This is a genomic window from Herbaspirillum sp. FG34 (assembly GCF_057809315.1).
This window is the reverse complement of the sequence record NZ_JBMDJS010000011.1, coordinates 1-113,526: the sequence shown is the minus strand read 5'-3', so window position 1 is coordinate 113,526 and position 113,526 is coordinate 1. Positions and strand designations below refer to the sequence as shown.

The following is a 113,526-nucleotide window of genomic DNA, read 5'->3' as shown; positions in this document are numbered from 1 at the left end:
TGCTTGCGGCAAGAAGGAAGAAGCTCCGGCACCTGCTGCTGCTCCCGCTGCTGAAGCTCCGGCACCTGCCGCTGCTCCCGCTGCTGAAGCTCCTGCCGCTGCTGCTCCGGCTGCTGACGCTGCCAAGCCTGCTGACGCTGCCGCTCCGGCCGCTGACGCTGCCAAGCCTGCTGACGCTGCCGCTCCGGCCGCTGATGCCAAGCCGGCTGAAGCCGCTCCGGCCAAGTAATCTTCGGATTATCTTCGGAAAAAACCGGTCGCAAGACCGGTTTTTTTTTCGTCCGGCGTTTTGTCTCACGTACCGCTGGCATCGCGCCCTTCCCTTCACTTTTTCGCCTCAAGAACGTCGCCTCCGTGGTCGACAGGATCCGGCCCTCGTCCGACCGGGCAAGAAGCCCTCAAAACAGCCCGGGAACGCATCGCACCAGCGTCCCTGCAACCCACTGACAATCGGCTGACAGCGCCTCCTGAGGCCGGATTTGTGATCGGCGTCAAAGACACAGACCCGGCAAGGGCGTACAGCGCCCTGCAAGCTGAAGAAAAAGAGAAACAAATTGTTTCTGACGCGCCGCACACAAGAAGGAAGCAGCCTGACAAAGGACTGACCCACTCGCGTTTGGCAATCAGACGTCCAACCAAGAAAACCCTTCTTCCTGGCAGGCGATGCCGATCTCGCCGAAGGTGCTGCCGAGTACGCTCTCGATGGCCGCGCGGGCCAGTTCGGGGGTGTTGTTCTGCTGGCTCAGATGGGCGCCGATGACGCGCTTGAGCCGGCGCTTGTCGAGCAGTCGCAGGATCTCGGCGCTGGCGTCATTGGCCAGGTGACCGTAGTCGCCGCCGATGCGACGCTTGAGGAAGGCGGGATAGGGCGAGCGGTCCAGCATCTCGCGGTCGTGATTGCATTCCAGCAGCAGTGCATCGCAGGCGCCAAGCGCCTGCACCAGATGCGCGGTCGGCTGACCGGCATCGGTAAGCACGCCCAGGCGGCGATCACCATTGCTGGCCACATACTGGATGGGCTCGCGGGCATCGTGCGGAACGGTGTAGGGAGAGAGTTCGAGATCACCGATGGCGATCTTCTGGCCATCGGCGCAGAACCGCACGTCGACGTCATTGGCCTGCTCGGCCACGGCCTGCCAGGTGCCGTAACTCAACCAGACCGGAATGCGATAGCGCCGGGCAAACTTGAAAACACCGCTGACATGGTCCGAATGTTCATGCGTGACCACAATGGCCGCGACCTCGGAGGGATCCAGGCCCAGGCGCAGCATGCGCTTTTCGGCTTCCCTCAAAGTAAAGCCGCAGTCCAGCATGACCGTGGTCCCCGAGGAGGGACGCTGGTCGCCGGCTGCGGCCGAGATCAGCAGCGCATTGCCTTCGCTGCCGCTACCGAGGCTCGCGAACTTCATCTGAGCCCCGGGTCCTGCTTACTTCAGCTGTTCGTTGAGCAAACCGAGGATCTTGTCGGAGATACCCGAGGTATCCGGACCACCCTCGCCGTTCTGCACGACGATGTTGCTGCTGTCGGAACCGGCACCCTTGACCACGATGCGGTACTTGGCAGCCTTCTTGTCCTTGTCCTTGGAACTGAAGATGCGCGAGAAGAAACCTTCATCCTTCTTGTCCTTGGCATCCTGATCCTGGTCCACGTAGCGCACGTAGTAGATGCCCTGGCTGCGGTCGCGATCTTCCACGGTGAAGCCCACGCGATCCAGCGCCAGGCCGACACGGCGCCATGCGCGGTCGAAGCCCTCATCGACCTGCACGCTGCTGCCGGCCGCCGTCTTCTTCAGATGCGAACGGGCCTGCAGCGACGGGGCGCTGGCCACGGCGGCCTTGGCCTTGCTCTCCTGGACACCCAGACGCACCATCAGGCGCGACAGGAATTCAGCTTCCAGACCTGGATCGGAGGGACGCGCGGTCCACACCGAGGTCTCCTTGGCCGACCCGGTCAGCACTTCCTCGGCGCCGCGATGGCTGATGAAGATTTCGGTGGTGCCGTTGGGGCCGCGCTCCAGGCGGGTGCGGAACTTGTCGCGCTCACCGGTGGAATACAGGGAATCAAACACCTTGCCCAGCGTATTGCGGATGAAATCCTGCGGGATCTTGGCACGGTTCTCGGCCCAGTCGGTTTCCATCACGCCGGTCTCGGGTGATTCGATGTTGATCAGGAAACCGTTGTCCTGCCAGAAGTCCTTGATCTGCGGCCACAGTTGTTCCGGGGTCTGCTTGACCACCAGCCAGCGCTGCGAGCCATCGCGTTCGATACGTACCGCATCGCCCTGGGTGTCGGGGGCTACGGTGGCCACCTCGGTGGTCGGCTTGGTCTGCTGTTCCAGCTGGTAGCCGGAGGCAGTAGCCACGCCCTTGTTGGCTTCGGGGATGGCGTAGCGGTTGTCGCGCTGCAGCTGGGTCAGGTCGGGCGGCACTTCCAGGCGGGGGCCGCGGGCCTTTTCGGCGCTCTTGTAATCGATACGGTCGCCTTCGAGCATGCTGCCGACCGACGAGCATCCGGCCAGTCCGGCCAGCGCCAGTGCGACGACGATGCTGCGTTGGGTGAGTGTGTACGCGGAGCGGGAGACCGGACGAACGTTCTTGCTATTAGTCATATCGTTACTAGTGAAAGCGGAATCGGATTTCAGGAGACCTGCGCCAAAGCGGCCAAGCCGATCAGTTTAAGACGCCGGACTCGCGCAGGGCCGCGCGCACGGTGTCGTGGAAGGACTCACCCAGCGGCGCCAGCGGCAGGCGCATGCCCGACGGGATCAGACCCATCTCCTGCATGGCCCACTTGACCGGCACCGGGTTGGGCTCGACGAAGAGCTTGTTGTGCAGCGGCAGCAGCTTGTTGTTCAGTTCCACGGCACGGGCGATGTTGCCGCTCATGGCGGCCACGCACAGCTCGTGCATGTCGCGCGGGGCGACGTTGGCGGTCACCGAGATATTGCCGGCGCCGCCGTAGAACATCAGCGCGATGGCGGTGGCGTCGTCACCCGAATAGACCGCGAAGCTCTTGGGTGCCAGGCGGATCAGGTCGGTGCCGCGACCGATGTTGCCGGTGGCATCCTTGACGCCCACGATGCCCTTGACCTGCGCCAGGCGCAGGATGGTCTCGTTGCTCATGTCGGCAACCGTACGACCGGGCACGTTGTACAGGATCACCGGCAGATCCACCGCTTCGGCGATGGTCTTGAAGTGCAGGTACATGCCTTCCTGGGTCGGACGGTTGTAGTAGGGCACCACCTGCAGGGAGGCATCGGCACCGACCTTCTTGGCGAAGGCGGTCAGTTCGATGGCTTCGGAAGTGGAATTGCCGCCAGTGCCGGCGATGATGGGAATGCGTTTGGCCGTGTGCTCGACCGCGACCCTGATCAGTTCGCAGTGCTCTTCCATCGAGACAGTGGGCGATTCGCCAGTGGTACCGACGATGACGATGCTGTCCGTTCCCTCGGCGATGTGCCAGTCGATCAGCTTGCGCAGGCCGTCGTAGTCGAGGCTGCCGTCCGGATACATGGGAGTGACGATTGCAACAATGCTACCCTTGATCATGGTGTGCGTATGTAAGGTGATGGTCAGAATAAAGGCCTGATTGTAGCGGATAGACGCCTCATCAGGTCAAATTGCGGCTGCTACAGATGAAAGCGGACGTAAAAAAAAAACCGGAGAGCCCGCCCCCCCTGCGGGCCGGACGGGATCATGACCCCGCCTTGCCGCCGATCAATAACGATCGGCAAGGTTCAATACCCCAGTCCCATCGCTTCGCGCACGTCGCGCATGGTGTCCTGGGCCAGCTTGCGGGCCTTTTCGCAGCCGTCGGCGACGATGGCCCGTACCAGTGAAGGATCATCCAGGTAAGGCTGGGCACGCTCGAGCATGGGTTGCTGCTCCTGCAGGATGGCATCGATCACCGGCTGCTTGCACTCCAGGCAACCGATCCCGGCCGAACGGCAGCCCTTGGCCGCCCATTCCTTCACTTCCGCGCTGGAATACACCTGGTGGAACTGCCATACCGGGCATTTATCCGGATCGCCCGGATCGCTGCGGCGCACGCGCTGCGGATCGGTCGGCATGGTCTTGACCTTCCTGGTGACCGAGGCGGCATCTTCCCGCAGAGCGATGGCATTGCCGTAGCTCTTGGACATCTTGGCCCCATCCAGCCCCGGCAGGCGCGACGCCTCGGTGAGCATGGCCTGCGGCTCGGTGAGGATGAGCTTGCGGCTGCCTTCGAGGTAGCCGAACAAGCGTTCACGGTCGATCATCGACAGGTTCTGGGCATCGTCCAGCATGGCCTTGGCCTGCTCCAAGGCTTCATCGTCGCCCTTTTCCTGGAATTGGGTACGCAGTTCCAGGTACAGCTTGGCGCGCTTGCTGCCCAGCTTCTTGGTGGCGGCCAGGGCCTTTTCCTCGAACCCCTTTTCCTTGCCATAGAGGTGGTTAAAGCGCCGCGCAATCTCGCGCATGATCTCGATGTGCGGCACCTGGTCTTCGCCCACCGGCACCTGGCTGGCGCGATAAATCAGCACGTCGGCCGCCTGCAGCAGCGGATACCCCAGGAAGCCATAGGTGGCCAGGTCGCGGTCGGCCAGCTTTTCCTGCTGGTCCTTGTAGGTCGGCACGCGTTCCAGCCAGCCCAGCGGCGTGGCCATGGACAGCAGCAGATGCAGCTCGGCATGCTCGGGCACGCGCGACTGGATGAACAGCGTCGCCTGGGCGGGGTCGACCCCGGCGGCGAGCCAGTCGATCACCATTTCCCAGGTGCTGGTCTCGATCACGGAGGGATCGTCGTAATGGGTGGTCAGTGCATGCCAGTCGGCCACGAAGAACAGGCAGGGCAATTCGGACTGCAGCTTGACCCAGTTCTTCAGGGCACCGTGATAGTGGCCCAGGTGCAGCGCGCCCGTGGGGCGCATGCCGGAGACGACGCGGTCAGGATACATGGCGGTTGGCGTGGGTTGGTGGTTGGCGATTCGACATGAACGCTCAGAACAGCAAGGTGATGGGGAAGGTAATGAGCTGCAGCAGCTTGCCGGCAACGAACATCACGGGCGCCATCCACCAGGCATAGATCACCTTGAGCAGTACCAGCGCCATGACGATGAAGAAGCCATAAGGCTCGATCTGGGCAAATTTATACGCATATCGGTTCGGCAACAAGCTGGTGAGGATGCGCCCACCATCCAGCGGCGGGATCGGGAACAGGTTGAAAGCGAACATCACCAGATTGGTCTGCACCCCGGCCTTGGCCATGAGTGTGAAGAATTCTTCCTGCACCCCGGCCAGCGCCAGGCCATAGATGGCCAGCAGCCACAGCAATGCCATGAAGAAATTGGCAGCGGGACCGGCCAGCGAGACCCAGGCCATGTCGCGCTTGGGCTTGCGCAGGTGGCCGAAATTGATCGGCACCGGCCTGGCGTAGCCGAACAGGAAGGCACCGCTGGTGGCAAAGTACAGCAGCAGCGGAATGACGATGGTGCCGAAGGGATCGATGTGCTTGAGCGGATTGAGGCTCATGCGCCCCATCGAATAGGCCGTGGTATCCCCGAAAAACTTGGCCGCATAGGCGTGTGCGGCCTCATGCAGGGTAATGGCGAAGAGGACGGGCAGCGCATATACCGCGACAGTCTGGATGAGTTCGTTCATGGGCGGGGATTTTAGCAGAGGGACAATACAATGCCCCGGAATCGCACGAAGCCCGACCGGCCGGCCAGGCTTTTTTGAAAAATCATTCGCTCAGGCAGCCTGCAAACCGAAGATGCTTGCGTCTCCCCTGCCCTGGCGTACCAGCACGGGTTCATTGTCATCGGTGAGGTCGATCACGGTGGTCGGCTCCAGGCTGCAGGCCCCGCTGTCGATGACCAGTTCGATTCTCTTTTCCAGATGACTGCGGATGTCCTCGGCGCTGGTCAGCGGCAGGTCTTCATCCGGCAGGATCAGGGTGGTGCCCAGGAGCGGCTGGCCCAGCTCCTCCAGCAGCATGTGGGCGATGCGATTCTCGGGCACGCGCAGGCCGATGGTCTTGCGCGAGGGGTGCGAGAGGCGGCGCGGCACTTCCTTGGTGGCTTCCAGGATGAAGGTATAGGCCCCTGGGGTGGCGGCCTTGAGCAGGCGGTACTGGCGGTTGTCCACCTTGGCGTACAGGGCGATCTCGGAAAGGTCGCGGCACAGCAGGGTCAGGTGATGCTTGTCGTCCACGCCCCGGATGCGGCGCACGCGTTCGACGGCATCCTTGTTGTCCAGCTGGCAGACCAGGGCGTAGCAGGAGTCGGTGGGCAGGGCCACCAGGCCGCCCTTGTGGATGATCTGCGCGGCTTGCTTGATCAGGCGCAGTTGCGGGTTGTCGGGGTGAATCTCGAAAAACTGGCTCATGATGCGGTTTCCGTTTCCAATCCAAATCCAAATCGTAAAAAGCACAACGGCGGTGTCGCCACCGCCGTTGTCGCTGCCCGCCGGGCTCAGCGCTGGCCGCGCAGGGCGGCGATGCGCTGTTCCAGTGGCGGGTGCGTCGAGAACAGTTCCATGATGCCGGGCTTGTCGCTGATGCCCAGGGCGGCCATGTTCTGCGGCAAGCCTTCCGGGGAGAAGCCGCCCAGCCGCGCCAGCGCATTGATCATCGGCTGGGGCGTGCCCAACAGGCGCGCCGCGCCGGCATCGGCCCGGAATTCGCGATGGCGCGAGAACCAGGCCACGATCATCGAGGCACCGATGCCGAAGACCACCTGGCACACCATCACCGTGACCATGTAGCCGATGCCGGGACCGGAGTCGTCGTTGTTGCGACGCAGGGCCGAGTCGACGAAATAGCCGACGACGCGCGACAGGAACACCACGAAGGTGTTCACCACGCCCTGAATCAGCGTCATGGTGACCATGTCGCCATTGGCGATGTGGGCCACCTCGTGGCCCAGCACGGCTTCCACCTCTTCCTGCGTCATGCCTTGCAGCAGCCCGGTGGATACCGCCACCAGGGCCGAATCCCTGAACGCGCCGGTGGCAAAGGCATTGGGTTCACCCTCATAGACCGCCACTTCGGGCATGCCGATACCGGCGCGCTGGGCCAGCTTGCCTACGGTCTGCAACAGCCAGGCTTCGGTGCCGTTCATGGGCGTCTCGATCACGCGCGCGCCGGTGGACCACTTGGCCATACTCTTGCTCATCAGCAAGGAGATGATCGATCCGGTAAAACCGACTACCAGCGAAAACACCAGCAGCATCGGCAGGTTCAACCCGGAGCGGGTGAGGAAGCGGTCCACGCCCAACAGGGACAGGATCACGCTCATCACCACCAGCACGGCGATGTTGGTGGCGATAAACAGCAGGATGCGTTTCATCGGGGAAAACTCCTATCGGAAAAGTGGGTATTAGATAGGAATCGGCCTGCCGAATTCAAGAGCTTCCGGGGCGGGCGGGCTTTCACAGTCCCCAGTCATGCCACACCGGCTTGACCCCGGTGGGCAGCGGCGGCAGCGCGCCCAGATCCATGCGCGACTCGCCCGGACCATGGAAATCCGAACCCATCGAGCCCAGGAAGCCATAGCGGCGGGCGACCTGGGCATATTCCTGGTACTGCTCCGGCGTATGGCTGCCGGTATTGACTTCGATGGCCACCCCGCCCAGTTGCTTGAACTCGTCGAAGAGCGCGCCAAACTGGGTCGGCGTGTACTTGTAGCGGCCCGGATGAGCGATCACCGCCACCCCGCCCGCGCCGCGGATCCAGCGCACCGATTCTTCCAGCGTGGCCCAGCGATGCGGCACGTAGCCGGGCTTGCCCTCGGTGAGGTAGTTGGCGAAGACTTCCTTGGTATCGCAACAGGTGCCGCATTCCACCAGGTAGCGGGCGAAATGCGTGCGCGAGATCAGGTCCGGATTGCCCACGTGCTTCAACGCACCTTCATAGGCCCCGCCGATGCCGTGCCGCTCCAGCGCCTCGGCGATCTCGCGGGCGCGACGCTCGCGGCCGTTGCGGGTGGCGGCCAGGCCCGCGATCAGGGTCGGGTCGGTTTCGTCGATGCGCAAACCCACGATATGCACCGTATGCCCGGCCCAGGTGACCGAAATTTCCACCCCGGCCACGTGCTCCATGCCCGCTGCCCGGGCTGCCGCGCGGGCGCGCGCCACACCGCCCACTTCATCGTGGTCGGTCAGCGCCCATACGCCCACGCCATTGGCTTTGGCGCGAGCAGCCACCTCTTCCGGCGACAGCAGGCCGTCGGAGACGTTGGAATGGCAGTGCAGATCGAACTTGAGTTCAGACATAGGAAACCACAATGAAGACGCAACAAGCACAACGACCGGGCCGGTCGCTTGTGGCTGCCGCCGATCAGGAAGTGCAGGGGGATAGGAATGCCTTCATTCTACGCGCTTGTGGCCGCCCCCGCTCGGCGTGACCGCCTCAGGCAGGCGGCAGCGGCTGCTGCAGGAATGCCTCGATCAATTGCGCCAGGCGCTCGGGCTGGTCATGGTGCAGCATGTGACCGGCATCGGCGATCATCTCCACCTGGGTGCTGGGGATGCAGGCAATGCGACGGTCGATTTCTTCGCGCTTCAACGAGGCCGAACCGAAGAAGCGCCAGATATCGCTGTCGATGGCCTCGATCCACAGTACCGGTGCGGTGATGCGGCTCCAGCAGGCCATCATTTCGTCGACCCGGTACAGGATGGGACTGACCTGCTTGTGCGCCGGGTCGCCCAGGATCTGCCACAACCCGCTCTCATCCTGCTGCGCCCAGTGCCGGGCCAGGAAACCGGCACGCTCGTCCGACAGGCGCGCATTGTTCTTCTGCAGGCGCGCGGCCACTTCGTCCAGCGTCGCGTAGCCACGCAGGACGGGACGATTCTTCATCTCGTCCAGCCACTGGGTGAAGCGTCCCGGTGCCTGCTCCGGCTTGGCCGTGGGCAGGCCGATGCCTTCCAGGTTGATCAGGCGGGCGATGCGCTGGGGCCGCACCCCCGCATACAGGCTCACCACATTGCCACCCATGCTGTGACCGAGCAGGTTGACGGCCTGGTCGCCGGCATAGTGGTCCAGCAGGACATCGAGGTCGGCCAGGTAATCCGGGAACCAGTAGGATTGCGCCGGACTGCGCTCGGTCAGGCCGAAGCCGCGCCAGTCCGGCGCGATGACATGCCACTCCCCTTGCAGGGCATCGACCATGAACTGGAACGAGGCTGACATATCCATCCAGCCGTGCATCATGAAGATCTTGGGCGCCTGCGGGTCGCCCCAGTGGCGTACGTGATAGCGCAGGCCGCGCACGGTGAGGAATTCTGAGCGGGAAGCTTTGTTGGCGATGATTGAGCGCATGGCGTTGTCGTTGTTGTATCTGCTGTGAAGAATCAAGCAGCAAAGTATAGACAAAAGAGAACGATCGTGCGCGAAGCCGGGATTTCAGGGCAGGAAGCGCCCGAGGTCGAAGGTGGAGGTATGGCCGATCTGGGCGAAGTTCTGCTCCAGCCATTCCGAGGCGCGTTCGCGGCCCTGCTGGAACAGGCTGCCGATGAAACTGGCCTGGGTATTGAGCTTGGAGAGGTTGGTCAGTTGCTCCATCAGTTCGTTGGCATCGATCATGTGGAGGTTCAACTGGCGCAGCCGCCGCTCCAGCGAGCCGAAGGCCAGCGTCGAATTCTCGGCCTCGCGCTTGGCCAGGGCCAGCCCGCTGAGCTCGGTGAAGAAGGCCGAGCTGAAGCTGATTTCCGAGAGCCGCTGGCCGATATCGTGGCTGGAGGTGGGCGTACCGGCACGGCGACTGGGATGCAGCAGTACCACCATCACGTCGCGCGCGGTACAGGAATGCAGCAGCGGATAGATCGGCGGATTGGCCGTGAGCCCGCCGTCCCAGTAGGCTTCGCCATCGATCTCGATGGGTCGGTGCAGCGAAGGCAGGCAGGCCGAGGCCAGCAGCACGTCCACCGACAGGTCGGCATTGCGGAAGATCTTCAGCGTGCCGGTGCTGACCTGGGTGGCGGCGATGAACAATTTGAGCGCGCGCTGGCGGCGCAGGCGTTCAAAATCCACTTGCGCCACCAGGATGTCGCGCAGCGGGTTGATATCCAGCGGATTCAATTGCGTGGGCGAGAAGAAGCGCGTCATCGCCAGCAGCGCCTGCATCCCCGGCATGGGCGTGGGATTGGCGATGACAGGGGCGCCTTCGGTCGTCACGTGGTCCAGCGGGACGCCATTGGAGAGCGCCGTCCAGAAGCGCTCCAGCGCCGCGCGAGCACCGTCGCGGCCATCCTGCACATAGCCTTGCGCCATCACGGCGGCATTCATGGCGCCGGCCGAGGCACCGCTGATGCCTTCCAGGTCCAGCCGCCCATCCTCCAGCAGACGATCCAGCACGCCCCAGGTGAAGGCGCCATGCGAGCCCCCACCCTGCAGAGCCAGACTGACGATCTTGTTCGACATGATGTCCCTTATCTTCACTCACCACGTGACGCAACAGCTGCGCCTGCACTGCCTCACTGTTGCCGTCATTGTCACGGTGACTGTCACTGTCACGCCGACGTCACCACTGCCACTTATGCTGCACTGCACTATCATGGTATAACAGGAACACGACTGGAGATAGTGGCTACTTGGGGCGACGATTTGATTCTCTCGGGAAACATGAGCAGACCACCTCAGCCATTGTAGCCAAGGACTGACGTAACGACGGACACAGCAGAGGACACATGAAATCGATTTGCGTATATTGCGGCTCTTCTCCCGGTGCATCCCCGGCCTATGCCGAGGCGGCGCGCAAGCTGGCGCAGGAGATGGTAAAGAACAACATCGCCCTGGTGTATGGCGGCGGCAATGTGGGGCTCATGGGCATCATCGCCAGTGAAGTCATGAAGCTGGGCGGCGAAGCCACCGGCGTCATCCCCAAAGCCTTGCTGGACAAGGAACTGGGCCACGACGGCCTGACCCGCCTGCACATCGTCAAGGACATGCACGAGCGCAAGGCCATGATGGCCGAGCTGGCCGATGGTTTCGTGGCCATGCCGGGCGGCATGGGCACCCTGGAGGAACTGTTCGAGGTGCTGACCTGGGCCCAGCTGGGCTTCCACTACAAGCCGATCTGCCTGTACAACGTGGACGGCTTCTACAACAACCTGATCGCCTTCGTCGACCATCTGGTCTCGCAGCGCTTCGTCAGCAGCGACCAGTCCGGGCTGATGATGCACGAAGCCGATCCGGCCAGGTTGATCGAACGCTTCCAGAACTTCAAGCCGACCTACAAGACCAAGTGGGCCGACCGCGAGGCAGTGGCCAACCTGGTGCCCTGACACCGAGGCGCGCCGGGCCTGACACGGCCCGCGGTTTTTTGCCTTTTCCTTCATCTGGCAACATCAAGAACAACGCCCGTCCCTCTTGCGAGGCGACGGGCGTGTTTTTTTCTTCACTTCGGCCTGGAACCGCCGTCCTGGCGGGCTTGGGCCTCAGCCTGCCAGCGCCTGGCGGAAATCCTCGACCAGGTCATCGGTATCCTCCAGCCCCACCGAGACGCGGATGAGTGACTCGGCGATGCCCATGCTGGCGCGGCGCTCGGCGCCCATCTCGTAGAAGATGGTGTGCGCCACCGGGATCACCAGAGTACGGGTATCGCCCAGATTGCTGGCGGCCACGGCCAGGTTCAGGCGGTTGAGGTAGTCGAAGCAGTCAATGCTGTCCTTCAGTTCAAAGGACATGAGACTGCCGAAGGAACGGAACAGCGCCTTGCTCAAGGCATGCTGCGGATGCGATTCCAGCCCCGGATAGTGGACCGCTGCCACGCGCGGATCGGCTTCCAGCATCTGCGCCAGCGCCAGCGCATTCCTGCATTCGCGTTCCTGGCGCAGGGCCATGGTCTCGGCGCCCACCGCGATGTGGTGCGCCGCTTCCGGGCCCAGCGTGCCACCGAAGTCGCGCAGGCCCTTGGCGCGGATCTGCGCCATGCCCCATTGCGGGGCCGGGTTCTTCTTGTAGCTGTCGGCGATGTGCGGGTAGCGGGTCCAGTCGTATTCACCGGTATCGGTGAGCGCCCCGCCCAGCGCATTGCCGTGACCGCCGATGGACTTGGTCAGCGAATTGACCACCAGCCCGGCACCGACCGTCTTGGGGCGGAACAGATAGGGCGAGGTCATGGTGTTGTCCACCACGTAGAGGATACCGCGCTCGCGGCACAGCTCGCCGATGCGCTGCAAATCGGCCACCTGGGTACGCGGGTTGGCGATGGTTTCCACGAAGACCAGGCGGGTCTGGGGCGTGATGGCGGCTTCCACATTCTTCACATCGGTCGCATCGACCATCGAGACCTTGGCGCCTTGCGCGGCCACCGTCGTCCACAGGCTATTGGTATTGCCGAACAGGAAAGCCGAGGACACCACATGATCGCCCTCGCGCAGCAAGCCCTGGACGATGGCGCCAATGGCTGCCATGCCGGTGGCAAAGCAGATGGTGGACTTGCCGTCTTCCATCTTGGTGATCTTGTCTTCCAGCGCCGACACCGTGGGGTTGCCCTGGCGGCCATAGCGATAGCCCGACTGCTTGCCCTGGAACACTTCGGCCAGCTGGCGCGCATCTTCATAGCCGAAGGTCACGGAAGTGTGGATCGGCTTGTGCAGGGAGCCGTGCTCGATGCCCTTCTGGCGGTCGCTGTGGAGGATGGTGGTGGTGAAGCCGTAGGTCTTTTTATCGTTCATCGCGTGATCGGGAAAGCAGAAGTGAGGGGCAAGGCCGGCGCGCGGCCAAAGGCAAAATGATAAGCCAGATTCCCGTCGGCTGGTTTGCGCGGCACATCAACGCAAAACGCCGGTGCCGCCAAAGCGGCCACCGGCGTCCTGGTCCAGCCTGGGGTCAGGCGGCGAAGATCAGTCCACGCGCGCCAGGTTCAGGTTCAGCTGGGAACGCACCACATCTTCCAGCGCCGGCTTGGGATTCTTGCGGGCGTATTCGATGCGGTCCAGGTATTCCTGGGTGATGTCGCCGGTGATGTAGTGACCGTCGAAGCAGGAAGCCTCGAATTGCTTCAGGGCCGGGTTGGCGTCGGAGATGGCGCGCTTCAAGGCTTCCACATCCTGGTAGACCAGGGCGTCGGCGGTGATTTCGCGGCAGACTTCTTCGTCGCTGCGACCGAAGGCGATCAGCTCGTCACGGGTAGGCATGTCGATACCGTAGACGTTGGGATACTTCACCGGCGGTGCAGCCGACGCGAAGATCACGTTCTTGGCACCCGACTCGCGGGCCATCTGCACGATTTCACGGCTGGTGGTGCCACGCACGATGGAATCATCCACCAGCAGCACGTTCTTGCCCTTGAACTCGCTGCCGATGGCGTTGAGCTTCTGGCGCACCGACTTCTTGCGCAGTGCCTGGCCCGGCATGATGAAGGTGCGGCCGATGTAGCGATTCTTGATGAAGCCTTCGCGGTACTCGATGCCCAGCTTCAACGCCAGTTCCATGGCCGCCGGACGCGAGGAATCGGGAATCGGCATGACCACGTCGATCTCGCCATGCTTGAACTGGCTGCGGATCTTGTCGGCCAGGAATTCGCCCATCTTCAGGCGAGTGGCGTAGACCGAGGCGCCATCGATGATGGAGTCCGGACGGGCCAGATAGACGTATTCGAAGGCACAGGGATTCAGCGTCGGGTTCTCGGCGCATTGCTGGTTGTACAGCTTGCCGTCGTTGTCAATGAAGATCGCTTCACCCGGGTTGACGTCGCGCAGGAAGCGGAAGCCCATGCCTTCCAGGGCCACCGATTCGCTGGCCATCATGTATTCGATGCCCTTGTCGCTCTCGTTGAAGCCCAGGCACATCGGACGGATGCCGTACGGATCGCGGAAGCCCAGGAGACCATAACCGGCGATCTGCGCCACCACGGCGTAGGAGCCGCGCACACGCTTGTGCACCATGGCCACGGCCTTGAAGAGCGCCGCCGGATCGAGCGAGTAGCCGGTGGTGGCTTGCTGGATCTCGTGGGCCAGCACGTTCAACAGCACTTCGGTATCGGAATCGGTGTTGATGTGGCGGCGATCGTTCTTGAACATCTCGATCTTCAACTGCTCCGCATTGGTCAGGTTGCCGTTGTGCGCCAGGATGATGCCGAAGGGGGCATTGACGTAGAAGGGCTGCGCTTCTTCTTCCGAGGACGAGCTGCCTGCGGTCGGATAGCGCACCTGGCCGATGCCGGTGTTGCCGGGCAGCGAGCGCATGTTGCGGGTACGGAACACGTCGCGCACCAGGCCATTGGCCTTGTGCATCGAGAAACCGTTGCTGTGGTTGGTTGCGATCCCCGCCGCATCCTGACCGCGGTGCTGCAGCAGCAGCAGCGCGTCATACAGCATCTGGTTGACGGGACTATGAGAGACGATACCGACGATGCCACACATGGTGGACTCCTAACGAAAAACGAAAACGAAAATGAACCACGACTGCAACCCGGTCCAAACGATCTGATGCGCTCCGCCACGGAGCCTGTTGTCAGACCGGGGTGGAAAAACTTACATGCTCGGCCAGCTTGCCCGGCAGGTAGGGCAGCACCGCTTCGGCGGCCTGCTCGACCCAGGGACTGAAACGCGCCTGCTTCCAGAAATCCTGTTGCGGAATGGCCGTGGTACCGCACAGCAAGGCCACCGCGACCACCAGCAATACCCCGCGCGCCACGCCAAACACACTGCCCAGCGTGCGGTCCACGAAACCCAGACCGGTCGCCTTGACCAGTTCGCCCAGCGTCTTGGCCACCAGCGCCATCAACAGGCGCGTACCGATGAACAGCGCAATGAAGGCCACGATGAGCCGCGTCAGTTCACCCGGCACCACGTCCGGCAACATCGCCGAGAGCGCCTCGCCATAAGTATTGGCCACCACCAGCGCCACGATCCAGCCGGCCAGGGACAAAACTTCACGCACCAGTCCGCGCAGGGTGCCAATGATCACAGAACAGGCCAGGATCAGCAGCACCAAGTAGTCAAATATCGTCACGATGACAACAATATGCGGCTATTTGTAGCCAAATTCAAGCAGGAATAATGGTGGCATTCAGGCCCAGCTTCTTGATTCGCCCGCCCATGCGTTCGGCTTCCTCGCGGCTGGAGAAGGGGCCCACGCGAATGCGCGTACGCTCACCGGCCTGGGTTGCAATCTTCTGCGTATACGAACGGATACCGGCTGCACTCAACTTGTTGCGCAATTCACTGACCTTGTCCTGGGTGGCCAGCGCGGCCACCTGGATGACGAACTTGCCACCGGCTGCGGCCGGTTTCTTTTCCGCCGGGGGCGCTGCCGCGCTGCTGCCGGACTTGCCTTCCAGGATCGCCAGCGCGCGCGCCGCATCGTCGTCGGCGGCATGGGGCGTGGCCTTGGGCTTGGCGACTTCCTTCTTCGGTTCTTCCTTGTGCTCGGCTGAGGCCGGCTTCTTTTCCTCGGCCTTGGGGGGCGCCTTTTCAACGGGCTTCTCGACCGGCTTTTCTACCGGCTTTTCAACTGGCTTTTCTGCCGGCTTGTCCTCCTGCCTGGGCGCGACTGCCGCCACCGGCGGGCTGGCGGGCTCGGGCGCGATGCTGGAGGGCTCGACGATCTCTTCCTTCTGGTCCAGCGACGCCTGCTTGGCATCACCCGTGCCAGGCTGGGCCGCCGCGGGGGCCGGCTGGTCCTTGGAGGGGATCTGGATGGCAATGTCGTCGTTCAAGGGCTTGGGCTCGGAATCGAGGATCATCGGCAACACGATCACCACCGCCAGCGCCAGCGCGACGGCCCCGATCAGGCGGCGCCGGGCGCGCTTCTTTTCCGGCAGCAGCGGGTCGGCGGCGGCATCCTTGCCGGCCTTGCTGCGACTGCTGCCGCGGGCAGAACCGGCGCTGCCATTGGCGGCGCTGCGACTGCTGCGGCTGCGGATGACGGAAGATTGCTCCTCGGAACGTGAACGGAAGGACCCTTGGTCAGCAGTAGCGTCCTGCTTGTTTTTACGGAAAAACGAGAACAAGCCCATGCGGAGTCGTCTTGAATTGATCTGGAAATCGTGGAAAACCTGCGTGGCCACTCAGGTCCTGGCGCCGGCGGGCCAAGCGTGGCCGGCTCCGGAACGCCGTCGGGATCAGTGCAGACCGGGGCGGCGCGCCTGCATGACGCCGGCTACAGTCAGGAAGGACCCGAAAACCACAATTCTATCATTCTCCCCTGCTCTGCTTAACGCATTTGCATACGCCTCGGCCGGAGTAGTGAAGGTTTCTACGCTGCGCGCCGCGTCCCGCCTGAATTCCGGCTGCACGCCGGCCCCCAGCAGGGCCTCCTTGAGCTGTTGCGCGCTGGCCGCGCGCGGCAGAGGCAGATCGGTCACGCACCAGTGGTCAATCTTGTCCTTGAGGTGGCTGATGACGCCTTCAATATCCTTGTCCAGCATGGAACCGAACACCGCATAGGTATAGGGATGGAAGCCCATGTTGTCCAGATTCTGCGCCAGCGTGGCAGCGGCATGCGGATTGTGCGCCACGTCCAGGATCACCAGCGGCTGGCCCGGCAGTACCTGGAAGCGGCCCGGCAGTTCCACCGTGGCCAGGCCGGTACGCACTTCCTGGGCGCCCACCGGCAGCACTTCGCGCAGGGCTTCCAACGCGGCCAGGGCCGCCGAGGCATTCAATAGCTGGTTGGCGCCACGCAGGCTGGGATAGGCCAGCGAATTGCGGCGCATGCCGCGTCCGCCATAGGCCCATTGCTGCTTGTCGCCCTGGTAGTTGAAGTCGCGACCCATGAGCCAGAGGTCGGCACCGATCTTCTCGGCATGCGCGATCAGCGACTTGGGCGGCACCGGGTCGCCGCACACGGCCACCTTGCCGGGACGGAAGATGCCGGCCTTCTCGAAACCGATCTCTTCGCGGGTCTCGCCCAGGTATTCGGTATGGTCGATGTCGATGCTGGTGACGACGGCCACGTCGGCATCGACCACGTTGACCGCATCCAGGCGCCCGCCCAGGCCGACTTCGAGGATCACCACGTCCAGCCTGGCATCGGCCAGCAACTTCATGATGGCCAGGGTGGTGAATTCGAAATAGGTCAGCGAGATATCACCGCGCTGCGCTTCCACCGCTTCGAAGGCGGCGATCAGCTGGGCATCGCTGGCCATGTCGCCGGACAGGCGGGCACGTTCGTTGAAATGCAGGAAATGCGGCTTGATGTAGAGGCCCACGCGGTAACCGGCGCGCATCAGGATGGACTCCAGCATGGCGCAGGTGGAACCCTTGCCATTGGTGCCGGCCACCATGATGACGGGGCAGTCGAAGCGGATGTCGAGCTTTTCCTTCACGGCCAGCACACGGTCCAGGCCCATGTCGATCTGCTTGAAGTGACGTTGTTCCAGCAGGGCCAGCCATTCATTCAGGGTGGCGGGAGTCGGGGAGGCTTGGGAAGTCATGGCGCGTCTCGGTCGGTGAAGCTGCTGCTCGAAAAACGGATTACGGATTACGGATTACGGATTACGGCTTGCGGATGTCGAAAAGACAAAGCCCGGATTTGCACTTCTGCAAATCCGGGCCTGAAGTATAGCGGCTAATCAGGAAACCGTTTCGGCAGCCTGGTTTTGCAGCAGGGCCAGCAGATGGGCGATTTCCTCACGCATCTTGCGGCGGTCGACGATCATGTCGATGGCGCCCTTGGTGACCAGGAATTCAGCCCGCTGGAAGCCTTCCGGCAACTTCTCGCGCACCGTGTTCTCGATCACGCGCGGACCGGCAAAACCGATCAGGGCACGGGGTTCGGCCATCACCACATCGCCCATGAAGGCGAACGAAGCGGACACACCGCCCATGGTCGGGTCGGTCAGCACGCTGATGAAGGGCAGCTTCTTTTCCGACAGCTTGGTCAGCATGGCGGTGGTCTTGGCCATCTGCATCAGCGACAGCAGACCTTCCTGCATGCGGGCGCCGCCGGTGGCGGTAATGCAGATGAAGGGGACCTTCTGCTCCAGCGCCGCCTGGGCACCACGGACAAAGCGCTCACCCACCACCGAGCCCATGGAACCGCCCATGAATTCGAACTCGAAGCAGGCCACCACGACCGGCAGGGTCATGATGGCACCGCCCATGACCACCATGGCGTCGGTTTCGCCGGTGGATTCCATGGCGTCCTTGAGACGATCGGGGTACTTCTTGCTGTCCTTGAACTTCAGGGTGTCGACCGGCAGGGCTTCCTGGCCGATCTCATAGCGGCCGCCCTCGTCGAGCAGGGCATCCAGACGAGCACGGGCGCGGATGCGCATGTGATGGCTGCACTTGGGGCAGACATGCAGATTGGATTCCAGGTCGGTACGGTAGAGCACCGCTTCGCAGGAGGGGCACTTGACCCACAAACCTTCCGGGATGGCTTTGCGGCTGGTGGAACCGCGTTGAATCTGGGGTGGCAGCAACTTCTCGAGCCAGCTCATAGAGACCTCATAGATTTTTCCGGTGGCGCGCATTGTACCAGAGCCCACCGGCGACGAACGTAAAGCACGGTCATGCTTTCCACAAGGCAATAAAAAGTCTTCTGCCCGCTTGCGCCCTCTCAAAAAAACAAAGCCTCCGGACATTGCCGGAGGCTGCGCATTGCACACCCCTGCCCTGCCGGACCGGGGTTGCAGCGGCTCAGGCGTCCAGCGCCTGGCGGATATCGCTGACGAAAGCCTGCACCGCGTCGCAGGCCTTGTCCTGGGGGGTGTTTTCCAGTTCGGCAATGATGCGGCTGCCGATCACGACGGCATCGGCCACGCTGCCCACGGTACGGGCGGTGGCGCCATCACGGATGCCGAAGCCCACCGCAATGGGCAGCTTCACGTGCTGGCGGATGGCCGCGATACGCTCGGCCACCTCGGCGGTGTCGATGTGACCGGCACCGGTGACGCCCTTCAACGAGACGTAGTAGCAGAAACCGCTGCTGACGGCCGCCACCTGACGGATGCGTTCTTCCGACGAGGTCGGGGCCAGCAGGAAGATCGGATCCATGCCCCTGGCCTGCATCTTTTGGGCGAATTCTTCACATTCCTCGGGCGGATAGTCCACCACGATGGTGCCATCCACGCCCGCTTCGCTGGCCGCTGCGATGAAGGCATCGACGCCGAAGCGCTCGATGGGGTTGGCATAGCCCATCAGCACGATGGGGGTGTGGCGGTTGGTCTTGCGGAATTCACGCACATAGCCCAGCACGTCGTGGGTGCTGATGCCGAATTTGAGGGCACGCTCGCAGGCGCGCTGGATCACCGGGCCTTCGGCCATGGGGTCGGAGAACGGCACACCCAGCTCGAGGATGTCGACACCACCGGCCACCAGTGCATGCAGGAGCGGCACGGTGAGCTCGGGGGCCGGGTCTCCGGCGGTAATGAAGGTAATGAGCGCCTTGCGCTTCTGCTGGGCCAGTTGGGAGAAGGTGGTCTGGATTCTGGACATGGTGATATGAAGTTTTTTGTCGAATCAGCCGACTGGCCCCGAAGGGCCAGCCGGCAAGTGCGGGCAGGCCGGGGGTCAACCCTGGTGCTGTTGCACGGTGTGCATGTCCTTGTCCCCACGACCGGACAGGTTGACCAGCACGATCTGGTCCTTGGGCAAGGTGGCCGCCAGCTTGGCCGCATGGGCCAGGGCATGACTGGACTCCAGCGCGGGGATGATGCCTTCGATACGGCAGCAGTTGTGGAAGGCTTCCAGCGCCTCTTGATCGGTGATGCAGGCATAGCTGGCGCGGGCGCTGTCCTTCAACCAGGCGTGTTCCGGACCCACGCCCGGATAATCCAGGCCGGCCGAGACCGAATGGGTCTCGATGATCTGACCATTGGCATCCTGCAGCAGGTAGGTGCGGTTGCCGTGCAGCACGCCGGGCGAACCCAGTGTCAGTGAAGCCGAGTGACGACCGGTATCCAGACCATCACCGGCAGCTTCCACCCCGACCAGTTTGACGTCGGGATAATCAATGTAGGGATAGAAGATGCCCATGGCGTTGGAACCGCCACCGACACAGGCGACCACGTAATCCGGCTGGCGCGAGGCGATTTCCGGCATCTGCTGAATGCACTCGTTGCCGATCACCGACTGGAAGTCGCGCACCATCATCGGATACGGGTGCGGACCGGCCACGGTACCGATGATGTAGAAAGTGGTCTCGACGTTGGTGACCCAGTCGCGCATGGCTTCGTTGAGCGCATCCTTCAGGGTCTTGGAACCGGACTCCACCGGCACCACCTTGGCACCCAGCAGGTTCATGCGGTAGACGTTCTGGAGCTGGCGCTTGACGTCCTCGCTGCCCATGTAGACGATGCACTCCATGCCGAAGCGCGCGCAGATGGTGGCCGTGGCCACGCCGTGCTGGCCGGCGCCGGTCTCGGCGATGATGCGCTTCTTGCCCATGCGCTTGGCCAGCAAGGCCTGGCCGATCACGTTGTTGATCTTGTGGGCACCGGTGTGGTTCAGGTCTTCGCGCTTGAAGTAGATCTGGGCGCCACCGGCGATCTCGGACCAGCGCCTGGCGTGGTACACCGGGCTGGGACGGCCGACGAAATGCTTCAGTTCGGTATGGAATTCAGCGAGGAACTGTTCATCGTGCTGGTAGCGCGCATAGGCGTCGCGCAGCTCGTTCAAGGCCAGGGTCAGAGTTTCGGAGACGAAGCTGCCGCCGTAGGGGCCGAAGTGACCACGAGCATCAGGCAGGTTGTAATGGGCCGTCTGGTGCAGGGCGGCGGCGGGAATGGCCTGACGCTCGGCGAAACCGCCGAGGGGATTCAATTCTTTCATGGTGTTCCTCTGAAACGCTTGGGGGGGTGTGCTACGCGGGGGTAGCATCCGCCAGACGCACGGCCTGGATGAAGGCCGCTATCCTGGCGGCATCCTTGATGCCCTTGGCGGCTTCGACGCCACTGCTGATGTCGACCGCGTAGGGACGAACGCCGACCACCGCCTCAGTGACGTTGTGTACGCTCAAGCCACCACTCAAAACGGCCCGAGGCGCGAGTTCTTTTGGAATGAGAGACCAATCGAAAACCTTTCCGCTGCCGCCATACTCCTCGACCAGGGTGTCGAGCAGCAGTCCGGAGAACAAGGGACTGGCGGAGCGATATGCCTGCTCGTATTCTAACAAATCCGCGGGCTGCGTCGAGCTTCCTATTCTGGCGGCACGTATGAAGGGTCTGACAACAGACTCGGCGATGGCGGCGCACTGCTCGGGCGTTTCGTCGCCATGGAATTGCAGCACCGTCAGCGGCGCCTCGGCCAACACCTGGCGCACCTCCTCCAGGGTCGGATTGACGAACAGCCCGACGATGCTCACGAAGGGCGGCACGGCACGGGCCAGTTCGCCGGCGCGCCGCGGCGTCACGTAGCGCGGGCTCTTGGGATAGAACACCAGCCCCATGGCATCGGCGCCGGCGGCCACGGTGGCGCGCACATCTTCTTCACGGGTCAGGCCGCAGATCTTGATGCGGGTACGAAAGCTCATGAACATTGCCTCATGGATGAAAACTTCAGTTGGTCTGCCTGCGCCACTCACAACCAGGGCCAGGAGCGCGCCTCCTGCGGCAGCGCCCAGCTATCGGGATAGTCGACCCGCGCCAGGTACAGGCCATCCGGCATGAAGGTCGGTGCGGCGCGGCTGCGGTCGCGCAGGGCCAGTACCTGGCCCATCCATTGGGGATCCTGCTTGCCGCTGCCCACCACGATCAAGGAACCGACGATGTTGCGCACCATGTGGTGCAGGAAGGCATTGGCCTTGAGGGTGAAGACGATCATGTCACCGTGGCGGCGCACGGCAATGCTTTCCATCTTGCGTACCGGGGACTTGGCCTGGCATTCGACGGCGCGAAAGCTGGTGAAGTCATGTTCACCGATCAGGTGTTGCGCAGCCCGGTGCATGCGATCCGCATCCAGCGGGCGGAAGGTCCAGCCGGCCTTGCCCGCCAGCAGCGGCGAGCGCACTGCGTGGTTGTAGAGCACGTAGTGATAGGTCCGGGCGATGGCTGAAAAGCGCGCATGAAAACCGAATTGCGCCAGGCTCTCGGCCCCTTCCCGCGCGGTCCCGTGCAGCTCGGCTGCCTGGGCGGCGGCACTGGCCCCGGCGATGGCGGCATCATCCACCCAGGGCAGTTCGCAGGCCCAGCGTACCGCGATGGTGGGCGGCAGGAAGGCATTGGTGCCACGCACCCAGGAAAAAGCATCGCGGGCAATGGGCGTATCGAAATGGACGATCTGCTCCAGCGCATGCACACCCGAATCGGTACGCCCGGCACAGGTGGTGGCAATGGGTGTCGTACTGAAGCGCTGCAACGCCGCTTCCAGCTGGTCCTGCACGGTCTGGCGGTGCGGCTGGGTCTGCCAGCCCTGCCAGCGGGCGCCATCGTATTGCACGCCCAGCACGACGCGACGCAGGCCCGCGGATGGGGAAGAAAGTTCTGTCATGGATGTTCACTGCCCGCCGCCAGCGCCTGATGGACGGTGGATGGGTGCAGAAAGCTTCATACAGGCTGCACACCACCCTATCCGGCGGCACGAAAAAAAACGAACGGGCAGCTCATGCGAGCTGCCCGCGAGATGACGCTATTGTAATCGCTCCCGGCACCGGCCTCAGCCGAGGGCGGCGATCATGGACTTGGCGCGTGCCACCTGGGCGTCGTTGCCACCGCGCATCACTTCTTCCAGCAGTTCACGGGCGCCATCCTTGTCGCCGATTTCCTCATAGGCGGCGGCCAGGTCCAGCTTGGTGGTCATTTCCTGTTCGAAGGCCGACTCCTCGTCTTCTTCCAGGATATTGGCCGCCGAGGGCGCCGGGGTGTCTTCCGGCAGGCTCAGGTCCAGGTCGGCCAGGGAGCTGGCCGCAGGCGCATCTTCCTTGCTGTCCAGCAGCATGGACGCCGAAGCCGCCCCGCCGGAGACCGGCAGGATGGGCTCGTCGGCATCCGGCTTGGCACCGTTTTCCAGATCGAGGTCGAAATCGATATCCTTGCCCAGGTCCATGGGCGCCGCCACCGGTTTGGCTGCCGGTTCGGCTTCGGGCTGGAGCTCGGCGGCCTTGAAGTCGGACAGATCGAATTCCATGCCCGGCTCTTCTTCCGCGACCGGCTCGGCCGGCGTGCCGCCGTAGAGCGGATTGGTCGGATCGATGGTCAGACCCAGTGCGGCCGCCTTGACCCAGGCTTCGTTGAGGCCGCCGCTCAAGGCATGCAGGTTAAGGGCGACGCGGTTGAAGCTGGCGACGTCACCACGCTTGGCATAAATCTCCAGCAGCTTGGCATGCAGGGCCTGACGCTCGGGCTGAGCCTGCAGGGCCAGCTTGAGGATATCCTCGGCCTGTTCGTCGCGGCCATAGGCGATGTACATGTCGGCCTCGGCGAGCGGATCGACCGGGGCCTCCTCCACGGGGGCTGCCACGGCCTCGACGGCCGGCACAGGGGCGAGAGCGGGCTCGGCAGACGGAGCCGGTTCAGGTTCAGGCTCAGGTTCAGGTGCGACGGCAGCGACGGCCGCTGCCACGGGCTCGGGTGAGGGGGCAGGCTCAGGCTCGCTGGCCGGCTCGGCCGGGCCGTCCTCGGACTTCTTCTTGCGGCGACGCATGGCCACCACGCCCCCGCCTGCGGCCAGCAGCGCCACCAGGACGCCGGCACCGGCCAGCACGTAGGGATTGTCCTTGATCTTGTCGAGGAAACCACCGGACTTGGCGGACTTTTCCGCAGATGCCGCCGCAGGTGCCGGCGTGGCCGGCGCAGCAGCCATGGCCGGCGGCTCCCCGGGCTTGCTCTGGTCACCCTCTGCGGGCTTGTCGGTGGCGGCAGCACCCGGCTTGGCGGGGTCGGCCTGCTTCTGCTGCTGGGCAGTCAGTTCGGCGATGGTCTGGTTCTTCAGCTCCAGCAACTTCTGGAGGTTGTCGACGTTCTTTTCCAGGTCCTTGACGCGGTCATTGGCGTCGGCCAGAGCGCGTTCGGCGGCGGCCTTCTCTTCGGCAGCGCCGGCGTTACCGGTCTTGCCACGGCCCTTGTTGGCACGCGAGAGCTCCAGGCGGTCACGCGCTTGCCCGGTACCGGAACGCTCCTCCACACGTGCCGTAATCTTGCCACCGCCACTCTGGCGGTTGCTGCCAGCCTTGCCGGCCGGCCCATTGGCGACCTGGCCCGCCAGCTTGTTGCGATAGGCGTTGAAGTCCTGGGCTTGTGCGACCACCATGCTGCGTGCCTCGTCGCGGTCCACTGCCGCCGCCGTCGGCTGGTCGGGGATGGACAGGATCTTGCCCGCGCGCAGGCGGTTGATGTTGTTGCCCTGGAAGGCATCGGGATTGGCCCGGTACAGCGCAATGAGCATCTGGTCCAGCGAGACATTGGCCTGCTGGTTGCGCGTGGCGATGGCACTGAGCGTGTCACCGGGCTTGACGCGGTAGTCGCCGCTCTTGCCAGCGCTCGCAGGCGCCGCAGCGGGTGCCGCGACGCTGCCGGAGGCGGCGGGGCCTGCCGGTGCCGCCGCCATCGCACCGGGGCTGGCCGAAGCCGGCGTATTTTCGGGCGAGGCCTGCTGGCGACGGATCAGTTCTTCAGCCAGAGCGGAAGGAGCGGGACGCTGCACGATGGTGCTGGTCGGCTCTTCGCTACTGAACGGGATCGCCGCACTGGGGGCCGCAGCAGGCGGAGGTTCCGCCGCAGCAGGCGCTGCCGTTGCGGTCGGTGCTGGTGCTGGGGCCGGGGCCGGCGCAGCACTTGCCGCTGCTGGTGCGGCAGCGGCCGCAGCGGCCTCCGCATTGCTCGGCGTCAGCGGTGCCACCTGGGCATTGCGCGGGGTCTTGCTGTCGGGCGGATCCAGCAGGAAGGTGTATTCACGCAGTTGCCGGGCCTGACCGGAATCGAGCTCCAGCAGCAGGTCGACGAAGGGATCGCTGACCGGCTGGGACGAACTGATGCGGATCACATGCCGCCCCTGGCGCTGTTCCAGCACGATGGACAGAGAACTCAACACCGGGTTGTAGTCCATGTTGGCGCGGCGGAAGGCGTCGGCCGGTGCCAGGCGCGCGGTGAGCTTGCCGGCTTCGTCGGCACTCACGGCAGTCACCTCGATCTCGGCGCGCAAGGGCTGGCCCAGCGACGAAAGCACGGTCAGCTTGCCCAGGGCCGCAGCATGCGCCCCCAGCGGCAAGGCCATGGCCAGGGCAATGGCGGCGCTCAGGGTCTTCATCCGGGACAAGGGAAGCTTCTTGTTGGTATGTACAGGCATGTTTTGTTTGGCTTAGAGAAACGTTGCGCTTCAAACCCGTCACGCTGGCGTTCAAGCCGGTACTGGCCTGGAAATGCCCTACAGATCCGTGAATGGGGCAGATGCCGCGCGGCCTGTGCAGCCGGCCCGCGCCACTCCGGTCCGTGCTGGCTTGCTGTTGTCACGCCTTTTCTTGCAGGCCAGCGGTCCGGAGCAGATCCATTTCATCAAATCCAGCAGGCGCTCTGCTAGGGCGCTGCCACATGTTGGCTTTCATGAAATGAATTGGCTTTTCAAATTAACATCAAGAACTTACACCCGCAAGTGTACTTACTTTCTCAAGATGAGAAAAACCCGCCAGCATCCATTCGCATGGACGCTGGCGGGCTATTGTTGCAGACTGACAACGCGTAAGGCAAGTCCTATTCGCATTGCAGCAACGCCGCGGCGCAACCGACCGGGATTTTTCCCGGTCGCCGACATCACTCCAGGTTGCCCAGGATGATGCGCAACATGCGGCGCAGCGGTTCGGCCGCGCCCCACAGCAGCTGGTCGCCGATGACGAAGGCGGAGATGTATTCCGGGCCCTGGTTGAGCTTGCGCACACGGCCCACGCCGATTTCCAGGCCACCGGTGATGGCCGCCGGGGTCAGTTCCTTGACCGTGATGGCGCGGTCATTGGGGACCCACTTCACCCAAGGGTTGCCGGCACGGATGATGGACTCGATGTCAGCCAGGGGCAGGTCGCGCTTCAACTTGATGGTCAGCGCCAGGCTGTGGCAGCGCATGGCGCCGATACGCACACACAGGCCATCGACCGGGATGATCTGCTCGTTGCCCAGGATCTTGTTGACTTCAGCCTGGCCCTTCCACTCTTCCTTGGACTGGCCGTTTTCCAGCTGGGCGTCGATCCAGGGGATCAGGCCGCCGGCCAGAGGCGCGCCGAAGAATTCGGTCGGCACGTCTTCACGGATGGTCTTGGCAACCTTGCGGTCGATGTCCAGGATGGCCGAGGACGGGGTTGCCAGCTCGTCGGCCACGGCCGCGTTGATGACGCCCATGCCCTTCAACAGCTCGCGCATGTGATTGGCGCCGCCGCCGGAGGCTGCCTGGTAGGTCATGGAGCTGACCCACTCGACCAGACCTTCCTTGAACAGGCCGCCCACGCCCATCAACAGGATGGAGTTGGTGCAGTTGCCGCCGATGTAGTTCTTCACACCCTTGGCCAGCGCATCCTTGATGACGTTGTTGTTGACCGGGTCCAGCACGATGACGGCGTCATCCTTCATGCGCAGCGAGGAAGCAGCGTCGATCCAGTAGCCATCCCAGCCAGCGGCGCGCAGCTTGGGGAAGATCTCATTGGTGTAGTCGCCGCCTTGTGCGGTGATGATGATGTCGCATTTCTTCAGCTCTTCAATGCTGTTGGCGTCTTTCAGCGTCGTTTCCTTTTTGGCAAACGACGGCGCCTTGCCGCCCGCATTCGAAGTCGAGAAAAACACCGGTTCGATGTGATCGAAATCACCTTCGTCCTGCATGCGCTGCATCAGGACCGAACCCACCATTCCACGCCAGCCAACCAAACCAACCAGTTTCATCATCTTTCCCTATTTAGAACTTCCATGGTGAACAAATCAGATTGAACACAATTGCGCCGGACCATCCGGCATTTCAAGCACCCGGCCGCACCGGTTGGGGCACGCCAGGCGACGTTGATCTCAGGCGAGGGCCTTGACCACGGCTTGCCCCATCTGCTGGGTGTTGACCTTGGTGCAGCCTTCTTCATAAATATCGGCGGTGCGCAGACCTTGCGCAAGCACTTTCTTCACTGCATTCTCGATGCGGTCGGCTTGCTCGGCACGGTTCAAGGAGAAGCGCAGCATCATCGCTGCCGACAGGATGGTCGCCAGCGGATTGGCGATGCCCTTGCCCGCGATGTCGGGTGCCGAACCGTGCGAAGGTTCATACAGGCCCTTGTTGTTGGCATCCAGCGAGGCCGAGGGCAACATGCCGATGGAACCGGTCAGCATCGCCGCCGCGTCCGAGAGGATGTCGCCGAACATGTTGCCGGTGACGATGACGTCGAAGTTCTTCGGGGCTTTCACCAGCTGCATGGCGGCGTTGTCCACGTACATGTGCGACAGCTCGACGTCCGGGTACTCCTTGCCGACTTCGGTGACGATGTCCTTCCAGAACTGGAAGGTTTCCAGCACGTTGGCCTTGTCCACGCTGCACAGGCGCTTGCCGCGCTTGGCGGCGGCCTGGAAGGCGACGTGGGCGATGCGGCGGATTTCCGGTTCCGAATAGCGCATGGTATCAAATCCTTCACGCGAACCCTTGAACGGACCGTCCGGTGCCTCGCGCATGCCGCGCGGCTGGCCGAAATAGATGTCGCCGTTCAGTTCACGCACGATCAGGATGTCCAGGTTGGCCACCAGCTCGGGCTTCAGCGAAGAAGCGCCGGTCAGTTCCGGATAGCAGATCGCCGGGCGGAAGTTGGCAAACAGCTGCAGGTGCTTGCGCAGGCCCAGGATGGCTTGCTCGGGGCGCAGGGCGCGTTCCAGCTTGTCGTACTTCCAGTCGCCCACGGCACCGAAGAGGATGGCATCAGCTTCCTTGGCCAGCTTCAGGGTGCCGTCCGGCAGCGGGTGGCCGTGGGCTTCATAGCCGGCGCCGCCGACGGGGGCGGTTTCCATTTCGAACTTTTCGTCCAGGGCGTTGAGCACGCGGACGGCTTCGTCGACGATTTCAGGACCGATGCCGTCACCCGGCAGGATAGCAATCTTCATGGCTTCTCTTTCTCAGTGTTTCCAGCGTTCTTGGAATAGTAACGACAAGGGCGGCCATCTGACCGCCCTTTGCTGTTGTCTCGACGATCACTTCAGATCGTGTTGCTCAGCCAGGGCTGTTCGTGCAGGTGTTTCTCTTCGTAGGCACGAATGGTGTCGGCTTTGCGTAGGGTCAGGCCAATGTCGTCGAAGCCGTTCAACAGGCAGTACTTGCGGAATTCGCTGATCTCGAACGGATAGACGGCACTGCCATTGGTGGTGCTGACGGTCTGCTTTTCCAGGTCGATGACCAGTCGATAGCCCGGGAAGGCCTTGACTTCATTGAACAGGTGATCGACCTGCTGCTCGCTCAGGACGATGGGCAGCAGCCCGTTCTTGTAGCAGTTGTTGAAGAAGATGTCGGCGAAGCTGGACGCGATCACGGCGCGAAAGCCGTACTGGTCCAGCGCCCACGGCGCGTGTTCACGCGAGGAGCCGCAGCCGAAGTTCTTGCGCGAGAGCAGGATGGACGAACCCTGATAGCGCTCCTGGTTGAGCACGAAATCGGGATTGAGCGGACGCTTGCTGTTGTCCATGCCCGGCTCGCCATGGTCCAGGTAACGCCATTCGTCGAACAGGTTGGGGCCGAAGCCGCTGCGCTTGATCGACTTCAGGAACTGCTTGGGGATGATCGCATCGGTATCGACGTTGGCGCGATCCAGCGGCGCCACCAGTCCTTCATGCACGATAAATTTATTCATGAGCTTGACCTTGGGTCGGCGGGGCGGTGACGCTGCCCTGCCCTTCCTCTTTCCTGTTCAAAAACTGAAGCTGCGGCACACTGGCCGCAGCCTTGCACTATCTGATCCTGCTGATTGCTGCTTATTTCTTGCTGGCGTCCTGCATCTTTTCGCCGACCTTTTCGACATCCTTGCCGAAACCATTGACGGTATTGCAACCGGCCAGCGCACCCAGGGTGACGGCCAGCAGAACCAGAGTGGAGATTTTTTTCATGTTTGTCCTCTCGAAAAGATTCACACAAGCAGGGGATTACAGCGAACGCACATCCACGAAATGACCGGCAATGCCCGCTGCAGCTGCCATGGCCGGGCTCACCAGGTGGGTACGACCACCGGCACCCTGACGACCTTCGAAATTGCGGTTCGAGGTCGAAGCGCAGCGCTCGCCCGGTTCCAGGCGGTCGGCATTCATGGCCAGGCACATGGAGCAGCCCGGTTCGCGCCATTCGAAACCGGCATCGCGGAAGATCTTGTCCAGGCCTTCACGTTCAGCCTGCTCCTTGACCAGACCGGAACCCGGCACCACCATCGCCAGCTTGACATTGGAGGCGCGGAACTTGCCGCGCACGACCTTGGCAGCTTCGCGCAGGTCTTCGATGCGGGAGTTGGTGCAGGAACCGATGAAGACCTTGTCGATGCGGATATCTTCAATGGGGGTATTGGGCTTCAAGGCCATGTAGGCCAGCGCCTTTTCCATGCCGTCGCGCTTGGTCGGATCCTTTTCCTTGTCGGGATCGGGGACGCGGGCGTCGACCGCCACCACCATCTCGGGCGAAGTGCCCCAGGTGACTTGCGGCTTGATCTCGGCGGCGTTCAGGGTCACCACCATGTCGAATCTGGAGCCCGGGTCCGAATGCAGCATGCGCCAGTACGAGACGGCGCGCTCCCAGTGCGGGCCGGAGGGCGAGAAGGGACGACCCTTCAGGTATTCCAGCGTGGTGTCGTCGAAGGCCACCATGCCGGCACGGGCGCCTGCTTCGATGGCCATGTTGCAGACCGTCATGCGGCCTTCCATGGACAGCGAGCGGATGGTCGAGCCAGCGAATTCGATCGCGTAGCCGGTGCCGCCTGCGGTACCGATCTTGCCGATCACGGCCAGCACGATGTCCTTGGCGGTCACGCCAGCGGGCAGCGCGCCATCGACCTGCACCAGCATGGCCTTGGACTTGCGCGCCAACAGGGTCTGCGTGGCCAGCACGTGTTCGACTTCTGAGGTGCCGATGCCGTGGGCCAGCGCGGCAAACGCGCCGTGGGTGGAAGTGTGCGAATCACCGCAGACCACCGTCATGCCCGGCAAGGTGGCGCCCTGTTCGGGGCCGATCACGTGCACGATGCCTTGACGCTTGTCGTTCATGCCGAAGTACGTCAGGCTGAATTCTTTTGCGTTGCCATCCAGGGTTTCGACCTGCAGGCGCGAGATGGGGTCGGCGATGCCTTGGGCGCGGTCGGTGGTGGGGACGTTGTGGTCCGCCACCATCAGGTTGGCCGAGTTCCGCCAGGGTTGGCGACCGGCTAGCTTGAGGCCTTCGAAGGCTTGCGGGCTGGTCACTTCATGGAGCAGGTGGCGGTCGATATACAGGATGGCGGTACCGTCATCTTCCGTATGAACGACGTGCGACTCCCAGAGTTTGTCGTAGAGCGTCTTGAGCATGTTGCGGTCCGGCGGAATCGAAAAAGGGATGCTGAACGGGAAAAATAGCTTTTGATTATGCCATAAAGCGACAGGTCTGACCTCCCCGCCGTGTTTTCCGCCGCGTCGCAACAACAGGGAATAATGCTGCAAAGCAGCAGAAAAAGCGCAGCAAGTGCGGCAGCCATGAAAAAACCGGCATTTCTTCCGGAGCTGGAAGAAATGCCGGTGGCTCGCCAGGCAGGACAGCCCGGATCAGTGCTTGCGGGTCTGCTGGTACAGCGGCTCCACGCGCTGGGCGTAGACCGTCAGGTCGGCGATGCGCTCGCTGCTGGAGGGGTGGGTGGACATGAACTTCATCGGCTCGTCGCCGCCCAGGCTGGCCATCTTCTGCCACAGCGTGACGGCGGCCTTGGGGTCATAGCCGCCGCGCGCAGCCAGTTCCACGCCGATGCGGTCGGCCTCGGTTTCATTGGCGCGCGAATTGGGCAAGCCCATCAGGCCCATGTAGAGGTATTGCCCGCCCTGCTTGCCGACATCGCCCAGCCCCAGCAGCGCCGCGCCAATCGAGATGGCCGAATTGGCCACCACCTGCTGCGAAGCGCGCTCGCGGGCGTGTTCACGCAGGGCGTGGGCGATCTCGTGGCCCATGACGGCGGCCAGCTCATCGTCGGTGATCTTGAGCTTGTCGATCAGGCCGGTGTAGACCGCGATCTTGCCACCGGGCATGCACCAGGCATTGGTCTCGTCGGAGCTCAGTACGTTGACTTCCCAGTTCCACTTCAAGGCATCCGGGCGGAACACCCCAGTCTGCGGGATCAGGCGACTGGCAATGGTGCGCACGCGTCGCACCTGGGCCGCATTGCGATTGAGCAGGCCCTTGCTCTTGGCTTCGGCCAGTACCTGGGCGTATTCCTTGGTGGAGGCGGCCTCCATCTCGGCCGAGGACACCAGCATCTGCTGCTTGCGGTCGATGCCGACGGCACCACCCTGGGTGGTCTGTACGGTTTCGCAGGCCACCAGGCCCACCAGGGCTGCGGCCAACAGGCTGTTCTTGACGATAGGGTTGAGCTTCATGCCCGCCTCCATTGAATAATTGATCTTGATCCCGGGGTCGGTCTGCCGGCGTGCGTGCTGCCGCCAGTCAGCCTTGAGCCGCTTCGACCCGGCTCTTTGCAAATTGTTTCAGACAAGAAAAAACCGGCGACCGCATGCGCGATGGCCGGCTTGCTGGCAAGGCTGCCCGGCCTGTCAGCGCAGGGCCGGGGTCTCCACCTTCACATCGCCGCATTGTGCGCGATGACGCAGGGCGTGATCCATCAACACCAGCGCCAGCATGGCTTCGGCAATGGGCGTAGCACGGATGCCCACGCAAGGATCGTGGCGACCGAAGGTTTCCACCGAGATCGGCTGGCCGTTCTTGTCGATGGACGGGCGCGGCGTGCGGATGCTGGAGGTCGGCTTGATGGCGATGGAGGCCGTGATGTCCTGACCGGTCGAGATGCCGCCCAGGATGCCGCCGGCATTGTTGCCGACGAAGCCTTGCGGGGTCAGCGCATCACCGTGCTCGGAGCCCTTTTGCGCCACCGAAGCGAAACCGGCACCGATCTCCACGCCCTTGACGGCATTGATGCCCATGAGCGCATAGGCGATCTCGGCATCGAGCTTGTCGTACAGCGGCTCGCCCAGTCCCACCGGGACGTTCTGCGCCACCACGTCGATGCGCGCACCGATGGAGTCACCGTCCTTGCGCAAGGCATCCATGTAGTCTTCCAAGCGCCCGATGATGCTGGCGTTGGCGGCAAAGAAGGGGTTGTCGGGCACGTGTTCCCAGGACTCGAAGGGAATGGCGATCTCGCCCAGCTGGCTCATGCAGCCCTTGAAGGTGGTGCCGTACTTCTCGAACAGCCACTTCTTGGCGATGGCCGCCGCGCCCACTACGGGGGCCGTCAGGCGCGCCGAGGAACGACCGCCACCGCGCGGATCACGGATGCCGTACTTGTGCCAGTAGGTGTAGTCGGCATGACCGGGACGGAAGGTCTCCAGAATATTGCCGTAGTCCTTGCTGCGCTGGTCCTGGTTGCGGATCAAGAGCGCAATCGGGGTGCCGGTGGTCTTGCCTTCGTAGACGCCGGAGAGGATCTCCACCGTATCCGGCTCCTGACGCTGGGTCACGTGGCGCGAGGTGCCGGGACGGCGGCGGTCCAGTTCCGGCTGGATATCGGCTTCGGACAGCGTCATGCCTGGGGGACAGCCATCGATCACGCAGCCGATGGCCGGGCCGTGGGATTCGCCGAAAGTGGTGACGGTGAAGAGCGTGCCGAAGGTATTGCCGGACATGATGGAATTCGCGCAAAAATTGGGGGAAGCCGCGATTCTACCAGCCTCGGGGGCTGCCGACGAGCCGCGCCAGGCGGCGCGCTCGCCCCGGCAGGCTTATTTCCAGTCGCCGCGCAGCACCCTGACCTGCTCCTGCAGGCCCTCCGGGCTGACCGCTGCGGGCGCGATCGGCTCGCCCACTGCCAATTCCAGGCGCGAGAACAGTCCGCGCTTGAAGGTGCGCGCCACCGGATTGCTGGGGTCGCGCGAGAACAGGCTGCCCCACAGCCCGCGCAAGGCCATGGGCAAGACCGGCACCGGGCTGCGGTCGATGATCTTCTGCACGCCGCCCTTGAAGGGGTTGATCTCGCCATCGCGGGTCAGCTTGCCTTCCGGGAAGATGCACACCAGCTCCCCTTCATGCAGGGCCTGGGCGATATCGACGAAGGCTTTTTCGGTCAGCCACGGGTCTTCCTTGACCGGTGCAATCGGGATGGCCCGCACGTTGCGGAACAGCCAGGACATCACCGGAATCCTGAAGATCTGGTGATCCATCACGAAGCGCACCGGACGCGGGCTGGCCGCCATGATGGCGATCGCATCCACGTAGCTGACGTGATTGCACACCAGCACCGCCGGCCCCTCCTCAGGAATGGCCTGGCCATTGATGATGCGCACGCGATAGAAGGTATGGATCAGGATCCAGGCCAGGAAGCGGATCAGGAACTCCGGCACCAGCGAGAAGATGTAGACCGCCACCACGCCATTCATGATGGCCGTGGCCAGGAAGATCTGCGGAATGGTCAGCCCCGCCTTCAACAACACCATCGCCACCAGGGCCGACACCACCATGAAGAGCGCATTCATGATGTTCATCCCGGCGATGGTGCGGGAGACGTGGGCCGGGTCGCAGCGGGTCTGGATGAGCGCAAACAGCGGCACGATGTAGAGCCCGCCGAACAGGCCGATGCCGAGGCAATCGACCAGAATGCGCCAGCTGCCGCCCTGCGCCAGGAAGCCGCCCAGGTCCAGCATGGCCGATGGAGTGACGTACGCCTGACTGGCGAAATACAGTTCCAGCCCGAACACCGAGAGGCCAATCGAGCCGAAGGGCACCAGCCCGATTTCCACCTTGTGGCCGGAGAGCCGCTCGCACAGCAGCGAACCGACGCCGATACCGACCGAGAACACCGCCAGCAGCAGCACGAAGACGCTGTGGTCGCCATGCAGGTAATTCTTCGCGTAGACCGGGAATTGCGCCAGCATGATGGCGCCATAGAACCAGAACCAGGAATTGCCCAAGAGCGACAGGAACACCGGCCGGTTGCGGCGCGAAAAACCGATGTTGCGCACGGTCTCGGTGAAGGGATTCCAGTTCACCTTCAACTCCGGCACGGGGGCCGGCGAGAGCGGAATGCGCAGGCTCGCCAGCCAGCCCAGCACGGCAATGCCGATGGTGATGCCGGCCACCAGGTGCAGGCCCCAGGGCTTGTGTACCACCAGCACCGCGCCCAGGATTTCGCCCAGCAGGATGCCGACGAAGGTACCCATCTCGATCAGACCATTGCCGCCCACCAGCTCCTCGCGCCTCAACTGCTGCGGCAAATAGGCGTATTTCACCGGTCCGAACAGAGTGGAATGGATGCCCATGCCGACCACTGCGGCAATGAGCAGCCACAGGTGATGCGTCATCCAGCCATAGGCGGCGATGCCCATGATGGCGATTTCGAGCAGCTTCACGAAGCGCGCCACCCTGCCCTTTTCCAGCTTGTCGGCCAGTTGGCCGGAGGTGGCCGAGAACAGGAAGAACGGCAGGATGAACAAACCCGGAATGAGGTTGTTGAGCAGGCCCGGATCCATGTCCGTCCACGCCAGCGCGTCATAGGTGAGGATGGTCAGCAGCGCCGTCTTGAACACGTTGTCATTCAGGGCGCCGAGGAACTGGGTCCAGAAGAAGGGAGCGAAGCGCCGTTGAGTGAAAAGCGTGAACTGGCTGTTCTTTTGCATGGGCAATCAGGTGAGGGAGAAAGCGGGCAGCCTACGCTGCATCAGACAGGATTGACAACAACACCAAAGGGCAGGAAGCGCGGAACAATAAAAAACCGCTCCAGCAGGAACGGTCATGACAGCGCCGCCTGCACCGGGCAGGCGGGGACTCCCGGAGCAACACCAGAGGCTCAGCTGTTGCCTTCGCGCTCTTCTTCCTCGGCCGGCCAGTCGCGGATGTAGGCCTTGAGCATCTTGTTCTCGAAACCCTGCGCATCCAGCACCGCCTTGGCCACGTCGTAGAAGGACATCACGCCCAGCACCGTGCGCGCCTCCATCACCGGCACGTAGCGCGCGTGTTTTTCCAGCATGATGCGGCGCACTTCGTTGAGGTCGGTATCGGGGGTCACGGTGATGGGCGCATCGTTCATGTGCTTGCGCACGGTCGAGCCGCCCAGCTCGCCACCGTTCTTGTGCAGCGTCAGCAGCACTTCGCGGAAGGTCAGCATGCCGACCAGGTCGCCGTATTCCATGACGACCAGCGAGCCGATGTCTTTCTCGGCCATGGCGGCCACGGCCTCCTGAATCGGGGTATCCGGCGTGACGGTGAAGAGGATGTTGCCTTTGACCTTGAGGATTTCAGAGACTTTCATGATGTCGTCCTGGTTTGGTTATATGAAGCTGTTTTGACTGTAGGCGATGACGCCGGGAAAATCCAATTCATGGGGGCAACAGGATAACTGATCCTGACCGCAGCCGCTCTGGATGCCTCCTCCACGCCTGCTTTGCAGGAAGGAAAACACATGGTACGGGCAAGGGCGACATTTGGGCAACCCGCAAAGACGCTGCTGCGCAGTATTTCCGTACAGAATTTGCATTTGATAGCTGAAGCTTGCTTCAGCACAAGGATTGCAAACGAGCGCGCTGCTGACTAATCTGGAGAGGTCAGGACTCTCCGGAGAAGACCATGGCTGCCACCCTGCCCGAACGCCATTACGCCAGTTTCAGCGAGTTCTATCCGACCTACCTGAGCGAGCACGCGCACCGGGTCAACCGGCAGCTGCATTTCCTCGGGTCGACGCTGGCGCTGCTGAGCCTGTTGCTGCTGCTGATCACGCATCAGTGGTGGTGGCTGGCGGTGGCACTGTTCTGCGGCTACGGTTTTGCCTGGGTCGGGCATTTCATGGTGGAGAAGAACCAGCCGGCCACCTTCCGTCATCCGGTCTATTCCTTCATGGGGGATTGGGTGATGTACTGGCAAATGCTGACCGGACAAGTCTCGTTTTAGAAAACTTCATATCAGAGCCAACATCGGCCGATCCGGGGGGCTGGTCTCGGGTCGCCTCATCTTTCCCACAGGCGCCGCCGCGCTTCCAGCGGTACGGCTGCGTGGGGCATGGCGGCCACGGTCGCCGCGACCTCCTGCTCGGCCTCCCGGCCAGCCTGGCAATACTGTTGCAGCGATTGCCCCAGCACGGTATTGATGGCTTCTTCCACCCGGCTCACCAGGGCTTCTTCCTCACCGGCCTGGGCCAGTACCGCCGGGTCGAACACGAACAGGCGATACACCCGCGCCAGCTGGATGGTGCCGGGATTGGCCACCAGCGTCCAGCGGTCCATGTCATCGGTGATGCGGCGGTTCCAGCCGCGACGGTTGCGGCTGTCCGCATCGGGCTTGACCGAGGCCACCCAGCCCTCTTCGCTCATGCGCGAGAGCAGTTGCTGCAGTTCTCCCAGCCCCAGCCTGGTGGCGCGGCGCACCTCATCCATGCTGACCACGGCGGACTCCACGCCCACCCGCGCCGCATGCAGGAATTTCAGGACCTTGACCGCATCGATGAATTCCGCGCCCGGTGAGGGCACGTGCCACCAGCGCTCATAACGCACCACTGGCAATGCTGCCGTGAGCAGTGCACCGAAGAGGGTGATCATCCACATCATGTAGATCCACACCAGGAAGATCGGCAGCACCGCCACCGTGCCATAGACCATGGTGTAGGTCGGGAACTGCAGGATGTAGGCGGCGAAGAGCCGCTTGGCGATTTCCAGGCCGATACCGGCCAACAGGCCGCCGGCGGCCGCATCGCGCCAGTCCACGGTCTGGTTGGGCACGGTGCTGTAGAGCAGCGTGTAGGCCAGCGTGGAGAACATCAGCGAGACCAGGGTATAGAAGCTCGCCCCCAGCCACGGCAGGCTTCTGACGGCGCCGCCGGTGGCGCTTGAAAGATACGAGGTCACGCTGATGGAGACCCCGATCAGCAACGGCCCCAGCGTGATGATGGCCCAGTACACCAGCACCCGCTGTACCAGCGGACGCGACTTCTTGACGCGCCAGATCTGGTTGAACACGCTCTCGATGGTGGACATGGTCAAGACCGACGTCAGGATCAGCAGCACCCCGCCCACGGCCGAGATGCGCGCCGACTTGGCGGCGAACTGGTTCAGGTAGCCGAGAATGGTGTTGGCTACGCCCTTGGGCATGAGATTGTCGACGAAATAGGCTTCCAGCGAGGCGCGGAAGGTCGAGAACAGCGGGAAGGCCGTAAACAGCGCCAGCGCGATGGTTAGCATCGGCACCAGCGAGAGGATGGTGGTGAAGGTCAGGCTGCCGGCCACTTGCGGCAGGCGGTCCTCGCGCAGCCGCTGGCCGGCGAAGCGCAACAGGTCGCGGAACTGTTCACGGGTCAGACCACGCATACGGGACAAGGAAATACGCAAAGAAGACATCCGTTCGACTTCATCGGGGACGCCGCACCAGCAGATGCGCCGTCCCATCGGGGTTGAATCACGCCGCATGACGGCAAGTTTGGCGATTATCGCCCAAGCGGACGGCAAAATCCCGCAAAAACGCACAGGGGGAAGAAAGTTTCTGCTTCCTCTTGGTGTAGATGAAGTACAGATGAAGAAAAAGCTGATCTACACTGCCTTTTCCTGCTGTCTGGGTACAAAAGAACGGAAATATAATAAGTCACATGAACACCTCCCCGACTGCGATTGCCGTGAACGCTTCTTCCAACGCCACCATCCTGGTGCTCTACTATTCGCGCCATGGCGCCACCCGCAAGCTGGCCGAGCTGATCGCCCAGGGTGTGGAAAGCGTGCCCGGCTGCGACGCCCGCCTGCGCACCGTGCCGGCGGTCTCCACCGTCACCGAGGCGGTGGAACCGGACGTCCCTGCATCCGGCGCGCCCTACGTGGAAGCCACCGACCTGGCCGAGTGCGACGGCCTGGCCCTGGGCTCGCCCACGCGCTTTGGCAACATGGCCTCCGCCATGAAGTATTTCTGGGACGGCACCTCGCCGCAATGGCTCTCAGGCACCCTGGCGGGCAAGCCGGCCTGCGTCTTCACCTCGACCGGCAGTCTGCATGGCGGCCAGGAATCGACGCTCTTGAGCATGATGCTGCCGCTGCTGCACCATGGCATGCTCATCGTGGGCCTGCCCTATTCGCATCCCGAACTGATGAACACTTCCAGCGGCGGCACGCCTTACGGCGCCAGCCACTGGGCGGGCGTCAACGGCAACCAGCCGCTGTCGGACGACTCGCGCTCTCTGGCCATCGCGCTGGGCAAACGGCTGGCAGAAAACGCCATCAAATTACGGAGACCATCATGAACAGCCATGCGCGCTACTTCCATCTCGGAGCCAGCTCCGGTCTGATCGCCCTGATCCTGCTCTGCCTGGCGTGGGAACTGGTGCTGGCGCCGCTGCGACCGGGCGGCTCATGGATGGTGTTGAAGGTATTGCCGCTGCTGCTGCCGCTGCGCGGGGTCTTGAAGCGCGATGTCTACACGCTGCAATGGTCCTCCATGCTGATCCTGGTCTACCTGGCCGAAGGCCTGGTACGCGCCACCAGCGACAGCGTGCACACCTCGGCCATGCTGGCCTGGGTGGAAGTGGCGCTGACGACGCTGTATTTCTTCTGCGCACTGGCCTATCTGCATCCGTTCAAGAAGGCCGCCAAGGAAATCGCCCGCCAGGCGATCCAGAAAGCCTCCCAGTAAGCACCTCTGTCCCGACCAAGGCGCGCCACTCAAGGTGGCGCGCGCCGCTTTCATGACTGAATTCCTCGATGCCTGCCGGGCCGCCATCGGCGCCGCCCATGTCCTCACCGATGCTGCCGACACCGCCGGCTACCTGACCGATCAGCGCGGCCGCTACACCGGGCGCGCCCTGGCCGTGTTGCGTCCGGCCGATAGCGCCGAAGTGGCGGCGCTGGTGCAGCTGTGCGCCCGCCACGCCGTGCCGCTGGTGCCGCAAGGCGGCAATACCGGCCTGGTGCTGGGCAGCGTGCCCGACCAGCAGGGCAATGCCGTGGTACTGTCGCTGCGCCGCCTGAACCGCATCCGCGCGGTCGACCCGGTCAACAATACGATGACGGTGGAAGCCGGTTGCGTGCTGCAACACCTGCAGGAGCAGGCGGCGGCGGTGCAGCGTCTGTTCCCGCTGTCGCTGGCGGCCGAAGGCAGTTGCACCATCGGCGGCAATCTCTCCACCAATGCCGGTGGCACCGGCGTGCTGCGCTATGGCAACACGCGCGAACTGTGCCTGGGGCTGGAAGTGGTCACGGCCGCGGGCGAAGTCATGAGCAGCCTCAAGGGCCTGCGCAAGGACAATACCGGCTACGACCTGCGCGACCTCTTCATCGGCGCCGAAGGTACGCTGGGCATCATCACCGCTGCCGTGCTCAAATTGTTCCCGCAACCGCGCGCGCAATTGACTGCCCTGGTGGCGCTGCAGACCCCGGCGCAGGCCTTGCAGCTGTTGCAGCGGGCGCAAGCGCGCTGCGGCTCGGCGCTCACCGGATTCGAACTGATGTCGCACTTCTGCCTGCAACTGGTCTGCAAGCATTTCCCCGAGCAGCGCCTGCCCTTTGCGCAGGCGCATCCGCAATACGTCCTGCTGGAACTGTCGGACAACGAATCCGAAGAACACGCCCGCACCCTCTTCGAAACCCTGATCGGCGAGGCCCTCGACGAGGGGCTGGTCGACGATGCCGTGATCGCCGCCTCGCTGGCGCAATCCCGGTCGCTGTGGCGACTGCGCGAAAGCATCTCGATGGCGCAGGCGCATGAAGGCAAGAACATCAAGCACGACATCTCGGTGCCGATCTCGCGCATCGCCGACTTCATGGAAGTGACCGACGCCCTGGTGCAGGAGACGGCGCCGGGTTGCCGCATGGTCAGTTTCGGCCACCTGGGCGATGGCAACCTGCACTACAACGTCTCGCCGCCGCTGGGCGTGGCCGATGCCGACTTCCTGGCGCGCCAGGGCGACATCAACCGCGTGGTGCATGACAGCGTGGACCGCTTCGGCGGCTCGATCTCGGCAGAGCACGGATTGGGGGCCTTGAAGCGCGAGGAAATCCTGCGCTACAAGTCGCCGGTGGAATTGCGCCTGATGCGCGCCATCAAGCAGGCGCTGGACCCGCAGCACCTGATGAATCCGGGCAAGGTGCTGTGAGGCCCGTTTGACGCACTCGTCAGGCACGCACAACAAAAAGGGACGGACGCCACTACGAGCCGTCCGCCCCAACCTCCCCCTCAGGAGCCTGCCTGAAACGCTGGCCTGCCTTGCGTTTCCCCATGTCGTGATCTTTGCATCAAGCTCGCTTTTCCAATCCGAGGAATAGCAGGCGATGCCACGGCCAATTTGTGAATTCAGGCCGCCGTCTTGTGCTGCGCGTGCTCCGTGGGCAGCCTCGACTGGTCCTGGGGCTGCTCGCGCATGGTCTGCAAGAACAGGTCCGGCGCCATCGGTCGTCCCAGCAGATAGCCCTGCAGGGCGTCGCATCCGGCCTCATGCAGGAACTGCTGCTGGCGCTCGGTCTCCACGCCTTCGGCCACGATACGCAGGTTCAGCGTGCGGCCCAGGGCGACGATGGCCGAGACAATGGCGGCATCCTCGGTGCCCTCGCTGAGATCGCGCACGAAACCGCGATCGATCTTCAATTCATTGGCCGGCAGGCGCTTCAGGTACAGCAGGCTGGAATAGCCGGTACCGAAATCGTCGATGGAAATCTCCACGCCCAGGTCGGCGATCTTCTGCAGCGTCTGCAGGCTTTGCTCGGTATTGCTCATGGCCGTCGATTCGGTCACCTCCAGCGTCAGGCTCGAAGGCGGCAGCTGGTGTTTCTCCAGCGCAGCGCACACCACCTCCAGCAGATGCGGATCGGCAAACTGCACCGGCGACAGGTTGACCGCGATCTTCCAGTGCGTGTAACCCAGGGCCAGCCACTCGTGCATCTGGCGACAGGCTTCATCCAGCACCCAGGCGCCGATCGGGATGATGAGGCCGGAGCGCTCGGCCAGGCCGATGAATTCATCCGGCCCCACCAGTCCGCGCTGCGGATGCTGCCAGCGCAACAGCGCCTCGGCGCCCAGCACCGGGCCGTCGGGCAGGCTGAACTTGGGCTGGTAGACCAGCCGGAACTGCTTGCGCTCGAGCGCCACCCGCAAATCCTGCAGCCATTGCAGCTGGTGCTGCGCATTGGCATTCATCGAGGGTTCGAAGAAGTTGTAGCCGTTGCGACCGGCGCGCTTGGTGTGATACATCGCGGCATCGGCATTGATGACCAGGTCGTGGCGCGTGGCGCCATCTTCCGGATAGATGGCAATGCCCACGCTGGCCGAGACGCGCAAATCCTGCTCGGCCAGGCGGAACGGCAGGTTGATCACCTCCACCAGCTTCTCGGCCACCGGCATGGCGTCTTCCGGCTGGCCCAGTTCGACCAGGATGACGAATTCGTCTCCGCCCAGGCGCGCCACCGTATCATGCGCGCGCATGGCCCCGGTCAGACGCTGCGCCACCTCCACCAGCAGGCGGTCGCCCACATGATGGCCGAGCGAATCGTTGATGGCCTTGAAGCCATCCAGGTCCATGAACATCAGCGCGAAATGTCCCCGGCTGCGCGCGGCCTTGTTGATGGCCTGGGTCAGCCGGTCTTCCAGCAAGGTGCGGTTGGGCAGCCGGGTCAGTTGGTCGTGCAGCACCATCTGCGTCAGTTCTTCATTGGCTTCGGCCAGGGAACGCGCCAGCTTGGCGGTGCGCGACTCCAGCCGTGCATCCAGCACCGAGGTCAGCAAGGCGATGCTGAGCACCGCCAGCGTGACCACGATGATGAGGATCGCCAGCCAGCCCGTGCCCACGCCCTCGCGCGCGGACATGCACACTGAACCCATGGGGAAAGTGGCGGCCGCCATGCCGGTGTAGTGCATGCCGACGATGGCCACGCCCATCACCACCGAGGCACCGGCACGGGCCGCCCTCACGTGCGGCGTATTCCTGCGCAGGCTGAAAGCGATCCACAGCGCCGCCGCCGACGCCGCCACGGCGATCAGAATAGAGGCCGCGAACAGTCCCAGGTCGTAATCGATACCGGGCTGCATACGCATGGCCGCCATGCCGGTGTAGTGCATGCCGGCAATGCCCATGCCCATGAGCAGCGCACTGCCCAGAAGCCGCCGCAGCGGCAGCTCGCTGCGGGTGACGATCCACAGCGCAAAGCCGGAGGTGGCCACGGCGATGAGCAGCGAGAGCAGCGTGATCCAGGCGTCATAGCCCAGCGCGATGGGCAAGCGGAAGGCCAGCATGCCGATGAAGTGCATCGACCAGATACCGACGCCCATGGCCACCGCACCACCGGTCAGCCAGAAGCGCGCCGCGCGCGAGTGCAGGTGACTGGTGGTACTGATGCGCTCGGCCATATCCAGCGCCGTATAAGAGGCGAGGATGGCAACCAGCAGCGAGACGACAACCAGCAGCTTGTCGTAGGTAGCGATGAGCATGTCGATGGGTAGTGCGTATCAGGACATCAATTGAGCAAACGTCGCCAAAAGGAAAAAAGGCAGACAGCTTGGCAACATGAACGACTTGCCATGAAGCTTAGAAGGCGCCGCATTGTCACACAATCAGGAAATACCCGTTGTCATGTTGCCATTTTCAGGTGAACAATCGTCTCCTGGACGAGGCATACCGGCAACAGTCATCGACCGTGTGCAACCCGGAATGATCGTCCGTCCCATATTGCGCGCATGCCGGGCATCCCATGCGCAGAAGATGACGATGAAATGGCAACTTTATGCAATGCCATCGATCTGTTCACACGGCAGTGCGCGCATTGCAGCCTGGCAGGCGCCGCACGCCACAGGACAATCTGCAACAAAACAAAAAGTCACCAAAACACAACAAACTGACAACAAGGACAATATGCTCAGCTTATCCCAATCTCGCCCGCGCCCGGAAAAAGAGTGTCTGCCAGTGCGCAATCGCCTGTCGCGCCGCGTGATGCTGGCCCTGTGCGGTCTGGCCGCGCCCTGGTGGCTGGCTGCGCCAGCGCAGGCCGGCATCTCGATGGTGCAGCCGCCCAAGCGTATCGACGCCAGCAAGCCACTGGAACTGACCCTGCTGGTCGCCGAGGATGAGCAGACCGAACGCACTTACCAGTTGCCCGCCACGCTGCTGGTGGCGGCCTCGGCCGACATGATTCCGCCGCAGCAGATCGCCCTGCGGCGCGTCGATGGCGAGGACAGCCTGACCCTCAAACAAGGGCAATTCCGCAAGGTACGGTATCGCGGCGAGCTGCCGCGCCGCCTGCGCGGCATGGTGCGCATCGAGCCCATCGGCATCGATGCCTCGCCGGTGCTGGTGGCGGTGGTACGTCCGGATGCCTCGCTGGGCCCCCTGCCGGAATCGCCCGACCTGATCAACACGCCGCTGGCCGATTCGACCAGCAAGGTGGCACCGGTGGCGCCCTCGGCCACGGTACTCACACCCGGCGCCAATGCCTCGCCCACCGACAGCGCCCCGGCGGCCGAAGACATCCTCTCCAACAATCGTCGGCTGTCCTTCAATGAGCCGATGTATTTCACGGTGGGCCACAACAATGGCGACACCAATGCCCGCTTCCAGCTCAGTTTCAAGTTCCGCGTGTTCGTACCGGACGATCCGCGCTCGCGCAGCCTGCTCGACAATCTCTATCTGGGCTATACGCAATTCTCGCTATGGGACCTGTCGGCGCCCTCGGCGCCCTTCCGCGATACCAGCTATCGTCCGGGCCTGTATTACTACCTGCCCGACGTGGGCATCCAGAACGGCGTCTTCAGCCGTATCGGCATCGCCACCGGCCTGGAGCACGAATCCAATGGCCGCGACGGTACCGCCTCGCGCAGCATCAACACCTATTTCGTCGAGCCGACCTTCAACTTCGGCAATCTGAACGACTATCACTTCAAGGTCGCGCCCAAGGTCTATGCCTATCTCGGCCCCACCCGCGACAATCCCGACATCGCCGACTATCGCGGCCACCTGGACCTGAAACTGGCCTATGGAAAACCCGATGGAATGGAAGTGGCGACCACGCTGCGCAAGGGCAAGCTCGGTGGCAAGTACAGCGCCGAAACCCAGCTCACCTACCCGCTCTCGCGTCTGCTGCCGGGCACCGCCGGCTACCTCATGGCCAGCTACTTCTACGGCTATGGCGAGAGCCTGCTGACCTACAACCAGAAGGACCATCCGCAACTGCGCATCGGCTATGCGCTATGGCGATGAGCCCTGCATATCGGGCCTGATGCAAAAAGGGGATGCGGCTGCATCCCCTTTTTGCTCTGCGCGACGATGGCGGACTCAGGCCACGGGTGTGCGCATGGTCACGAACTCCTCGGCCGAGGTCGGATGGATGCCGATGGTGCTGTCGAACTGCGCCTTGGTAGCGCCGCATTGCAGGGCTACCGCAAAGCCCTGGATCACTTCGCCGGCATCGCTGCCGACCATGTGGACGCCGAGTACCCGGTCGGTCCTGGAATCGACCACAAGCTTCATGAAGGTGCGTTCGGTATTGCGCGAGAGGGTGTTCTTGAGCGGCTTGAAGTCCGTTCTGAAGATTTTTACTTCACCATGCTCGCGACGCGCCTGTTCTTCGGTCAGTCCCACGGTGCCCACATTGGGATGACTGAAGACTGCTGTCGGAATGTTGCGATAGGACATGACCCGTTCGCCCTTGCCGAACAGACGCGCCACCACCACCATCGCCTCGGCCAGGGCGACCGGCGTCAGGGCCACGCGATCGATCACGTCGCCCACGGCCAGGATCGAGGCGACGCTGCTCTCGAATTGCTCATTGACCACCACGGCGCCGTTGTCCTTGAGCGTGACACCGGCCTTCTCCAGCCCCAGCCCGCGCGTATTGGGCGTGCGTCCGGTGGCAAAGAGCACGCACTCGGCGGCCAGGGTCTCGCCGTTGGTCAGGCGCACCTGCTTGACGCTGTCCTCACCCGCATGGGGTGCTTCGATGGCGGCGATGCTGGCATCGAAGACCAGGCGGATACCCTTCTTGGCCATTTCATCGGCCAGGTGGATACCCAGGTCCGCATCCATGTTGCGCAGCAGGCGTTCGCGGCGATAGACCAACGTGACCTCGGTGCCCAGACCATTCAGGATGGATGCCAGCTCCACTGCGATATAGCCACCGCCCAGCACCACCGCGCGTTTCGGCAGGCCCTTGAGGTGGAAGAAATCATCTGAGGTGATGCCCAGCTCGCTGCCCGGGATCTGCGGCTTCTCGGGATGGCCGCCGGTGGCCACCAGGATGTGGCGGGCAGTGAAGCGCTTGCCCTCGACGCTGACGGTGTGCGCATCCTCCACCGTGGCAAAGCCGCGATGCAGGCTCACGTTGGCACCGTCGAGCAGGCGCTGGTAGATATCGTTGAGATGGGCGATCTCGCGATCCTTGTTGGCAATCAGGGCCGACCAGTCGAAGGTGGGCTGGCCGTGCAAGGTCCAGCCGTAACCGGCGGCATCGGCGAAATCCTCGTGGAAATGGGCGCTGTAGGACATCAGCTTCTTGGGAATGCAGCCGACGTTGACGCAGGTGCCGCCCAGATCGCCCTTCTCGGCCAGGCCCACGCGGGCCCCGGCCTGACCGGCGAAGCGCGCCGCGCGCACGCCGCCGGAACCGCCGCCGATGGTGAAGAGGTCGTAATCGTATTGGCTCATGGTTTCTCCAGAGAGTGGCCGCAGCCCCCTGGCTACGCCCATTGTTGGTCTTTGCGTCTTTGCGTTATGCGGGCGGAAGCGCGCTTTGCAAGCCCGCACGGCGCCGGCCATCGAGCGCCCGCATCACCAGCAGCACCGGCGCCAGTCCCACCAGCACGATGGACAAGGCGGGCAGCGCCGCCTCGCCCAGACGCTCGTCGCGCGCCAGGTTGTGCGCGATCACGGCCAGGGTATCGGTATCGAAGGGCCGCAACAGCAAGGTGGCCGGCAATTCCTTGACCACATCGACGAACACCATCAGCGCCGCCACCGCCAGCGAGCGCCACAGCAACGGCATGTGCAGGCGCCAGGCAATCACCGCGCGCGAACTGCCCAGCGTGCGCGCGGCTTCGTCGAGACTGGCCGGAATGCGCGTGTAGCCGGACTCCACCGACTGCACCGCAACCGCCGTGAAGCGTACCAGATACGCGTAGATCACGCCCAGCGAGCTGGCCGTGAGCAGCACACCCAGGCCCGCCGTCGGCCACAGTGCCTGCAACCAGGCCACCGGTAGCAGGATGCCGACCGCGATGACCGAGCCGGGAATGGCATAGCCCATCCCCGCCAGCCGAGCGGTCAGCCGCAGCACCAGCCCCTGCAGGCGCGGCAGGTGCGCGCCGCGCAGCGCGAAGCACAGGCACAGCGCCAGCACGATGGCCGCCAGCGCCGCCATGCCGCCGAATCTGAAACTGTTCCACACCCAGCCGGCATAGCGGGCCAGGTCGAAGGTAGGCATGGCGGCGTCGCCGCTGCTCCACTGCCCGGCCCACAATTGCAGGAGGATCGCCACCGGCAGCACGAACCCCAGCAGCACCGGCAAGCCGCATACCGCCCAGGCCGCCAGCGTCTGCGCAGGGGACAATGGCGGCAGGCGCGCCTCGGCGCCTTCGGTGCCGCGTGCGCCGCGCGTGGCCGCAAAGCGCATGCGGCCCTGCTCGCGCCGCTCCAGCCACAGCAAGACCGACACGAAAAGCAGCAGCAGCGAAGCGTACTGGGCGGCGGCGATGCGGTCATCCAATACCACCCAGGCCTTGTAGATGCCGGTGGTGAAGGTGGTCAGGCCGAAGTAGGCCGAGACCCCGTAATCGGCCAGCGTCTCCATCAGCGCCAGCGCCGCCCCGGCCGCCAGTGCCGGACGCGCCAGCGGCAAGGCCACGCGACGGATGCGTTCGGACAGGGGCGTACCCAGCATGCGCGCGGCCTCCATCAGGTGCATGCCGCGCTCGGAGAGCGCATTGCGCGCCAGCAGGTAGGCATAGGGGTAGAGCGTGAAGACGAACATGCACACCGCCCCCGGCAAGCCGCGCACGTCCATGCGCCAGCCCGGGAACCAGCCGCGCAGCGTGCTCTGCACCGCGCCCGCGTATTGCAGGAAATCGGTATAGGCGTAAGCCGACACGTAGGCCGGCATGGCCATCGGCAAGAGCAAGGCCCAGGACAGCGCCTGCCGTCCGCGAAACTCGAACAGACTCACCGTCACCGCAGCCGCCCCACCGACGATGACCACCCCCAGCGGCACCATCAGCGCCAGCCAGCCTGAGGTGGCCAGGTAGCCGGGCAGCACGGTCTGCATCTGCTGGCGCAGATTGTCGATGCCGGCCGCATCCAGACCGAACCAGGCAGCGAGGATGCCGAAGAGCGGCAAGGCGATCAGGACAGCGAGCAAACCGATGATGTGCATAGCGAAAAGCAGCCAGAAGAAAGAATTGCCAGGAGAAGTCTGCGGTCCATGCGCTACACTGCGCACTCCGAGACAAACGCGAATTGTAACCATTTCATCGAGCCTGCCCATGTTTCTGGAAGTCGAACACGTCAGCATCCGTTATCCCCGCACTGCCCACCCTGCCGTCGAGGCCGTCTCGCTGCGCCTGCAGCCGGGCGAGCTGGGCGCGCTGATTGGCCCCTCCGGCAGCGGCAAGACCAGCCTGTTGCGCGCCGTAGCCGGGCTGGAAGCGGCGCAGTCGGGCCGCATCCGGCTCGATGGGCAGTTGCTGGAAGGCGATGGCGTACGCGTGCCGGCCGAGGCGCGGCGCATCGGGATGGTGTTCCAGGATTTCGCGCTGTTCCCGCATCTGGACGTGGCGGCCAACATCGGCTTTGGTTTGCGCGGCATGGCGCGTGCGCAGCGTGACGAGATCGTGGCGCAGATGCTGGCCCTGGTGGGCCTGCCCGAGGCCGGCCGCAAGTTCCCGCACCAGCTCTCCGGTGGCCAGCAGCAACGCATCGCGCTGGCACGCGCACTGGCCCCGCAACCGCGCCTGCTGTTGCTGGACGAACCGTTTTCCAGCCTGGACGTGGAACTGCGCGAGCGCCTGGCCCATGACGTGCGCGACATCCTCAAACGCACCGGCACCACGGCCTTGATGGTCACGCACGACCAGATGGAAGCCTTTGCGGTGGCCGATGTGGTGGGCGTGATGCGGCAGGGCCGACTGGAGCAATGGGATACGCCGTACGCCCTGTATCACCGCCCGGCCACCCGCTTTGCGGCCGATTTCATCGGGCATGGGGTCTTGCTGCGGGGGGAAGTGCAGCCTGCGGCGGGCACCGGGCCCCAGACAGACATCGAGGTCCGCACGGCAGCGGGACTATTGCGCGGCCTGGTGCCGGAGGGTGCCGTCAATGCAGAGGGAACGCAGGTCGATGTGCTGCTGCGCGCTGACGATGTGATGCACGACGACGCCTCGCCATTGCAGGCACGCGTAGTACGCAAGTCATTCCGGGGGGCGGAATTTCTCTACACCCTGGCACTGGAGAACGGCCAGCAACTGCTTTCACTGGTGCCCTCGCATCACGATCATGCGGTCGGCGAATGGATAGGGATCAGGCTGGAGGTGACGCATTTGGTGACGTTTCCCAGCATGGAATCGTCATTGGCGGCGGCACCCTCCGCAACAGCGGAGACCACCCCCGTAGCCGCAGACAGTACCGCCTGATCCACCCCGGCGGCCCTCCCCAGGGCATCCACCACCAGCCAGTCAAGCGCACGCCGCATCAGCCGCGCGCCTTCGACAGCACCACCAGCCAGCGGCGCAACAACAGGATTTCAACATGGCCAGGCTCGATGCCCGCGCTGCACTCGATCACCGGATTGACCCGGTAACGGCGCACGTAGGTATCACGGCAGATGAAGATTTCGCGGCGACCCAGGCGGATGGCCAGCGAAGACGGGGTGGACGATGCAACAGCGAAGCGAGCGTCGGAAGCAAGATCAAAGTGGGTCATGGCAGCGATTCCTCTTCTTGTCGATAGGAGGCTTCACTTTAGCACAGTACTGTATGAATACACAGTATTTTTTATACAGTACTGGTCGCGTCATGGCGAGCATACAACAGCCCCGCTGCCCTGCCCCGTACAGCCTGCCGCAATGTGGCGCTCAGGCCACACCCGCTGCCAGCCGGGCACGGACGAAGCCGATGTGCTCACGCAACACGTAGAACTGGTCGGCAAAGGCCAGCGGCATCTTCATGCGATTGACCGCCGTCTCGATCTCGTCGAGCCGCCTGAGCATCTCCGCCTGTTCCTCGGGCGACTCCCGCGACACGCCGCGCTCCAGCGCAATGAGCTCGCCATACCAGCGATAGATGCGCGAGCGCACACGCCAGCCATACAGCATCGGCACCAGGCGCACTCCCGGAATCAACAGCAGGATCACCGGCAGCACGATCACCACCGCACGGTCCACCAGGCTGGCCAGCCAGAACGGCAAGGTGCGATAAAAGAAAGTCTTGCCGGACTTGTAGTAGCGCGCGGCATCATCGCTGATCGGATATTCATGCTCCAGCGGTGCCGGGAATTCCCCCGCCTTCTGCAGCACGTTGGCCTTGCCGTGAACCTCGCGCGCAGCCGCGATGAGCAGGTCCGAGAGCGCCGGGTGCAGATCCTCCCGCGCTACCAGTTCGGCCGTGGGCGCAATGAGCTGCGTATCCCGCGCCGGCAGGTTGCGCGCCAGGTCGAACACGCCCATGGGTATCTTCAAAGTATTGAGATAACGGAAACGCCGCACATAGGCATCGGCCTGCGAGAAATCCAGCAGCCGGATACCCGGCGCACGCAAGAGCTTGCCCATGGTTGCCACCGACACCGAATCGCCCATCAGGAAAGCCGCATCGATCTTGCCGCTGGTCAGCGCCTGGGCCGCCTCATCACCGCCGATGTTCAAGAGCTGCGTACCGCCGCCGGGCTCCACGCCATTGGCCTTGAGCAGCGTCGCCGCCAGCACGCTGGAACCACTGCCCTGCCCGCCAATGGCGATGCGCTTGCCGGCCAGCTCCGACAACTGGCGCAACAGCGGCGCCGGACGACCATCCTCGCGCGGCGGCGGCGCGCGGTAATACACCGATACCGGCACATAGGAAATGCTGCCCAGCGATACCAGCGGCGCCAGCGATTCAACCGGCACCGCGCCGGCCAGGCCACCCTGCACGAACCCCACATCGACATTCTGGTCCGGATCGGCCAGGCGCTTGAGGTTGTCCAGCGACCCGCCCGTCTCAATGATGTCCAGGCGGATGCCATCGCGCGCCAGCAAAGCCTTGTAGCGCTCGGCCACGCGCCAGAAATTGCTGTCCTTGGGACCGGCGGCAATGGTGATGGAAGAGGGCGGCGCAGGCCGGATCAACCAGATCACCAGCCATGCGCCCACCAGGATCAGCAGGATGATGGGACCGAAGCTGACGGCCAGATCGCGCCAGGAGATGGCCACGAAGCGCGCCCGGATCCGGGTCGCCGAGGGCGCATAGGCGGAGAGTTTCTTGTCTTTGAGCATGCGCGCTATTCTAGCCGCGCATTCCGCCTTTGCATCGCCGCGCTTGTAACCCGATGTGAATCAATAAGTCTTGTAGGGCAGGAACTTGCCCGACAGCATCACATTGACGCGATCGCCATTGGGATCGGCCTGGCGCTGGATATCCATCTTGAAATCGATGGCACTCATGATGCCGTCGCCAAACTCCTCGTGGATCAGCTCCTTGATGGTGCTGCCATAGACATTGACGATCTCGTACCAGCGATAGATCAGCGGATCGGTCGGCACCGAAGTCGGCAGCGAACCCTTGTAGGGCACGATCTGCAACCACAGGGTCTCTTCATCAGTGAGCTCGAACATCTCCTGCGCTACGGCCGCCTGCTTGGCCGTCAAGGTCATCTGGCCCAGCATGGCAGCGGTGGTCCACTCCTTGCTCTGGCCGATGCGCTCGGCGATCTGGGCCCAGGTCAACTTCTTGCTGACCTTGGCAGTGACGATCTTCTGGGTAACCTGGTTGCGGTCCATGCTCTCTCTCCTTGTGGTGGACGAAAAATGAAAGTCGACGACACGTTGTAGTCCGCGCCATCGATTCTGACGAAACGGTGCTGCACAATGACGATATAAACGGACGAAATGGCAGCTCTGCCTGCCCTCCCCTTCAGGCGGCCGCCTGCTCCAGTCCCGGCATCACGATGCGGGTCGGCAGGCGCGCTGCACCGCCCGCCTGCGCCGCCTGGATCTGGCGCGAGCGATGCACCAGGAAATCGACCAGGTGATTGCGGATGCGATAGAACTGAGGATCGTGGTGCATGCCTTCGCGCGAACGATTCTTGGGCAGCGTATTGATGACCACCTCGGCGATGCAGGCCTGCGGGCCGTTGGACATGAGGAAGATCTTGTCGGCCAGCAGGATGGCTTCATCCACGTCATGGGTAATCATGAAGACGGTCTGGTGCGTGGCTGCGCAGATCTTGAGCAACTCGTCCTGCACCACGCCACGGGTCAAGGCATCGAGCGCGCCGAAGGGCTCATCCATCAGCAGCATCTTGGGCTCGATGGAAAAGGCACGCGCAATGCCCACGCGCTGCTTCATGCCGCCCGAGAGTTCGGAGGGCTTCTTGTGCTCAGCACCCTTCAGCCCCACCATCTCGATGAAGCGGCGCGCATGCTCCTCGGCCTGCTCGCGCGACCAGTCCGGCCAGCGCGAACGTACCGCGAACACCACGTTGCCCAGCACGCTGAACCAGGGCATGAGCGCGTGACTCTGGAACACTACACCCCGGTCCAGGCTCGGTCCCTTGACCTCGCGCCGGTCCATGATGACCACACCCTCGCTGGCCGCCTCCAGCCCGGCCAGCACATTGAGGATGGTGGTCTTGCCGCAACCCGAATGCCCGATCACGCAGACGAACTCGCCACGGTCGATGCCGAAGGACACCTGCTCGAATACCGGCGGCGCACCCGCCACATAGCGCTTGGCCAGGCCCTGCACGCTCAGGAAATTGTGGTCCATGCTGCTGCTCCCTTCATTCGACATAGGTCACCCACTTCTGCAGCCGCGCGAAGATCAGGTCCAGCACCATGCCGGTCACGCCGATGACGAGGATGGCGAAGATCACGCTGGTCAGCGAGAGGTTGTTCCATTCGTTCCAGACGAAGTAGCCGATACCGGTACCGCCTACCAGCATCTCGGCCGCCACGATCACCAGCCAGGCGATGCCCATGGAGATGCGCATGCCGGTCAGGATGGTCGGTGCCGCCGCCGGCAGGATCACCAGGAAGGCACGCCGCAACGGATTCACCTCCAGGGTCTTGGCCACGTTCAACCAGTCGCGCCGCACCGAGGCCACGCCGAAGGCGGTGTTCATCAGCATCGGCCACACCGAGCAGATGAAGATCACGAACACGCCCGACACCGAGGAATCCTTGATGGTGTAGAGCGCCAGCGGCATCCAGGCCAGCGGCGAGATCGGTTTCAAGATCTGGATGAAGGGATCGAGTGCACGCCGCATCAGCGGCGACATCCCCAGCAGGAAGCCCAGCGGCACCGCCACCACCGCCGCAATCGCAAACCCCAGTGCGACCCGCCCCAGCGAGTAGGCCAGCTGGATGCCGATGCCCTTGTCGTTGGGACCGTTGTCGTAGAAGGGATTGGCCAATTCCTTGCGCATCGTCTCGCCCATCTGCGCAAGTCCCGGGAAGCCGTCGCGCTTGGGGGCAGCGCTGCTCTTGCCCATCAGTTTGGCGTACTCATCCTGGGCGGCGCTGGCGGTACTTTCCCTGGGCAAGGTGGCCAGGTGCCACACCATCAGCAGCACCGCCAGCAACAGCACGGAAATGAGCGCGGCACGCCAGCCGAGATGCTGCGTGGGCATCATGCGCTCCTCTTGATGGCGAAGCTGTTCACGTAGGCATCGGCCTTGCTGGCGTCGAACTCCTTGCCCATGATGGCGTATTTGCGATAAGCCCCTTCCGGTACGGGCTGACCCAGTTCCTTCATGTGCTTCTTGGCCTCGGTCAACAGCAGCACCTTCTCGGTAATGGCCTTGTAGTTGACGTCGCCCTTGATGTAGCCCCAGCGCTTCATCTGGGTCAGGATCCACACGCCCATCGAATCCCACGGTACCGGGTCGAAGTCAGCCCGGCCCGGCACGTTCCTGACATTGCCCAGACCATCGGCGAAGCGACCGGTGAGCACCTGCTCCACGACCGTCTCCGGCTGGTTCAGGTAAGCCTGCGGCGAAATCACCTTGGCCACCAGCGAACGGTTGGAGGGATCACGCGCCATCGCGGCCGCCGTCAGCACGGCACGGAACAGCGCGGCAAAGGTATTGGGATTGTGCTGGATGAATTCCTCGGATGCCCCGAAGGCGCAGCAGGGGTGACCGTCCCAGATCTCATTGGAAAGGATGTGAATGAAACCGACCTCGTCATACACCGCACGCTGATTGAACGGGTCCGGACCAAGGAAGCCATCGATGTTGCCCGCCCGCAGATTGGCCACCATCTCCGGCGGCGGCGTGACGCGAATCTGCACGTCGCGATCCGGGTCCAGACCGTACTCGGCCAGGTAGTAGCGCAAGAGGAAATTGTGCATCGAGTACTCGAAGGGCACGGCAAACTTGAACCCCTTCCATTGTTTGGGATCGCGCTTGTCCTTGTGCTTGGTGTGCAGCGTGATGGCCTGGCCATTGATGTTCTGGATGGTGGCCACGCGCATCTGCGTGGCATTGCTGCCCACGCCCATGGACATGGCCATCGGCATGGGCGAGAGGAAGTGCGAGGCGTCGTGCTCCTTGTTGATCATCTTGTCGCGGATCAGCGCCCAGCCGGCCGTCTTGTTGAGCGACACGTTCAGGCCCTGCTTGCGATAGAAGCCCAGCGGATCGGCCATGATGAGCGGCGCCGCACAGGTGATGGCGATGAAGCCGATCTTGAGGTCCTTCTTTTCCAGCGCGCCATTCTTTTCCTGCGCCATGGCCTGCAGCGAGCCCAGCGGCAAGACGCTGGCAATGGCGGCGCGCGCTGCATTCTTGCCGACGGCCCGCAGGAAGTCCCGCCGCTCGGCCACGCGCGGGAAGAGCGAACGCATCAGCGCTTCTTCCACCACGTCATTGGTCAGGGTTTCCACATCGCGGCCTCGCTGGAGGCGCTGCTGCTCGGCCAGGACATCGGCCTCGTGCTGCTGCTGGCTGCCGTGGCGGCCGCAGGAACAGCCCTGCCCGGCGCGTTCGGCGTCATAGGTGTGGAACAGATTGGTCTCTGGTGCGTCTGGCATGATTCCCCCGTTTGGTGAGTGTCAGGTTGCTGCTTTCACCTGCACTACCTGCAAAGGATTTGCCAGCCCGCTGCATTACGTCATGGACTCACGACATCTTGTAGTGCTGCCACTACAAGCAGCGTCGATCACCTCGTCAGAATGACGAAAACGCGCTGCAAAATGACGACACCAGGAGAGAAATGCTCACACCGGCAGCAACTGGTGCCGCACGGCATACATGGCGATGCCCACATCATTGGAAGCGCCGGTCTTCTCCAGGATGCGGCTGCGGTAAGTGCTCACCGTATTGGGGCTCAGCTCCAGCTGGTCGGCGATTTCCTTGACGCTGCGCCCGGCGGCGATCAACTGGAAGACCTGGTATTCGCGGTGCGACAGGCTCTCATGCGCGGCACGCTGCGGGGCCGTGGCGCGCTGGGCCAGGCCGGAAGCCAGCGTCTCGGCCATCTGCGCGCTCACGTAAAGGCCACCGCCAGCGGCCTTGCGGATGGCTTCCACCAGTTGCTCGGGGTCAGTACTCTTGTTGAGATAACCCGCTGCGCCCAGCTTGTAGCAGCGGGCCGCGTATTGTTTCTCGGGATAGGTGGACAGCATCAGCACCGGCAGGCGCGGCATCTCCTGCTTGATCTGGCGCAGCACGTCCAGCCCGTCCTGCTGGGGGATGGCGATGTCCAGCAGCACCAGGTCGATCGCCTCGACCCGCGCACTGTGCAGCACCTCGGGGCCGCTGGCGCATTCGGCCGCAACCTCGATGTCGGGCGTATCGGCCAGGATCTGCTTCAAGCCCTCGCGCACGATGCGATGGTCGTCGCAGAGCAGGATGCGGATGTTGTCGCCGGGGCGGCTCACGAGGCCTCCCGGCTGGCGTGATGGGGCAGGCGCAGGCAGACCAGCGTCCCCGGCCTGCCGTGCTCTGGTGCAAAACGCGCACCAGCAATGCTCAGTGCGCCACCGAAGTGCAAGGCGCGCTCGCGCATGCCCATCACGCCATAGGAGGTGGCGGCTTCCTGGGCGGCGTGCGGGGTGCCGATGCCATCGTCTTCCACCTCCATGCGCAGTTCTGCTGCGCTCAGGTGGACCGCAATGCGCACCTGCGTGGCCTGCGCGTGGCGCGCCACGTTGGAGAGCATTTCCTGGAAGATGCGAAATGCCGCCGTGGCCTTGGCGCCATCCGGCATGAAGGCTTCCGGCGCGATATCGAACTCGACCTCGCAGGGCAATTCGGTGGCTTCGGAGAATTCCTGCACCTGCCATTCCAGCGCGGCCATCAGGCCCTGGTGATCGAGGATACTGGGGCGCAGGTCGGTGATGATGCGTCCGACGTTGTCCACGGCAGTTTCGATCAGGCGGCTCATGGCCTCGCACTTGCGCGCCACCGGATCGAGATGGCTGACGCGCTTGGCCATCCAGTTCACGTCCAGTTTCAGGGCCACCAGAAGGCTGCCCAGTTCGTCGTGGATCTCGCGGGCAATCCGGGTGCGCTCGTCCTCGCGTACCGAGTGCGCATGCGCCGACAATTGCCGCACCTGACGCAGCGCCGCCGACAGCTCGCGGGTACGCTCGGCCACGCGCACCTCCAGTTCGGCCTTGGCGCGCTGCAACTGTTCCTCGGCCTGGCGTCGCTTGGAGATATCGCTGAAGGCGATCACGGCCCCGCGCACCTGGCCGGCATCGATGATCTGGTAGGAGGAATATTCGGTGGCAAAGCAGCTGCCATCGGCGCGCCAGAACACTTCCTGGTCGACCCGGCAGGACTGGCCCTTGCGGAAGGCCTTCAGGATCGGGCACTCGGCCTCGGGATAATGGCCACCGTGCTCATGGCTGTGATGCACCAGCTCGTGCATGTTGCGCCCCAGCACCTCGACCGGCGCATAGCCCAGCATGGCCGCACCGGCGCGGTTGATGAAGGTGCAGCGCCCCTCCAGGTCGATACCGTAGATGCCCTCGCCGGTGGAGTCCAGCAGCAGCGCCAGCTTGTCACGCAACAGGCCGCCCGGCGGGGACAGGGCCGCCGAGGCGAGAACGGGCAGGAAGGAATCGGCTTGCATGATCCTTCCCGCCCGCAAGAGCCATGCCAGAAATTCCCTGGCGCGGGGCAGCGCAGGACGCTTGCGGCTAGGGCATGTACTGGCCGCCGTTGACGTCGATGATCTGCCCGGTGACATAGCCCGACATCTGGTCCGACGCCAGGTAGAGGAAGGCACCGCTGCATTCGTCGGGCTCACCGATACGACCCATGGGGATGGTCTTGCGGAAGCCCTCCAGCTGTTCCGGCGTGGTGAAGCGTTCCTGGAACGGCGTCATGATCACGCCCGGCGCCACCGCATTGACGCGGATCTTGTCGGCCAGCAATTCCTTGGCCATGCCTCGCGTGATGGTGCTGACGAAGCCCTTGGAGGCCGCATAGATCAGGGCACCGGGGCCACCGCCATGGCGTGCCGCCACCGAGGTCACGTTGATGATGTTGCCGCCGCCCTGAGCGCGCATGACCGGAATGACCGCCCGCGTGAAGGCCACCACCGAACGGGCGTTGATGTTGATGATCTCGTCGAAGAGTTCATCGGTGACCATCTCCAGCGGTGCGCGCTTGACCAGCGCACCGGCGTTGTTGATGAGCACGTCGATGCGGCCCATCTGTTCCACGGCCTTGGTGATGGCGGCGTTGATGGCTGCCGTATCGCGCACATCCGCGCCGATGGTGACGGCCTTGCTGCCGGCGGCGCGCACTTCTGCGGCCACGGCCTCGGCCTCTTCCTTCGAACTGTTGTAGTGGACTACCACGTGCGCGCCACGTGCCGCGAAGGCGCGTGCGGCGGCCGCGCCGATACCGGTGCTCGCACCGCTGATGAAGACGACTTTACCTGCCAGATCCAGCATGCTGTTCTCCTGCAATCGATTGATAAAGGATAGATCCTGCCTGTCCGGCTTGTAGAACGGAGTTCATCAACAGGCGGCCCTGCGCGCCTTGCCGGTATCGCTTCTTGTGAGGGGCGCCGCAGGCGATGCTGCGGCTGTGCTGCCACGCCGCCGTTGTGGAATGCTGCGGGACCAGCCCGGCAGCAACGGCGGCGCTTCCTGCGTTGGATCGTACGGATAGACTCAGTCGTGGACCGATTCGTTCTGGCTGCGTCCGGCGCTGCGATAGGCATCGCGCACACGCAGCAAATGGTTGCGCATGGCCTCGGAGGCCTTGTGCGGATTGCGTGCCTTCAGGGCGTCCAGGATGTCGCGATGGTCCTGCAGGCTGCGTTCCAGCGTGGAGGGGATGCGCGAGGTGATGGAGCGGCTCTTCTTGCCCAGCATGTAGAGACTGCCGGCGACGCTTTGCAGGAAGGGATTGTTGCAGGCCTCGATGATGGCCTCGTGGAATTCCACATCCGCTGCCGAGAAGGCGGCCGGGTCCGACAGCAGCCGTGCTTCATCCTCGACATTGCGCGCCAGGCGCGCCAGTTCGGCGTCATCGATGTGGGTGGCAGCCAGTGCGGCCACGCCGGTCTCGATGATGAGACGGGCGTCGAACAGGGCTTCCAGCGTACCGGGGTTGAGATCGATGATCATCTCCAGCGGCTCCAGCAGCTCGCGCGTTTCCAGCGAACTGACGAAGGTACCCTCGCCCTGGCGGATGCGCAGCAGGCCCAACAGCGCCAGCCCGCGAATGGCCTCGCGCACGGCGGGCCGGCCCACGCCCAGCATGGCCGCCAGCTCGCGCTCGGGCGGCAGTTGCTGGTCGGGCTTGAGCAGGCCGCTGCGGATCATGGTCAGCAGCCGCTGGGCTACCTGCTCGGAAATGGATTTCTGGACGATGGGGTCGAAGGACATGCTCTCTGGGTATTTGCCTGTAGGGTGAATCGCTGCCGTCGCGGCAGTGCCGGCCTGGCCTGCCATCCCGGCGATTGCGGGCGACAAAAGGTAAGACCAATCGGGGGTGAGGATAGGTATGGGGGAGGATTGTGTCAAGCGGCGGGAAAATTGGTGCGGTGCGCAAGAAAATCCGGCATGGCTCGCCGTTTCCGAACAAGCGCATTGGCCTCCGGGCATCTGGTAGGCTAAGCAGCACGTTGCGCCAAGCCATCCACTTCACCGCCGAGCACTCATGAACCTGCGTTTCGTCGAGGCCTTCCACTGGGCCGCCTCGCTCAAGAGCATCACACGCGCCGCTGAAAAGCTCCACATCACGCAATCGACCATGTCCAGCCGCATCGCCTCGCTGGAAGAAGAGCTGGGCGTGGTCCTGCTGGACCGCCGCGAGAAACAGTTCCGCCTCACCGTGGCCGGCCAGCGCTTCCAGCGGCTGGCCGTGAAACTGCTCGACATGCAGCGCCAGATCCGCCAGGAACTCGGCGGCAACAGCGCCGGCCCGCTGCTGCTGCGCATCGGCAGCATCGAGTCGGTGGTGCACAGCTGGCTGCCCGCCTGGCTGCAGGAAATCCGCAGCCGCTATCCCGATTTCGCGCTGGAACTTACCGTGGAAACCTCGCCGGTGCTGACCGAGCAAATCCGCCGTGGCGCCCAGGACCTGGTCTTCACCTCGATCGCGGGCAGCGATACCGCCGTGCGCTCGCGCCTGATGACGCCGATGGACATGGTCTTCGTCGGCCATCGCGAACGCTTCGGCACACGTTCTCACACGCTGGAAGAACTGGCTGCACACGACCTCATCACCTTCCAGCGCGGCTCGCAACCGCATCAGGGATTGCTGCAGCTGTGCCAGGAATGGGGCGTGATCGAACCGCGCGTGCATGCCATCTCTTCCATCTCCGCGATGGTGCAGCTGGTCGAAGGCGGCTTTGGTGTAGCCACCCTGCCGCGCGCCTCGGTACGCGAACTGACGCGACGCTTGCCACTGCGCATCCTGCGTTGCCAAGCGCAACTACCCGCTCTGCAAATCCACGCAAGCTATCGCGAAGACCCCAGTTCCAGCCTGGCCGAACTGGTGCTCGATTCGGCATTGGAGCATGCACGCCGCACCCAAGGCAAAGGCCGCACCACAGAAAAATGAGCCACTGGCACGGAAATCGCTAAAGTGAAATTTCCGTTGTCCTCATCGAAAAAATCGATAACAAAAGATATAAATTTTTTGTTGGACGCTGTCCCGGCAGGCTCCTAACATCGGCTCCATTCCAAGAAGGAGACCGCCATGCCAGAGACTGCCACCGCCTTGCCCGCCCTACCGATTCATCCCGCCGCAGCGTCTGCGCTGTCGGCTTCCTCCAGCGCGCTCGATGTTCGGCTGGCCGCCCGCTGCGGCGTATTCACCGGCCACACCAGCGGCGTGGCCAGTGCGCACGTGCAGGTCAACCTGGCGATCCTGCCGGCGGCGCTGGCCGATGATTTTCTCGCCTTCTGCGAACGCAATCCCATTCCCTGTCCCTTGCTGGCGGTATCCAAGCCGGGCTCGCCCGCCCTGCCCGCGCTGGGCCTGGACCTGGACGTACGCAGCGACGTGCCGCGCTATCACCTGTGGCGCTACGGCGAACGCGTGGCCGAGGTGAACGACCTGCGCGCGGTGTGGCGCGACGACCTGGTGACCTTTGCGCTGGGCTGTTCCTTCTCCTTCGAGCATGCCCTGCTGGCCGCCGGCATCCCGCTGCGCCATGTGAGCGAGGGCCGCAACGTGGCCATGTACCGCACCAATATTCCCACGCAGCCGGTGGGCGTGTTCCAGGGACCGACGGTGGTCTCGATGCGACCGCTCAAGGCCGCCGATGCCATCCGCGCCATCCAGATCACCGCACGCACGCCGCAGGTACATGGCGCACCGATCCACATCGGCGACCCGGCCCTGATCGGCATTGCCGATATCGGCCAACCCGACTATGGCGAAGCGGTGGACATCCATGCCGATGAGCTGCCGGTGTTCTGGGCCTGCGGCGTCACGCCGCAAGCTGCCATCGTCGCGGCCCGGCCCGAATTCTGCATCACCCATGCGCCCGGCTACATGCTGGTGACCGACAAGCTCAACAGCGAACTGCTGCTCGGAGCACAAGCTTAGCGTCTGCAAGCGCCCTACCGTTTTTTCATCGACGACCGCATGCTTGCTGTATGCGACCGGCGATGCCGCACGTCAGTGATTTACATACTTTGATTACGGGGATCATCATGTGGCTGCAAGAAACAACGACATCCGAGCGTCGCACGCTCACGGCGACCTTCACCGGTTATGCGGTGGATGGTTTTGATTACATGATCTACACCTTCCTCATCCCCACGCTGCTGGCAGCGTGGGGCATGAGCAAAGCCGAAGCGGGCTACATCGCCACCGGTGCCCTGCTGACCTCGGCCATCGGCGGCTGGGCGGCCGGGGTCCTGGCCGACCGCTATGGCCGGGTGCGTGTGCTGCAATGGACGGTGCTGTGGTTTGCGCTGTTCACCTTCCTCTCGGGCTTTACCACTTCCTTCGGCGAACTGTTCTTTACCCGTGCGATGCAAGGCTTCGGCATGGGCGGCGAATGGGCCGTGGGCTCGGTGCTGATTGCCGAGACCATCTCGGCGCGCCATCGCGGCAAGGCTTCTGGCCTGGTGCAGAGCAGCTGGGCGGTGGGCTGGGCGGCTTCGGCGCTGGCGTTCTGGGGCGTCTACGCAGTGCTGCCGCCGGAGACGGCTTGGAAAGTGCTGTTCTGGATCGGCGTGCTGCCGGCCCTGCTGACGCTCTACATCCGCCGCACCATCAGCGAACCCGCCGTGTTTCTGGCTACCCAGGCGCGACTGCGCGAGAGCGGCCAGCGTGGCAACTTCCTGCGCATCTTCCATCCTGACCTGCTGCGCACGACGCTGCTGGCGAGCCTGCTGGCCACCGGCATGCAGGGGGCGTATTACTCGGTGACCACCTGGCTGCCGACCTTCCTGAAGACCGAGCGCCATCTCTCGGTGCTGGGCACCAGTACCTACCTGCTGGTGCTGATCGGTGGGTCCTTCTGCGGCTACCTCACCTCGGCGTGGCTGTCGGACACCATCGGCCGCCGCCGCTGCTTCATGCTGTTTGCGACCATGGGGATCGTGCTGGTACTGAGCTATACGCAACTGGTGATCACGGATGCGTGGATGCTGGCGCTGGGTTTCGTGCTGGGATTTTTCCTGTCGGGGATTTTCTCGGGGATGGGCGCTTATCTCTCGGAGCTGTTCCCTGGCGATGTGCGCGGATCAGGTCAGGGCTTCTGCTACAACTTCGGTCGTGCCGTCGGGGCGATCTGCCCGGCGCTGGTGGGTTATCTCAGCAACAGCCTGCCGCTCGGGCAGACCATCGGGTGGATCGCGGCGGGATGTTATGGGCTGGTGATCGTGGCTTGCCTGATCTTGCCGGAGACCCGGGGCAAGGAGCTGGAGGCGGTGGTGGCGGCGTCGTGAACTGAGAACAACGCAGGCGCGGAAGAGACTGACACTGTTTGGAAACAGGCGCAAATTATTTGCGCCAGAATTGAACGCTTTCCAAGATGGCTTTTGTCCAATTCCAGACATGCACGAACTGGACAGTGAACGACTCGTTATCTATCGGCGCGAACCAAGCCATGACTGATGGCAAAGTTTTCGATTCGCGTCGCCAGATTGCCTGCGTCTCCCCAGAACTTCTTGTCGAGTTGGTCCAGACGGCGCTGTAGTGCGTCGCTGTCGACCGCCACTTGTATTCTTCGCCTGATACCTGTTTCGCCGGGGACGTCCGCAAGTCCGAAAATCATCTTCTTTGCTTTTTCAAGCAACAGCAGACTGGTCGTGGCACCCATCGCTTTCAAGCCATCAACAGCATCAGAATACGTCGAGCCTGAACTGTTATAAAAATACTGATCGAAGCCACCGTTGTGGACTTCGCCAGATAGGCAATTAACCGCCCAATATTGTCGTTCCACATTGGACAAGCCCGCTATCCCCGCATCAGACTTGTAAACCTTGTTCACAAGCTCCAGCCAATAAAGTCGAAATGGATCCGTATCTTCAAGCTCACACAGTCTCTTCATCGCGACTTTCGCGGCTTCAATTTCCGCGCGCGTTCCCAACTTGCAGGGCATGCAAAGCCCGCCCGTTCGTGCCGCAGTGTCGGGCATGATCAAAGTCGAGCATGTAGAACATGGAATCTTCATTTCAGGATGCTGATTTAATGGACTAGGGCCTGTTCACATTAAATCTGCGAGTGATTTAATGTGAACAGGCCCTAGAACCCATTTCATAAATAGGCGTGAGATGCGTTCTAGAAAAGACATCGGCACAAGTGCGCATCTGGCCGAAAGTGGACATCCATTTTCGGAGCAATGGCATTGGCTCGCAAGCTGTCACGAAAGGCAAGAACTGCTTCGTCCGCAACGCATCTTCATGTTGAACCAAACACTTGCAAATGTCATGCGGCATTGGCATCAGCAAACCAGGAAGAATTCGGTTGATTGGCGAACTGAGCAAGCACGCTCAGTTCGCCCCGATAATGCAGATAAAGAGCAAGCAGTTCCTTAATACTCGGAGCGGATATCCTTTGGGAACAAAGGAGGATATGCAGTCCCCTACCATAAGGCCGATGAAGGCCACCTCGGGCGCGCAGGCGCTGGCGGGTACGCTCAATGTGCGGCAGCCAATGGCGAGATCGCGCTGCTGGCGTTGGTGGTGGCAGCAGTGGTGGCGATGTGTCGCCAGTGCGCCCAGCAAATTAAAAACGATATAAAACATTTACCAAACCATCACGCCGCCTGCCGGCCCCGCGCCGCTGTGGCAACGAAACCGCACACGGCTTCAGTCACCTGCACCGTAGTCGCCTTGCCGCCCAGGTCGCCTGTATGCAGCGCCGGATCGGCCGTGACCGCTTCAATGGCCTGCATCACCTGCGCCGCCGCATCGTGCTCGCCCAGGTGTTCCAGCAGCATCATCACCGACCAGAAAGTGCCGACCGGATTGGCCAGGCCCTTACCCATGATGTCGAAGGCCGAGCCGTGGATGGGTTCGAACATGGACGGATAGCGGCGCTCCGGATCAATGTTGCCGGTGGGCGCAATGCCCAGGCTGCCCGCCAGCGCAGCGGCCAGGTCGGAAAGAATGTCGGCATGCAGGTTGGTGGCCACGATGGTGTCCAGTGTGGCCGGACGGTTGACCATGCGCGCGGTGGCGGCGTCGACCAGTTCCTTGTCCCACTTCACGTCCGGGAATTCCTTGGCAACCTGCACCGCGATCTCGTCCCACATCACCATCGCATGGCGCTGGGCATTGCTCTTGGTGACGACCGTCAACAACTTGCGCGGACGCGACTGCGCCAGCCTGAAAGCAAAGCGCATGATGCGCTCGACTCCGGCGCGGGTCATCATCGAGACATCGGTAGCCGCTTCAATGGGATGCCCCTGGTGCACGCGGCCACCGACGCCGGCATATTCCCCTTCGGAGTTCTCGCGCACGATGACCCAGTTCAGGTCTTCGGCGCGACAGCGCTTGAGCGGCGCGTCGATGCCCGGCAGGATGCGCGTGGGCCGTACGTTGGCGTACTGGTCGAAGCCCTGGCAGATCTTCAGGCGCAGGCCCCACAGGGTCACGTGGTCCGGAATGTGTGGATCCCCGGCCGAGCCGAACAGGATGGCGTCCTTGTCGCGCAGGGCATCGAGGCCATCGGCGGGCATCATCACGCCGTGCTGGCGGTAGTAGTCGCCACCCCAGCCGAAGTCCTCGAAGTCGAAGGCGAGGTCGGCACGGGCGGCGGCCAGGGCTTGCAGCAACTGGCGGCCCGCAGGAATGACTTCCTTGCCGATGCCGTCGCCGGGAATGGTTGCGATGCGATAGGTCTTCATGTCTCCAGCCTTTCTTGATGAGATGCCGTGTGGGGTCTCGCAAAATGACGGCATGCGCCGCGTCTTTGCATGCAGGCTACTTTACCCATACTGAAAGGATAGGAACCGGTGCTAGACTTAAAGCATTCTTAACCTGGATTCAACAATCCATTTCTTGTTTCCATTTTTTGTTTCCATTTCTTGTTTCCCTTGCGAGGTTTCATGCAGGACTCCGTCCTTCCCGCCGACCTGCGTTTCTTTTCCGTGCTGGCCATGGCGGGCAGCCTCTCGGCGGCCGGGCGCGAGCTGGGGCTGACCACGGCGGCGGTCAGCAAGCACCTCACGCAGATGGAAGCGCGTGCCGGCGTGCCGCTGGTGAACCGCACCACGCGCCGCATGATGTTGACGCCCGAGGGCGAGCTCTATCTGGAACACGCGCGGCGCATCCTCGACCAGATCGATGAATTGTCCGAACTGCTGGGCAGCTCCAAGCGCCGCCCGGAAGGCCTGCTGCGGGTCAATGCCACGCTGGGCTTCGGGCGCAGCCATGTGGCCCCGGCGATTTCCAAATTCGTCACGCGCCATCCGCAGGTATCGGTGCAGTTGCAGTTGTCGGTGATGCCGCCGCCGCTGACCGAGGACAGCTTCGATGTCTGCATCCGCTTCGGCGAGCCGCCCGATACCCGGGTGGTAGCGCGGCGGCTGGCGCCCAATGCGCGGTTGCTGTGTGCGTCGCCTGACTATCTCAGGCGCAGGGGCATGCCGCAGACGCCGCATGACCTGTCCAAACATAATTGCGTGGGCATCCGCCAGGGCGATGAGGCTTATGGGGTGTGGAAGCTGTCCTCGGGCAGCGGTGCTTCGCGCAAGACCGAGACGGTCAAGATCCGCGGCAACCTCACCACCAATGATGGCGAGATCGCGGTGAAGTGGGCGCTGGATGGGCACGGCATTCTCATGCGCGCCGAGTGGGATATCCGCAGCTATCTGGAACAGGGGCGGCTGGTGCAGGTGCTGCCGGGCTGGCAGACGCCCAATGCGGATATCTTTGCGGTGTATTCGCAGCGCCAGCAGCTGTCGACGCGGGTGCGCAGCTTTGTGGATTTCATTGCGCGTGAGCTGGCCGAACCTTCGCCCAAAGCGCGGATTACTGTACTTGGTGCACGCAGCACCGGAGCGTCAAAGCAAAGAGGAAAGACCTAACGTAAGCGCGCCAAAGAAGGAATCAAGCAGCGAAGCCAGCTGCATTTGGCCCAGGTAGTCAGTCAAGCGGTTCACACTCATACCGGTCTCGCCTCCGCGAGCACCTGCGCCCGGAACTTCGGCGGCAGATCGCCAGGCGTCAACAGATCGACATGCAGGCCCAGCAAAGCTTCCAGCTCATCCTGCAGGCCGCCCAGATCGAACAGCGTGGCACCCGGCAGCGCGTCGACCAGCAGATCGATGTCGCTGCCCTCGCGGTCGGTGCCGTGCAGTACCGAACCGAACACGCGCGGATTGGCCGTGCGGAAGCGGCTTACCGCTTCGCGCACCGCGCTTCGCTTCATGTCAAGCACAACAGACGGCCGCATCGGGAATCCTTTCTTTTCAGAACTCGTTGAGATGATATGCAAGGAAGAATAGTGTCTCAAGCACTATTTCTGCATACGAAATACGCTGCCGAGAAGGCCCCGCTGTTGCGCCGGCTGGATTGTCCGTCTTCCATCCGCCCCCATGCCCGCGTTAAGATAGCCGCCAACCCCGTCCACCCGCCCAGCCACATCCTTCATGACGTCCAGCCAAGCGCCCGCCGATCTCGCCAGCCGCCGTACCGGCAAGCTGACCGATACCGTCTACGCCAGCCTGCGCGAAGATATCTACGCCTTCCGCCTGCTGCCCGGCGATCGCTTTGCCGAGAACGACGTGGCCGAGCGTCTCCAGGTATCGCGCACCCCCGTGCGCGAAGCGCTCATGCGCCTGCAAAGCGAAGGCCTGGTACGCGGCCACTTCCGCAATGGCTGGGAAGTGGTACCGATCGACCTGGCGCGCTTTGCCTCCCTCTATGAACTGCGCGAGATGCTGGAACTGCACGCCGTGCGCAAGCTCTGTTCGCCGCGTATGACCGCCTCGGTGCGCCAGCAACTGGTGGCCGAACAGGGCGCGATCTGGCAATGCGCCCCCAGCGACCGCCTGGCCGACGGTCTGGCCGTGGCGGCCCTGGATGAAGCCTTCCATTGCGCGCTGGTGCAGGCGGCCGGCAATCCCGAGGCCGATACCGTCTACCGCCAGCTGGCCAACCAGCTGCGCATCATGCGACGCCTGGACTTTGCCTACGGCGACTGCATCGCCGATACCTACGCCGAGCATCGCGCCATCCTCGAGGCCATCGCCCGCGGCGACGGCGACGATGCCAGCAGGCTGGTCGCCCGTCATATCGAAGACAGCCATACCGTGGTCGAACGCATCACCATCACCCGCCTGGAACAGGTGCGCGCCGCATCGGTGCAGGCTGCACCGGCACGTGGCACGCTGGCGGCACCAGCACCCACCCGGCGCAAGCGCTTTGGCTGAAAAAGTGAAGGTTTGTGCGTCATCTGCGGGTCGCAGACCGATTTTTCTCCCCCTGAAGAAGATTTGAACCATTTTCCCCGGTGCCGGATTTGCCCTCAGGCAAATGGCACGAAAGCTGCTTTTGTGAATACGGAATTTATGAATACATAAATTCGGCGAGCGCTACCCTGCCGGATCCGGCAAGGCTGGCCATCTCACTCTGGCTTTCTGTACAGGAGAAACGCATGACCACCCTCACCCAAACCGCCCCCGCGAGCACGCAGGGCTTGCTGCGCAACCGCTGGTTCCAGTTGTTGATCGGCCTGATCTGCATGATGGCCATCTCCAGTCCGCAATACGTGTGGACCTTGTTCACCAAGCCGCTCACGGCCAAGCTGGGCGTGCCGCTGTCGGAACTGCAGATCACCTTCTCCATGCTGATCGTGCTGCAAACCTTCTTCTCGCCCTTCCAGGGCAAGCTCATCGATCGCTTCGGCGCGCGTCGCCTGATCGCCATCGGCACCTTCATGTCGGGCCTGTCCTGGGTCCTGGCGGCGCAAGTCTCGAGCATCGGCATGTTCTATCTGGCCTATGGTCTGGTCGGCGGACTGGGCACGGGCATCGTCTATGTCGGCGTCGTCGGGCAGATGGTGCGCTGGTTCCCGGACCGCCGCGGCTTTGCCGTGGGCATGGTGGCGGCCGGCTACGGCATGGGCGCCATCCTGACCACCTTCCCGATTGCCGCCTCGCTGGCCAGCGCCGGTCTGGAAACCACGCTCTGGCAGTTCGGCCTGGTGTTTGCCGTCATTGGCGTGCTGGCGTCGCAGGCCCTGCGCTCGCCCGATGCCAGCCATGCCGCTGCCATGCCGGCCCCGGCGATTGCCGCCAGCAAGCTCGACCTGGCGCCGCGCCAGATGCTGCGTACGCCCCTGTTCTGGCTGATGTTCGTGATGATGACCATGATGTCGACCTCGGGACTGATGGTGACCTCGCAGATGGCCACCTTCGCCCGTGACTTCGGTGTGGCCAACGTGATGGTGTTCGGGCTGGCCGCGCTGCCGCTGGCGCTGACCATCGACCGCCTCACCAATGGACTCACGCGGCCCTTCTTCGGCTGGATCTCGGACCGCTATGGCCGCGAGAACACGATGTTCTTCGCCTTCGCACTGGAAGGCGTGGCCATGGCGCTGTGGCTGGCCACGCGCGACAATGCGGTGCTGTTCGTGCTGCTGTCTGGCATCGTCTTCTTCGGCTGGGGCGAGATCTTTTCCCTGTTCCCCTCGACCCTGACCGACACCTTCGGCACCCGCCACGCCACCGCCAACTATGGCTGGCTCTATATCTCGCAGGGTATCGGCTCGATCTTCGGCGGTCCGCTGGCCGCCATGATGCACGAGAAGACCGGCAGCTGGCATCCGGTCTTCGGCACCGCCATCACGCTCGACATCCTCACTGCCTGCCTGGCGCTGCTGGTGCTCAAACCCTGGCGCGCACGCTACCTGGCCAAGGCGGCTCAGTAAACCTCGGCTCCCGCACCACGTTCTCTTTTCTCCTTTCCCCGATGCCGGCCTTGCGCCGGCATCGTCGTTTTTGCAGCGCCCTCACCGCCATGCAGCATGGCCCCGGGCTGATGGCGTGCTTGTGCCGTATACTTGCAAACGTGTTGCAAAGCTGTTGCAAGCCTTTGCAAGCCTCCTGCAACTCCCCGCAGTTCAGCGGGTCTGACCCACCCGCGCCTCATCACAAGAACATCACCCGCTGCCTCATGGAAATCGTCTTCACCGTCTTGATCCTGCTGCTCGCCGTCGCCGTCTCGGGCGTAGTGGCACGCCTGGCGCCCTTCAAGCTGCCGCTGCCGCTGTTCCAGATTGCCCTGGGCGCGGTGCTGGCCATGCCCATGTTCGGCCTGCGCATCAGTTTCGATCCGGAACTGTTCCTGCTGCTGTTCATCCCTCCGCTGCTCTTTACCGATGGCTGGCGCATGCCCAAGCGCGAGTTCTTCCGCCTGGCCCGCCCGATTCTGGCGCTGGCGCTGGGTCTGGTGATGTTTACGGTGGTCGGGGTCGGTTACTTCATCCACTGGATGATCCCGGTCATCTCGCTGCCCTCGGCCTTTGCACTGGCTGCCGTGCTCTCGCCGACCGACGCGGTGGCGGTCTCCTCCATCGTCGGCAAGGGCCGTCTGCCGGCCTCGATGCAGCATGTGCTGGAGGGCGAGGCACTGATGAACGATGCGTCCGGTCTGGTGGCCTTCAAGTTTGCGATTGCCGCCGTCATCACCGGGACCTTCTCCCTGCTCGATGCCAGCATCTCCTTTGTGCTGATCGCCGCCGGCGGCATTGCGGTCGGGCTCATCGTGGCCTGGGGCTTCGGGCTGATCCGCCGCAAGATCATCGAATGGGCCGGTGACGAGCCGGGCATCCAGGTGGTGCTGCTGTTGCTCATTCCCTTCACGGCCTACATCTTTGCCGAACACTTCGGGCTGTCGGGCATTCTGGCTGCGGTGGCTGCGGGCATGCTCATGCCCTATCTGGAAACGGCCGGTGGCGAATCGGCGGCGACCCGGCTGCAGGGACGCAGCATCATGACCATGCTGGAATTCGTCTTCAACGGCATGTCCTTCCTGCTGCTGGGTCTGCAACTGCCGGGCATCGTCGGCCTGGCCCACGTGGATGCGCAGATGGCGGGCAATGTGCCGGTGTGGCACCTGTTCCTCTACATCCTGGCCATCACGGTGGCGCTCATCGTGCTGCGCTTCGTCTGGGTCTGGATCAACCTGCGCATGCGCCGTTTCGCCTCGGCCCTGCGCGGCCAGAGCGGGCGCAATCGCAAGTTCGACCTGCGACTCATCAGCATCACGGCGCTCTCCGGGGTGCGCGGGGCGATCACGCTGGCCGGTGTGATGTCGATTCCGCTGCTGCTGAAGGAACATACGCCCTTCCCGGCGCGCGACCTGCTGATCTTCCTGGCCACCGGCGTGATCCTGTGCTCGCTGCTGTTCGGCAGCTTCCTGCTACCCTGGATGTTGAAGGACCTGCAGCTCGACGCCGAGGTCAAGCGCCGTCGCGCCGAGGAAATGATGGCGCGCCTGCGCCTGTCGGAGGCGGCCGTGCGCACCATCGAGGAGGCGCAGGAACGCATCGGCGTCAATCTCGATGAATCGGACCTGGCCCTGTTGATGGAAGTCAGCGGCAGCCTACTGGCGACCTATCGCATGCGCATGAATGCGGAGAGCGATTCCGAAGAAACCCAGCGCGCCGCCAACCGCTTCAAGCAGTTCGAGCGTGAACTGCGACTGGAGGCGATCCGCGCCGAGCGGCTGGAAGTGCACTACCTGCGCGCTGAACAGCGCATCAATGACGAGACCTTCCTGATGCTGATCAACCAGATCGACATGGCCGAGACCTGGCTGCTGGGCTCGTTGAACGGACCGGGGCAGCAGCACTGACTTGTCGCGCGCAGTACCAACGACAAAGCCCGCAACACCCTGTCATCGGGCGTTGCGGGCTTTGTTGAATCCAGGTTAAGAATCCGGAATCAGCCAGTTCAGCTGGCCGACAAGGCAGAAATCAGGCCACCGAATTGACGGTCGTGCCGATGATCTCGCCGGTCGCATTGCGCGAAGCCTGCTCGCGGCGGTCGCGTTCCTGGCGGGCGCTTTCGGCCCGGGTTTCGTCGGCCTGGATTTCTTCCAGGCGGCGCTGTTCCGCCTTCAGGGCCGCCGCCGCTTCTTCGGCACGACGCACGGCCACCGGATCGTTGGCCTTGCCAGTGGTCGGGGCATTGCCATTGGGGTCGGAAACGACGCCGTTGACGGCAGAGGAAATATCCATGGCCATGATGCGCTCCCTTTGAAACGAAGACTAAGAAATGAACACTGTTGGCGACAGGATGTGCCATACAGTGATGTGAATGTCGACTATGTTACGCCCATTGACGCGCTCTGCCACGGGGAAAATCCTGAAATGGCAGGATTTTTATGCGGCCAGCACAACCGTGATTGCCTGCCTGGCAAGAAAATCCGCCGCACCGATATCGCCGTGGCAACTTCCTTGTCTCAGGGGCAAGGTGCTTCAGTGGCAATCCGGCACGTTCTGGTCGAGATAGACCTCGAAGGCCACATTGTTGACCCACTTCTTGATGGCATTGGCCCAGAACGCATCGTTCCATCTCGCCGCTGCCTGGCGCGCGACAGCCAGGTCGGCGGGATCGTTGCCGCGCACCTGCAGCACCAGCGCACGGCGACTGACCGGGGCCAGTTGGGCAGAGAATTTCTTCCATTCGGGCAGCTTCAGCATGGCCTTCATGAGCGTATCGTCATGCACGGCGGCATCGCACTGCCCGGTGCGCAGGGCCAGCAGTGCATCGGCCGGAGCCGGCATCACTTTCTCGATGGCGGCATAGCGCGCGCTGAGGGTGCCGACGTAGGGCGATCCGGCGGAGACGCAGACGGTGCGGCCCTTGAGGTCTTCCCATTTGCGGATGGTGGTGTCGGTGCGCATGATGGCCATGGCACCGGCGCTGTAGCCGGTCGACACCGTGATGAGGTCCGCCGCGCCGGTCTGTGCCGGGTCCACGCGGGTGAGCATCACGTCGGGACGCACGCCCTTCAATGCAGCGCGGTCTTGCGTATTGGGCTGAAGATCGGCCTTGCCTTTCCATTGCGTGGCGAGATCCTCGGCCAGCACGGTGGCAATGTTTTCCGGTGTACGGAATTTCATGCCGGCCTTGTAGAGCGGCGGCACGTGGTCCAGTCCGATACGCACGGTCTCGCTGCGGCGGGCGTCATCGAGCACGCCAGCCTGGGCGGCACCGATGAGCAGGCCGGTCGAGGCGAGCAGCATGAAGCGGTCAAGGGTGCGCATGGTCGGTCCCGGCTCAGACGTACTGGTACTTCAGCAGGCGATGCTTGAGGTTTTCCAGGATGAGCTGGTCGATGAGCGCAGCGAAAATGGCAATGGTGAGGATGTTGGCCATCACGCCGATCATGTCCGCCGTCTCGCCCGAGTAGGCTAGCGTGCGGCCCAGGCCCTTGCCGAAGCCCACCAGCATCTCGGCCGAGATCAGCGCGCGCCAGGCATTGCCGAAGGCCAGCTGGGCACCGGTGATGAGTTCGGGCATCACCGCCGGCAGGTACACCCGGCGCAACATGGACAAGCGCGAGGCGCCCATCACGCGGGCTGCCGAGACATGCACCTGCTGCACGCTCTCGGTGGCATTCATCACCGACAGCGCCGCCGGGAAGAAAGCGGCAATGGCCACCACCACCACGATGGGCAGGTTGCCGAAGCCCATCAGGATCAGCAGCAGCGGCACCCAGGCAATCGAGGGGATCGATTGCAGGATCACGATGGCCGACTTCAGGACTTCACGGAAGAAGAACAGCACCGCACCGACCAGACCGAAACCGATGCCCAGCACCAGGGCCGAGCCATAGCCCATGCCCAGGCGGTAGAGACTGCCGAACAGGGCCAGGCGGAAATTGTTTGACTGTACCTCTTCCCACAGCCGCGCGAGCACTGAAGGCACGCCCGGCATCAGGAAGGAGGGCAGCGACCAGGCCGCGATCTGCCACATCAAGAGGATGAAGACGATGGCCAGCACCATGGCCAGTTTCTTGCGGAGTCCGGTAACGCGACGCTGTGAGCTCATAAGGACAGGAAAGACAATGGCCGGACGGGTCCGGCCAGATTAAAAAACATCAGGACTACTTTGGCATGACATCCCGAACCGTTCGGGCTGGGTAGGCCCGAAAGGGCCGTATCGAAGACGCTCCGGCAATTACAGCTTGCGCGCGTTCTGCCACGACAGGTCGGTGATGGAGTTGACGTCAAAGGGCTTGCCATCACGCGTCTTGAGCGATCCTTGCGATTGCAGGATGTTGGCGATCTCCTGCATGCGGTCCTGGTCCTTCTTGCTGATCTTGGGGGTGAAGGTCTGGCTCTTGATGGCATCGCGGATCACGTCTTCGCGCAGCATCTCGCCGTGCTTCAGCGTCTTGATGGTCGGCTCGGCGATGAAATAGCCGGCAATCAACCTGGAGGCATCGGCAGGCTTCTTCTGCAGCAGAGTGATGGCGTCACGTTGCGCGTCCAGCGACTTCCAGACGGCATCGCGCTTCTTCTTCAGAGTCTCGCCGGAAGTGATGACGACCATGCAGGGGAAGGGCCAGACTTCACCGATCTCATAGATCTGCTTGACCGGCGCGATCAGTTGCGCGATGCGCGCCTGCGGCTCGAACAGGAAGGCCGCATCGACTCGCTTGCCCACCAGCGACTGCACCGCCACCTGGGGCGAGACGCCCATGACGTTGACGTCATCGGGCTTCACGCCCGCATCACGCAACACCACGCCCTTGAGCACGGTGTCGGCGGTACTGCCCTCGGCCTGCGAGGCCAGGGTCTTGCCCTTGAGGTCGGCCACCTTGTTGATGCCCGAATCCTCGCGCGCCACCAGAGCGTGATAGCCCAGCTGCGCACCACCGACCACCTTCAGGTCCGCGCCCTTGGAAGCCCAGGCCACGGCATTGGAAAAACCGAACACGCCGCTGTCGAGCTGGCCGCCGACAATGGCCTTGACCAGGTCGGTGCCGGACTTGAATTCGATCAGTTCCACATCCAGACCGTACTTCTTGTAGAGGCCGGCTTCATAGGCGGCCATGGCTTGCGCGTCGTCCATCACGCGCAGATAGCCGATCTTGAATTTCTCCAGGGCAAGGACGTTGCCGGAAAAAGCCAGGGCAGCGGCGGCGATGGCCGGTGCCAGGATGCGTGCGAGTTTCATACTCCAACCCCTTCAATGTTTTTTGCAAATTCGTCCTGCTCGGCATGGATGCCCAGCAGGCAAAGGATTTCGCGGCGGGTCGCCGCGAATTCGGACAGGTCGTGCGTCTTTTCGTGATGCACGAGATTGAATTCCTTCAAGACCTTGGCCGGGCGCGGGCTGAACACGAAGATACGGTCGGCCAGGAACAGTGCTTCATCCACATCGTGCGTCACCAGCACCACGGTCGGGCCTTGCTGGCGGATCAGGTCGCGCAGGGCATCCTGCAGGGTCATGCGGGTGAGCGCATCGAGAGCGCCAAAGGGTTCATCGAGCAACAGCGCCTTGGGCTGCGAGATGAAGGCGCGGGCCAGGGCCGCGCGCTGGCGCATGCCGCCCGAGACCTGATGCGGATAATAATTTTCGAAACCCTTGAGCTTGACGTTCTCCAGCCAGAGGCGGGCCTGGTCGGCGGCTTTCTTCTTGTCGACATTCTGGAATTCCAGTGCCAGCGCCACGTTCTGCAGCAGGGTCAGCCAAGGATAGAGGGCATTTTCCTGGAACATCAGGGTGCGCTCGGGATGCGGTCCGCGGATGGCCTGGCCGTCGGCCGACACGGTGCCGCTGCTGGCTTTTTCCAGGCCGGCGGCCATGTGCAGCAGGGTCGACTTGCCACAGCCGGAGGGGCCGACCAGCGCGACCAGCTCACCCGAGGCGATCTCGCGGGTGAATTCCTCGATCACGTGCAGGTCGCCGAAACGCTTGGCGACGTTGTTGAAAGATAGCTTCATGTGGTCCGCGGACGGGCCGCGCGTGGAATGGATGGAACGGAAGAGGCGCGCCGGTGCTGGCGCACGCGCCGGTCAGAAACTTCACAGGCTGCTCCAGCCTCCCCCATTAAGTCAGGCATGCACTGTACTGAGGTCGGCTATGCAAAACAACTACTTAAAAATCGTATGCTTATTCGTATTTCGAATAAGAACGGCGGGCAAAACGCATAAAGGCGTCAGCCCTTCGTCAGCCTTTGTTCCTGCCATCGGGCCAAGAGGCTCTGCACATCGGGATAACGCAGCCGCACACCCAGCTCCTCCTTGATGCGGACATTGTGGAGGCGGCGCGATTCCGACATGAAGGACAGCATCATCGGCGAGACGCTGCGTTCCAGCTCGCTGCGCGGCAGGCGCGGCGGGCGGGAAAGACCGGCGGCATCGGCCACGGCGTCGAAGTAGTCGCCCATCTTGAGGTCGGTATCGTCCACCGCGTGATAGACGCGATTGGGCGCGCCCAGGCGCATGGCGGCCAGGCAGATGCGGGCCAGGTCGTCGGCGTGGATGTGATTGGTATGCACGTCCTCCTGCGCCACCAGGGCCGGCAGGCCCTTGTGCAGGCGCTCCAGCGGCAGGCGGTCGGCGGCGTAGATGCCCGGCACGCGCAGGATGGAGAGCTTGCCGTGACGGCGCCGGGCCCAGGCTCGCAGGACCGTTTCGGCGTCCACCCGGCGCACGGCGCGGGCGTTCTGCGGACGCACGCGCCGGGTCTCGTCGAAACTTGCGCCAGCGCAATCTCCGTAGACACCGGTGGTGCTGACATAAACCAGGCGCGCGCCCTCGGGTAAAATGGCGGCCAAATTGCGAGTGCGGCGGTCGATGCGGCCCTCGGACTGCGGCGGCGCCAGATGCACGATGGTCGGTGCCAGGCGCGCCAGGCGGCCCAGCGTCAAGGGCGCGTCCAGGTCGGCCACGATGGGAATGGCCCCGGCCGCACGCAGTTCGGCGCGGCGCTCGGGGTTGCTGGTGACGGCCAGTACGCGGTAGCGCGGCAGCAGCAGCGGCAACAGCCGCAGGCCGACATCGCCGCAGCCCAGGATCAGTACGCGGGGCAGGCCCAGTTTTTTCACGGTGTTCAATCCAAATTTATCCAGAAGCAGAATTGTATGAGTTTCCAAGTCACAGTCCAGCCCAGCGGTCGCCAATTCTCCTGCGACGCCAGCGAATCCATCCTCACCGCCGCCATCCGCGCCGGTGTCGGCCTGCCCTACGGCTGCAAGAACGGCGCCTGCGGCTCCTGCAAGGGCAAGCTGGTGTCGGGCCAGGTCGAGCACGGCCCGCACCAGGTGCGCGCCCTCTCGGAGCACGAACAGCAGCTGGGCCATGCCCTGTTCTGCGTGGCCAAGCCGCACAGCGACGTCACCATCGAGGCGCGCGAAGTGGCCGGCGTGGGAGAGATCCCGGTGCGCAAGCTGCCGGTGCGTGTGGCCAAGCTGGACAAGGTGGCCGACGACGTCATCATCCTCTCGCTGCAACTGCCGGCCAATGACCGCCTGCAGTACAAGGCCGGCCAGTACGTGGAATTCCTGCTGCGCGACGGCAAGCGCCGCAGCTACAGCATGGCCAACGCCCCGCACAAGGATGAACACATGAGCCTGCACATCCGCCATCTGCCGGGCGGGCTGTTCACCGACCAGGTGTTCACCACGCTCAAGGAACGCGACATCCTGCGCATCGAAGGCCCGCTGGGGACCTTCTTCCTGCGCGAGGATTCCGACAAGCCCATCATCCTCTTGGCCTCCGGCACCGGCTTTGCGCCCATCAAGGCCATCGTCGAACAGCTGGAGCATGCCGGTTCCAAGCGTCCCGTCACCCTGTATTGGGGCGGCCGCCGTCCACAGGACCTGTACATGAACGCCCTGTGCCAGCAGTGGGAACAGGAGCTGCCCAACTTCAAGTACGTGCCGGTGGTCTCCAACGCCCAGGCCGAGGACAACTGGAGCGGCCGCACCGGCTTCGTCCACCGCGCCGTGATGGAAGACTTCCCCGACCTGTCGGGCCACCAGGTCTATGCCTGTGGCGCGCCGGTCGTGGTGGAATCGGCACAGCGCGATTTCAGCGCCCAGTGCGGCCTGCCGGAAGACGAGTTCTATGCCGATTCCTTCACTTCCGAAGCCGACCTGGCCAAGGCCGTGTCGGACAACCCGGCCGCCTGACGGAGCCACTGCGGGGGCCGGTGCTGTCATGCCGGCGTCACGCGCATTTGCGAAGATGCCGCGCAAGCCTGATGCCGCGCGGCCCGGCGAGATGCGATGAAATTGCAACGGTAGCCCGCCGCAAGCAGCCGCGGGCGAGTCCGGCGGGAAATTTCTTTTTGACGCTCTGCGCAAAAGGTCATAAACTGCACCGCATGATCGCCAACGCCACATTTTTACGACGCCGCAGCCAACCTGAGAAAGGTTTGCTGCTGCTGCGCGCGTGAAGTGAAACGAATCGCGAAGCCACAGGCAAACCCTGTGGCTTTTTTTTATTCGCCATTTGGGGTCTGTCGTGTGCCTGCTGCCCAGCGCCTAGTCATCGTGGGGGCAACGGTCTGCACCACCCTCCCAACCACCCTATTCTTGCAGGAGCCTATCGATGCAATACAGCCAGTCCGACGCCAACAAACTGATGTACGTCACCAACCGCCCCGAGCTGGTCTTCACCGAAGGCCATGGCATGTGGCTGACCGATCACAATGGCAAGCGCTATCTCGACTACCTGCAAGGCTGGGCAGTCAACACCCTGGGCCACGCGCCGCAATGTATCGCCGATGCCCTGGCCGCCCAGAGCAAGAAGCTGATCAACCCCTCGCCAGCCTTCTACAACGCGCCCTCCATCGAACTGGCCGACCTGCTGACGGCCAACTCGGTGTTCGACCGCGTGTTCTTCGCCAACAGCGGCGGCGAAGCCAATGAAGGCGCCATCAAGCTGGCCCGCAAGTGGGGCAAGAAGAACCCGGCCGCCGACGGCTCGGCGCGCTTCGAGATCATCACCTTCAAGCACAGCTTCCACGGCCGTACCCTGGCCACCATGTCGGCCAGCGGCAAGGACGGCTGGGACACCATGTTCGCCCCGCAGGTGCCGGGCTTCCCCAAGGCCATCCTGAACGACCTGGCCAGCGTCGAAGCGTTGATCGGCAGCCACACCGTGGCCGTGATGCTGGAGCCAGTGCAGGGCGAAGGCGGCGTCATCCCGGCGACCAAGGAATTCATGCAGGGTCTGCGCCGCCTGACCAAAGAAAAGAACCTGCTGCTCATCGTCGATGAAGTGCAAAGCGGCATGGGCCGTACCGGCCAGCTGTTCGCCTACCAGCACTCCGGCATCGAGCCGGACATCATGACCCTGGCCAAGGGCATCGGTGGCGGTGTGCCGCTGGCCGCCCTGCTGGCGCGTGAAGAAATCGCCTGCTTCGAAGCCGGCGAACAAGGCGGCACCTACAACGGCAACCCGCTCATGACTGCCGTGGGCGTGGCCGTGATCAAGGAATTGCTCAAGCCCGGCTTCATGGAATCGGTGCGCGAGCGCGGTCAGTACCTGCGCCAGCGTTCGCTGGAAATCTCCGAGAAGTATGGCTTCGAAGGCGAGCGTGGCGAAGGCCTGCTGCGCGCCCTGCAACTGGGTCGCGACATCGGCCCGCAGATCGTCGAAGCCGCACGCAACCTGGAACCGGTGGGCCTGCTGCTGAACTCGCCGCGTCCCAACCTGCTGCGCTTCATGCCGGCCCTGAACGTGACCAAGGAAGAGATCGACCAGATGTTCTCCATGCTGGAAGACGTCCTGGCCAAGATCGGGAAGTAAGCGATGACGGGGCGCGCAAGGATGGCATTGACGCACGGGGCCGCTGTGCCCTCGACCCGGTCGGCGCTGGCCGCAGTGTGTGCGGCACTGGTGCTGGCTGCCTGCGGCACGACGCCGACCGCGCCCCCCATCGCCCGGCTGCCCGGTGCCCCGCAATCGCAGGCACCGGCGCTGCCGGCCACCGACAATGGCAATGAGGTGGCCATCTATGCACTCTCGCTGATCGATACCGGCTACCGCTTCGGCGGCAAGAATCCCTCGGCCGGACTCGATTGCAGCGGCATGGTCAGCTACATCTTCGGCCAGGCCGCCAATTACCGCATCAGCGGCAGCGCCGCCGACATCGCCCGCCAGGGCCGCCAGATCGATCCCTCGCAACTGCGCGCGGGCGATCTGGTGTTTTTCAATACGCAGAACCGTCCCTTCTCGCACGTGGGCATCTACCTGGGCGATGGCCGCTTCGTACATGCGCCATCGACCAATGGCAAGGTGCACATCTCGCGCCTGGACAACCCGTATTTCTCGCGTCGCTTCGAAATGGCGCGCACCTACTTCAACTGAGCGTCTTGCGGGCGGACCGCTTGCGCGGCCCGTTCTCCTGCTGCTGGCGGTTGCCGTACTCGCGGATCAGATTGGCGCTGTAGCGCGTGAAGGCGATATCCATGTGCCGCCGCATGGCAGCACGCGCCTGCTCGGCATTGCGCTCGCGCAGGGCCTGCATGATCAGACCGTGTTCCTCGATGGCTTCCTGCCACACGCGGGTGCCGTCGAAGTGGCTGTGCAGGCGCTCGAACAGCGGCCCCAGGCGCGCATCGAAGAGCTGCGTCACCAGGCCGACCAGGACGCTGTTGCCGGTGGCCTCGGCCAGGCGGATATGGAACAGGCGGTCCGCCTCCAGCGGATCGATGCCGGCCTGGGCGTGGGAGATCATCAGGGCGTAGGCTTCCTCCACCGCCGCAATCTGCTGCTTGCTGCCATGCAGGACGGCGGCATAGGCCACTTCCCCTTCGATCATCTCACGCGCGCGGATCAGTTCCAGCGGCCCTTCCTCGCCGGACAGGTCGTGTCGCAACTCGCGCTGCATCGGTGGCGCACAGACGTAGATGCCCGAGCCCATGCGCACTTCGATGTAACCTTCCACCTCCAGCGCGATGAGCGCCTCGCGCAGCGAAGGCCGGCTCACGCCCAGCTGCAGCGCCAGGTCGCGCTCGGACGGCAGGCGCGAACCCACGGCGAATTCGCCCTCCACGATCAGCTTGCGCAACTGGTCGCTGATCTGCCGGTACAGCCGCTGCGGTTCGATCGCTTCGATGGGCATGATGACCCTTCAGTCCAAGGTGGCGGGAAACTCCAGGTCGTAGGCGGCACCCGCTTCGCGCAGCATCGGCGCAATGGTCGGATGCAGGGTCAGCCCCTGCGCCAGTTGCTCGGCGCGGCGCTGCATGCCGCGGTCACCAGGCATGCGTACCTGGCCCACACCGGGACGTGGCGGATTGCTGCGGCAGGCCTGGGCGATATGGTCCATCTGACGCTTGAAGTCCTGCTCGCCACCGAAGGCCGAGGGATCATAGAGCGACATGAACACTGTCGCCCCCCAGCCCGCTGCCGGATCGGCCCGGCCAAAGCCGGACAGGCCACCGGTGAGCGCCTCAATCAGCACCGCCAGGCCGTAGCCCTTGTGACCCGCCGACAGGCCGCCCAGCGGCAGGATGGTGCCGGGTGGCGTGGCCGAGAGCACGGCCGGATCGCGGCTGGGATGGCCGGCGCCATCGATGAGCCATTCTTCCTCGAACTGCTTGCCGGCCTTGTGCAGGCGGTTGCTCATGCCATTGGTGGTAATGGAGGCCGAGATATCGACCAGGAAGGGCGTGCCGGAGGTAGGGATGCCCGCTGCAATCGGATTGGGCGTAAACACCGCCTGGGTGCCGCCGAACGGGGCCACGCTCTGCACTGCCGGATCGGAACTGGCCAGAATCATCATGAAGCCCTCCTGCGTGGCCCGCAGCAGGTAGGCCGCCAGGCAGGCAATATGGTGGCTGTGGTGGATGGTCAACGAAGCGGTGCCATAGTCGCGCGCCTTGGGCATGAGCGCATCGATGCCCTGATGCACCAGCCAGGGACCGGGCAGGCGGCGGCCATCCCAGGCCAGTGCGGCGGCGCGTTCGGAGAGCACCTCGGGTCGGCCACTCTTGGCCATGCTGCCTTTTTCCAGTTCCTTGACGTAGGGGGCCAGCAGCGCCAGTCCGTGCGTGTCATGGCCCAGCAGGTCGCCGTCGACCAGGGTGGCGGCGACGCTGTCGGCCTTGTCGGCGTCCAGCCCGGCGCGCTGCAACAGCGTGGTGGCGAACTGACGCAGAGCGTCAGCGGAGAAACGTTCAGGGACTGCCATGGAAACCACCTTTCCTTGCTTGAATCGACGATTGAAATCTTTTCACCTCAGGCCGCAGCCAGCGGTTTCTTGCGCAGGAGCTTGAGCAGCAGTGGCAACAACCACAGCAGCAGCGTGATCACGCCCAGCGTGCCGGCGATGGGCCGCTCGAAGAAGGCCAGGAACTGGCCGTCGGCCTTGATCATCGAGGTCACGAAATGTTCTTCCAGCATGCCGCCCAGCACCACGCCCAGTACCGTGGGTGCCACCGGGAAACCGTTCTCTTCCATCACATAGGCCAGCAGGCCGAACACCAGCATGATGCCCACGTCGGTGACACTGTTGTTGGTGGCGTAGGAGCCGACGATGCAGAACAGCAGGATCAGCGGCATGAGGATGCCACGCGGGATGGACAGGATGCGCTTGGCCATCTTGATGCACCAGAAGCCCAGCGGCAGCATCAGCAGGTTGGCCAGGATGAAGACCAGGAAGATGGCATACATGGAGACCGGATTGTCGACGAAGATCATCGGTCCCGGATTGAGGTTCTTCATGTAGAGCACACCGATGACGATGGCGGTGATGGAATCCCCCGGAATGCCGAACACCAGCGCCGGTATCCACGCCCCGGCCAGCGCCGAGTTGTTGGCCGCGCCCGATTCGACAATGCCTTCCGGATGGCCGGTGCCGAATTTCTCCGGCTCCCTGGAGAGCTTCTTGCTCATCGCATACGACATCCAGGCCGCGATATCGGCCCCGGCGCCGGGCAGCGCGCCCACCAGCGTGCCCAGGACGCTGCCGCGCAGCACCGATTTCGGATACTTCAACAGCAGGCCCCACATGCCCTTGAAGACGTTGCCCACACGACTCTCTGGCAGTTTCATGCCGAAGTCGCGCGAGACCGCAAAGCGCAGCACTTCGGACATGGCGAACATGCCCACCATGAGCGGCACCAGCGAGACCCCGCCCAGCAGGTCGGGCTGATCGAAGGTAAAGCGGGGCGCACCGGCCGGATTGCCCATGCCGATGGAGGCGATGAACATGCCGAGGAAGAGCGACACGAAACCCTTGAGCGGATTATCGGAGGCGATGAAGATGGCGCAAGTCAGGCCCAGCAGTACCAGCCAGAAATATTCGAAGGAAGAAAATTTCAGGGCCAGCTCCGCCAGTGCGGGCGCCGAGAAGATCAGTACGAAGGTGCCAAACAGTCCGCCGATGACCGAGAACACCAGGCTGGCGCCCAGCGCAATCTCGCCCTGCCCTTTCAAGGTCATGGCATAGGCTTCATCGGTGTAGGCGGCCGACGAGGGCGTACCGGGAATGCGCAGCAGACAACCCGGAATGTCGCCCGAGAAGATCGCCATGGCAGTGGCCGAAACCATGGCGGCGATGGCCGGGACCGGCGGCATAAAGAAGGTCACCGGCACCAGCAGCGCGACGGCCATGGTCGCCGACAGACCCGGCACGGCGCCCATGAACAGTCCGAAGACGGACGCGCCCAGGATCACCGCCAGCACATAGGGATCGAACACCATCGCCAGCGCGGCATAGAGGTTGGCAAGCATGTCGTCTCCTTACCAGGCCAGGGGCGAGAGAATGCCCCAGGGCAGCGGCACCTTGAGCAGTTTGTAGAAAATGGTGTGGATCAGCAGCGCGCTGACCAGGGCCACCGGCAAGGCCACCATCAGGCGGGTGCGGAAGGTCATGAACAGCACCAGCAACAGCACGAAGGCGGTGGGCAAAAAGCCCAGCGGTTCCGAGACCCCGATGTAGAACAGCAGCGAGGCGGGGACCAGCAGGAAGGCCAGCACCGCACGGCCACGGTGGATCCACTCGGGTGGCGTGAACCAGCGTGCATCCTGCGCATCGCCACCGGTGGTGGCGATGCGCGAGGTGTGTGCGCTGTGCACGGCGCGCGCCTGCCGCAGTCCGCGCAGTCCACGCAGCACCAGCAACACGGCGCAGATCATCAGGCCACCGGCCAGCGCCTGCGGAAAGACATTGGGCCCGATGTCCTGACCCATGGCGGGCAGGCGGGCAGAAGCGATCCAGAGCACGACCGCAAAGAAGGCGATCAGCAGCCCGGACAAGGCATCATTGATTTTCATGGAACGATCCCGAAGCGGAGAGCAGAGAGCAAAGAGCACGATGGGGCAACGCCAGACGGGCACCCCGGCCGCCAGGCCGCGGACCCGCCCCTGGCCGCTTACCTGGCCATGCCCAGGGTCTTGAGGATGGCGCCCATGTCCTCGTCGCTCTTGTCCATGAACTTGCCGAACTCGGCCGAATCGGCATACTGCGTTCCGAAACCGCGACCGCTCATGAAGTCCTTGTACTCCTTGCTGTCGTAGATCTTCTTGAGGCTGGCCGAGAGCCGGCTCTGGACATCGGCGGGCAGACCCTTGGGCCCGACGATGCCGCGCCAGGCGCCATTGGTCCAGGTGCTGCCCGTGAGGCTCTTCAAGGTCGGCACCTTGGGATAGAGCGCCGCCGGTTCATTGGACATGATCACCAGTGGTGTGGCCTTGCCGGCATCGATGAGCGAACGCGCCTCCGGCAGCGAGGCCGCGACGATATCCACTCCACCGGCCGCCAGATCCACCATGGCCGGGGCAGCCCCGTTGGAGGGCACGAAGCGCACGGCATTGGGTGCCACCTTGAGGTCATTCAACATGCCCGCCAGCCCCAGGTGCCAGATGCCGCCCTGGCCGGTACCGGAGGCCTTGAGCTTGCCGGGATTGGCTTTGATGGCCTTGAACAGTTCGTCAAAGGTCTTGTAGGGCGAATCATGGCTCACGGTCAGCGCGGCCGGGTCGAAGTTCATCAGCGCCAGCGGCGTGAAGTCGCGCGGCGTCAGCTTGGTCAGGCCCTGATGGTGCATCATCGAGATTTCCACCGTGGCGATACCGATGGTGTAGCCATCCGGCGTGGCACTGGCGATGGCCTGGTGACCCACTGCACCGTTACCGCCGGTGCGGTTGACCACATTGACCGGCTGGCCGAGATCCTTTTCGAGCAGCGCGCCGATGATGCGCGCCGTGGCGTCGGTGCCGCCGCCCGCGCCCCAGGGCACGATCAGCGTGACCGGACGTTCCGGCCAGGCGGCAAAGGCCGCCGGGGCGGCCAGGACGGTGCAGGCCGCGCTGGCGGCCAGGATGGTCTTGAACAAGGTTCTGCGGGTCAACTGCATGGTCTCCTCCGTTGTCGTCTGCGGCTTATTGCGCGCAATGGGGTGCGGCTAACGTTTTGGCAAAGGACTTTCGTTACCGCTTCTCTGACCTGCGGGGAGCGCCGGAGTGATTGGCCATGCGGAAGGGATCCCCCCGCTGGTCTCCTGTGTTGTCTCTGTTGCGCAGGTCTCATGCCTTGCTGCTTGTTCTTGTAATCCGGACCGGGCCGGTGACGCTGCATCATGCTGCTGGCCGCGCCCCCGCTTTGGGATGAGTCGCGCAGAGGTCATGTGGTCTGACCAGCGGAGGCTAGAATTTCACATCACCCAGGCAGTGTCAAGGATGAATCGAATGGATCAAAAAAATTCATCCTTGGTGCCATGCAACATTAATAGCCCGTCGCAAACCCTTGCCGGCTCTGGCTTTCAGGCTGGCAGTGTGTTTTACTGCATGTTGCAGCGGCGACGTAAAAAGCCAGCCGCACGATGCTGACAAAAAGCTTTCTCGCGATCTGGTATTACCACTTGACCAAACAAATCCGGCTGCAATAGACTCGCAGCCAATTACACAAGTCACGTCGCTTCTACGTGCCATGCCACCGTCGGGGACGGGGCAGGCCGCAGGGCAGAACGGACGGCACAGACCCAGCCGCCATGGCACCTGCCGGCGGCTCCAGGCAACGGAGACATCCCATTGGCTTATCCAGGCACAGCATCGCATGTGAACAGCAGGACGCCGGCCGGCCGGGCGCACACGCGCTGCGCCGCTACCGCTTCCAGCGTGCGTGCGCGCCGTGCCCTGCATCGCTCCTCTGCTTTCGGGTCCCTGCTGGCCTTCCTGCTGATTGATTTTTCCCGCTATTTCTTTGACCAGGACGACAGTCATCGCGTCGCCGCGCGCGCTCTCGCCTGAGTTTTACAAAAACCAGGTTCGCGCAGGCAGCAAGCATTGAACGGCACTGCTGGCCACACCCGGCCAGCAGCACATGGATCGCATGAAGCAGGGCAAGGAACGCAGCGCGCTTGCGCACGCACCTTGCCAGGGAAACGACAATGACCGACGACACCAAGAAAAAACCCACCCGCCGTAGCCAGGCCTGGTTCGGCCGCCAGGACCGCGATGGATTCATCTATCGCTCCTGGGTCAAGAACCGCGGCATCCCGCACGACCAGTTCGATGGTCGTCCGGTGATCGGCATCTGCAATACCTATTCCGAACTGACGCCCTGCAATTCGCACTTCCGCGCCCTGGCCGAACAGGTCAAGATCGGCATCTGGGAAGCCGGTGGCTTCCCGCTGGAATTCCCCGTGATGTCGCTGGGCGAGACCCTGCTGCGGCCCACCGCCATGCTCTATCGCAACCTGGCCAGCATGGATGTGGAAGAGTCAATCCGCGCCAATCCACTCGATGGCGTGGTGCTGTTGATGGGCTGCGACAAGACCACGCCGGCCCTGCTGATGGGCGCGGCTTCAGTGGATGTGCCGACCATCGGCGTATCGGGCGGCCCCATGCTCTCGGGCAAATACCGTGGCCGTGAACTGGGTTCCGGCACGGGCGTGTGGCAGATGTCGGAAGACGTGCGCGCCGGCAAGATGACGCAGGAAGAATTCTTTGAAGCCGAAAGCTGCATGCACCGCTCGCACGGTCACTGCATGACCATGGGCACCGCCTCCACCATGGCCAGCATGGTCGAGGCATTGGGCGTGGGCCTGCCGCACAATGCCGCCATTCCCGCCGTGGATGCGCGCCGCAACGTGCTGGCCCGCAATGCCGGTCGCCGCATCGTGCAGATGGTGGAAGAAGACCTGGTGCTCTCCAAGATCCTCACCCGCCAGGCGTTCGAGAACGCCATTCGCGTCAACGCCGCCATCGGTGGTTCCACCAATGCAGTGATCCACCTGCTGGCCATTGCCGGTCGCATCGGCATCCAGCTCGATCTGAAGGATTGGGACGACATCGGCCAGCAACTGCCCTGCCTGCTGGACCTGCAGCCCTCGGGCAAATTCCTGATGGAAGATTTCTACTATGCGGGCGGCCTGCCGGCCGTGATCCGCCAGCTCGAAAGCGTGATCGACAAGACCGCCCTGACCGCCAACGGCAAGACCCTGTGGGAGAACTGCCAGGATGCGCCGAACTGGAATCCGGAAGTCATCCGCAGCTTCGACCAGCCCTTCAAGGAAGCGGCCGGCATCGCCATCCTCAAGGGCAACCTGGCCCCGGACGGTGCCGTCATCAAGCCATCGGCCGCCACCCCTGCCCTGCTCAAGCATCGCGGCCGTGCCGTGGTGTTCGAGAACAGCGACGACCTGCACAAGCGCATCGATGACGAGAACCTGGACGTCGATGAAACCTGCGTGCTGGTGCTCAAGAATTGCGGTCCCAAGGGTTACCCCGGCATGGCCGAAGCAGGCAACATGCCGCTGCCGCCCAAGATTCTGCGCAAGGGCATCACGGACATGGTGCGCGTCTCGGATGCCCGCATGAGCGGTACCGCCTATGGCACCGTGGTGCTGCACGTCTCGCCGGAAGCGGCCGCCGGCGGTCCGCTGGCGCTGGTGCAGAACGGCGACTTCATCGAACTCGATGTGGAGGCGCGCAAGCTGCACCTGGATGTGTCGGACGAAGAACTGGCGCGCCGCCGTGCGCAGTGGAGCAAGCCCGAGCTGCCGCCGCAGATGCAGCGCGGCTGGGTCAAGCTCTACGTGGATCACGTGCAGCAGGCCAACCAGGGCGCGGACCTCGATTTCCTGGTCGGCAAGAGCGGACCTTACGTGCCCAAGGACAATCACTGAACGGATCTGCCCTTGCCGCCGTGAACGGCGGCAGGGGCAGTCAGATTTTGCAAACAAACCGGTTGCACCGAATTCCACCTGCAGCAACAAGCATCAAAGCAGCAACCAGCAGCATTAAGCAAAAGTTAAGGGTCATTCAAACAGCATTAAAGTCATCTTAATACCAGCATCCGTCGTACCCCGGGATCACGGTACAGCCACAACAAGCGGCGGCCGTGTTCCAGGAAGTAGTTGCATCAGGTGGACCAAGACAACCATCACGGAGACGAGCAATGAAAGTACTGATTACGGACTACGATTTTCCCGACGTCGACCTGGAGCTTGCGCTCTACAAGGAAGCCGGTGTGGAAGTCGTAACCGCGCAATGCCGCACCGAAGAGGAGGTGATCGCCGCCTCCGCAGGATGCCAGGGCCTGCTGGTGCAATACGCACCGGTGAACGCCAAGGTCTTTGCAGCCCGGCCTGAAATCCGCATCGCCAGCCGCTATGGCGCCGGCTTCGACACCATCAACACGGCCGACGCCGCCGCGCACGGCGTGTGGGTCGCCAACTCGCCCGATTATGGCGTGGGCGAAGTGGCCACCCATGCGCTGGCCATGGCCCTGGACCTGATCCGCAACATTACCGTCTACGACCGAGCCGTGAAGGCCGGTGAATGGCACTACACCACGGCCGGCATCATCCCGCGCGCCTCCGACCTGACCATCGGCATCATCGGCCTGGGCCGCATCGGCAAGCGCATGGCGCACATCTCGCGCAATCTGTTCAAGCGCGTCATTGCCTGCGATCCCTACATCATCGATGGCGATTTCCCCGCCTACGTGGAACGCGTGAGCCGCGAGGAGCTGTTCCGTCAAGCGCATGTGGTGTCGCTGCATACGCCCTTGAACGACGAGACGCGCAACATGATCGATGCCTCGCTGCTGGGCCTGCTGCAACCGCAGAGCTATCTGGTCAACTCCGCGCGCGGTGGCCTGGTCAAGATCGACGACCTGCTGGCGGCGCTGGAGAATGGCAAGCTCAAGGGCGCGGCGCTGGATGTGTTGCCGGTTGAGCCGCCCGAGACGGCTTCGGCTATCGTCCAGCATCCACGTGTGCTATTGTCGCCGCACGCGGCCTTCTTCTCGGATGTCGCAGCGCGCGAACTGCGGCGCAAGGCGGCCCAGAACCTGATCGACTGGGACCGCAACGGACGGCCCTCCTACGTGGTCGTCCAGGGCAAGAACCAATAAGACCAAACAATGACCCCGGCAACGGGGCGCCAACGCAGCACCGCGCCGGCCGCCAGCCGGCGCTGCATCACCGTAGATGACAGAAGAAGGAAGACCACCAGGATCTTCCGTACGTCCCTCCACAGGACGTGCCTGAACAAAGTGCGCTGTGAACGGCTCCGCCTGGAACCGGTTCCGCAGCGTCGATACGAGGATAGACACGAGGAGCATTTGATGGCATCAGTACAGATCCGCGCAGTCAAGAAGCAGTTCGGCAGCACCCAGATCATCCGGGGCGTCGACATCGATATCGCCGATGGCGAATTCACCGTCCTGGTCGGTCCTTCCGGCTGCGGCAAGTCCACTCTGCTGCGCATGCTGGCGGGGCTGGAAGAAATCACCGGCGGCGAGATCCTCATCGGCGGCACCGTGGTCAACAACGTCCAGCCCAAGGACCGTGACATCGCCATGGTGTTCCAGAACTATGCGCTCTACCCGCACATGACGGTGCGCGACAACATGGCCTTCTCGCTCACGCTGGCCAAGAAGGACAAGTCCTTCGTGGAAGAACGCGTCAAGAAGGCCGCCGACATCCTCGGCCTGAACCAGCTGCTGGACCGCTACCCGCGCCAGCTCTCGGGCGGCCAGCGCCAGCGCGTGGCGATGGGACGCGCCATCGTGCGTGATCCGCAGGTGTTCCTCTTCGACGAACCGCTCTCCAACCTCGACGCCAAGCTGCGCGTACAGATGCGCACCGAGATCAAGGAACTGCACCAGCGCTTGAAGACCACCTCCATCTACGTCACCCACGACCAGATCGAAGCCATGACCATGGCCGATCAGATCGTGGTCATGCGCGATGGCCTGGTGGAACAGCGCGGCCGTCCGCTGGATCTGTACGATCATCCGGCCAACCTGTTCGTGGCCGGCTTCATCGGCTCGCCGGCGATGAACTTCATTCCCGCCACCCTGCGCCGCAACGGCGCGGCTGCCGAAGTCGAATTCGCCGACGGCACCCGCCTGCCGGCACCCTATGGCAGCGCCTTGCAGGGCAATGACGGCCAGAAGGTCACCTACGGCGTGCGTCCCGAGCACCTCTCCATCGGTCCTGCCGGAGCAGGTATCGCCACCAAGGTCATCGTGGTGGAGCCGACCGGTGCCGATACCGAAGTGTTCTCGCGCTTCGGCGAGAGCAGCCTCACTTCGATCTTCCGCGAGCGCCATGATTTCGGCGCCGGCGATGTGGTTCACCTGGTCCCCGACCACAGCCGTACGCACCTGTTCGATACCGAATCGGGCAAGTCGCTGGCGGCGCGCTGATCGGGCGCACCGTCATTGCAGTAACCCAGGCAACACCAGTAGCGCAGCATCACAAGAAAAAGAGTCCATCCGCAAGAACGTTGTTCGAGAGCGGTCCAATTCGACTTTCAACCGAAGGAGTAGGAGACATGAGCAAGCTGACACGACGCGAATTCCTGGTCACCAGTGCTGCCGCCGCAGCCGCATCCGGCATGGGCGCCAATGCCTTTGCCGCAGGCGCCGGTGCGGCCGGTGCCGACAGCATCAAGTACCCCATCGAACAGGGCGCGACCCTGCGCATCCTGCGCTGGAAACGTTTCGTCCAGGGCGATGAAGACCTGTGGAACGCCAACGTCAAGAAATTTACCGAGCTGACCGGCATCCCGGTACGCACCGACAGCGAAGGCTGGGAAGACGTGCGCCCGAAAGCGGCCGTGGCGGCCAACGTGGGCAGCGGTCCGGACATCGTGCTGGGCTGGTTCGACGATCCGCAACAATATCCGACCAAGCTCATCGACATGACCGATCTGGCTGATTCGCTGGGCAAGCGTTATGGCGGCTGGTACGACGTCTGCCGCAAGTACGGCACCAAGGATGGCAAGTGGATCGCCCTGCCGCTGGGCGTGATCGGCAATGCCCTGGTCTACCGCGAAAGCCAGATCAAGGCCGCCGGCTTCGACACCATGCCCAAGGACACGGCCGGCTTCCTCAAGCTGTGCCAGGCCTTGAAGGCCAAGGACACGCCGGTCGGCTTCGCCCTGGGCAAGGCCGTCGGTGACGCCAACAACTGGGCGCACTGGCTGCTGTGGTCGCACGGCGGCAAGCTGGTCGACAAGAGCGGCAAGGTCGCCATCAATTCGCCGGAGACCCGCGCCGCGCTGGAATACGCCAAGCAGCTGTATGCCACCTTCGTACCCGGCACCCTGTCATGGCAGGACCCCTCCAACAACAAGGCTTACCTCGATGGCCAGATCAGCGTGACGGCCAACGGCATCTCGGTGTACTACGCCGCCAAGAACTCGCCCGAGCCCAAGATGCAGGAAATCGCCAAGGATACTCAGCACGCGCACTTCCCCATCGGCCCGGCAGGCAAGCCCACCGAGCTGATGCAGATCACGCAGCTGATGGTGTTCAAGCACACCAAGTATCCCAATGCGGCCAAGGCCTTCGTGCAGTTCATGTTCGAGCCGGACCAGTACAACCCGTGGATGAAGGCTTCCATCGGCTACGTCAGCCAGTCGCTGAAGGCCTACGAGAAGAACCCGGTCTGGACCGACGACCCCAAGGCCACGGTCTACCGCGACTCTGCCTCGCTGATGCTGGACCATGGTCACGAAGGCCCGCTGGGCCAGGCCTCGGCGGCCTGCATGGCGGACTACGTGGTGGTGGACATGGTGGCCGAGGCGGCCTCGGGCGCCAAGACCGTGCAGCAAGCCATCGACCGCGCGGCCGAACGCGCCAAGCGCTACTACAAGGCTTGATGCCATCGGCCTGAAGGGCAGCGACGCAGCCGCACCGGGTTCCCTCGGGACAGCGGGCAAAGGGGCAGGTTGTCAGGGCCTGCCGGCCCGATGCGGCATCGCTGGCGCATCGCCAGGCGTGGCTGCGCATCACTACAGTACTGGCCGCAGACTCGTTCTGCGGCCCTTTCATCGAGGCACATCATGCTATCCCGATTCCTGAACAACCGTAACGTCCTGGGCATGCTGTTCATGGCCCCGGCCGTGATCCTGCTGGTGGTGTTCCTGACCTACCCGCTGGGCCTGGGCATCTGGCTGGGCTTCACCGATACCAAGATCGGCGGCGAAGGCAGCTTCATCGGCCTGGACAACTTCACTTATCTGGCCGGCGATTCGCTGGCGCAGCTGTCGCTGTTCAATACCGTGTTCTACACGGTCAGCGCCAGCATCCTGAAATTTGCACTCGGCCTGTGGCTGGCCATCCTGCTCAACAAGAACGTACCGCTGAAGACCTTCTTCCGCGCCATCGTGCTGCTGCCCTGGATCGTGCCAACCGCGCTGTCGGCACTGGCCTTCTGGTGGCTGTATGACGCGCAGTTTTCCGTGATCAGCTGGGCCTTGCACAAGATGGGGCTGATCGATCACTACATCGACTTCCTGGGCGACCCGTGGAATGCGCGCTGGTCGACGGTCTTCGCCAACGTCTGGCGCGGCATCCCCTTCGTGGCCATTTCGCTGCTGGCGGGCCTGCAGACGATCTCGCCCTCGCTGTATGAGGCCGCAGCCATCGACGGTGCCACGCCCTGGCAGCAGTTCCGCCACGTGACGCTGCCGCTGTTGACGCCGATCATCGCGGTGGTGATGACCTTCTCGGTGCTGTTCACCTTCACCGACTTCCAGCTGATCTATGTGCTCACCCGTGGTGGTCCGTTGAACGCCACCCACCTGATGGCCACGCTCTCGTTCCAGCGCGCCATTCCGGGCGGTGCCCTGGGCGAAGGCGCGGCGCTGGCAACCTACATGATTCCCTTCCTGCTGGCAGCGATCATGTTCTCGTATTTCGGCCTGCAACGTCGCGGCTGGCAACAAGGAGGTGACAAATAATGGCCAAGAAAAAAGACGACCAGCAGGAAACCCAGGGCATGGATTTCCTGCAATCGACGCCGCGCAAGTGGGTGACGATCTACATTCCGCTGCTGATCTTCCTGTTCGTGCTGCTGTTCCCGTTCTACTGGATGGTGATCACCGCCTTCAAGCCGGATAACGAATTGCTCTCGCAGACCGGCAACCCGTTCTGGGTGGTTGCCCCGACGTTGGCGCACTTCAAGAAGCTGCTGTTCGAAACCCAGTATCCGGCCTGGCTGTTGAACACGGTGATCGTTTCGGTGGTGTCGACCTTCGCCTCGCTGGCGGCCAGCGTCTTTGCCGCCTATGCGATCGAACGACTGCGCTTCCAGGGTTCCAAGCAGGTCGGTCTGGGCATTTTCCTGGCCTACCTGATCCCGCCATCGATCCTGTTCATTCCGCTGGCGGCGATCGTGTTCAAGCTGGGTCTGTTCGACACGCGCTGGGCGCTGATCCTGACCTATCCGACCTTCCTGATCCCGTTCTGCACCTGGCTGCTGATGGGTTACTTCCGCTCGATTCCATATGAGCTGGAAGAGTGTGCACTGATCGATGGTGCCACCCGCTGGGAGATCCTGGTCAAGATCATCCTGCCCCTGGCGGTGCCGGGCCTGATCTCGGCAGGCATCTTTGCCTTCACGCTGTCATGGAATGAATTCATCTATGCGCTGACCTTCATTTCTTCTTCCGAGGTCAAGACGGTACCGGTGGGGATCGTCACCGAGCTGGTGGATGGCGACGTCTATCACTGGGGAGCGCTGATGGCCGGTGCGCTGCTGGGTTCGCTACCGGTGGCGGTGGTGTATTCGTTCTTTGTGGAGTATTACGTATCGGGCATGACGGGGGCGGTGAAGGAGTAACTTGGAAAATGCTAATACCGTTGAGCCTATCGCCCCACGGTATTAGCTACCATTCTGTTGAATTGCATATCCGGTAGGCAGCCGACTCAATTACGAAATAAAAAGAGCCCAAATCGATGAAGATTTGGGCTCCTTTTTTGTAATTGACCTTCAACTAAACTCTCGAAGAGCTATTCAAAAAGCCTGGCGACATATTCAAAGGCTTAACGCGTGGTCACTGCTGCATTCGCCTCCACCGTCTTCTTCTCCGGCAGTTGCTTGCGCACCTTGGCCACATCGGACGCGTTCACCGACGACGCCTGGTTGCCCCAGCTGCTGCGGATGAAGGTGACGACATCGGCCACTTCCTGATCCGACAGGCGACTGCCGAAGGCCGGCATGGCGAATTGCGTCGGGGCCTTGTGGGTCCAGGGCATTTCGGCGCCTTCCAGCACAATGCGGATCAGCGAAGCCGGGTTCTCGGCATTGACCGTGGGTGACAAGGCCAGGCTCGGGAAGGTTTCGTCATAGCCCTTGCCGCTGCTGCGGTGGCAGGCCGCGCAGTTGTTCAGGAACGCCATCGCCCCGGGGCTCTGGTCGCTGCCGCGGCGCAGGGCCTGGTGGGTCTTGTCGTCATAGGCCAGCGCAGCCGTACTGTCCTTCACCGGCTTCAAGGACTTCAGGTACTTGGCCATGGCCGAGAGATCTTCCTCGGTCATGTACTGGGTACTGTTGGCGACCACGTCGGCCATGCCGCCAAAGGCAGCGGAATGGCTGTTGCGGCCGGTCTTGAGGAAGGCCACGATATCGGCCTCGCTCCAGTTGCCCAGACCATCACGGGCATCCCCGCGCAGGTTGTTGGCCAGGTAGCCATCGACGACACCACCGGAGAGGAACTGGCTGCTGTCATTGGACAGCGCCTTCTCCTGCATGCCCACGCCACGCGGGGTATGGCAGGCGCCACAGTGTCCCAGGCCCTCGACCAGGTATTGGCCGCGGACCAGGGGACTATTGTCCTCGGGACCATCGACCGCTACGGCCGGTGCAAAGACCTTGCGCCACACCGACAGCGGCCAGCGCATCGACAACGGCCAGGTGATGTCCACACCGCGATTGGGTGCGGGATCGGCCTGCACGCCCTTCATGAAATAGGCATACAGTGCCTTCACGTCAGCCGGCTTGACCTTGGCGTAGGAGGGATACGGCATGGCCGGATAGAGCGACGCACCATCCTTGCGGATGCCGTGACGCAGGGCTTGGTCGAAATCCTCTTCGCTGTAGTTGCCGATACCGTGTTCCTTGTCCGGCGTGATGTTGGAGGAATACACCGTGCCGATGGGCGTGGCAATGGGCAAGCCGCCCGCAAAAGGCTTGCCGCCCTTGGCGGTGTGGCAGGCCACGCAGTCCCCGGCCTTGGCCAGGTACTCGCCGCGCTGCACCAGCTGCTGATCAGCCGAGGGCGCTGCCGGATTGCTTTGCGCCGCTGCGGACAACGCGGACAGCGACATGACTGCCGCGCAGGCGGCGATGAAATAATGCTTGATCATGGTCGTCATCCTTATGCCTGCACCAGCGGGCCGGGGTTTTTCAGATACTGCTCACGAATGGCTCTGGCGGAGTGATACGCCAGCGCCGTGACCAGCCCGGTCGGGTTGTAGCCCATGTTCTGCGGGAAGGCACAGGCTCCGTAGACGAACACGTTGGGCACGTCCCAGCTTTGCAGATACTTGTTGACCACGCTGTTCTTGGGCGTCGTTCCCATGATCGCGCCGCCGGTCAGGTGAGTCGACTGATAGACCCGGGTATCCCAGGACGAACCGGTCTTGCGCACGGCCTTGATGACCTTTTCCGGATTCATGGCCTGGCCGACCTTCTCCATCTGGCCTGCGATGTAGGTCAGCATCTTGCCTTCGTTTTCCTTCCAGTTCAGGGTCAGGCGCAGCAGCGGCTGGCCGTTGGCATCCTTGTAGGTCGGGTCCAGCGACAGGTAGCAGTCGCGATAGGCCATCACCGAACCGGACATGCCGATGGTGAGCGTGCGCTGATAGCTGTCCTGCACGCTGGCCTTCCATTCCGAACCCCAGCTGGGGACCTTCTCGCCGGGCATGGTGCCGGCCTGCTTGATGGGCCGACCACCGGTGCGCACGTGACGGATCGAGGCGCCGCCGATGAAGCCCAGCGGACCGTGATCGAACTGGTCGCCGTTGAGGTCGTCCATGCCCACACCACCGGCGCCGGTGCCGATAAAGGGATTGAACTGGGTCCCCTTGGGCATGACCACGTTGATGCCCCCGTTGTACTGGTAGGCGAAGTTCTTGCCGACCACGCCTTCACCAGTGACCGGGTCATACGGCTTGCCAATGCCCGAGAGCAGCAGCAGGCGCACGTTGTGGGTCTGGAACGCGGTCAGCAGCACCAGATCGGCCGGCTGCTCGACCTCGCGGCCCTGGGCATCGATGTAGGTGACGCCGGTGGCGCGCTTGCCGGAGGCATCCAGGTTGACCTTGATGACCTGCGCCTTGGTACGCACTTCGAAGTTCTTGCGCTTCAACAGCACCGGCAGGATGGTGGTCTGCGGCGAAGCCTTCGAATACATGTAGCAACCGTAGTTCTCGCAGAAGCCGCAGTAGTTGCAGGGGCCGATGCGTACGCCGTACGGATTGGTGAAGGGCTGCGAGGCATTGGCCGCCGGCGCGGGATAGGGGTGGTAGCCGACATCGCGCATGGCCTTCTCCACCAGCGAAGCAGCATACTGGTATTGCAGCGGCGGGGTCGGGAATTCATCGCTGCGCTCGGCTTCCAGCGGATTGCCACCGGGCACGATCTGCCCCTTCAGATTGCCGGCCTTGCCGGAGACGGCCATGACCTTTTCCGAGAAATCGTAGAACGGCTCCAGTTCCTTGTAGGTCACGCCATGGTCCTGGATGGTCATGTCCTCGGGGATGAATTTCTTGCCGTACTTCTGCTCGTAGTGGGAGCGCATTTCCAGTTCTTCAGGCAGGTTGCGGTACATCATGCCGTTCCAGTGGAAACCGGCACCGCCCACGCCATCACCCAAGAGGAAGGAGCCATGCTGACGATACGGCACCGCCACATCGGAGAGCGCATGGCGGATCGTCACGGTCTCGCGCGAGAGGTCCTGGAACAACGCGCCGCGCACCGAGTATTTCAGTTCATCGACCGCCTTCGGATAAGGCGTATCGGTATTGGTATCACGCATGTCGCCGCGCTCCAGCGCCAGCACGTTCAGGCCGGCTTCGGTGAGCTCCATGCCCATGATGGAGCCGGTCCAGCCCAGGCCCACCATCACTACATCCACTTTGTCTTTTTTGATAGCCATGATCAGCCCTTCTCTCCCAGAATCGACACGGGGCCGTATGGATACTTGACGTTGTATTGGTCCACCCAGTCGGCGTAATCGGCACGCGCACCGGGGAAGCCGACCATCTTCCAGCCGCCCATCTTCTGGTTGCCGCCGTACATCGGGTCGGCGAAATAACCTTCCTTGGTATTGCCCAGCATGAAGCTGAAGAAGGTCTTGGCCGGCACCGTATCGAAGCTGATCTTGCCGCCTTCCATCATCTTGAGTACTTCCAGCTGCTTGGCCTTGTCGAGTTCGACGAAGACCTTGCCGTGGTTCTTGCTGCACCAGTCATTGCAGGCGGCAATGCCCTGGCGATAGATGTCGCGCGGTACCAGCGAGAGCTGGTAGCCCAGTTCAGGCGCGCTGTCCGGGTGAAAAGGACCCTGCATGTACCACAGCTTGCCGGCGCCATAGGGCGTTTCCATCTGGCGGTCGATGAACTCGGGCACGCCGGTCTCCAGTGCACCGGCACCGTACTGGTCCGAGGGGATGAGATGATCGACGGCGGCGTTGAGGAAGGCCCATTCGGGCGCGGTGAAGTAGCTGGGGGTGTAGGCGCGGGCCTTGCCCGGCTCGCTGCTGTCGGCCATTGCCGGTTGGCTGACTGCTGCGGTGGTGGCGCCGCCTAGCGTGGTCGCGGCTGGGACGATGGCCAACACCTGGCGCAGGAAGCGCCGCCTGGGCTCTTTATCTTGTGACATGAGTATCCTTTGGACGTGGGATTTGACGAGGGTATGCGGGACGCTGGCAACACGCCATGCAAGGATGAAGCTCCCCTGCGTGCCGAATGGACGCGTTCTCTTCTTGTTATGGTGTAGCCCCTGTGCGGTGTCGTCGGGCGCAGCCGCACAGGGTGAGACTCAGACCGGCAGGGCTGCCGCCCTGCGGTGCCTGATTTACATCAGGCCAGCACTTCGCCGAAGAAATCCTGCAAGGCGACAGCGGCGCGCTCGGCGGTCTGGCGGTGGTAGAAGAAGCCGGGATGGTTGGCATCCGGATCGGTGAAGGAATGACCTGCCTGACCATAGTTGACCAGTTGCCAGTCGATCTTCAGGGCGCTCATCTCGTCGATGAAGCCATTGACCTGATCGCGTGGCACCGACGGATCCTGCACGCCGTGCAGCACCAGTACCGCGCCCTTGATCTTGCTCTCGGCCGGAGCCGGGGTATCGAGCGCACCATGCAGCGAGACCGTGCCGCGCAGCTCAGCGCCATCACGCGCCAGCTCCAGCGCCGCCGTGCCACCGAAACAGAAACCGCAGGCGCCCAGCCTGGACGCATCGAGCTTGACGAAGGACTGCTCGCGCAAGACCTTGAGCGCGCCGTGCATGCGCTTGCGCAGTTCGGCGCGATCCTTCTTGAGCGGGATGATGGCCGCCAGAGCTTCGTCCGGATTACCCGGACGCAGGGTCTTGCCGAACACATCGGCCACCAGGATGGCATGGCCCGCACCGATAGTGGTGGCGGCGATTTCCAGCGCCTGCTGGCGCAGCCCGAAGTAATTGGGAACGCTCAGTACACCGGAGACCGGGGCTTGCGCCTTGTTGTAGAGGAGCACGCTTTCGTAATCGATGCCATCGGCGCTGTGGGCGATGGTCTCGATGCCGAGGTCGGTGACAGGAATGCCGAGCTTCTCGGCGATGGCGGCGGTGTTCCAGGACGTGGACATGGATGGAGGCTCCTTTGGTTGGCAAACGTCGCCGGGCGTGGAGACCAGGCGACGCTCAGGAAACTTTTGTTTGGCGCGAATGCGGACAATCATTGCTGCGAGGCCGCGCTGTTGGCGCCGCCGCCATGCCCTTGCCTTGACCGCATGTGGGCAGCAATGTTCGCACAAACAGTGCATTTCTGCAGAAGGCCAGACCAATGAGGCTCGAAAAAATGCGAGGTGCGCCCCTACAAAATCCATACAAGTCACATGGAGATGCCCGCCAACTTGACTTTTACTTGCGAGCAATGGATTCTTGCCCGACCCCATCGGCAGACCTCTTCCATACAACGACCAACACAAGAGTTTCCATGAACGACCATTCCGATTTGCCTGACGCCGCCGTCCCTCCTCCGTCTGCATCCAATGAGCCGGGCACCTTTGCCACCGCCCTGCGCGATTCTGCCGATCACCGTGCACCACAGGCGTTTTCCTTCAGCGGGCGCGGTTCCGAATATTTCCGTATCTGGATCGTCAACCTGCTGCTGTCCGTGGTGACGCTGGGCATCTATTCCGCCTGGGCCAAGGTGCGCCGACTGCGCTACTTCTACGACAACACCTCGGTGGCCGGGGCCAGCTTCGACTATCACGGCAATCCCGTGGCCATCCTCAAGGGACGCATCCTGGCCGTGGTATTGCTGGTGGCTTACCAGCTCGCCGGCTACATCAACATCCTGCTTGGCCTGATCGCCGCGCTGATCCTCATGTTGGCCAGCCCCTGGCTGATCTGGCGCAGCCTGCAATTCAAGCTCTACAACACCAGCTATCGCGGCATCCGCTTCGGTTTTCGCGGCAGCTTCGGCGGTGCCTTCAAGAACTTCCTGCTGTGGCCGATGATCGGCGTCTTCAGCGTGGGCCTGCTCATGCCGATGGCGGCACAGCGCTTCAAGCGCTTCCAGCACAATGAGACGCGCTTCGGCTCCACCCACTTCTCCTTCCATGGTTCAGTCGGCGCGTTCTACCTGGCCTACCTGGCCGGCATCGGTGGCTGGATCGCCGGCTCGGCGCTCATCGTCATCAGCTTTGGCGGCATGGCCTTGTTCCGGGCGATCGAGTCGGGCGCAGGTTCGATCCTGGTCTTCTCGCTCATGCTGCTGGCCCTCTACGTCTGGTCCTTCCTGATCATTCCGCTGTGGCTGACGCTGCTGCAGAACCTGGTCTGGAACAATACCCGCCTGGGTGAACATCGCTTCCAGAGCCGCATGCGCTGGGGCCGCACGGCCGTCATCCTGCTGACCAACGTGCTGGGCATTGCCGTGACGCTGGGCCTGTTCACGCCCTTCGCGCAGGTACGCATGATGCGCTATCGCATCGAGTCGGTTACCTTGCTGCCGGCAGGCAGCCTGGACGACTTCATCGCTTCCAGCGAATCGCCCGGCTCGGCGACCGGCGAGGGCCTGGGCGATCTGCTCGACTTCGACCTGTCGATGTAAGCCATGACAGTCTCGGCTTCCTATTACGATGGCAAGACCTCGAGACGCTACCTGGTCACGCTCACCGTCAGCGATGGCGTGGCCCAGGTACGCGGGGAGGTGGAGCGGGATTGCCCGATTGCCGGGTTGCACGTTTCCGAGCGCCTGAACCGCGCGGCGCGCAAGGTCAGCTTCCCCGATGGTGCCTATCTGGAGATCATCGATGGCGCGGCCTTCAGCGCCTTGCTGCGCGGGATCGGCCAGCGCGATTCACTGGTGGTGCGGCTGCAGCAGAGCTGGTTCCACGCACTGACGGCCTGCGCGATCCTGGTGGCGGTGGTGGTCCTGAGCTACCTCTATCTGCTGCCGCTGGCGGCCCAGGGCATCACCGCCATGCTGCCGGTGTCGGTGGATCGCCAGGTCGGACAGGACACGCTGGACTTCCTCGATAAGCGGGTGCTGTCACCCAGCCAGCTCGATACGCACCGTGCGCAGGCCATCACGGCGCGCTTTCGCGCCTTGACGACGCCGCTGCCGGATGCGCCCGATTACGAGATCGTGTTTCGCAAGAGCCGCATCGGGCCCAATGCCTTCGCCCTGCCCTCCGGGCAGATCGTGGTCACTGACGAGATCGTGCAGTTGCTGGACGATGATGATGCCCTCATGGGGGTATTGGCCCACGAACTGGGCCATGTGCACCGCCGCCACCTGATGCGGCGACTGATCCAGAGTTCGGCCATTGCCGCCATGGCCACCGCTCTGTTTGGCGATGTCTCGGCGGTGCTGGCCAACATCCCTACGGTGTTGCTGGATCTGAAGTATTCGCGCGACATCGAACGCGAGGCCGATGATTACGCCATTGCCATGTTCAAGGCCAATGGCCTGCCGCGTCAGAAGCTGGCGCTGGTGTTCGAGAAGCTGGGAGAGATGGACAAGGATGGCCAGGCCGCGCGTTATCTCTCCAGCCACCCGGCCAATGAGGAACGCATCGCACATATCCTCGGCTCGCGCTGAGGACCAAGGCCTGTTCCCATGAAATCTACGAGTAGATTCAACGTGACCAGGCCCTAAGGCCTGGCCTCTCCCGGGCTCTCGCCGCCCTCCACCAGTGCCTTGAGTGAGTCCAGCACCAGCCCGTTGCTGCGGATCCAGTCCTGCCCGCTGCGCTCACTGATGGCATCCTCCTGGTCCGGTGCGGACAGGTCGATGATCTCGCTCTCCAGGGCCTCGATCGACAGGGCCGTTGCAAACGCCTTGACCACAGGCCGGGTGAGATCCTTCTGGTTCTGGCGAATGACCAGCGCAGTACGGCCAGAACGCAGCTTGACGATGGACCCGACGGGATAGATGCCCAGCGTCTTGACGAAGGTCAGGAAGATGGGACGATCGAAGTGCCCCTGCCAGGTCGCCATGCGGGCCAGTGACTCGGCCGGATCCCAGGCGGACTTGTAGGTGCGATCGGAGGTGACAGCGTCGTACACGTCGCACACGGCGGCCATGCGCGAATACAGGCCGATCTGGTTGCCCTGCTGGCGCCCCGGGTAACCGGTGCCATCGACCTTTTCGTGATGATGCAGGCACACGTCGAGAACATAGTCCGGTACGTCGGCGAAGCCGCTCAGGTATTCATAACCCAGCGTGGGGTGGCGCTGGATGATACGAAATTCCTGGTCGGTCAGTTTGCCCGGCTTGTTCAGTACCTCCAGCGGAATAAAGGCCTTGCCCACGTCATGCAGGTAGCCGGACAGTCCGGCTTCCTTGCAGGCCGTGCTGTCCATGCCCAGGGTGCGCGCCAGAGCCACCATCATGGTACAGACGGCGATGGAGTGCAGGTAGGTGTATTCATCGGCGCGCTTGAGGCGGATGATGCTGAGCAGGGCGTTCGAATTGCGCGTGACCGAGGCGGCGATTTCCTCCACCAGGTCCTGGCATTTCTCGACATCCAGGGTCTTGCCCAGACGGGCCTGCCGGAACATCTGCCGGGTCGATTCCTTGGCACTCTCGTAAAGCCGCAAGGCTTCGTTGAGTTCATTGCGATACTCCTCCTCCGCAGTGACCGGCGCAGGCGGCGCAACGGCCACGTCCGCGATGGGCTGGTGAGCAATGACATCGCGCCCCAGTGACAGATCGATCCAGCAGAATTCGAAGCCGGCACTGCGCGCCCGGCTTACGTCGGCTGCGTGCTCGATCTTGAACTTGCTGCGCCAGAAGGGATGCTCGATCCATGAGCCATCGAAGCCGGAGAAATACATCCCCACGGCCAAGTCGTTGATGCTGATTTTTTTGAGTTGTGCCATCTGCATTTGAGAAAAGGTGCATTGCCGCGATGCTGCCTCGGGCTGTTGCGCGACTGTATTACATCTTCAGCGGCTTGATTAGCAGCAATTTTCTGACGACACCTATTAAAGAAAACACCTAATCTCAAACGATGCCACGACGGCACAGGGTGTCGGCTGCCACGGCAACAGGCAAGGGATGGCCCGACAGAAAAACAAAAACCCGGGGCGCTGGCGCGGCCCGGGTTGGCAGATGAAGCTGGCGCAGTGAGTGCGAACTCAGTGGCGCTGCTCGTCCTGCGACATGCTCGACAAACCCGAATAGAGGCTGCAGCAATGCGGCGCACCACGGTGCGATCCGGTGTCGAGCTCGCTGGAGTCGTTGAGAAAATCAACCAGCTTGCGATAGAGTTGTGCGAAGTAGCGCATGACTTACCCCCTTTCACTAATGACTGATGGCAGGTCCCGAAGGTTTTTCCGCCAGTGCCGGTCTGTCCATGGTCCTGATTCATACGGCCGGCACGAACCGTATAAATTGTTTATATTATTTATTCTATGTGCAGGACGGCCGGACGTCCATCAGGATTTCTCTGACATCGCTGTGGTTGTTGCGCGTAGTCATCACTTCAGCATCACCTACATGCCGTCCGCATGTGTCTGCAACCATCCCCGGAAAGCCGCCATGGCAGCGGTTTGCGGCCGTGACTTCAGGCGCGTGAGCCAGTAGGCACCCAATACGATGCGCTGCCCGAAGGGACAGAGCAGGCGCCCCTGCCGCAGTTCGCGCTCGAACATCAGTACCGGCAGCAAGGCCACTCCCGCCTCTTGCGCAGCGGCCTCGGCCAGCGCCAGCGAGGAATCAAATACGAAGCCGCGCAAGGGCGGGCAAGGCACACCGGCTGCCGCAAACCAGCGGCGCCACTCATCGCTGCGATAGGAGCGCAGCAAGGTCTCGGCCGCCAGGTCGGAGGGCGCGCGCAAGCGCGCGGCGATCTCGGGGGCACACATCGGGGCCAGCGGCGCTTCGAACAAACGTTCAGCCTCGGTGCCGTGCCACGCACCATCGCCAAAACGGATCGCGTAATCGAGCCCCTCCCCGGCCAGATCCACACGATTGTTGTTGGTGAGCAGGCGCAGATCCACGAAGGGATGCTGCTGCTGGAATTCACGCAGGCGCGGCATCAGCCAGCCCACGGCGAAAGTACCCACCACACCGACGGTGAGGACCTCGCGGCGGCGGCCATCTTCGAACTGGGCCAGCACGTCGGCAATGCGCCCGAAGGACTGCGCCACCACCGGCAGCAGCGCCAGCCCCTCATCGGTCAACGCCAATCCGCGCGGCAGACGACGAAACAGCGCCACGCCCAGACGCTGTTCCAGGTTCTTGACCTGCATGCTCACGGCGGTCTGGGTCACGCTCAATTCCTCGGCGGCGCGGGTGAAGGAGAGGTGGCGGGCCGAGACTTCGAAGGCACGCAGCGCATTGAGGGGCAGGTACATGGGATTTCCTGGCATCAGTTTTTCTTGGGCTTGCACCCAATTATCGTGAATTGTGAGCGCCACGACTACTGCCTATGATGCAGCCCTGTTGCCATCATTCATCGAGGAGAATCCATGTCTGGACGACGTCACTTCCTGTCCGTTGCCGCCCTGACCACGGCCGGCCTGATCAGCCGCAGCTGGGCGGCCGCACCACAAGTTGCAAGTAAAACTGTGGACTCATCCACACTCACCGATACCCTGTCGCGGCTGGAAGCCGACATCGGCGGCCGCCTGGGCGTTTCGCTGGTGGATACTGCCGGTGCTCGCCACTGGGGCTATCGTGCCGATGAGCGCTTCCCCATGTGCAGTACCTTCAAGTTCCTTGCGGCAGCCGCCGTGTTGCACCGCGTGGATCAGGGCAAGGAGCAGTTGAGCCGGCGCATCGTTTATCACCAGAAAGACCTGGTCCCCTACTCGCCCACGACGGGCAAGCACACCGGCGGCGCCGGCCTGTCGATGGCGCAGTTGTGCGAAGCGGCCATGACCCTCTCGGACAATACCGCCGCCAACCTCATGCTGGCCAGCATGGACGGTCCGGCCGGCCTGACGCGATTCGTGCGCACGTTGGGCGATGATCTCACCCGGCTGGATCGCAATGAGCCCACGCTCAACGAAGCCGTCCCTGGCGACCCTCGCGATACCACGACCCCGGCCGCGATGACCGCCGACCTGCGCCGGCTGCTGCTGGACGATGCGCTTGCTCCGGCCTCGCGCCAGCAGCTCACGCAGTGGCTGGTGGCCAACCGGACCGGCGACCAGCGTGTGCGCGCCGGCCTGCCGGCGCGCTGGAAGGTCGGCGACAAGACCGGTACCGGGCGCCTGGGCACGGCCAACGATGTGGGGGTGGTGTGGACCGACAAGGGCGCACCGCTGCTGTTTGCCGTCTACCTGACCGAAAACGCCGCCACCGATGCGCGGCGCGATGCGGTGCATGCGGAAGTGGGTCGCCTGATCGGCCAACTCATGCGCTGAGAAACGGCCAGCCCTTCAAGCGGCGAAGCTGAACGAGACCGCGCCGATGCCCTCGAGCGCCGCCGCCACCAGCCGCCCTCCCCGCGCCAGCTGCAGGCCGGTGCAGGAGCCGGTGGTGATGATCTGCCCGCCACGCCAGGGCTGGCCACGGCGCGCGCAATGCAGCGCCAACCAGCCCAGCATGGTCCACAGCTCGGCCGGATTGCCGCCGGTGGTACGGATGATTTCCTGGCCGTCGATGTGCAGGCCGGCCACGATCTGGCGCAACGAAAGCGTGGCAGGCAGCGGCTGGGCGGCACCGATGATGAGTGCGCCGTGGCTTTGCAGGTCGGCCATGCCGGCCCAGGGATTGGTACAGGGCGGATGTCCCAGGCGCGTCTCCACCACTTCGATGGCCGGCAGGATGGCATCGAAGACCGTGCGCAGCTCGGCTTCATCCGGCTCTTGCTCGCCGGGATCGTAATCGCGCCCGACCCGCAGGGCCAACTCCACTTCCAGTCCGCGCATGCGCCATTGCGGCCCGCGCAGTTCGCTTCCGGATGCCACGATGCCCGAAGCCGGCAGCGCTGCACAGCCGGGCAGGCTGCCATCACCCTTGCTGCCGACCTTCCAGCCGCCCACCGGACCCAGGCGCAGCAATTGCGCGTCCTGCACGGCATAGGCGGTCTCGGCATCACCCACGGCCAGGCGGCGCCAGTCCAGGGCCAGGCCACTGTGGCGGGCGTCGAGCAGAAGTTGGGTGGCGGCAGCGATGTGCATGCGGAAAATCTCCGGAACAGAAGGGAAGGCAGCGCGCATTGTACTGGCTGCCAGCGCACTCCGACCAGGATGCCGATAATGGCGGGAGCGCTTGACTTGGAGCGCACTCCAACTTCTAGACTGGCTGCCATGACAACTTCTCTCACCATTGCCCAGGCGTCCGAGGCCACTGGCCTGTCGGTGCATACCCTGCGCTACTACGAACGCATCGGCCTGCTCGACCCGGTGGAGCGGCGCGACAACCGCCATCGCCGCTACACCCAGGAAGACCTGAACTGGATCGCCTTCTTGAAAAAGCTCAAGGCCACCGGCCTGCCGGTACGCGCCATGCTGCGCTATGCCGAGCTACGCCGCATCGGCAATACGGTGGAAAGCGTCAGCCAGCGCCGTGCCATGCTGCAGGCGCATACGCTGTGCGTACAAGATACCCTGGCCGAGTTGCAGGAGAACCTGGCGGTCCTGCAGCACAAGCTGGCCCTGTATGACGACCTGGAGCAGCAAGTACGCGCTGCACTGCCCGCCTCTGCTGGCGACAAGGCCGCCGCTCCCCAACCCGAAAGGATGACACCATGACGCAACCCCACACCTCGCACCTGCCAGCGCAATCACCCGTCGGCACCCGCCGCCTGGGCAGCAACGGCCCGCTGGTCTCGGCCATCGGCCTGGGCTGCATGGGCATGAGCGATTTCTATGCGCAGCGCGACGACGCCGAATCCCTGACCACCATCGACCGCGCCCTCGAACTGGGCATCAACCTGCTCGACACGGCCGACATGTATGGCCCCTACACCAACGAAGAACTGATCGGCCGCGCCCTCCAAGGCCGCCGCGACAAGTTCTTCATCGCCACCAAGTTCGGCATCCGGCGCGATCCGGCCCATCCATCTGCACGCGGCGTGGATGGCAGCCCGGCCTATATCCGCCAGGCCGTGGAGGGCAGCCTCAAGCGCCTGGGCATCGAGACCATCGACCTCTACTACCAGCATCGCATCGATCCGAACACGCCCATCGAGACCACCATGGGTGCGCTGGCGGACCTGGTGCAGGCCGGCAAGATCCGCTACATCGGCTTGTCCGAAGCCTCCTCGGCCACTCTGGAGCGCGCCCACCGGGTACACCCGGTGACGGCCCTGCAGAGCGAATATTCCTTGTGGACGCGCGATCCTGAAACGGATGTGCTGGCCACCTGCCGCGCGCTGGGCATCGGCTTCGTGGCCTACAGTCCGCTGGGACGGGGCTTCCTGACCGGTGCGTTGCAGCGCTTCGAGGATCTGGCCGAGGATGATTTCCGCCGCACCAATCCGCGCTTCCAGGGCGAGAATTTCGCCCGCAACCTGCGGCTGGTGGCACAAGTGAAGGAAATGGCAACGCAGCACGGCTGCACACCGAGCCAGCTGGCACTGGCCTGGGTGATGGCGCAGGACCCGCACGTCGTGCCCATTCCCGGCACCAAGCGTCGCCGCTATCTGGAAGAAAACGCGGGCGCGTTTTCGGTGAAGCTTTCTTCCGAAGATCTGCAGGCGCTGGAGGCGGTCTTCCCGCGCGGCGCGGCCGCCGGCGAGCGTTACACCGAAGCCAGCATGCAGATGCTCAACCTCTGAAGGCTGAGGCGAGCGCCGCCCGCCGCCAGTCTCAGTGGTCGCTGCTGGCCGCCGGATGCAGAGCCAGCGGCACGAAGGTATTGGTGGCGGTATCGTGCGCCAGGATGGAGCCGGTCTCGATGTCGTAGACCCAGCCATGCAGTCCCAGGCGGCCCTGTGCCAGCGCCACCGCCACCGAAGGATGGGTGCGGATGTTGTTGAGCTGGGCGATCACGTTCTCGCGCACCATGCCATCGATGCGATCCTTCTCGGTCTCGTGGTGACGCGATTCATTGATCATCCGCGCGGCATCGGTATGGTGCAGCCAGTTGCGTACCGCCGGCATGTGGTCCAGGCAGGCACAGGTGGCCACCGCCGTCATGGCGCCACAATCGGAGTGACCGCAGATGACGATGTCCGACACCTTCAGCTGTGCCACAGCATACTCCACGGTCGCACTGACGCCGCCCGGCTCGGGGCCGAAGGAGGGCACGATGTTGCCGGCATTGCGGATGACGAACAGGTCGCCCGGTTCGCGCTGGGTCACCAGTTCGGGCACCATGCGGCTGTCGGAGCAGGAGATGAACAGCGCCTTGGGGGTCTGCCCGGTCGCCAGGCTCTTGAACAACTCTTTACGGGAAGGAAAGACATCCTGCTGGAAACGCAGGAAGCCATTGATGATGTCGCGCATGGGGGAATGGCCTTGATTCTCGATGAAGATGGACGCCCGGCGTCCGCGTGAGCCGGATCATATCATCGGCGCTTGCAGCGGCCGCGACGCACAATGATGAACGTCATCAGGAATAACGCCGTCTTGTTAAATTTGATCAAGATATCGCCAAATTACTACAGATTTTGCTCCTGTCCGCTGATAAAATTGCCGGATCGAAACTCGCTGGTGTGCAAGGCACGGGCGCTTTCGAGGTGTTTGAAGGGCAGTTGGGCTGCCCTTGTCGATATCAACAATTCGGGGAAACAACTATGTTCAGCAGGTATGTCACGACCGTGGCGGCAGTCGCCATGGCAACGGCGCTCGGGGGTTGCGCCACAGAGAATTCACGCAGTCTGCCGGTGGCCCAGGTGGCCAGCGCCAAGCAGGTGTACCAGGGGGCGCGCAGCCCGATCGCCGTCGGCAAGTTCGATAACCGCTCCAGCTATCTGCGCGGCATCTTCTCGGATGGCGTGGACCGTCTGGGCGGACAGGCCAAAACCATCCTGATCACCCATCTGCAGCAGAGCAACCGCTTCTCCGTGATGGACCGCGACAACATGGGCGAACTGGCCCAGGAAGCCAAGCTGAACAAGCAGACCCAGTCCCTCAAGGGCGCCAACTACGTGGTCACCGGTGATGTCACCGAGTTCGGCCGCAAGGAAACCGGCGATCGCCAGCTGTTTGGCATTCTCGGTCGTGGCAAGTCACAGGTGGCCTATGCCAAGGTCAACCTGAACATCGTGGACGTGAACACCTCGCAGGTGGTGTACTCGTCGCAGGGCGCAGGCGAATACAGCCTGGACAACCGCGAGATCATCGGCTTCGGCGGCACCGCCAGCTATGACTCCACGCTCAATGGCAAGGTACTCGACCTGGCCATCCGCGAAGCGGTGCAGAACCTGGTCACCGGCATCGATTCCGGCGCATGGAAGCCCTGACTCCCCAACACGAACGCAAGAGACCGACCATGATGAACAAGAAGCTCGCTGCCGGGTTCGCCCTCGGCCTGGCGCTGGCCCTCTCCGGCTGCGCCAAACACCAGCAGAAGTCCCTCTACGGCTGGGGCAATTATCAGGACCAGCTGTACGAACACTTCAAGACGGAAGGCAACGGCAATGAAGCCGAGATCGCCGCGCTGGAAGAAAACCTGCAGAAGATGCGCGCCAACAACGAGGCCGTGCCGCCGGGCTACCACGCCCACCTGGGCATGCTGTATGCCTCCATCGGCAAGGAAGACCAACTGGTCCAGGAACTGCAGACCGAAAAGGCGCTGTTCCCGGAATCGGCACCGTATATGGACTTCCTGATGCGCAACTACAAGAAGGGACTGAGCAAATGATGATCAACAAATTCAAGGCACTGGGCGCCCTGCTGCTGGTCCTGCTGGCCTCGGGCTGCGCCACCCACAAACAGCAACCGTATGACTACGCCGAGTTCAAGGCGGCGCGTCCGGCCTCGATCCTGGTGCTGCCACCGATGAACAGCTCTTCCGAAGTCATCGCTCCCTACGGCATGCTCGCGCAGGCCACGCTACCCCTGGCGGAATCGGGTTACTACGTGATCCCGGTCTCCCTGGCGGCGGAGACCTTCAAGCAGAACGGCCTGGCCAACGCCGCCGACATCCACGAGGTGCCGGTCAAGAAGCTGCATGACATCTTCGGTGCCGACGCTGCGCTGTACATCAACATCACCGACTACGGCACCTCCTACAAGGTGGTGCAGAGCGATACGGTGGTGGCCGCCGATGCCAAGCTGGTCGACCTGCGTTCGGGCAAGACGCTGTGGCAGGGCTCGGCCAGCGCCTCCAGCGCGGAGCAGCGCCAGAACCAGAACAATGGTCTGTTGGGCATGCTGATCTCGGCCGTGGTCAACCAGATCATCAGCACCACCACCGATGCCAGCTACAAGATGGCCAGCGTCACCAGCAACCGCCTGCTGCGCGCGGGCAGCACCAACGGACTGTTGTATGGTCCGCGTTCGCCGCAGTACCAGAAGGACTGAGTCCAAAGCCCCTCGCAGCGCTTGCGCAAGCAAGTCCTGCAGAGGGCAATGACGCCGCTGCGCAGCATCACCGCAGCGGCGTTTTTTACGTACGTAGCAGTCTCAAGCGGACGCCAGCTGATATTTGCGGATCTTGTCGTAAAGCGTCTTCTTCGGGATGCCCAGCCGCTCCGCGGCCTGCGCGACACTGCCCTCGCTCTCCCTGAGCGCCGTGGCGATCATCCCGGCCTCGAATTGCTCCACCTGTTCCGGCAGGGACAGCGTCAAGGACGCCGAGCCCCCCACGGCAGCGATCTGTTCCACTCCCAATACCCAGCGGTCGGCAAAGTTGCGCAGTTCGCGCACATTGCCCGGCCATTCGCGCTGCTGCCATTGCTGCATCTGCGCCGCCGTCCAGGCCGGTATCTCTCGCCGGTAGCGCATCGCGGCCGCCTGGCAGAAATGCGCCAGCAACAGCGGGATATCACTGCCACGCTGGTTCAAGGCCGGCAGGTCGATGGAAACCACGCCGATACGGTAATACAGGTCTTCACGGAACTGTCCCTCGGCGGAGAGCTTGAGCAGATCGACCTTGCTGGCCGCCACCACCCGGCAATCAATGGCCACGGACTCGTTGCCGCCCAAGCGTTCCAGGCGCCGCTCCTGCAGCACGCGCAAGAGCTTGACCTGCAACGCCAGCGGCATGCTCTCGATTTCATCGAGGAAGAGCGTGCCGCCATGCGCATATTCCAGCTTGCCGATGCGGCGCTTCTGGGCACCGGTGAAGGCCCCGGCCTCATGACCGAAGATCTCGCTCTCGAACACCGTTTCCGGCAAGGCCCCGCAGTTCAGCGCCACGAAGGGGCCCTTGCGGGCACTGGCGGCATGCAGCTGGCGCGCCACCACTTCCTTGCCGCTGCCGGTCTGGCCATTGATGAGCACATCCACATCGGCCGGACCGAGGCTGCGGATGAGCGTACGCACCCGCTCGATGGCAGGTGACTGGCCCACCAGCGGCGGCAGCTCCGGGTCGTGCGCCCAGGCCTCGCGCAGGCGGCGGTTTTCCAGGACCAGACTGCGCTTCTCTTGAGCGCGCAGGACGATCTCGAGCAGACTGTCCGAACCGAAGGGCTTCTCCACGAAGTCATAGGCCCCGGCACGCATGGCCTCCACCGCCATGCTGACATCGCCATGACCGGTCACGACGATCACCGGCAGGTCCGGATCGATCTGCATGACATGGGTCAGCACCTGCAAGCCGGACCAGCCAGGCAGGCGTACATCGGTCACCAGCACGCCCGGGAAATCGCGGGTCAGCAGCGGCAGGGCCTCTTCGGCGCTGGCGCAGGCGCTCACCGTAAAGCCCTCCAGCTCCAGTGCCTGGGCCGTGGCGCGGCGCACCGCCTGTTCATCTTCGATCAGCAGGGCGCTGGGGGCAGCGGCGTGTTTATCCATCAGATCCATTCTCCGTCTTCAGCAGGGGCAGGCGCACCACGAATTCCGCGCCGCCTTGTTCATGATTATGCGCACTCAGTTGACCGTTCATGGCCTGCACGATGGAGGACGAAATCGCCAGTCCCAAGCCCAGCCCCTTGCTCGACGACTTGGTCGTGAAGAAGGGCTCGAACAGATGCGGCACGACCTCGTCGGCAATGCCCGCGCCGGAATCGCGAATGCGCAGCACTGCCTGCTGGCGTGCCGTATCGACCTCCAGCATCACGCAGACACACTTGCGGGGCGCCTCCTCGACCGCATCGAGGGCATTGCGCAAGAGATTGACGATGACCTGCTCGGTGCGCACCGCGTCTCCGGTCACCTGCACGGTCAGCGGCATGTCGATGCGGGTTTCCACTTCCTGCTTCTGGAAGTCGCTGGAAAGCAGCCGTACCGAGGTCTCCACGGCCTGGCGCAGGTCGACCACCGCCACGGCCTGGCCGCTCTTGCGCGCAAACCCCTTCAACTGGCCGATGATCTTGCCCATGCTGGCACTGGCATGGCTGATGTGTTCCAGGTTCTCGGCCACCTGGGCGGTCTGACCCCGCGCCAGGAATTTCACCGAGTTGTCGGCAAAGGCTCGGATGGCCGCCAAAGGCTGGTTCAGTTCATGCGTCATGCCCGCCGCCATCTGGCCCAGCATGGCCAGCTTGCCGGCCTGCACCAGCTCGTCCTGGGTAGTGCGCAACAGGCTCTCGGTCTGCTGCAGCTTGGCGTACTTGGCCGCGATGGCCTGGTTGGCCGCGGTCAGTTCCCCGGTACGCTGGGCGATCTTCTGGTCCAGTTCCTCGGCAGCACGGCGCAGGGCGTTGCGCGAGGCCAGTCGTTCCTGCAAGCGGCGCCGGTGCTGGTACCAGGCCAAGAGCGAGATGGCCAGCGCCAGCATCAACAGTGCCGCCGCCATGGTCGACTGCATCGCGGAACGCTGCATGCGTGCCTTTGACGGAAACAACATCAACTTCCATCCCAGCCGCCCCACCGGGCGCGACACGTGCATGCCGAATCCGCGCTGCAAGGCCGGCGGCAGGGTCGTCACCGGCGTGATAGGCAGGTCCGCATACTGGTGGGTGCCCTCCAGCTCGCGCTGTACCGGCGCGCCCAGGGCTTGCAGGCTGTGATACTTCCATTCGGGACGATTGCTCAGAAACACCACACCACCGGCATCGGTGAGCGTGATCGGATCATTGCTGCTGCGCCAGGTATGCTCAAACTCCGCCAGGTCCACCTTGACCACCATCACGCCGATGGGCAGGTCGCCCTCGGCCTGATCCTGGCGCCGAAAGATCGGCTGGGCGATGAAGTAGCCCGGCTCGCTGGAAATGTTGCCGATACCATAGAAGCGCCCTGCCCGCCCCTGGATGGCTTCGCGGAAGTAGGGGCGGAAACCGAAGTCGCGCCCGACATAGCTGAATTCCTCATCCCAGTTGCTGGAGGCCAGCGTCACGCCGTGACGGTTGAGCATGAAGATATTGACCGCACGCGACTGTTGCTGGATGGTCTTGAAGGCACGATTGAGGCGGTCCACCGAGAACGCATCCTCGGGATGCTGCAAGACCTGGCGCACATCGGACTGGAAGCCCAGCGCAAAGGGCAAGGCTTCATATTTCTGCAGGATCGATTCCAGATCCAGCGCGGCAATCTGCAACTGCGCGGCGGCCAGGGCCTGCTGGTCGCTCTCGGCCCGGCCCAGCGCCACGCGATAGGTCAACCCGCAGACCAGCAGGGTGGCCGCCAGGAACAGAGTCAGGATCAGCAGGTTTCGTCGTGCGCGCATGAAGAGAACGGAAGAAAACAGCGCGGCGCCCCGCAGGGCGCCGCGTTGAAGGCATCATCATAACGCGCCGCGCGCCACCGCAGGCAGTGGCGCAACGGCGGGCACGATCAGGCCGGCTTGTGCAGCTTGCCGGCAGCGGCAGCGGCGTCGCCGTGCTCGTCGTCCGGGTTCATGGAGACATCGCCCTTGAGGTGACCGTCACGTTGCGGATCCGGCATGCGCAGGCTGATGATCAGCGCCACCAGGCACAGTGCACTGACGTACCAGTAGAAGGCCGATTCCACCCCCGCCGACTTCAGCGACAGCGCCACGAATTCGGCCGAACCGCCGAAGATGGCATTGCCCACCGCATAAGACAGGCCCACGCCCAGGGCGCGCACTTCCGGCGGGAACATCTCGGCCTTGATCAGGCCGCTGATGGAGGTGTAGAAGCTGACGATGGTCAGCGCCAGAATCGCCAGCGCCATGGCCACGCCGGGGCTGCTGACGTCTTTCAGGAAGTGCAGGATGGGGAAGGTACCGATCATGCCGAAGAAGGCGAAGCACAGCATGGAGTTGCGGCGGCCGATCTTGTCGGAGAGGGCACCGAAGATCGGTTGCAGGATCATGTAGACGAACAGCGCGCCGGTCATGACACCATTGGCCATCTTCGGATCCATGCCGGCGGTGTTGACCAGATACTTCTGCATGTAGGTGGTGAAGGTGTAGAACATCAGCGAGCCGCCGGCGGTGAAGCCCACCACGTTCAGGAAGGCGCGCTTGTGCTGCAGCAAGCCCTTGAGGGTACCGGCTTCCTTCTTCTTGCGGGCACCGGCCGAAGAGGTCTCGGCCAGCGAGCTGCGCAGATACATCGCCACCAGCGCACCGACCGCGCCCAGCACGAAGGGAATGCGCCAGCCCCAGGCCATCAGCTCGGCCTTGGTCAGCCACTGCTGCATGGCGAACAGCACCAGCACGGCCAGCAGCTGGCCACCGATGAGCGTCACGTACTGGAAGGAGGCGAAGAAGCCACGGCGGCCATTGGGCGCCACTTCACTCATGTAGGTCGCCGAGGTGCCATATTCACCGCCCACCGACAGGCCCTGGAACAGGCGCGCCAAGAGCAGCAGCGCCGGCGCCCAGGCACCGATGGTGGCATAGGTCGGCAGGACGGCCACGGCCAGCGAGCCGCCGCACATCATCAGCACCGAGATCAGCATGGAGGTCTTGCGGCCATGCTTGTCGGCGATGCGACCGAACAGCCAGCCGCCGATGGGACGCATCAGGAAACCGGCCGCGAACACGCCGGCGGTATTGAGCAACTGGGTGGTCGGATCGCCCTTGGGGAAGAAGGCCGGTGCGAAATAGATCGCACAGAAGGAATAGACGTAGAAGTCGAACCATTCCACCAGGTTGCCGGAAGAGGCGCCGAGGATGGCGAAGATGCGCTTGCGGTATTCAGCAGCGCTCAAGGGCGTGGTTTGCGCATGGCTTTGCGGGGTGACACTCATGGATATCTCCTGTGATGGCCACAGTCCGGTCCGGCGGACAGGACCTGCGGCGGGTCATCTTGCTTTGATGGAACCGGAACAAGGCATAACGCAGAGGCCAGCAGGACCAGGCGCGTGAAGACGATGCAGAGAGCGCATCAGGTGTCTGTCTCCGTGTTTGCTTTTTTGTTTTGAGCTTCATATTGCAGGCTTCGTGCCAGCATGAAAAACACGGCAAAAAAATCGCAAGCCATTGATTTCAAACGATTTTATTTAATCCAATCCAAACAGCTCCGCAAACCCGGTGCGGATTCCCGGAATGCTGCTGCGCGACATGTGCGGAAATCCATCCAAACCATCGGCTGGTGCCACGCTCGCCCGGGCCCAATGAAAAGCGGGGGGGGG

At 63.3% G+C, this 113,526-nt stretch carries 104 protein-coding genes (1 of these 104 only partly in view); 34 read left to right on the top strand and 70 right to left on the bottom strand.

What is annotated here, in order from left to right; genetic code table 11:
• Positions 1–229, top strand: partial view of a hypothetical protein gene (locus ACODSZ_RS15105; protein ID WP_008330814.1) — the 3' portion only. It extends 47 nt beyond the left edge of the window; 229 of the gene's 276 nt are visible here — the last part of the coding sequence; its start codon lies beyond the left edge, outside the window; the stop codon is at positions 227–229.
• Between the two features lie 394 nt (positions 230–623).
• Here the strand turns inward: ACODSZ_RS15105 and ACODSZ_RS15100 are convergent, their stop codons facing one another.
• From ACODSZ_RS15100 to ACODSZ_RS15055, 10 genes are all read right to left on the bottom strand, one after another.
• Complete coding sequence (locus tag ACODSZ_RS15100; protein WP_241822287.1) at positions 624–1,409, bottom strand: MBL fold metallo-hydrolase; 786 nt, start codon at positions 1,407–1,409, stop codon at positions 624–626.
• Between the two features lie 18 nt (positions 1,410–1,427).
• Entirely contained in the window at positions 1,428–2,609 is a 1,182-nt protein-coding gene (bamC, locus tag ACODSZ_RS15095) for an NlpB/DapX family lipoprotein (protein ID WP_034350780.1), read from the bottom strand.
• Positions 2,610–2,670: 61 nt separating this feature from the next.
• Positions 2,671–3,549, bottom strand: a complete 879-nt coding sequence (gene dapA / locus ACODSZ_RS15090) for a 4-hydroxy-tetrahydrodipicolinate synthase (RefSeq protein WP_008330820.1) — start codon at positions 3,547–3,549, stop codon at positions 2,671–2,673.
• A gap of 188 nt (positions 3,550–3,737) precedes the next feature.
• The gene (locus ACODSZ_RS15085) at positions 3,738–4,937 is read right to left on the bottom strand and encodes a tryptophan--tRNA ligase (RefSeq protein WP_008330822.1); all 1,200 of its coding nucleotides are present in this window, start codon (positions 4,935–4,937) and stop codon (positions 3,738–3,740) included.
• A gap of 43 nt (positions 4,938–4,980) precedes the next feature.
• Entirely contained in the window at positions 4,981–5,640 is a 660-nt protein-coding gene (locus ACODSZ_RS15080; protein WP_008330823.1) for a site-2 protease family protein, read from the bottom strand.
• A gap of 90 nt (positions 5,641–5,730) precedes the next feature.
• On the bottom strand, positions 5,731–6,366 hold the full coding sequence (locus tag ACODSZ_RS15075; RefSeq protein WP_008330824.1) for an L-threonylcarbamoyladenylate synthase: 636 nt from the start codon (positions 6,364–6,366) through the stop codon (positions 5,731–5,733).
• A gap of 86 nt (positions 6,367–6,452) precedes the next feature.
• A complete protein-coding gene (gene htpX, locus ACODSZ_RS15070; RefSeq protein ID WP_008330825.1) occupies positions 6,453–7,328 on the bottom strand; it encodes a protease HtpX in 876 nt (291 codons plus the stop codon).
• A gap of 82 nt (positions 7,329–7,410) precedes the next feature.
• Positions 7,411–8,253, bottom strand: a complete 843-nt coding sequence (locus tag ACODSZ_RS15065) for a 3',5'-nucleoside bisphosphate phosphatase (protein WP_008330828.1) — start codon at positions 8,251–8,253, stop codon at positions 7,411–7,413.
• Positions 8,254–8,389: 136 nt separating this feature from the next.
• Complete coding sequence (locus tag ACODSZ_RS15060; protein WP_488927918.1) at positions 8,390–9,301, bottom strand: alpha/beta fold hydrolase; 912 nt, start codon at positions 9,299–9,301, stop codon at positions 8,390–8,392.
• An 84-nt stretch (positions 9,302–9,385) separates the two neighbouring features.
• A complete protein-coding gene (locus ACODSZ_RS15055) occupies positions 9,386–10,402 on the bottom strand; it encodes a patatin-like phospholipase family protein (RefSeq protein ID WP_175343403.1) in 1,017 nt (338 codons plus the stop codon).
• Positions 10,403–10,668: 266 nt separating this feature from the next.
• On the opposite strand from ACODSZ_RS15055, the gene ACODSZ_RS15050 reads away from it, so the two are divergent.
• On the top strand, positions 10,669–11,265 hold the full coding sequence (locus ACODSZ_RS15050) for an LOG family protein (protein ID WP_008330836.1): 597 nt from the start codon (positions 10,669–10,671) through the stop codon (positions 11,263–11,265).
• 153 nt (positions 11,266–11,418) lie between these two features.
• Here ACODSZ_RS15050 and ACODSZ_RS15045 read toward each other — a convergent pair whose 3' ends face one another.
• The 20 genes from ACODSZ_RS15045 to ACODSZ_RS14950 form a co-directional block, all read right to left on the bottom strand.
• The gene (locus ACODSZ_RS15045; protein WP_175343402.1) at positions 11,419–12,660 is read right to left on the bottom strand and encodes a cystathionine gamma-synthase family protein; all 1,242 of its coding nucleotides are present in this window, start codon (positions 12,658–12,660) and stop codon (positions 11,419–11,421) included.
• A 168-nt stretch (positions 12,661–12,828) separates the two neighbouring features.
• Complete coding sequence (purF, locus tag ACODSZ_RS15040) at positions 12,829–14,349, bottom strand: amidophosphoribosyltransferase (protein WP_008330840.1); 1,521 nt, start codon at positions 14,347–14,349, stop codon at positions 12,829–12,831.
• A 91-nt stretch (positions 14,350–14,440) separates the two neighbouring features.
• A complete protein-coding gene (locus tag ACODSZ_RS15035; protein WP_175343401.1) occupies positions 14,441–14,941 on the bottom strand; it encodes a CvpA family protein in 501 nt (166 codons plus the stop codon).
• A gap of 34 nt (positions 14,942–14,975) precedes the next feature.
• Complete coding sequence (locus ACODSZ_RS15030) at positions 14,976–15,947, bottom strand: SPOR domain-containing protein (RefSeq protein ID WP_488927949.1); 972 nt, start codon at positions 15,945–15,947, stop codon at positions 14,976–14,978.
• Positions 15,948–16,052: 105 nt separating this feature from the next.
• Positions 16,053–17,366 carry a bifunctional tetrahydrofolate synthase/dihydrofolate synthase gene (gene folC, locus ACODSZ_RS15025; RefSeq protein WP_175343399.1) on the bottom strand — a complete coding sequence of 438 codons (1,314 nt, stop codon included), beginning with the start codon at positions 17,364–17,366 and terminating at the stop codon, positions 16,053–16,055.
• A 138-nt stretch (positions 17,367–17,504) separates the two neighbouring features.
• A complete protein-coding gene (gene accD, locus ACODSZ_RS15020) occupies positions 17,505–18,374 on the bottom strand; it encodes an acetyl-CoA carboxylase, carboxyltransferase subunit beta (protein WP_008330851.1) in 870 nt (289 codons plus the stop codon).
• A 199-nt stretch (positions 18,375–18,573) separates the two neighbouring features.
• On the bottom strand, positions 18,574–19,371 hold the full coding sequence (gene trpA / locus ACODSZ_RS15015; RefSeq protein ID WP_008330852.1) for a tryptophan synthase subunit alpha: 798 nt from the start codon (positions 19,369–19,371) through the stop codon (positions 18,574–18,576).
• Positions 19,372–19,446: 75 nt separating this feature from the next.
• The gene (gene trpB, locus ACODSZ_RS15010; protein WP_008330854.1) at positions 19,447–20,706 is read right to left on the bottom strand and encodes a tryptophan synthase subunit beta; all 1,260 of its coding nucleotides are present in this window, start codon (positions 20,704–20,706) and stop codon (positions 19,447–19,449) included.
• A gap of 31 nt (positions 20,707–20,737) precedes the next feature.
• Entirely contained in the window at positions 20,738–21,406 is a 669-nt protein-coding gene (locus tag ACODSZ_RS15005; protein WP_034351140.1) for a phosphoribosylanthranilate isomerase, read from the bottom strand.
• A gap of 47 nt (positions 21,407–21,453) precedes the next feature.
• A complete protein-coding gene (locus tag ACODSZ_RS15000; RefSeq protein WP_175343397.1) occupies positions 21,454–22,362 on the bottom strand; it encodes a tRNA pseudouridine synthase A in 909 nt (302 codons plus the stop codon).
• 165 nt (positions 22,363–22,527) lie between these two features.
• Complete coding sequence (locus tag ACODSZ_RS14995) at positions 22,528–25,155, bottom strand: motility hub landmark protein FimV (protein WP_488927917.1); 2,628 nt, start codon at positions 25,153–25,155, stop codon at positions 22,528–22,530.
• A 461-nt stretch (positions 25,156–25,616) separates the two neighbouring features.
• The gene (gene asd / locus ACODSZ_RS14990) at positions 25,617–26,729 is read right to left on the bottom strand and encodes an aspartate-semialdehyde dehydrogenase (RefSeq protein ID WP_175343395.1); all 1,113 of its coding nucleotides are present in this window, start codon (positions 26,727–26,729) and stop codon (positions 25,617–25,619) included.
• Positions 26,730–26,849: 120 nt separating this feature from the next.
• Entirely contained in the window at positions 26,850–27,920 is a 1,071-nt protein-coding gene (gene leuB / locus ACODSZ_RS14985; RefSeq protein ID WP_175343394.1) for a 3-isopropylmalate dehydrogenase, read from the bottom strand.
• 92 nt (positions 27,921–28,012) lie between these two features.
• Positions 28,013–28,660 carry a 3-isopropylmalate dehydratase small subunit gene (gene leuD, locus ACODSZ_RS14980; RefSeq protein WP_488927916.1) on the bottom strand — a complete coding sequence of 216 codons (648 nt, stop codon included), beginning with the start codon at positions 28,658–28,660 and terminating at the stop codon, positions 28,013–28,015.
• Positions 28,661–28,781: 121 nt separating this feature from the next.
• Positions 28,782–28,913, bottom strand: coding sequence for an entericidin A/B family lipoprotein (locus tag ACODSZ_RS14975; RefSeq protein WP_175343393.1), 132 nt, complete (start codon positions 28,911–28,913; stop codon positions 28,782–28,784).
• Positions 28,914–28,949: 36 nt separating this feature from the next.
• Positions 28,950–30,350 (bottom strand): 3-isopropylmalate dehydratase large subunit, encoded by a 1,401-nt coding sequence (gene leuC, locus ACODSZ_RS14970; protein ID WP_488927915.1) that lies wholly within the window; start codon positions 30,348–30,350, stop codon positions 28,950–28,952.
• 234 nt (positions 30,351–30,584) lie between these two features.
• Positions 30,585–31,406, bottom strand: a complete 822-nt coding sequence (locus ACODSZ_RS14965) for a M48 family metallopeptidase (RefSeq protein WP_488927914.1) — start codon at positions 31,404–31,406, stop codon at positions 30,585–30,587.
• A gap of 174 nt (positions 31,407–31,580) precedes the next feature.
• Positions 31,581–32,669, bottom strand: a complete 1,089-nt coding sequence (gene aroC / locus ACODSZ_RS14960) for a chorismate synthase (RefSeq protein WP_175343391.1) — start codon at positions 32,667–32,669, stop codon at positions 31,581–31,583.
• A gap of 96 nt (positions 32,670–32,765) precedes the next feature.
• Positions 32,766–34,655 carry an MFS transporter gene (locus ACODSZ_RS14955; protein ID WP_175343390.1) on the bottom strand — a complete coding sequence of 630 codons (1,890 nt, stop codon included), beginning with the start codon at positions 34,653–34,655 and terminating at the stop codon, positions 32,766–32,768.
• Between the two features lie 170 nt (positions 34,656–34,825).
• The gene (locus tag ACODSZ_RS14950; RefSeq protein WP_008330875.1) at positions 34,826–35,287 is read right to left on the bottom strand and encodes a CBS domain-containing protein; all 462 of its coding nucleotides are present in this window, start codon (positions 35,285–35,287) and stop codon (positions 34,826–34,828) included.
• A 314-nt stretch (positions 35,288–35,601) separates the two neighbouring features.
• Here ACODSZ_RS14950 and ACODSZ_RS14945 point away from each other — a divergent pair, with 314 nt between their 5' ends.
• Positions 35,602–35,922, top strand: coding sequence for an Mpo1-like protein (locus ACODSZ_RS14945; RefSeq protein ID WP_008330876.1), 321 nt, complete (start codon positions 35,602–35,604; stop codon positions 35,920–35,922).
• 56 nt (positions 35,923–35,978) lie between these two features.
• Here ACODSZ_RS14945 and ACODSZ_RS14940 read toward each other — a convergent pair whose 3' ends face one another.
• Positions 35,979–37,331, bottom strand: coding sequence for a YihY family inner membrane protein (locus ACODSZ_RS14940; RefSeq protein ID WP_249776963.1), 1,353 nt, complete (start codon positions 37,329–37,331; stop codon positions 35,979–35,981).
• 275 nt (positions 37,332–37,606) lie between these two features.
• Here ACODSZ_RS14940 and wrbA point away from each other — a divergent pair, with 275 nt between their 5' ends.
• Genes wrbA through ACODSZ_RS14925 form a run of 3 tightly spaced genes read left to right on the top strand, consistent with a single transcriptional unit; the run spans position 37,607 to position 40,096 of the window.
• A complete protein-coding gene (wrbA, locus tag ACODSZ_RS14935; RefSeq protein ID WP_488927913.1) occupies positions 37,607–38,248 on the top strand; it encodes an NAD(P)H:quinone oxidoreductase in 642 nt (213 codons plus the stop codon).
• Positions 38,245–38,637, top strand: coding sequence for a DUF2069 domain-containing protein (locus ACODSZ_RS14930; RefSeq protein WP_008330879.1), 393 nt, complete (start codon positions 38,245–38,247; stop codon positions 38,635–38,637). Before wrbA ends, ACODSZ_RS14930 begins: the two co-directional genes overlap by 4 nt.
• A 52-nt stretch (positions 38,638–38,689) precedes the next feature.
• Positions 38,690–40,096, top strand: coding sequence for an FAD-binding oxidoreductase (locus ACODSZ_RS14925; RefSeq protein ID WP_488927912.1), 1,407 nt, complete (start codon positions 38,690–38,692; stop codon positions 40,094–40,096).
• 197 nt (positions 40,097–40,293) lie between these two features.
• Here the strand turns inward: ACODSZ_RS14925 and ACODSZ_RS14920 are convergent, their stop codons facing one another.
• Positions 40,294–42,420 (bottom strand): putative bifunctional diguanylate cyclase/phosphodiesterase, encoded by a 2,127-nt coding sequence (locus tag ACODSZ_RS14920; protein ID WP_488927911.1) that lies wholly within the window; start codon positions 42,418–42,420, stop codon positions 40,294–40,296.
• 499 nt (positions 42,421–42,919) lie between these two features.
• Between ACODSZ_RS14920 and ACODSZ_RS14915 the strand changes: the two genes are divergently transcribed.
• On the top strand, positions 42,920–44,182 hold the full coding sequence (locus ACODSZ_RS14915) for a phospholipase A (protein ID WP_488927948.1): 1,263 nt from the start codon (positions 42,920–42,922) through the stop codon (positions 44,180–44,182).
• 75 nt (positions 44,183–44,257) lie between these two features.
• Here ACODSZ_RS14915 and gorA read toward each other — a convergent pair whose 3' ends face one another.
• Together gorA and ACODSZ_RS14905 are read right to left on the bottom strand one after the other, a co-directional pair.
• Positions 44,258–45,625, bottom strand: coding sequence for a glutathione-disulfide reductase (gorA, locus tag ACODSZ_RS14910; protein ID WP_175343385.1), 1,368 nt, complete (start codon positions 45,623–45,625; stop codon positions 44,258–44,260).
• Between the two features lie 64 nt (positions 45,626–45,689).
• On the bottom strand, positions 45,690–47,345 hold the full coding sequence (locus tag ACODSZ_RS14905) for an ABC transporter permease (protein ID WP_488927910.1): 1,656 nt from the start codon (positions 47,343–47,345) through the stop codon (positions 45,690–45,692).
• Positions 47,346–47,454: 109 nt separating this feature from the next.
• On the opposite strand from ACODSZ_RS14905, the gene ACODSZ_RS14900 reads away from it, so the two are divergent.
• Positions 47,455–48,600 carry an ABC transporter ATP-binding protein gene (locus ACODSZ_RS14900; RefSeq protein ID WP_488927909.1) on the top strand — a complete coding sequence of 382 codons (1,146 nt, stop codon included), beginning with the start codon at positions 47,455–47,457 and terminating at the stop codon, positions 48,598–48,600.
• A 58-nt stretch (positions 48,601–48,658) separates the two neighbouring features.
• Here ACODSZ_RS14900 and ACODSZ_RS14895 read toward each other — a convergent pair whose 3' ends face one another.
• The 10 genes from ACODSZ_RS14895 to ACODSZ_RS14850 form a co-directional block, all read right to left on the bottom strand.
• The gene (locus ACODSZ_RS14895) at positions 48,659–48,889 is read right to left on the bottom strand and encodes a hypothetical protein (RefSeq protein ID WP_008330905.1); all 231 of its coding nucleotides are present in this window, start codon (positions 48,887–48,889) and stop codon (positions 48,659–48,661) included.
• Positions 48,890–49,040: 151 nt separating this feature from the next.
• Positions 49,041–50,432, bottom strand: coding sequence for a TAXI family TRAP transporter solute-binding subunit (locus ACODSZ_RS14890; protein WP_488927908.1), 1,392 nt, complete (start codon positions 50,430–50,432; stop codon positions 49,041–49,043).
• 60 nt (positions 50,433–50,492) lie between these two features.
• Positions 50,493–50,936 (bottom strand): cyanase, encoded by a 444-nt coding sequence (gene cynS, locus ACODSZ_RS14885; RefSeq protein ID WP_008330908.1) that lies wholly within the window; start codon positions 50,934–50,936, stop codon positions 50,493–50,495.
• 133 nt (positions 50,937–51,069) lie between these two features.
• Positions 51,070–51,924: an ABC transporter ATP-binding protein gene (locus ACODSZ_RS14880; RefSeq protein ID WP_488927907.1), complete on the bottom strand. Its 855-nt coding sequence runs from the start codon at positions 51,922–51,924 to the stop codon at positions 51,070–51,072.
• A gap of 13 nt (positions 51,925–51,937) precedes the next feature.
• Positions 51,938–52,789, bottom strand: a complete 852-nt coding sequence (ntrB, locus tag ACODSZ_RS14875) for a nitrate ABC transporter permease (RefSeq protein ID WP_034350789.1) — start codon at positions 52,787–52,789, stop codon at positions 51,938–51,940.
• A complete protein-coding gene (locus ACODSZ_RS14870; RefSeq protein WP_488927906.1) occupies positions 52,786–54,189 on the bottom strand; it encodes a CmpA/NrtA family ABC transporter substrate-binding protein in 1,404 nt (467 codons plus the stop codon). Before ACODSZ_RS14870 ends, ntrB begins: the two co-directional genes overlap by 4 nt.
• 186 nt (positions 54,190–54,375) lie before the next feature.
• Entirely contained in the window at positions 54,376–55,038 is a 663-nt protein-coding gene (locus ACODSZ_RS14865; RefSeq protein WP_121045044.1) for a response regulator, read from the bottom strand.
• The gene (locus ACODSZ_RS14860; RefSeq protein ID WP_488927905.1) at positions 55,035–56,237 is read right to left on the bottom strand and encodes a sensor histidine kinase; all 1,203 of its coding nucleotides are present in this window, start codon (positions 56,235–56,237) and stop codon (positions 55,035–55,037) included. Before ACODSZ_RS14860 ends, ACODSZ_RS14865 begins: the two co-directional genes overlap by 4 nt.
• A gap of 67 nt (positions 56,238–56,304) precedes the next feature.
• A complete protein-coding gene (locus tag ACODSZ_RS14855) occupies positions 56,305–57,066 on the bottom strand; it encodes an SDR family NAD(P)-dependent oxidoreductase (RefSeq protein WP_488927904.1) in 762 nt (253 codons plus the stop codon).
• A gap of 222 nt (positions 57,067–57,288) precedes the next feature.
• The gene (locus ACODSZ_RS14850; protein WP_008330920.1) at positions 57,289–58,008 is read right to left on the bottom strand and encodes a FadR/GntR family transcriptional regulator; all 720 of its coding nucleotides are present in this window, start codon (positions 58,006–58,008) and stop codon (positions 57,289–57,291) included.
• A gap of 274 nt (positions 58,009–58,282) precedes the next feature.
• Here ACODSZ_RS14850 and ACODSZ_RS14845 point away from each other — a divergent pair, with 274 nt between their 5' ends.
• The 3 genes from ACODSZ_RS14845 to ACODSZ_RS14835 all read left to right on the top strand — a co-directional run bounded on the left by ACODSZ_RS14845 (position 58,283) and on the right by ACODSZ_RS14835 (position 61,533).
• Positions 58,283–59,188 carry a LysR family transcriptional regulator gene (locus ACODSZ_RS14845; RefSeq protein ID WP_488927903.1) on the top strand — a complete coding sequence of 302 codons (906 nt, stop codon included), beginning with the start codon at positions 58,283–58,285 and terminating at the stop codon, positions 59,186–59,188.
• A 138-nt stretch (positions 59,189–59,326) separates the two neighbouring features.
• Complete coding sequence (locus ACODSZ_RS14840; RefSeq protein ID WP_488927902.1) at positions 59,327–60,181, top strand: putative hydro-lyase; 855 nt, start codon at positions 59,327–59,329, stop codon at positions 60,179–60,181.
• A 107-nt stretch (positions 60,182–60,288) separates the two neighbouring features.
• The gene (locus ACODSZ_RS14835; RefSeq protein ID WP_008330930.1) at positions 60,289–61,533 is read left to right on the top strand and encodes an MFS transporter; all 1,245 of its coding nucleotides are present in this window, start codon (positions 60,289–60,291) and stop codon (positions 61,531–61,533) included.
• Positions 61,534–61,670: 137 nt separating this feature from the next.
• Here the strand turns inward: ACODSZ_RS14835 and ACODSZ_RS14830 are convergent, their stop codons facing one another.
• Together ACODSZ_RS14830 and ACODSZ_RS14825 are read right to left on the bottom strand one after the other, a co-directional pair.
• Complete coding sequence (locus ACODSZ_RS14830; RefSeq protein WP_175343373.1) at positions 61,671–62,225, bottom strand: DMP19 family protein; 555 nt, start codon at positions 62,223–62,225, stop codon at positions 61,671–61,673.
• Between the two features lie 621 nt (positions 62,226–62,846).
• Positions 62,847–63,938, bottom strand: a complete 1,092-nt coding sequence (locus ACODSZ_RS14825; RefSeq protein WP_488927901.1) for a tartrate dehydrogenase — start codon at positions 63,936–63,938, stop codon at positions 62,847–62,849.
• A gap of 201 nt (positions 63,939–64,139) precedes the next feature.
• Here ACODSZ_RS14825 and ACODSZ_RS14820 point away from each other — a divergent pair, with 201 nt between their 5' ends.
• The gene (locus ACODSZ_RS14820; protein ID WP_488927900.1) at positions 64,140–65,120 is read left to right on the top strand and encodes a LysR family transcriptional regulator; all 981 of its coding nucleotides are present in this window, start codon (positions 64,140–64,142) and stop codon (positions 65,118–65,120) included.
• Between the two features lie 77 nt (positions 65,121–65,197).
• Here ACODSZ_RS14820 and ACODSZ_RS14815 read toward each other — a convergent pair whose 3' ends face one another.
• Positions 65,198–65,488, bottom strand: a complete 291-nt coding sequence (locus ACODSZ_RS14815) for a nucleotidyltransferase family protein (protein ID WP_121045125.1) — start codon at positions 65,486–65,488, stop codon at positions 65,198–65,200.
• Between the two features lie 196 nt (positions 65,489–65,684).
• Here ACODSZ_RS14815 and ACODSZ_RS14810 point away from each other — a divergent pair, with 196 nt between their 5' ends.
• The 3 genes from ACODSZ_RS14810 (at position 65,685) to ACODSZ_RS14800 (ending at position 69,894) form a co-directional block, all read left to right on the top strand.
• Entirely contained in the window at positions 65,685–66,467 is a 783-nt protein-coding gene (locus tag ACODSZ_RS14810) for a GntR family transcriptional regulator (RefSeq protein ID WP_488927899.1), read from the top strand.
• A gap of 224 nt (positions 66,468–66,691) precedes the next feature.
• Positions 66,692–67,966, top strand: coding sequence for an oxalate/formate MFS antiporter (gene oxlT / locus ACODSZ_RS14805; protein ID WP_008330943.1), 1,275 nt, complete (start codon positions 66,692–66,694; stop codon positions 67,964–67,966).
• Between the two features lie 245 nt (positions 67,967–68,211).
• Positions 68,212–69,894, top strand: coding sequence for a Na+/H+ antiporter (locus ACODSZ_RS14800; RefSeq protein WP_175343368.1), 1,683 nt, complete (start codon positions 68,212–68,214; stop codon positions 69,892–69,894).
• A 121-nt stretch (positions 69,895–70,015) separates the two neighbouring features.
• On the opposite strand, the gene ACODSZ_RS14795 is transcribed toward ACODSZ_RS14800, so the two are convergent.
• From ACODSZ_RS14795 to ACODSZ_RS14770, 6 genes are all read right to left on the bottom strand, one after another.
• Positions 70,016–70,285 (bottom strand): hypothetical protein, encoded by a 270-nt coding sequence (locus ACODSZ_RS14795; RefSeq protein WP_008330946.1) that lies wholly within the window; start codon positions 70,283–70,285, stop codon positions 70,016–70,018.
• A 234-nt stretch (positions 70,286–70,519) separates the two neighbouring features.
• A complete protein-coding gene (locus ACODSZ_RS14790; protein ID WP_175343367.1) occupies positions 70,520–71,311 on the bottom strand; it encodes a type 2 periplasmic-binding domain-containing protein in 792 nt (263 codons plus the stop codon).
• A gap of 13 nt (positions 71,312–71,324) precedes the next feature.
• On the bottom strand, positions 71,325–72,098 hold the full coding sequence (locus tag ACODSZ_RS14785; protein ID WP_034350799.1) for an ABC transporter permease: 774 nt from the start codon (positions 72,096–72,098) through the stop codon (positions 71,325–71,327).
• 129 nt (positions 72,099–72,227) lie between these two features.
• Positions 72,228–73,229: an ABC transporter substrate-binding protein gene (locus tag ACODSZ_RS14780; protein WP_008330950.1), complete on the bottom strand. Its 1,002-nt coding sequence runs from the start codon at positions 73,227–73,229 to the stop codon at positions 72,228–72,230.
• Positions 73,226–73,999 carry an ABC transporter ATP-binding protein gene (locus ACODSZ_RS14775; RefSeq protein WP_488927898.1) on the bottom strand — a complete coding sequence of 258 codons (774 nt, stop codon included), beginning with the start codon at positions 73,997–73,999 and terminating at the stop codon, positions 73,226–73,228. Before ACODSZ_RS14775 ends, ACODSZ_RS14780 begins: the two co-directional genes overlap by 4 nt.
• 215 nt (positions 74,000–74,214) lie before the next feature.
• Positions 74,215–75,105, bottom strand: coding sequence for an NAD-dependent epimerase/dehydratase family protein (locus ACODSZ_RS14770; RefSeq protein WP_488927947.1), 891 nt, complete (start codon positions 75,103–75,105; stop codon positions 74,215–74,217).
• Positions 75,106–75,141: 36 nt separating this feature from the next.
• On the opposite strand from ACODSZ_RS14770, the gene ACODSZ_RS14765 reads away from it, so the two are divergent.
• From ACODSZ_RS14765 to ACODSZ_RS14755, 3 genes are all read left to right on the top strand, one after another.
• Positions 75,142–76,191 carry a CDP-6-deoxy-delta-3,4-glucoseen reductase gene (locus tag ACODSZ_RS14765; protein WP_488927897.1) on the top strand — a complete coding sequence of 350 codons (1,050 nt, stop codon included), beginning with the start codon at positions 75,142–75,144 and terminating at the stop codon, positions 76,189–76,191.
• A gap of 421 nt (positions 76,192–76,612) precedes the next feature.
• The gene (locus ACODSZ_RS14760) at positions 76,613–77,815 is read left to right on the top strand and encodes an acetylornithine transaminase (protein WP_175343363.1); all 1,203 of its coding nucleotides are present in this window, start codon (positions 76,613–76,615) and stop codon (positions 77,813–77,815) included.
• Between the two features lie 21 nt (positions 77,816–77,836).
• A complete protein-coding gene (locus ACODSZ_RS14755) occupies positions 77,837–78,376 on the top strand; it encodes a C40 family peptidase (RefSeq protein WP_175343362.1) in 540 nt (179 codons plus the stop codon).
• Here the strand turns inward: ACODSZ_RS14755 and ACODSZ_RS14750 are convergent.
• From ACODSZ_RS14750 to ACODSZ_RS14730, 5 genes are all read right to left on the bottom strand, one after another.
• Positions 78,369–79,133, bottom strand: a complete 765-nt coding sequence (locus ACODSZ_RS14750) for a FadR/GntR family transcriptional regulator (protein WP_488927896.1) — start codon at positions 79,131–79,133, stop codon at positions 78,369–78,371. The two genes, ACODSZ_RS14755 and ACODSZ_RS14750, sit on opposite strands and share 8 nt — an antisense overlap.
• A 9-nt stretch (positions 79,134–79,142) precedes the next feature.
• Entirely contained in the window at positions 79,143–80,204 is a 1,062-nt protein-coding gene (locus tag ACODSZ_RS14745; RefSeq protein ID WP_008330959.1) for an Ldh family oxidoreductase, read from the bottom strand.
• Positions 80,205–80,251: 47 nt separating this feature from the next.
• Positions 80,252–81,748 carry a tripartite tricarboxylate transporter permease gene (locus tag ACODSZ_RS14740; RefSeq protein ID WP_008330964.1) on the bottom strand — a complete coding sequence of 499 codons (1,497 nt, stop codon included), beginning with the start codon at positions 81,746–81,748 and terminating at the stop codon, positions 80,252–80,254.
• A 9-nt stretch (positions 81,749–81,757) separates the two neighbouring features.
• Positions 81,758–82,291: a tripartite tricarboxylate transporter TctB family protein gene (locus tag ACODSZ_RS14735; RefSeq protein WP_175343361.1), complete on the bottom strand. Its 534-nt coding sequence runs from the start codon at positions 82,289–82,291 to the stop codon at positions 81,758–81,760.
• A 98-nt stretch (positions 82,292–82,389) separates the two neighbouring features.
• On the bottom strand, positions 82,390–83,373 hold the full coding sequence (locus tag ACODSZ_RS14730; protein ID WP_175343360.1) for a Bug family tripartite tricarboxylate transporter substrate binding protein: 984 nt from the start codon (positions 83,371–83,373) through the stop codon (positions 82,390–82,392).
• A gap of 700 nt (positions 83,374–84,073) precedes the next feature.
• Between ACODSZ_RS14730 and ACODSZ_RS14725 the strand changes: the two genes are divergently transcribed.
• From ACODSZ_RS14725 to ACODSZ_RS14695, 7 genes are all read left to right on the top strand, one after another.
• Positions 84,074–84,265 carry a hypothetical protein gene (locus tag ACODSZ_RS14725; protein ID WP_488927895.1) on the top strand — a complete coding sequence of 64 codons (192 nt, stop codon included), beginning with the start codon at positions 84,074–84,076 and terminating at the stop codon, positions 84,263–84,265.
• A 140-nt stretch (positions 84,266–84,405) separates the two neighbouring features.
• Entirely contained in the window at positions 84,406–86,145 is a 1,740-nt protein-coding gene (locus ACODSZ_RS14720; protein ID WP_488927894.1) for an IlvD/Edd family dehydratase, read from the top strand.
• 272 nt (positions 86,146–86,417) lie between these two features.
• Positions 86,418–87,377 carry a C-terminal binding protein gene (locus ACODSZ_RS14715; protein WP_175343358.1) on the top strand — a complete coding sequence of 320 codons (960 nt, stop codon included), beginning with the start codon at positions 86,418–86,420 and terminating at the stop codon, positions 87,375–87,377.
• 213 nt (positions 87,378–87,590) lie between these two features.
• On the top strand, positions 87,591–88,676 hold the full coding sequence (locus ACODSZ_RS14710; RefSeq protein ID WP_008330975.1) for an ABC transporter ATP-binding protein: 1,086 nt from the start codon (positions 87,591–87,593) through the stop codon (positions 88,674–88,676).
• A gap of 128 nt (positions 88,677–88,804) precedes the next feature.
• Positions 88,805–90,136: an ABC transporter substrate-binding protein gene (locus tag ACODSZ_RS14705; protein WP_175343357.1), complete on the top strand. Its 1,332-nt coding sequence runs from the start codon at positions 88,805–88,807 to the stop codon at positions 90,134–90,136.
• A gap of 183 nt (positions 90,137–90,319) precedes the next feature.
• The gene (locus tag ACODSZ_RS14700) at positions 90,320–91,219 is read left to right on the top strand and encodes a carbohydrate ABC transporter permease (RefSeq protein ID WP_008330979.1); all 900 of its coding nucleotides are present in this window, start codon (positions 90,320–90,322) and stop codon (positions 91,217–91,219) included.
• Positions 91,219–92,100, top strand: coding sequence for a carbohydrate ABC transporter permease (locus tag ACODSZ_RS14695; protein WP_008330981.1), 882 nt, complete (start codon positions 91,219–91,221; stop codon positions 92,098–92,100). Before ACODSZ_RS14700 ends, ACODSZ_RS14695 begins: the two co-directional genes overlap by 1 nt.
• 203 nt (positions 92,101–92,303) lie before the next feature.
• Here ACODSZ_RS14695 and ACODSZ_RS14690 read toward each other — a convergent pair whose 3' ends face one another.
• From ACODSZ_RS14690 to ACODSZ_RS14675, 4 genes are all read right to left on the bottom strand, one after another.
• Positions 92,304–93,626, bottom strand: coding sequence for a c-type cytochrome (locus tag ACODSZ_RS14690; protein WP_175343356.1), 1,323 nt, complete (start codon positions 93,624–93,626; stop codon positions 92,304–92,306).
• Between the two features lie 11 nt (positions 93,627–93,637).
• Complete coding sequence (locus tag ACODSZ_RS14685; RefSeq protein ID WP_488927893.1) at positions 93,638–95,419, bottom strand: GMC family oxidoreductase; 1,782 nt, start codon at positions 95,417–95,419, stop codon at positions 93,638–93,640.
• Between the two features lie 2 nt (positions 95,420–95,421).
• On the bottom strand, positions 95,422–96,144 hold the full coding sequence (locus ACODSZ_RS14680; RefSeq protein ID WP_488927892.1) for a gluconate 2-dehydrogenase subunit 3 family protein: 723 nt from the start codon (positions 96,142–96,144) through the stop codon (positions 95,422–95,424).
• Between the two features lie 200 nt (positions 96,145–96,344).
• The gene (locus tag ACODSZ_RS14675; protein ID WP_008330987.1) at positions 96,345–97,112 is read right to left on the bottom strand and encodes a dienelactone hydrolase family protein; all 768 of its coding nucleotides are present in this window, start codon (positions 97,110–97,112) and stop codon (positions 96,345–96,347) included.
• Between the two features lie 350 nt (positions 97,113–97,462).
• On the opposite strand from ACODSZ_RS14675, the gene ACODSZ_RS14670 reads away from it, so the two are divergent.
• Together ACODSZ_RS14670 and ACODSZ_RS14665 are read left to right on the top strand one after the other, a co-directional pair.
• Positions 97,463–98,584: a YjgN family protein gene (locus ACODSZ_RS14670; protein WP_488927891.1), complete on the top strand. Its 1,122-nt coding sequence runs from the start codon at positions 97,463–97,465 to the stop codon at positions 98,582–98,584.
• A gap of 3 nt (positions 98,585–98,587) precedes the next feature.
• Entirely contained in the window at positions 98,588–99,577 is a 990-nt protein-coding gene (locus tag ACODSZ_RS14665; RefSeq protein ID WP_488927890.1) for a M48 family metallopeptidase, read from the top strand.
• A gap of 53 nt (positions 99,578–99,630) precedes the next feature.
• On the opposite strand, the gene ACODSZ_RS14660 is transcribed toward ACODSZ_RS14665, so the two are convergent.
• The 3 genes from ACODSZ_RS14660 to ACODSZ_RS14650 all read right to left on the bottom strand — a co-directional run bounded on the left by ACODSZ_RS14660 (position 99,631) and on the right by ACODSZ_RS14650 (position 102,339).
• Positions 99,631–100,860 (bottom strand): cyclic di-GMP phosphodiesterase, encoded by a 1,230-nt coding sequence (locus ACODSZ_RS14660; protein ID WP_488927889.1) that lies wholly within the window; start codon positions 100,858–100,860, stop codon positions 99,631–99,633.
• 258 nt (positions 100,861–101,118) lie between these two features.
• Positions 101,119–101,268, bottom strand: coding sequence for a hypothetical protein (locus ACODSZ_RS14655; RefSeq protein WP_008330992.1), 150 nt, complete (start codon positions 101,266–101,268; stop codon positions 101,119–101,121).
• 207 nt (positions 101,269–101,475) lie between these two features.
• On the bottom strand, positions 101,476–102,339 hold the full coding sequence (locus ACODSZ_RS14650; RefSeq protein WP_488927888.1) for a LysR family transcriptional regulator: 864 nt from the start codon (positions 102,337–102,339) through the stop codon (positions 101,476–101,478).
• A 114-nt stretch (positions 102,340–102,453) separates the two neighbouring features.
• Between ACODSZ_RS14650 and bla the strand changes: the two genes are divergently transcribed.
• Positions 102,454–103,353: a class A beta-lactamase gene (gene bla, locus ACODSZ_RS14645; RefSeq protein ID WP_488927887.1), complete on the top strand. Its 900-nt coding sequence runs from the start codon at positions 102,454–102,456 to the stop codon at positions 103,351–103,353.
• 15 nt (positions 103,354–103,368) lie between these two features.
• Here bla and ACODSZ_RS14640 read toward each other — a convergent pair whose 3' ends face one another.
• Entirely contained in the window at positions 103,369–104,112 is a 744-nt protein-coding gene (locus ACODSZ_RS14640; protein WP_488927886.1) for a hydratase, read from the bottom strand.
• Positions 104,113–104,241: 129 nt separating this feature from the next.
• Here ACODSZ_RS14640 and ACODSZ_RS14635 point away from each other — a divergent pair, with 129 nt between their 5' ends.
• A complete protein-coding gene (locus tag ACODSZ_RS14635) occupies positions 104,242–104,685 on the top strand; it encodes a MerR family transcriptional regulator (RefSeq protein ID WP_175343348.1) in 444 nt (147 codons plus the stop codon).
• Positions 104,682–105,713 carry an aldo/keto reductase gene (locus ACODSZ_RS14630; protein WP_488927885.1) on the top strand — a complete coding sequence of 344 codons (1,032 nt, stop codon included), beginning with the start codon at positions 104,682–104,684 and terminating at the stop codon, positions 105,711–105,713. Before ACODSZ_RS14635 ends, ACODSZ_RS14630 begins: the two co-directional genes overlap by 4 nt.
• Positions 105,714–105,744: 31 nt before the next feature.
• Here ACODSZ_RS14630 and ACODSZ_RS14625 read toward each other — a convergent pair whose 3' ends face one another.
• Positions 105,745–106,383 carry a carbonic anhydrase gene (locus tag ACODSZ_RS14625; RefSeq protein ID WP_008330998.1) on the bottom strand — a complete coding sequence of 213 codons (639 nt, stop codon included), beginning with the start codon at positions 106,381–106,383 and terminating at the stop codon, positions 105,745–105,747.
• A gap of 290 nt (positions 106,384–106,673) precedes the next feature.
• On the opposite strand from ACODSZ_RS14625, the gene ACODSZ_RS14620 reads away from it, so the two are divergent.
• From ACODSZ_RS14620 to ACODSZ_RS14610, 3 genes are read left to right on the top strand one after another with little or no spacing between them, the layout of a single operon-like run.
• Positions 106,674–107,342 (top strand): CsgG/HfaB family protein, encoded by a 669-nt coding sequence (locus ACODSZ_RS14620; protein ID WP_008331000.1) that lies wholly within the window; start codon positions 106,674–106,676, stop codon positions 107,340–107,342.
• Between the two features lie 29 nt (positions 107,343–107,371).
• A complete protein-coding gene (locus ACODSZ_RS14615) occupies positions 107,372–107,743 on the top strand; it encodes a DUF4810 domain-containing protein (RefSeq protein ID WP_008331002.1) in 372 nt (123 codons plus the stop codon).
• On the top strand, positions 107,740–108,405 hold the full coding sequence (locus ACODSZ_RS14610; protein WP_034350810.1) for a DUF799 domain-containing protein: 666 nt from the start codon (positions 107,740–107,742) through the stop codon (positions 108,403–108,405). The genes ACODSZ_RS14615 and ACODSZ_RS14610 overlap by 4 nt, the downstream gene beginning before the upstream one ends.
• 102 nt (positions 108,406–108,507) lie before the next feature.
• Here ACODSZ_RS14610 and ACODSZ_RS14605 read toward each other — a convergent pair whose 3' ends face one another.
• The 3 genes from ACODSZ_RS14605 to ACODSZ_RS14595 all read right to left on the bottom strand — a co-directional run bounded on the left by ACODSZ_RS14605 (position 108,508) and on the right by ACODSZ_RS14595 (position 113,142).
• Entirely contained in the window at positions 108,508–109,839 is a 1,332-nt protein-coding gene (locus ACODSZ_RS14605; protein ID WP_488927884.1) for a sigma-54-dependent transcriptional regulator, read from the bottom strand.
• Positions 109,832–111,652 carry a sensor histidine kinase gene (locus ACODSZ_RS14600; RefSeq protein WP_488927883.1) on the bottom strand — a complete coding sequence of 607 codons (1,821 nt, stop codon included), beginning with the start codon at positions 111,650–111,652 and terminating at the stop codon, positions 109,832–109,834. Before ACODSZ_RS14600 ends, ACODSZ_RS14605 begins: the two co-directional genes overlap by 8 nt.
• Before the next feature lie 107 nt (positions 111,653–111,759).
• Positions 111,760–113,142 (bottom strand): MFS family transporter, encoded by a 1,383-nt coding sequence (locus ACODSZ_RS14595; RefSeq protein WP_008331010.1) that lies wholly within the window; start codon positions 113,140–113,142, stop codon positions 111,760–111,762.
• Positions 113,143–113,343: 201 nt separating this feature from the next.
• Between ACODSZ_RS14595 and ACODSZ_RS14590 the strand changes: the two genes are divergently transcribed.
• Positions 113,344–113,526, top strand: a 183-nt coding sequence (locus ACODSZ_RS14590; RefSeq protein ID WP_488927882.1) for a hypothetical protein, incomplete at its 3' end; no start/stop codon positions are given.

Coding starts and splice junctions, on each gene's coding strand:
- ACODSZ_RS15100 (WP_241822287.1), bottom strand. CDS start 1,409: ATGAAGTTCGCGAGCCTCGGTAGCGGCAGCGAAGGCAATGCGCTGCTG.
- bamC (WP_034350780.1), bottom strand. CDS start 2,609: ATGACTAATAGCAAGAACGTTCGTCCGGTCTCCCGCTCCGCGTACACA.
- dapA (WP_008330820.1), bottom strand. CDS start 3,549: ATGATCAAGGGTAGCATTGTTGCAATCGTCACTCCCATGTATCCGGAC.
- ACODSZ_RS15085 (WP_008330822.1), bottom strand. CDS start 4,937: ATGTATCCTGACCGCGTCGTCTCCGGCATGCGCCCCACGGGCGCGCTG.
- ACODSZ_RS15080 (WP_008330823.1), bottom strand. CDS start 5,640: ATGAACGAACTCATCCAGACTGTCGCGGTATATGCGCTGCCCGTCCTC.
- ACODSZ_RS15075 (WP_008330824.1), bottom strand. CDS start 6,366: ATGAGCCAGTTTTTCGAGATTCACCCCGACAACCCGCAACTGCGCCTG.
- htpX (WP_008330825.1), bottom strand. CDS start 7,328: ATGAAACGCATCCTGCTGTTTATCGCCACCAACATCGCCGTGCTGGTG.
- ACODSZ_RS15065 (WP_008330828.1), bottom strand. CDS start 8,253: ATGTCTGAACTCAAGTTCGATCTGCACTGCCATTCCAACGTCTCCGAC.
- ACODSZ_RS15060 (WP_488927918.1), bottom strand. CDS start 9,301: ATGCGCTCAATCATCGCCAACAAAGCTTCCCGCTCAGAATTCCTCACC.
- ACODSZ_RS15055 (WP_175343403.1), bottom strand. CDS start 10,402: ATGTCGAACAAGATCGTCAGTCTGGCTCTGCAGGGTGGGGGCTCGCAT.
- ACODSZ_RS15050 (WP_008330836.1), top strand. CDS start 10,669: ATGAAATCGATTTGCGTATATTGCGGCTCTTCTCCCGGTGCATCCCCG.
- ACODSZ_RS15045 (WP_175343402.1), bottom strand. CDS start 12,660: ATGAACGATAAAAAGACCTACGGCTTCACCACCACCATCCTCCACAGC.
- purF (WP_008330840.1), bottom strand. CDS start 14,349: ATGTGTGGCATCGTCGGTATCGTCTCTCATAGTCCCGTCAACCAGATG.
- ACODSZ_RS15030 (WP_488927949.1), bottom strand. CDS start 15,947: ATGGGCTTGTTCTCGTTTTTCCGTAAAAACAAGCAGGACGCTACTGCT.
- folC (WP_175343399.1), bottom strand. CDS start 17,366: ATGACTTCCCAAGCCTCCCCGACTCCCGCCACCCTGAATGAATGGCTG.
- accD (WP_008330851.1), bottom strand. CDS start 18,374: ATGAGCTGGCTCGAGAAGTTGCTGCCACCCCAGATTCAACGCGGTTCC.
- trpA (WP_008330852.1), bottom strand. CDS start 19,371: ATGTCCAGAATCCAGACCACCTTCTCCCAACTGGCCCAGCAGAAGCGC.
- trpB (WP_008330854.1), bottom strand. CDS start 20,706: ATGAAAGAATTGAATCCCCTCGGCGGTTTCGCCGAGCGTCAGGCCATT.
- ACODSZ_RS15005 (WP_034351140.1), bottom strand. CDS start 21,406: ATGAGCTTTCGTACCCGCATCAAGATCTGCGGCCTGACCCGTGAAGAA.
- ACODSZ_RS15000 (WP_175343397.1), bottom strand. CDS start 22,362: ATGACAGAACTTTCTTCCCCATCCGCGGGCCTGCGTCGCGTCGTGCTG.
- ACODSZ_RS14995 (WP_488927917.1), bottom strand. CDS start 25,155: ATGCCTGTACATACCAACAAGAAGCTTCCCTTGTCCCGGATGAAGACC.
- asd (WP_175343395.1), bottom strand. CDS start 26,729: ATGAAACTGGTTGGTTTGGTTGGCTGGCGTGGAATGGTGGGTTCGGTC.
- leuB (WP_175343394.1), bottom strand. CDS start 27,920: ATGAAGATTGCTATCCTGCCGGGTGACGGCATCGGTCCTGAAATCGTC.
- leuD (WP_488927916.1), bottom strand. CDS start 28,660: ATGAATAAATTTATCGTGCATGAAGGACTGGTGGCGCCGCTGGATCGC.
- ACODSZ_RS14975 (WP_175343393.1), bottom strand. CDS start 28,913: ATGAAAAAAATCTCCACTCTGGTTCTGCTGGCCGTCACCCTGGGTGCG.
- leuC (WP_488927915.1), bottom strand. CDS start 30,350: ATGCTCAAGACGCTCTACGACAAACTCTGGGAGTCGCACGTCGTTCAT.
- ACODSZ_RS14965 (WP_488927914.1), bottom strand. CDS start 31,406: ATGAAGCTCAACCCTATCGTCAAGAACAGCCTGTTGGCCGCAGCCCTG.
- aroC (WP_175343391.1), bottom strand. CDS start 32,669: ATGTCCGGCAATACCTTCGGCACGCTCTTCACCGTCACCACTTTCGGC.
- ACODSZ_RS14955 (WP_175343390.1), bottom strand. CDS start 34,655: ATGCAAAAGAACAGCCAGTTCACGCTTTTCACTCAACGGCGCTTCGCT.
- ACODSZ_RS14950 (WP_008330875.1), bottom strand. CDS start 35,287: ATGAAAGTCTCTGAAATCCTCAAGGTCAAAGGCAACATCCTCTTCACC.
- ACODSZ_RS14945 (WP_008330876.1), top strand. CDS start 35,602: ATGGCTGCCACCCTGCCCGAACGCCATTACGCCAGTTTCAGCGAGTTC.
- ACODSZ_RS14940 (WP_249776963.1), bottom strand. CDS start 37,331: ATGCGTGGTCTGACCCGTGAACAGTTCCGCGACCTGTTGCGCTTCGCC.
- wrbA (WP_488927913.1), top strand. CDS start 37,607: ATGAACACCTCCCCGACTGCGATTGCCGTGAACGCTTCTTCCAACGCC.
- ACODSZ_RS14930 (WP_008330879.1), top strand. CDS start 38,245: ATGAACAGCCATGCGCGCTACTTCCATCTCGGAGCCAGCTCCGGTCTG.
- ACODSZ_RS14925 (WP_488927912.1), top strand. CDS start 38,690: ATGACTGAATTCCTCGATGCCTGCCGGGCCGCCATCGGCGCCGCCCAT.
- ACODSZ_RS14920 (WP_488927911.1), bottom strand. CDS start 42,420: ATGCTCATCGCTACCTACGACAAGCTGCTGGTTGTCGTCTCGCTGCTG.
- ACODSZ_RS14915 (WP_488927948.1), top strand. CDS start 42,920: ATGCTGGCCCTGTGCGGTCTGGCCGCGCCCTGGTGGCTGGCTGCGCCA.
- gorA (WP_175343385.1), bottom strand. CDS start 45,625: ATGAGCCAATACGATTACGACCTCTTCACCATCGGCGGCGGTTCCGGC.
- ACODSZ_RS14905 (WP_488927910.1), bottom strand. CDS start 47,345: ATGCACATCATCGGTTTGCTCGCTGTCCTGATCGCCTTGCCGCTCTTC.
- ACODSZ_RS14900 (WP_488927909.1), top strand. CDS start 47,455: ATGTTTCTGGAAGTCGAACACGTCAGCATCCGTTATCCCCGCACTGCC.
- ACODSZ_RS14895 (WP_008330905.1), bottom strand. CDS start 48,889: ATGACCCACTTTGATCTTGCTTCCGACGCTCGCTTCGCTGTTGCATCG.
- ACODSZ_RS14890 (WP_488927908.1), bottom strand. CDS start 50,432: ATGCTCAAAGACAAGAAACTCTCCGCCTATGCGCCCTCGGCGACCCGG.
- cynS (WP_008330908.1), bottom strand. CDS start 50,936: ATGGACCGCAACCAGGTTACCCAGAAGATCGTCACTGCCAAGGTCAGC.
- ACODSZ_RS14880 (WP_488927907.1), bottom strand. CDS start 51,924: ATGGACCACAATTTCCTGAGCGTGCAGGGCCTGGCCAAGCGCTATGTG.
- ntrB (WP_034350789.1), bottom strand. CDS start 52,789: ATGATGCCCACGCAGCATCTCGGCTGGCGTGCCGCGCTCATTTCCGTG.
- ACODSZ_RS14870 (WP_488927906.1), bottom strand. CDS start 54,189: ATGCCAGACGCACCAGAGACCAATCTGTTCCACACCTATGACGCCGAA.
- ACODSZ_RS14860 (WP_488927905.1), bottom strand. CDS start 56,237: ATGCAAGCCGATTCCTTCCTGCCCGTTCTCGCCTCGGCGGCCCTGTCC.
- ACODSZ_RS14855 (WP_488927904.1), bottom strand. CDS start 57,066: ATGCTGGATCTGGCAGGTAAAGTCGTCTTCATCAGCGGTGCGAGCACC.
- ACODSZ_RS14850 (WP_008330920.1), bottom strand. CDS start 58,008: ATGTCCTTCGACCCCATCGTCCAGAAATCCATTTCCGAGCAGGTAGCC.
- ACODSZ_RS14845 (WP_488927903.1), top strand. CDS start 58,283: ATGAACCTGCGTTTCGTCGAGGCCTTCCACTGGGCCGCCTCGCTCAAG.
- ACODSZ_RS14840 (WP_488927902.1), top strand. CDS start 59,327: ATGCCAGAGACTGCCACCGCCTTGCCCGCCCTACCGATTCATCCCGCC.
- ACODSZ_RS14835 (WP_008330930.1), top strand. CDS start 60,289: ATGTGGCTGCAAGAAACAACGACATCCGAGCGTCGCACGCTCACGGCG.
- ACODSZ_RS14830 (WP_175343373.1), bottom strand. CDS start 62,225: ATGCCCGACACTGCGGCACGAACGGGCGGGCTTTGCATGCCCTGCAAG.
- ACODSZ_RS14825 (WP_488927901.1), bottom strand. CDS start 63,938: ATGAAGACCTATCGCATCGCAACCATTCCCGGCGACGGCATCGGCAAG.
- ACODSZ_RS14820 (WP_488927900.1), top strand. CDS start 64,140: ATGCAGGACTCCGTCCTTCCCGCCGACCTGCGTTTCTTTTCCGTGCTG.
- ACODSZ_RS14815 (WP_121045125.1), bottom strand. CDS start 65,488: ATGCGGCCGTCTGTTGTGCTTGACATGAAGCGAAGCGCGGTGCGCGAA.
- ACODSZ_RS14810 (WP_488927899.1), top strand. CDS start 65,685: ATGACGTCCAGCCAAGCGCCCGCCGATCTCGCCAGCCGCCGTACCGGC.
- oxlT (WP_008330943.1), top strand. CDS start 66,692: ATGACCACCCTCACCCAAACCGCCCCCGCGAGCACGCAGGGCTTGCTG.
- ACODSZ_RS14800 (WP_175343368.1), top strand. CDS start 68,212: ATGGAAATCGTCTTCACCGTCTTGATCCTGCTGCTCGCCGTCGCCGTC.
- ACODSZ_RS14795 (WP_008330946.1), bottom strand. CDS start 70,285: ATGGCCATGGATATTTCCTCTGCCGTCAACGGCGTCGTTTCCGACCCC.
- ACODSZ_RS14790 (WP_175343367.1), bottom strand. CDS start 71,311: ATGCGCACCCTTGACCGCTTCATGCTGCTCGCCTCGACCGGCCTGCTC.
- ACODSZ_RS14785 (WP_034350799.1), bottom strand. CDS start 72,098: ATGAGCTCACAGCGTCGCGTTACCGGACTCCGCAAGAAACTGGCCATG.
- ACODSZ_RS14780 (WP_008330950.1), bottom strand. CDS start 73,229: ATGAAACTCGCACGCATCCTGGCACCGGCCATCGCCGCCGCTGCCCTG.
- ACODSZ_RS14775 (WP_488927898.1), bottom strand. CDS start 73,999: ATGAAGCTATCTTTCAACAACGTCGCCAAGCGTTTCGGCGACCTGCAC.
- ACODSZ_RS14765 (WP_488927897.1), top strand. CDS start 75,142: ATGAGTTTCCAAGTCACAGTCCAGCCCAGCGGTCGCCAATTCTCCTGC.
- ACODSZ_RS14760 (WP_175343363.1), top strand. CDS start 76,613: ATGCAATACAGCCAGTCCGACGCCAACAAACTGATGTACGTCACCAAC.
- ACODSZ_RS14755 (WP_175343362.1), top strand. CDS start 77,837: ATGGCATTGACGCACGGGGCCGCTGTGCCCTCGACCCGGTCGGCGCTG.
- ACODSZ_RS14750 (WP_488927896.1), bottom strand. CDS start 79,133: ATGCCCATCGAAGCGATCGAACCGCAGCGGCTGTACCGGCAGATCAGC.
- ACODSZ_RS14745 (WP_008330959.1), bottom strand. CDS start 80,204: ATGGCAGTCCCTGAACGTTTCTCCGCTGACGCTCTGCGTCAGTTCGCC.
- ACODSZ_RS14740 (WP_008330964.1), bottom strand. CDS start 81,748: ATGCTTGCCAACCTCTATGCCGCGCTGGCGATGGTGTTCGATCCCTAT.
- ACODSZ_RS14735 (WP_175343361.1), bottom strand. CDS start 82,291: ATGAAAATCAATGATGCCTTGTCCGGGCTGCTGATCGCCTTCTTTGCG.
- ACODSZ_RS14730 (WP_175343360.1), bottom strand. CDS start 83,373: ATGCAGTTGACCCGCAGAACCTTGTTCAAGACCATCCTGGCCGCCAGC.
- ACODSZ_RS14720 (WP_488927894.1), top strand. CDS start 84,406: ATGACCGACGACACCAAGAAAAAACCCACCCGCCGTAGCCAGGCCTGG.
- ACODSZ_RS14715 (WP_175343358.1), top strand. CDS start 86,418: ATGAAAGTACTGATTACGGACTACGATTTTCCCGACGTCGACCTGGAG.
- ACODSZ_RS14710 (WP_008330975.1), top strand. CDS start 87,591: ATGGCATCAGTACAGATCCGCGCAGTCAAGAAGCAGTTCGGCAGCACC.
- ACODSZ_RS14705 (WP_175343357.1), top strand. CDS start 88,805: ATGAGCAAGCTGACACGACGCGAATTCCTGGTCACCAGTGCTGCCGCC.
- ACODSZ_RS14700 (WP_008330979.1), top strand. CDS start 90,320: ATGCTATCCCGATTCCTGAACAACCGTAACGTCCTGGGCATGCTGTTC.
- ACODSZ_RS14695 (WP_008330981.1), top strand. CDS start 91,219: ATGGCCAAGAAAAAAGACGACCAGCAGGAAACCCAGGGCATGGATTTC.
- ACODSZ_RS14690 (WP_175343356.1), bottom strand. CDS start 93,626: ATGATCAAGCATTATTTCATCGCCGCCTGCGCGGCAGTCATGTCGCTG.
- ACODSZ_RS14685 (WP_488927893.1), bottom strand. CDS start 95,419: ATGGCTATCAAAAAAGACAAAGTGGATGTAGTGATGGTGGGCCTGGGC.
- ACODSZ_RS14680 (WP_488927892.1), bottom strand. CDS start 96,144: ATGTCACAAGATAAAGAGCCCAGGCGGCGCTTCCTGCGCCAGGTGTTG.
- ACODSZ_RS14675 (WP_008330987.1), bottom strand. CDS start 97,112: ATGTCCACGTCCTGGAACACCGCCGCCATCGCCGAGAAGCTCGGCATT.
- ACODSZ_RS14670 (WP_488927891.1), top strand. CDS start 97,463: ATGAACGACCATTCCGATTTGCCTGACGCCGCCGTCCCTCCTCCGTCT.
- ACODSZ_RS14665 (WP_488927890.1), top strand. CDS start 98,588: ATGACAGTCTCGGCTTCCTATTACGATGGCAAGACCTCGAGACGCTAC.
- ACODSZ_RS14660 (WP_488927889.1), bottom strand. CDS start 100,860: ATGGCACAACTCAAAAAAATCAGCATCAACGACTTGGCCGTGGGGATG.
- ACODSZ_RS14655 (WP_008330992.1), bottom strand. CDS start 101,268: ATGCGCTACTTCGCACAACTCTATCGCAAGCTGGTTGATTTTCTCAAC.
- ACODSZ_RS14650 (WP_488927888.1), bottom strand. CDS start 102,339: ATGTACCTGCCCCTCAATGCGCTGCGTGCCTTCGAAGTCTCGGCCCGC.
- bla (WP_488927887.1), top strand. CDS start 102,454: ATGTCTGGACGACGTCACTTCCTGTCCGTTGCCGCCCTGACCACGGCC.
- ACODSZ_RS14640 (WP_488927886.1), bottom strand. CDS start 104,112: ATGCACATCGCTGCCGCCACCCAACTTCTGCTCGACGCCCGCCACAGT.
- ACODSZ_RS14635 (WP_175343348.1), top strand. CDS start 104,242: ATGACAACTTCTCTCACCATTGCCCAGGCGTCCGAGGCCACTGGCCTG.
- ACODSZ_RS14630 (WP_488927885.1), top strand. CDS start 104,682: ATGACGCAACCCCACACCTCGCACCTGCCAGCGCAATCACCCGTCGGC.
- ACODSZ_RS14625 (WP_008330998.1), bottom strand. CDS start 106,383: ATGCGCGACATCATCAATGGCTTCCTGCGTTTCCAGCAGGATGTCTTT.
- ACODSZ_RS14620 (WP_008331000.1), top strand. CDS start 106,674: ATGTTCAGCAGGTATGTCACGACCGTGGCGGCAGTCGCCATGGCAACG.
- ACODSZ_RS14615 (WP_008331002.1), top strand. CDS start 107,372: ATGATGAACAAGAAGCTCGCTGCCGGGTTCGCCCTCGGCCTGGCGCTG.
- ACODSZ_RS14610 (WP_034350810.1), top strand. CDS start 107,740: ATGATGATCAACAAATTCAAGGCACTGGGCGCCCTGCTGCTGGTCCTG.
- ACODSZ_RS14605 (WP_488927884.1), bottom strand. CDS start 109,839: ATGGATAAACACGCCGCTGCCCCCAGCGCCCTGCTGATCGAAGATGAA.
- ACODSZ_RS14600 (WP_488927883.1), bottom strand. CDS start 111,652: ATGCGCGCACGACGAAACCTGCTGATCCTGACTCTGTTCCTGGCGGCC.
- ACODSZ_RS14595 (WP_008331010.1), bottom strand. CDS start 113,142: ATGAGTGTCACCCCGCAAAGCCATGCGCAAACCACGCCCTTGAGCGCT.